General features: G+C 69.6%; 117 protein-coding genes and 1 other RNA gene. 57 read left to right on the top strand and 61 right to left on the bottom strand.

Annotated elements, in window-relative coordinates:
• Nucleotides 1-132: 132 nt before the first annotated feature.
• Complete coding sequence (locus VEA98_RS02110; RefSeq protein ID WP_324810715.1) at nt 133-1788, bottom strand: electron transfer flavoprotein-ubiquinone oxidoreductase; 1656 nt, start codon at nt 1786-1788, stop codon at nt 133-135.
• Between the two features lie 200 nt (nt 1789-1988).
• On the opposite strand from VEA98_RS02110, the gene VEA98_RS02105 reads away from it, so the two are divergent.
• The gene (locus tag VEA98_RS02105) at nt 1989-2780 is read left to right on the top strand and encodes a uracil-DNA glycosylase (RefSeq protein WP_324810699.1); all 792 of its coding nucleotides are present in this window, start codon (nt 1989-1991) and stop codon (nt 2778-2780) included.
• 194 nt (nt 2781-2974) lie between these two features.
• Entirely contained in the window at nt 2975-4600 is a 1626-nt protein-coding gene (locus tag VEA98_RS02100) for a lytic transglycosylase domain-containing protein (protein WP_324810697.1), read from the top strand.
• A 185-nt stretch (nt 4601-4785) separates the two neighbouring features.
• Here VEA98_RS02100 and VEA98_RS02095 read toward each other — a convergent pair whose 3' ends face one another.
• Nucleotides 4786-5430, bottom strand: a complete 645-nt coding sequence (locus tag VEA98_RS02095; RefSeq protein WP_324810696.1) for a glutathione S-transferase — start codon at nt 5428-5430, stop codon at nt 4786-4788.
• 130 nt (nt 5431-5560) lie between these two features.
• On the opposite strand from VEA98_RS02095, the gene purB reads away from it, so the two are divergent.
• From purB to VEA98_RS02080, 3 genes are all read left to right on the top strand, one after another.
• Nucleotides 5561-6862 carry an adenylosuccinate lyase gene (gene purB, locus VEA98_RS02090; RefSeq protein WP_324810694.1) on the top strand — a complete coding sequence of 434 codons (1302 nt, stop codon included), beginning with the start codon at nt 5561-5563 and terminating at the stop codon, nt 6860-6862.
• The gene (locus VEA98_RS02085; RefSeq protein ID WP_324810692.1) at nt 6859-7350 is read left to right on the top strand and encodes a DNA-deoxyinosine glycosylase; all 492 of its coding nucleotides are present in this window, start codon (nt 6859-6861) and stop codon (nt 7348-7350) included. Before purB ends, VEA98_RS02085 begins: the two co-directional genes overlap by 4 nt.
• Nucleotides 7351-7465: 115 nt before the next feature.
• On the top strand, nt 7466-8041 hold the full coding sequence (locus VEA98_RS02080; protein WP_324810690.1) for a fasciclin domain-containing protein: 576 nt from the start codon (nt 7466-7468) through the stop codon (nt 8039-8041).
• Nucleotides 8042-8161: 120 nt separating this feature from the next.
• On the opposite strand, the gene VEA98_RS02075 is transcribed toward VEA98_RS02080, so the two are convergent.
• Nucleotides 8162-8485 (bottom strand): DUF1476 domain-containing protein, encoded by a 324-nt coding sequence (locus VEA98_RS02075; protein WP_324810688.1) that lies wholly within the window; start codon nt 8483-8485, stop codon nt 8162-8164.
• Between the two features lie 251 nt (nt 8486-8736).
• Here VEA98_RS02075 and purC point away from each other — a divergent pair, with 251 nt between their 5' ends.
• From purC to VEA98_RS02035, 8 genes are all read left to right on the top strand, one after another.
• On the top strand, nt 8737-9495 hold the full coding sequence (gene purC / locus VEA98_RS02070) for a phosphoribosylaminoimidazolesuccinocarboxamide synthase (protein WP_324810713.1): 759 nt from the start codon (nt 8737-8739) through the stop codon (nt 9493-9495).
• On the top strand, nt 9495-9731 hold the full coding sequence (gene purS, locus VEA98_RS02065; protein ID WP_324810686.1) for a phosphoribosylformylglycinamidine synthase subunit PurS: 237 nt from the start codon (nt 9495-9497) through the stop codon (nt 9729-9731). Before purC ends, purS begins: the two co-directional genes overlap by 1 nt.
• Nucleotides 9728-9859: a hypothetical protein gene (locus tag VEA98_RS02060; protein WP_324810684.1), complete on the top strand. Its 132-nt coding sequence runs from the start codon at nt 9728-9730 to the stop codon at nt 9857-9859. Before purS ends, VEA98_RS02060 begins: the two co-directional genes overlap by 4 nt.
• A gap of 49 nt (nt 9860-9908) precedes the next feature.
• A complete protein-coding gene (locus tag VEA98_RS02055) occupies nt 9909-10955 on the top strand; it encodes a serine hydrolase domain-containing protein (RefSeq protein ID WP_324810682.1) in 1047 nt (348 codons plus the stop codon).
• Complete coding sequence (locus VEA98_RS02050) at nt 10952-11695, top strand: hypothetical protein (RefSeq protein ID WP_324810680.1); 744 nt, start codon at nt 10952-10954, stop codon at nt 11693-11695. Before VEA98_RS02055 ends, VEA98_RS02050 begins: the two co-directional genes overlap by 4 nt.
• A 19-nt stretch (nt 11696-11714) precedes the next feature.
• Nucleotides 11715-12194 (top strand): YbhB/YbcL family Raf kinase inhibitor-like protein, encoded by a 480-nt coding sequence (locus tag VEA98_RS02045; RefSeq protein WP_324810678.1) that lies wholly within the window; start codon nt 11715-11717, stop codon nt 12192-12194.
• A 45-nt stretch (nt 12195-12239) separates the two neighbouring features.
• Nucleotides 12240-12902, top strand: coding sequence for a phosphoribosylformylglycinamidine synthase subunit PurQ (gene purQ, locus VEA98_RS02040; RefSeq protein WP_324810676.1), 663 nt, complete (start codon nt 12240-12242; stop codon nt 12900-12902).
• 65 nt (nt 12903-12967) lie between these two features.
• Nucleotides 12968-13519, top strand: a complete 552-nt coding sequence (locus tag VEA98_RS02035; RefSeq protein WP_324810674.1) for a sugar O-acetyltransferase — start codon at nt 12968-12970, stop codon at nt 13517-13519.
• On the opposite strand, the gene VEA98_RS02030 is transcribed toward VEA98_RS02035, so the two are convergent.
• Nucleotides 13516-13782 carry a hypothetical protein gene (locus VEA98_RS02030; protein WP_324810673.1) on the bottom strand — a complete coding sequence of 89 codons (267 nt, stop codon included), beginning with the start codon at nt 13780-13782 and terminating at the stop codon, nt 13516-13518. The two genes, VEA98_RS02035 and VEA98_RS02030, sit on opposite strands and share 4 nt — an antisense overlap.
• A 107-nt stretch (nt 13783-13889) precedes the next feature.
• On the opposite strand from VEA98_RS02030, the gene VEA98_RS02025 reads away from it, so the two are divergent.
• Nucleotides 13890-14693 (top strand): hypothetical protein, encoded by an 804-nt coding sequence (locus VEA98_RS02025; protein WP_324810671.1) that lies wholly within the window; start codon nt 13890-13892, stop codon nt 14691-14693.
• On the opposite strand, the gene VEA98_RS02020 is transcribed toward VEA98_RS02025, so the two are convergent.
• On the bottom strand, nt 14690-14932 hold the full coding sequence (locus tag VEA98_RS02020) for a Tat pathway signal protein (protein ID WP_324810669.1): 243 nt from the start codon (nt 14930-14932) through the stop codon (nt 14690-14692). The genes VEA98_RS02025 and VEA98_RS02020 overlap by 4 nt on opposite strands.
• Complete coding sequence (locus VEA98_RS02015) at nt 14932-15075, bottom strand: hypothetical protein (protein WP_324810667.1); 144 nt, start codon at nt 15073-15075, stop codon at nt 14932-14934. Before VEA98_RS02015 ends, VEA98_RS02020 begins: the two co-directional genes overlap by 1 nt.
• Nucleotides 15076-15177: 102 nt before the next feature.
• On the opposite strand from VEA98_RS02015, the gene purL reads away from it, so the two are divergent.
• A complete protein-coding gene (gene purL, locus VEA98_RS02010; RefSeq protein ID WP_324810665.1) occupies nt 15178-17394 on the top strand; it encodes a phosphoribosylformylglycinamidine synthase subunit PurL in 2217 nt (738 codons plus the stop codon).
• Nucleotides 17394-17747 (top strand): DUF305 domain-containing protein, encoded by a 354-nt coding sequence (locus VEA98_RS02005; protein ID WP_324810663.1) that lies wholly within the window; start codon nt 17394-17396, stop codon nt 17745-17747. The genes purL and VEA98_RS02005 overlap by 1 nt, the downstream gene beginning before the upstream one ends.
• Nucleotides 17748-17765: 18 nt before the next feature.
• On the opposite strand, the gene VEA98_RS02000 is transcribed toward VEA98_RS02005, so the two are convergent.
• The 7 genes from VEA98_RS02000 to VEA98_RS01970 form a co-directional block, all read right to left on the bottom strand.
• Nucleotides 17766-18590: a TIGR00282 family metallophosphoesterase gene (locus VEA98_RS02000; protein ID WP_324810661.1), complete on the bottom strand. Its 825-nt coding sequence runs from the start codon at nt 18588-18590 to the stop codon at nt 17766-17768.
• Nucleotides 18591-18600: 10 nt separating this feature from the next.
• Entirely contained in the window at nt 18601-19146 is a 546-nt protein-coding gene (locus VEA98_RS01995; protein ID WP_324810659.1) for a 5-formyltetrahydrofolate cyclo-ligase, read from the bottom strand.
• Between the two features lie 147 nt (nt 19147-19293).
• Nucleotides 19294-19454: non-coding RNA, 6S RNA (gene ssrS / locus VEA98_RS01990), on the bottom strand.
• Between the two features lie 51 nt (nt 19455-19505).
• Nucleotides 19506-20858 carry a S41 family peptidase gene (locus tag VEA98_RS01985; RefSeq protein WP_324810658.1) on the bottom strand — a complete coding sequence of 451 codons (1353 nt, stop codon included), beginning with the start codon at nt 20856-20858 and terminating at the stop codon, nt 19506-19508.
• Complete coding sequence (locus tag VEA98_RS01980) at nt 20855-21334, bottom strand: MarR family winged helix-turn-helix transcriptional regulator (protein ID WP_324810656.1); 480 nt, start codon at nt 21332-21334, stop codon at nt 20855-20857. The genes VEA98_RS01985 and VEA98_RS01980 overlap by 4 nt, the downstream gene beginning before the upstream one ends.
• A 70-nt stretch (nt 21335-21404) precedes the next feature.
• Nucleotides 21405-21725 carry a cell division protein ZapA gene (locus VEA98_RS01975; RefSeq protein WP_324810653.1) on the bottom strand — a complete coding sequence of 107 codons (321 nt, stop codon included), beginning with the start codon at nt 21723-21725 and terminating at the stop codon, nt 21405-21407.
• Nucleotides 21725-21982: a hypothetical protein gene (locus VEA98_RS01970; RefSeq protein WP_324810651.1), complete on the bottom strand. Its 258-nt coding sequence runs from the start codon at nt 21980-21982 to the stop codon at nt 21725-21727. Before VEA98_RS01970 ends, VEA98_RS01975 begins: the two co-directional genes overlap by 1 nt.
• 142 nt (nt 21983-22124) lie before the next feature.
• On the opposite strand from VEA98_RS01970, the gene tkt reads away from it, so the two are divergent.
• Genes tkt through purT form a run of 3 tightly spaced genes read left to right on the top strand, consistent with a single transcriptional unit; the run spans nt 22125 to nt 25668 of the window.
• Nucleotides 22125-24074, top strand: a complete 1950-nt coding sequence (tkt, locus tag VEA98_RS01965) for a transketolase (RefSeq protein ID WP_324810711.1) — start codon at nt 22125-22127, stop codon at nt 24072-24074.
• A gap of 2 nt (nt 24075-24076) precedes the next feature.
• Complete coding sequence (locus VEA98_RS01960; RefSeq protein ID WP_324810649.1) at nt 24077-24472, top strand: VOC family protein; 396 nt, start codon at nt 24077-24079, stop codon at nt 24470-24472.
• A complete protein-coding gene (gene purT / locus VEA98_RS01955; protein WP_414642128.1) occupies nt 24469-25668 on the top strand; it encodes a formate-dependent phosphoribosylglycinamide formyltransferase in 1200 nt (399 codons plus the stop codon). The genes VEA98_RS01960 and purT overlap by 4 nt, the downstream gene beginning before the upstream one ends.
• On the opposite strand, the gene VEA98_RS01950 is transcribed toward purT, so the two are convergent.
• Nucleotides 25665-26906 carry a S41 family peptidase gene (locus VEA98_RS01950; RefSeq protein WP_324810644.1) on the bottom strand — a complete coding sequence of 414 codons (1242 nt, stop codon included), beginning with the start codon at nt 26904-26906 and terminating at the stop codon, nt 25665-25667. The genes purT and VEA98_RS01950 overlap by 4 nt on opposite strands.
• A 104-nt stretch (nt 26907-27010) precedes the next feature.
• Entirely contained in the window at nt 27011-27664 is a 654-nt protein-coding gene (locus VEA98_RS01945) for a hypothetical protein (protein ID WP_324810642.1), read from the bottom strand.
• A gap of 128 nt (nt 27665-27792) precedes the next feature.
• On the opposite strand from VEA98_RS01945, the gene VEA98_RS01940 reads away from it, so the two are divergent.
• The 6 genes from VEA98_RS01940 (at nt 27793) to VEA98_RS01915 (ending at nt 33834) form a co-directional block, all read left to right on the top strand.
• A complete protein-coding gene (locus VEA98_RS01940) occupies nt 27793-28524 on the top strand; it encodes a response regulator (RefSeq protein ID WP_324810640.1) in 732 nt (243 codons plus the stop codon).
• Nucleotides 28521-30053 carry an ATP-binding protein gene (locus VEA98_RS01935; RefSeq protein ID WP_324810638.1) on the top strand — a complete coding sequence of 511 codons (1533 nt, stop codon included), beginning with the start codon at nt 28521-28523 and terminating at the stop codon, nt 30051-30053. Before VEA98_RS01940 ends, VEA98_RS01935 begins: the two co-directional genes overlap by 4 nt.
• A gap of 128 nt (nt 30054-30181) precedes the next feature.
• Complete coding sequence (gene gap / locus VEA98_RS01930) at nt 30182-31189, top strand: type I glyceraldehyde-3-phosphate dehydrogenase (RefSeq protein ID WP_324810636.1); 1008 nt, start codon at nt 30182-30184, stop codon at nt 31187-31189.
• On the top strand, nt 31189-31518 hold the full coding sequence (locus tag VEA98_RS01925) for a hypothetical protein (protein ID WP_324810634.1): 330 nt from the start codon (nt 31189-31191) through the stop codon (nt 31516-31518). The genes gap and VEA98_RS01925 overlap by 1 nt, the downstream gene beginning before the upstream one ends.
• Entirely contained in the window at nt 31515-32711 is a 1197-nt protein-coding gene (locus VEA98_RS01920; protein ID WP_324810632.1) for a phosphoglycerate kinase, read from the top strand. Before VEA98_RS01925 ends, VEA98_RS01920 begins: the two co-directional genes overlap by 4 nt.
• Before the next feature lie 97 nt (nt 32712-32808).
• Nucleotides 32809-33834, top strand: coding sequence for a class I fructose-bisphosphate aldolase (locus VEA98_RS01915; protein ID WP_324810631.1), 1026 nt, complete (start codon nt 32809-32811; stop codon nt 33832-33834).
• A 36-nt stretch (nt 33835-33870) separates the two neighbouring features.
• Here the strand turns inward: VEA98_RS01915 and VEA98_RS01910 are convergent, their stop codons facing one another.
• A complete protein-coding gene (locus VEA98_RS01910) occupies nt 33871-34509 on the bottom strand; it encodes a DUF2799 domain-containing protein (RefSeq protein ID WP_324810629.1) in 639 nt (212 codons plus the stop codon).
• Between the two features lie 129 nt (nt 34510-34638).
• Between VEA98_RS01910 and VEA98_RS01905 the strand changes: the two genes are divergently transcribed.
• Together VEA98_RS01905 and rpoH are read left to right on the top strand one after the other, a co-directional pair.
• Entirely contained in the window at nt 34639-35637 is a 999-nt protein-coding gene (locus VEA98_RS01905) for an RluA family pseudouridine synthase (RefSeq protein ID WP_324810627.1), read from the top strand.
• A 222-nt stretch (nt 35638-35859) separates the two neighbouring features.
• On the top strand, nt 35860-36747 hold the full coding sequence (rpoH, locus tag VEA98_RS01900) for an RNA polymerase sigma factor RpoH (RefSeq protein WP_324810625.1): 888 nt from the start codon (nt 35860-35862) through the stop codon (nt 36745-36747).
• Here rpoH and VEA98_RS01895 read toward each other — a convergent pair whose 3' ends face one another.
• The 20 genes from VEA98_RS01895 to VEA98_RS01800 all read right to left on the bottom strand — a co-directional run bounded on the left by VEA98_RS01895 (nt 36748) and on the right by VEA98_RS01800 (nt 53048).
• The gene (locus tag VEA98_RS01895) at nt 36748-37560 is read right to left on the bottom strand and encodes a response regulator (protein WP_324810622.1); all 813 of its coding nucleotides are present in this window, start codon (nt 37558-37560) and stop codon (nt 36748-36750) included.
• A 73-nt stretch (nt 37561-37633) separates the two neighbouring features.
• Entirely contained in the window at nt 37634-38929 is a 1296-nt protein-coding gene (locus VEA98_RS01890) for an adenylosuccinate synthase (RefSeq protein ID WP_324810619.1), read from the bottom strand.
• 82 nt (nt 38930-39011) lie between these two features.
• A complete protein-coding gene (locus VEA98_RS01885) occupies nt 39012-40175 on the bottom strand; it encodes a phosphoserine transaminase (protein ID WP_324810616.1) in 1164 nt (387 codons plus the stop codon).
• On the bottom strand, nt 40163-41083 hold the full coding sequence (locus VEA98_RS01880; protein WP_324810613.1) for a DnaJ C-terminal domain-containing protein: 921 nt from the start codon (nt 41081-41083) through the stop codon (nt 40163-40165). The genes VEA98_RS01885 and VEA98_RS01880 overlap by 13 nt, the downstream gene beginning before the upstream one ends.
• Before the next feature lie 98 nt (nt 41084-41181).
• A complete protein-coding gene (locus tag VEA98_RS01875; RefSeq protein WP_324810611.1) occupies nt 41182-44904 on the bottom strand; it encodes a baseplate multidomain protein megatron in 3723 nt (1240 codons plus the stop codon).
• On the bottom strand, nt 44904-45368 hold the full coding sequence (locus VEA98_RS01870; protein WP_324810609.1) for an NlpC/P60 family protein: 465 nt from the start codon (nt 45366-45368) through the stop codon (nt 44904-44906). Before VEA98_RS01870 ends, VEA98_RS01875 begins: the two co-directional genes overlap by 1 nt.
• The gene (locus VEA98_RS01865) at nt 45365-46018 is read right to left on the bottom strand and encodes a DUF2163 domain-containing protein (RefSeq protein ID WP_324810607.1); all 654 of its coding nucleotides are present in this window, start codon (nt 46016-46018) and stop codon (nt 45365-45367) included. Before VEA98_RS01865 ends, VEA98_RS01870 begins: the two co-directional genes overlap by 4 nt.
• A 2-nt stretch (nt 46019-46020) precedes the next feature.
• The gene (locus VEA98_RS01860) at nt 46021-46650 is read right to left on the bottom strand and encodes a DUF2460 domain-containing protein (protein ID WP_324810605.1); all 630 of its coding nucleotides are present in this window, start codon (nt 46648-46650) and stop codon (nt 46021-46023) included.
• A gap of 40 nt (nt 46651-46690) precedes the next feature.
• Complete coding sequence (locus tag VEA98_RS01855; protein WP_324810603.1) at nt 46691-47218, bottom strand: phage tail tape measure protein; 528 nt, start codon at nt 47216-47218, stop codon at nt 46691-46693.
• Nucleotides 47202-47366 carry a phage tail assembly chaperone gene (locus VEA98_RS01850; RefSeq protein ID WP_324810600.1) on the bottom strand — a complete coding sequence of 55 codons (165 nt, stop codon included), beginning with the start codon at nt 47364-47366 and terminating at the stop codon, nt 47202-47204. Before VEA98_RS01850 ends, VEA98_RS01855 begins: the two co-directional genes overlap by 17 nt.
• 17 nt (nt 47367-47383) lie before the next feature.
• The gene (locus VEA98_RS01845; RefSeq protein ID WP_324810599.1) at nt 47384-47677 is read right to left on the bottom strand and encodes a gene transfer agent family protein; all 294 of its coding nucleotides are present in this window, start codon (nt 47675-47677) and stop codon (nt 47384-47386) included.
• Nucleotides 47677-48087, bottom strand: coding sequence for a phage major tail protein, TP901-1 family (locus tag VEA98_RS01840; RefSeq protein WP_324810596.1), 411 nt, complete (start codon nt 48085-48087; stop codon nt 47677-47679). The genes VEA98_RS01845 and VEA98_RS01840 overlap by 1 nt, the downstream gene beginning before the upstream one ends.
• A 2-nt stretch (nt 48088-48089) precedes the next feature.
• The gene (locus VEA98_RS01835) at nt 48090-48494 is read right to left on the bottom strand and encodes a DUF3168 domain-containing protein (protein WP_324810593.1); all 405 of its coding nucleotides are present in this window, start codon (nt 48492-48494) and stop codon (nt 48090-48092) included.
• Nucleotides 48491-48721 carry a phage head-tail adapter protein gene (locus VEA98_RS01830; RefSeq protein WP_422653081.1) on the bottom strand — a complete coding sequence of 77 codons (231 nt, stop codon included), beginning with the start codon at nt 48719-48721 and terminating at the stop codon, nt 48491-48493. The genes VEA98_RS01835 and VEA98_RS01830 overlap by 4 nt, the downstream gene beginning before the upstream one ends.
• Nucleotides 48722-48780: 59 nt before the next feature.
• Entirely contained in the window at nt 48781-49047 is a 267-nt protein-coding gene (locus VEA98_RS01825; protein ID WP_324810589.1) for a head-tail connector protein, read from the bottom strand.
• A gap of 104 nt (nt 49048-49151) precedes the next feature.
• Nucleotides 49152-50396: a phage major capsid protein gene (locus VEA98_RS01820; protein ID WP_324810586.1), complete on the bottom strand. Its 1245-nt coding sequence runs from the start codon at nt 50394-50396 to the stop codon at nt 49152-49154.
• Nucleotides 50397-50452: 56 nt separating this feature from the next.
• Nucleotides 50453-50950, bottom strand: coding sequence for an HK97 family phage prohead protease (locus VEA98_RS01815; RefSeq protein WP_324810709.1), 498 nt, complete (start codon nt 50948-50950; stop codon nt 50453-50455).
• A 5-nt stretch (nt 50951-50955) separates the two neighbouring features.
• Nucleotides 50956-51180 (bottom strand): hypothetical protein, encoded by a 225-nt coding sequence (locus tag VEA98_RS01810; protein ID WP_324810707.1) that lies wholly within the window; start codon nt 51178-51180, stop codon nt 50956-50958.
• A complete protein-coding gene (locus VEA98_RS01805) occupies nt 51180-52340 on the bottom strand; it encodes a phage portal protein (RefSeq protein WP_324810705.1) in 1161 nt (386 codons plus the stop codon). The genes VEA98_RS01810 and VEA98_RS01805 overlap by 1 nt, the downstream gene beginning before the upstream one ends.
• A 216-nt stretch (nt 52341-52556) precedes the next feature.
• Entirely contained in the window at nt 52557-53048 is a 492-nt protein-coding gene (locus VEA98_RS01800) for a YcgN family cysteine cluster protein (protein ID WP_324810583.1), read from the bottom strand.
• 37 nt (nt 53049-53085) lie between these two features.
• On the opposite strand from VEA98_RS01800, the gene VEA98_RS01795 reads away from it, so the two are divergent.
• The 6 genes from VEA98_RS01795 (at nt 53086) to VEA98_RS01770 (ending at nt 60257) form a co-directional block, all read left to right on the top strand.
• Complete coding sequence (locus VEA98_RS01795) at nt 53086-54927, top strand: ABC-F family ATP-binding cassette domain-containing protein (protein WP_324810581.1); 1842 nt, start codon at nt 53086-53088, stop codon at nt 54925-54927.
• 635 nt (nt 54928-55562) lie between these two features.
• Nucleotides 55563-56603, top strand: coding sequence for an ABC transporter substrate-binding protein (locus VEA98_RS01790; RefSeq protein WP_324810578.1), 1041 nt, complete (start codon nt 55563-55565; stop codon nt 56601-56603).
• A gap of 58 nt (nt 56604-56661) precedes the next feature.
• Nucleotides 56662-57390, top strand: a complete 729-nt coding sequence (locus VEA98_RS01785) for an ABC transporter ATP-binding protein (protein WP_324810575.1) — start codon at nt 56662-56664, stop codon at nt 57388-57390.
• Nucleotides 57390-58142: an ABC transporter permease gene (locus VEA98_RS01780; RefSeq protein WP_324810572.1), complete on the top strand. Its 753-nt coding sequence runs from the start codon at nt 57390-57392 to the stop codon at nt 58140-58142. Before VEA98_RS01785 ends, VEA98_RS01780 begins: the two co-directional genes overlap by 1 nt.
• A 79-nt stretch (nt 58143-58221) precedes the next feature.
• Entirely contained in the window at nt 58222-59154 is a 933-nt protein-coding gene (locus VEA98_RS01775) for a hypothetical protein (RefSeq protein ID WP_324810569.1), read from the top strand.
• Nucleotides 59151-60257, top strand: a complete 1107-nt coding sequence (locus VEA98_RS01770; protein WP_324810567.1) for a DUF2336 domain-containing protein — start codon at nt 59151-59153, stop codon at nt 60255-60257. The genes VEA98_RS01775 and VEA98_RS01770 overlap by 4 nt, the downstream gene beginning before the upstream one ends.
• Before the next feature lie 63 nt (nt 60258-60320).
• On the opposite strand, the gene VEA98_RS01765 is transcribed toward VEA98_RS01770, so the two are convergent.
• From VEA98_RS01765 to cysK, 3 genes are all read right to left on the bottom strand, one after another.
• The gene (locus VEA98_RS01765) at nt 60321-60755 is read right to left on the bottom strand and encodes a MucR family transcriptional regulator (protein ID WP_324810565.1); all 435 of its coding nucleotides are present in this window, start codon (nt 60753-60755) and stop codon (nt 60321-60323) included.
• Nucleotides 60756-60916: 161 nt separating this feature from the next.
• On the bottom strand, nt 60917-62134 hold the full coding sequence (locus VEA98_RS01760) for a DUF2336 domain-containing protein (RefSeq protein ID WP_324810562.1): 1218 nt from the start codon (nt 62132-62134) through the stop codon (nt 60917-60919).
• Nucleotides 62135-62190: 56 nt separating this feature from the next.
• Complete coding sequence (cysK, locus tag VEA98_RS01755) at nt 62191-63210, bottom strand: cysteine synthase A (protein WP_324810559.1); 1020 nt, start codon at nt 63208-63210, stop codon at nt 62191-62193.
• 123 nt (nt 63211-63333) lie between these two features.
• Between cysK and VEA98_RS01750 the strand changes: the two genes are divergently transcribed.
• From VEA98_RS01750 to VEA98_RS01690, 13 genes are all read left to right on the top strand, one after another.
• Nucleotides 63334-67089 carry a calcium-binding protein gene (locus tag VEA98_RS01750; protein ID WP_324810555.1) on the top strand — a complete coding sequence of 1252 codons (3756 nt, stop codon included), beginning with the start codon at nt 63334-63336 and terminating at the stop codon, nt 67087-67089.
• Between the two features lie 64 nt (nt 67090-67153).
• On the top strand, nt 67154-68494 hold the full coding sequence (gene fliI, locus VEA98_RS01745; protein WP_324810703.1) for a flagellar protein export ATPase FliI: 1341 nt from the start codon (nt 67154-67156) through the stop codon (nt 68492-68494).
• 13 nt (nt 68495-68507) lie between these two features.
• Nucleotides 68508-68918 carry a flagellar export protein FliJ gene (locus VEA98_RS01740; RefSeq protein WP_324810554.1) on the top strand — a complete coding sequence of 137 codons (411 nt, stop codon included), beginning with the start codon at nt 68508-68510 and terminating at the stop codon, nt 68916-68918.
• Nucleotides 68908-70011 carry an endo-1,4-beta-xylanase gene (locus VEA98_RS01735; RefSeq protein WP_324810552.1) on the top strand — a complete coding sequence of 368 codons (1104 nt, stop codon included), beginning with the start codon at nt 68908-68910 and terminating at the stop codon, nt 70009-70011. Before VEA98_RS01740 ends, VEA98_RS01735 begins: the two co-directional genes overlap by 11 nt.
• A 244-nt stretch (nt 70012-70255) precedes the next feature.
• Entirely contained in the window at nt 70256-71077 is an 822-nt protein-coding gene (gene map / locus VEA98_RS01730) for a type I methionyl aminopeptidase (protein ID WP_324810550.1), read from the top strand.
• An 89-nt stretch (nt 71078-71166) separates the two neighbouring features.
• Complete coding sequence (gene radC / locus VEA98_RS01725; protein ID WP_414642126.1) at nt 71167-71940, top strand: RadC family protein; 774 nt, start codon at nt 71167-71169, stop codon at nt 71938-71940.
• On the top strand, nt 71937-72926 hold the full coding sequence (locus tag VEA98_RS01720) for a N(4)-(beta-N-acetylglucosaminyl)-L-asparaginase (RefSeq protein ID WP_324810548.1): 990 nt from the start codon (nt 71937-71939) through the stop codon (nt 72924-72926). Before radC ends, VEA98_RS01720 begins: the two co-directional genes overlap by 4 nt.
• Complete coding sequence (locus VEA98_RS01715) at nt 72923-73441, top strand: GNAT family N-acetyltransferase (RefSeq protein ID WP_324810546.1); 519 nt, start codon at nt 72923-72925, stop codon at nt 73439-73441. The genes VEA98_RS01720 and VEA98_RS01715 overlap by 4 nt, the downstream gene beginning before the upstream one ends.
• Nucleotides 73442-73484: 43 nt before the next feature.
• Nucleotides 73485-73955, top strand: coding sequence for a hypothetical protein (locus VEA98_RS01710; RefSeq protein WP_324810544.1), 471 nt, complete (start codon nt 73485-73487; stop codon nt 73953-73955).
• A 63-nt stretch (nt 73956-74018) separates the two neighbouring features.
• Nucleotides 74019-74258, top strand: coding sequence for a BolA family transcriptional regulator (locus VEA98_RS01705; RefSeq protein ID WP_324810541.1), 240 nt, complete (start codon nt 74019-74021; stop codon nt 74256-74258).
• Between the two features lie 3 nt (nt 74259-74261).
• Entirely contained in the window at nt 74262-75179 is a 918-nt protein-coding gene (locus VEA98_RS01700; RefSeq protein WP_324810540.1) for an aldo/keto reductase, read from the top strand.
• 93 nt (nt 75180-75272) lie between these two features.
• Nucleotides 75273-75629: a Grx4 family monothiol glutaredoxin gene (grxD, locus tag VEA98_RS01695; protein ID WP_324810537.1), complete on the top strand. Its 357-nt coding sequence runs from the start codon at nt 75273-75275 to the stop codon at nt 75627-75629.
• A complete protein-coding gene (locus VEA98_RS01690; RefSeq protein WP_324810535.1) occupies nt 75629-76057 on the top strand; it encodes an acyl-CoA thioesterase in 429 nt (142 codons plus the stop codon). The genes grxD and VEA98_RS01690 overlap by 1 nt, the downstream gene beginning before the upstream one ends.
• Nucleotides 76058-76063: 6 nt before the next feature.
• Here VEA98_RS01690 and VEA98_RS01685 read toward each other — a convergent pair whose 3' ends face one another.
• Nucleotides 76064-76453 carry a hypothetical protein gene (locus VEA98_RS01685; protein WP_324810533.1) on the bottom strand — a complete coding sequence of 130 codons (390 nt, stop codon included), beginning with the start codon at nt 76451-76453 and terminating at the stop codon, nt 76064-76066.
• Between the two features lie 205 nt (nt 76454-76658).
• Between VEA98_RS01685 and VEA98_RS01680 the strand changes: the two genes are divergently transcribed.
• The gene (locus VEA98_RS01680) at nt 76659-77483 is read left to right on the top strand and encodes a hypothetical protein (RefSeq protein WP_324810529.1); all 825 of its coding nucleotides are present in this window, start codon (nt 76659-76661) and stop codon (nt 77481-77483) included.
• Nucleotides 77484-77936: 453 nt separating this feature from the next.
• On the opposite strand, the gene rpsD is transcribed toward VEA98_RS01680, so the two are convergent.
• The 9 genes from rpsD to VEA98_RS01635 form a co-directional block, all read right to left on the bottom strand.
• A complete protein-coding gene (gene rpsD / locus VEA98_RS01675) occupies nt 77937-78554 on the bottom strand; it encodes a 30S ribosomal protein S4 (protein WP_324810527.1) in 618 nt (205 codons plus the stop codon).
• A gap of 148 nt (nt 78555-78702) precedes the next feature.
• On the bottom strand, nt 78703-79176 hold the full coding sequence (locus VEA98_RS01670) for a hypothetical protein (RefSeq protein ID WP_324810523.1): 474 nt from the start codon (nt 79174-79176) through the stop codon (nt 78703-78705).
• 53 nt (nt 79177-79229) lie between these two features.
• Entirely contained in the window at nt 79230-80153 is a 924-nt protein-coding gene (locus VEA98_RS01665) for an MBL fold metallo-hydrolase (protein ID WP_324810521.1), read from the bottom strand.
• 83 nt (nt 80154-80236) lie between these two features.
• Entirely contained in the window at nt 80237-80851 is a 615-nt protein-coding gene (locus VEA98_RS01660; RefSeq protein ID WP_324810517.1) for a superoxide dismutase, read from the bottom strand.
• Between the two features lie 87 nt (nt 80852-80938).
• Nucleotides 80939-81172 (bottom strand): hypothetical protein, encoded by a 234-nt coding sequence (locus VEA98_RS01655; protein ID WP_324810515.1) that lies wholly within the window; start codon nt 81170-81172, stop codon nt 80939-80941.
• 19 nt (nt 81173-81191) lie between these two features.
• Nucleotides 81192-82169, bottom strand: a complete 978-nt coding sequence (locus tag VEA98_RS01650; RefSeq protein WP_324810513.1) for a DUF4350 domain-containing protein — start codon at nt 82167-82169, stop codon at nt 81192-81194.
• Between the two features lie 42 nt (nt 82170-82211).
• Complete coding sequence (fghA, locus tag VEA98_RS01645) at nt 82212-83045, bottom strand: S-formylglutathione hydrolase (RefSeq protein WP_324810511.1); 834 nt, start codon at nt 83043-83045, stop codon at nt 82212-82214.
• A gap of 47 nt (nt 83046-83092) precedes the next feature.
• Nucleotides 83093-83476 (bottom strand): VOC family protein, encoded by a 384-nt coding sequence (locus VEA98_RS01640; RefSeq protein ID WP_324810508.1) that lies wholly within the window; start codon nt 83474-83476, stop codon nt 83093-83095.
• A gap of 58 nt (nt 83477-83534) precedes the next feature.
• Complete coding sequence (locus VEA98_RS01635; RefSeq protein ID WP_324810505.1) at nt 83535-84641, bottom strand: S-(hydroxymethyl)glutathione dehydrogenase/class III alcohol dehydrogenase; 1107 nt, start codon at nt 84639-84641, stop codon at nt 83535-83537.
• Nucleotides 84642-84758: 117 nt separating this feature from the next.
• Between VEA98_RS01635 and VEA98_RS01630 the strand changes: the two genes are divergently transcribed.
• Nucleotides 84759-85469 carry an NAD-dependent deacylase gene (locus VEA98_RS01630; RefSeq protein WP_324810502.1) on the top strand — a complete coding sequence of 237 codons (711 nt, stop codon included), beginning with the start codon at nt 84759-84761 and terminating at the stop codon, nt 85467-85469.
• A 158-nt stretch (nt 85470-85627) separates the two neighbouring features.
• On the opposite strand, the gene VEA98_RS01625 is transcribed toward VEA98_RS01630, so the two are convergent.
• Nucleotides 85628-86401, bottom strand: a complete 774-nt coding sequence (locus VEA98_RS01625) for an RNA methyltransferase (protein ID WP_324810500.1) — start codon at nt 86399-86401, stop codon at nt 85628-85630.
• Between the two features lie 9 nt (nt 86402-86410).
• A complete protein-coding gene (locus VEA98_RS01620; protein ID WP_324810498.1) occupies nt 86411-87436 on the bottom strand; it encodes a S1/P1 Nuclease in 1026 nt (341 codons plus the stop codon).
• A gap of 137 nt (nt 87437-87573) precedes the next feature.
• Between VEA98_RS01620 and VEA98_RS01615 the strand changes: the two genes are divergently transcribed.
• A complete protein-coding gene (locus VEA98_RS01615) occupies nt 87574-88593 on the top strand; it encodes a M28 family metallopeptidase (RefSeq protein ID WP_324810495.1) in 1020 nt (339 codons plus the stop codon).
• Between the two features lie 4 nt (nt 88594-88597).
• On the opposite strand, the gene VEA98_RS01610 is transcribed toward VEA98_RS01615, so the two are convergent.
• On the bottom strand, nt 88598-89182 hold the full coding sequence (locus VEA98_RS01610) for a glutathione S-transferase family protein (protein ID WP_324810492.1): 585 nt from the start codon (nt 89180-89182) through the stop codon (nt 88598-88600).
• Nucleotides 89183-89555: 373 nt separating this feature from the next.
• Between VEA98_RS01610 and VEA98_RS01605 the strand changes: the two genes are divergently transcribed.
• Entirely contained in the window at nt 89556-90011 is a 456-nt protein-coding gene (locus VEA98_RS01605) for a 3D domain-containing protein (RefSeq protein ID WP_324810489.1), read from the top strand.
• Nucleotides 90012-90089: 78 nt separating this feature from the next.
• Nucleotides 90090-90776 (top strand): hypothetical protein, encoded by a 687-nt coding sequence (locus VEA98_RS01600; protein WP_324810488.1) that lies wholly within the window; start codon nt 90090-90092, stop codon nt 90774-90776.
• Nucleotides 90777-90779: 3 nt separating this feature from the next.
• Here the strand turns inward: VEA98_RS01600 and VEA98_RS01595 are convergent, their stop codons facing one another.
• Nucleotides 90780-91103, bottom strand: a complete 324-nt coding sequence (locus tag VEA98_RS01595) for an Mpo1-like protein (protein WP_324810485.1) — start codon at nt 91101-91103, stop codon at nt 90780-90782.
• 145 nt (nt 91104-91248) lie between these two features.
• Between VEA98_RS01595 and VEA98_RS01590 the strand changes: the two genes are divergently transcribed.
• From VEA98_RS01590 to VEA98_RS01575, 4 genes are read left to right on the top strand one after another with little or no spacing between them, the layout of a single operon-like run.
• Nucleotides 91249-91572, top strand: coding sequence for a metalloregulator ArsR/SmtB family transcription factor (locus VEA98_RS01590; RefSeq protein ID WP_324810483.1), 324 nt, complete (start codon nt 91249-91251; stop codon nt 91570-91572).
• Nucleotides 91569-92000, top strand: a complete 432-nt coding sequence (locus VEA98_RS01585) for an SRPBCC domain-containing protein (RefSeq protein ID WP_324810481.1) — start codon at nt 91569-91571, stop codon at nt 91998-92000. Before VEA98_RS01590 ends, VEA98_RS01585 begins: the two co-directional genes overlap by 4 nt.
• 29 nt (nt 92001-92029) lie before the next feature.
• Nucleotides 92030-92461 carry a DUF1801 domain-containing protein gene (locus tag VEA98_RS01580; RefSeq protein WP_324810479.1) on the top strand — a complete coding sequence of 144 codons (432 nt, stop codon included), beginning with the start codon at nt 92030-92032 and terminating at the stop codon, nt 92459-92461.
• Nucleotides 92454-92870: a DUF1801 domain-containing protein gene (locus VEA98_RS01575; protein ID WP_324810476.1), complete on the top strand. Its 417-nt coding sequence runs from the start codon at nt 92454-92456 to the stop codon at nt 92868-92870. Before VEA98_RS01580 ends, VEA98_RS01575 begins: the two co-directional genes overlap by 8 nt.
• Here VEA98_RS01575 and VEA98_RS01570 read toward each other — a convergent pair whose 3' ends face one another.
• The gene (locus VEA98_RS01570) at nt 92871-95108 is read right to left on the bottom strand and encodes an outer membrane beta-barrel family protein (RefSeq protein ID WP_324810472.1); all 2238 of its coding nucleotides are present in this window, start codon (nt 95106-95108) and stop codon (nt 92871-92873) included. It abuts the gene before it with no gap.
• Between the two features lie 180 nt (nt 95109-95288).
• The gene (locus tag VEA98_RS01565) at nt 95289-95819 is read right to left on the bottom strand and encodes a hypothetical protein (protein ID WP_324810470.1); all 531 of its coding nucleotides are present in this window, start codon (nt 95817-95819) and stop codon (nt 95289-95291) included.
• Here VEA98_RS01565 and VEA98_RS01560 point away from each other — a divergent pair.
• Together VEA98_RS01560 and VEA98_RS01555 are read left to right on the top strand one after the other, a co-directional pair.
• Nucleotides 95818-96189 carry a hypothetical protein gene (locus VEA98_RS01560; protein WP_324810468.1) on the top strand — a complete coding sequence of 124 codons (372 nt, stop codon included), beginning with the start codon at nt 95818-95820 and terminating at the stop codon, nt 96187-96189. The genes VEA98_RS01565 and VEA98_RS01560 overlap by 2 nt on opposite strands.
• A 174-nt stretch (nt 96190-96363) precedes the next feature.
• Complete coding sequence (locus VEA98_RS01555) at nt 96364-96714, top strand: DUF1428 domain-containing protein (RefSeq protein ID WP_324810466.1); 351 nt, start codon at nt 96364-96366, stop codon at nt 96712-96714.
• Nucleotides 96715-96754: 40 nt separating this feature from the next.
• On the opposite strand, the gene VEA98_RS01550 is transcribed toward VEA98_RS01555, so the two are convergent.
• The 6 genes from VEA98_RS01550 to rpoD all read right to left on the bottom strand — a co-directional run.
• Nucleotides 96755-97030: a hypothetical protein gene (locus VEA98_RS01550; RefSeq protein WP_324810463.1), complete on the bottom strand. Its 276-nt coding sequence runs from the start codon at nt 97028-97030 to the stop codon at nt 96755-96757.
• Nucleotides 97031-97149: 119 nt separating this feature from the next.
• Nucleotides 97150-97344, bottom strand: a complete 195-nt coding sequence (locus VEA98_RS01545; protein WP_324810461.1) for a hypothetical protein — start codon at nt 97342-97344, stop codon at nt 97150-97152.
• Between the two features lie 287 nt (nt 97345-97631).
• Nucleotides 97632-97871, bottom strand: a complete 240-nt coding sequence (locus VEA98_RS01540; RefSeq protein ID WP_324810458.1) for a hypothetical protein — start codon at nt 97869-97871, stop codon at nt 97632-97634.
• Nucleotides 97868-98470, bottom strand: coding sequence for a hypothetical protein (locus VEA98_RS01535; RefSeq protein WP_324810456.1), 603 nt, complete (start codon nt 98468-98470; stop codon nt 97868-97870). The genes VEA98_RS01540 and VEA98_RS01535 overlap by 4 nt, the downstream gene beginning before the upstream one ends.
• Entirely contained in the window at nt 98445-98867 is a 423-nt protein-coding gene (locus VEA98_RS01530) for a GreA/GreB family elongation factor (protein WP_324810453.1), read from the bottom strand. The genes VEA98_RS01535 and VEA98_RS01530 overlap by 26 nt, the downstream gene beginning before the upstream one ends.
• A 450-nt stretch (nt 98868-99317) precedes the next feature.
• Nucleotides 99318-100129 (bottom strand): RNA polymerase sigma factor RpoD (rpoD, locus tag VEA98_RS01525; RefSeq protein ID WP_324810451.1); only part of this gene is annotated, 812 nt, incomplete at its 5' end.

Raw genomic sequence — 100129 nt, 5'->3', positions numbered from 1 at the left:
TCCGCTACCCTTAAATAAGGGCGCCATGGCCGCATGCCAAATCCGTCATCCCGGCAAAGGCCGGCATCTGCCATCGATGGCGGATGCCGGCTTCCGCCGGTATGTGACGGGAGAAGACGTCGTGTTCTCCCGTCACATATTGGGATAATTCGGCCCACCGCCACCCTCGGGCACGCACCAATCGATATTCTGGGTGGGATCCTTGATATCGCAGGTTTTGCAGTGGACGCAGTTCTGGGCGTTGATGACGAAGCGCGGATCGGTCTTCGCGGCCTCGTCGCCATAGACCACCTCGTAGACGCCGGCGGGGCAGTAGAGTCGGGCCGGCTCGCCGTATTTCGGCAGGTTGACGCGGATCGGCACCGAGGGATCGAGCAGCTTGAGGTGGGCGGGCTGGTCCTCGGCGTGGTTGGTGTTGGAGACGAACACCGAGGACAGCTTGTCGAAGGACAGTTTCCCGTCCGGCTTGGGATAGACGATCGGCTTGTGCTTCGAGGCGGGCTCGGTCGAGGCGGCGTCGGTCTTGTTGTGCTTGAGGGTGCCGAACAGCGACAGGCCGCCGAACAGGGTCTGGAACCACATGTCGAACAGGCCGAGCGCGCCGCCGATGGAGGTGCCGAAGCGGGTCAGCAGGGGCTTGGCGTTCCGGACGCGCTTGAGCTCCTGATAGACCCAGCTGTTTTCATAGGCGGTCTGGTACTCGACCAGCCGGTCCCCTGCCCGGCCCGCCATGACGGCGTCATAGGCACAGTCGGCGGCGAGCATGCCGGTTTTCATCGCGTTGTGGCTGCCCTTGATGCGGGGGACATTCACGAAGCCGGCCGAGCAGCCGATCAGCGCGCCGCCGGGGAAGGACAGCTTCGGCACCGACTGGAAGCCGCCCTCGGTGATGGCCCGGGCGCCGTAGGAGATGCGCGTCCCGCCCTCCAGATGCTCGGCGATGGACGGGTGGTGCTTGAAGCGCTGGAACTCGTCGAACGGCGACAGCCAAGGGTTCCTGTAGTTCAGGTGCACGACGTAGCCGATGGCCACGTAGCGGTCGCCGAAATGGTACATGAAGCTGCCGCCGCCGGTGTTCTCGTCCAGCGGCCAGCCGGTGGTGTGCTGGGCCAGGCCGGACTGGTGCCGTTCGGCCGGGACCTGCCACAACTCCTTGATGCCGATGCCGAATTTCTGCGGTTCGGCCGTGTCGCACAGATTGTGGCGGGCCATGATGGTCTTGGCCAGCGAGCCGCGCACCCCCTCGGCGATGAAGACGTATTTGCCGTGCAGTTCGATGCCGGGCTGGAACTCGCCGGTGGGCTTGCCGTGGCGGTCGATGCCGAAGACGCCGGCGACGACGCCCTTCACCCGGCCTGTCGGCTCGTCCCAGACCACATGGCTGGCGGCCATGCCCGGATAGACCTCGACGCCCAGGGCCTCGGCCTGTTCGCCCAGCCAGCGGCACAGGTTGCCCAAGGAGGCGATGTAGCAGCCGTCGTTGTGCATCAGCGGCGGCAGCAGGAACATCGGCAGGGAGGCCTCGCCCTGCGGGCCGAGGACGAGGAAGCGGTCCTTCGTCACCGGGGTTTCCAGCGGGGCCCCGCGTTCCTTCCAGTCGGGGAACAGCTCGGTCAGGGCCCGCGGGTCGATCACGGCGCCTGAGAGGATGTGACCGCCGATCTCCGCGGACTTCTCGAGCACGGCGACGGAGATGTCCTTGCCGTCCTTGGTCGCGCGCTGCTTGAGGCGGATGGCGGAGGCCAGGCCGGCGGGGCCGCCGCCGACGATGACGACGTCGTACTCCATCACCTCGCGTTCCACCCCGGCCAACGCCTCGGCGGGGGGGAGGTTGTCGATCACAGCTTCCTGCCAGGCGTTCGTGGCGCCGCCTTCGATAGCGTCTTCGGCCATGGCTGAATTCCTCGTCGTCGTCAGGGTCTTGTGGTTTTCCGCTTATCCGAAGGTGACGCAAGGGTGGTCAAGGACTATCCCTGAGCGGACCGCCCATGACACCGCCCAGCCTCGACACCGCCGCAACCGAAAGCCTGCTCGCCTTCTGGCGGGATGCAGGGGTGGACGCCTGCTACGGCGAGGCGCCGGTCGACCGGACGCATGTGCAGCCGCCGCCCGCCGTGAAGGCGGTGGCCAAGGCGACGGCTGCGGTGACGCCGGTGGTCGACGCTTCGGACGCGCTGGCGGAGGCGCGAAGGCTGGCGGCGGGCGCGGATACCCTGGAGGCGCTGGGCGAGGCGATCGCCGCCTTCGAGGGCTGCCCGCTGCGGGGATTGGGCGCGCGGCAGTCGGTGTTCGCGCGCGGCAATCCGGAGGCCGAGGTGCTGGTCATCGGCGAAGGGCCGGGCGCCGAGGAGGATGCGCGCGGCCAGCCGTTCGTCGGCAAGGCCGGGCAGTTGCTGGACCGGATGCTGGCCGAGGCCGGGCTGGAGGGCCGGGTGTTCATCACCAACACCGTGTTCTGGCGGCCGCCCGGCAACCGCACGCCGACCCCGGCCGAACAGGCTGTCTGCGCGCCGTTCGTGGAGCGCGCCTTCGCCTTGCTGAAGCCGAAGGCGGTGCTGCTGGTCGGGGCCGCGGCGTCCAAGTCGGTGCTCGGCGTCGACGAAGGGATCATGAAGCTGAGAGGCCAGTGGCGCGAGTGGCGGCTGGCGGAAGGCGGCGTCTCGGCCCCGGCGTTGCCGACGCTGCATCCGGCCTTCCTGCTGCGCCAGCCGATAGCCAAGCGGCAGGCCTGGGCGGACATGCTGGCTCTGTCGGGGCGGCTGAACGGCCAAGCTCGTTAACCCCCGCGACGCAAAACCGCCCCAAAAAGGGGTCACTTCTTGACATGGGCCGGGGCGAGTGGCGCCTTTCTGGCCTGACGACCGAACGAACAGCGCCGGGTGGATCGAGTCGAGACGATCCGCATGACGCTCCAAGGGGGGCCGCCTCAGTGCCGCTTGATTTCCGCCGCGCGATTTTCGCGCCGACGACCGCATTGGCGTTCGCCCTGTGCCTCGGCGCCGCCCTGCCGGCGCACGCCGAGGAAGACGGCCGCCGCGCCGTCTCCGCCCTGAGCCCCGCCGACCGCCTCAGCTACACCACCGCCTTCGACGCCCTGCGCCGCGGAGATCTTGAGGCCGCCCGCGCCTCGGCCCGTCAGGCCAACGACCGCGTCCTGCTGGGACAGGTCGAGTTCGAACGGCTGTTCCACCCGGACTATTCGGCCACCTACGAAGAGTTGGCGGCGTGGCTGGAGGACTATTCCGACCTGCCGTGCGCGCCGCGCGCCTACAACCTCGCCCTGCGCCGCCGCCCGGATGGCGCGCCGGAGCCGAAACGGCCCTCCAGCGTCAGCGGCCGGACCTGGTCCAGCGTGGTGGCCGCCGGCGGCGGCGCCTCGGCCGACGACCCCACCAAGGCGGCGCGGATCGCGCTGAACCATGACGATCTGAGCGGGGCGGTCACGCTCGGCGAGCAGATCGGCGACTGGTGGGTGGTCGGCTTGGCGCAGTACCGGCTTGGCGAATACGCCAGGGCGGCCACCGCCTTCGAGCGGGTGCTGGACGATCCTACCGAGGACGGCTGGGTGCGTTCGGGAGCGGCGTTCTGGGCGGCGCGGGCCGCCGGCCGTTCGAGTCAGCAGGATCGGGTGCAGCCGCTGCTGCGCCGCGCCGCCGCCTGGCCGGCCACCTTCTACGGCCAGATCGCCCTGCGCCAGCTGGGCGAGGAGCCGACGATCGAGAATCTGGGGCCGACGCCCTATCAGTCGGCCACCCTGCACCGCGCCGCCTGGCAGCCGGACGAGCCGGGCGATATCGACGCCGATGAACTGAACGCCTTCATCCGCTCCGACGACCGGGCCCGCCGCACGGTGGCCTATTCCGAGGTCGGCCGCGGAACCGACGCGCGCGACGAACTGCGCACCGGCCTGCGTTCAGCCCTGACCGATCGCGGGCGGCAGTTGTGGGCCGCGCTGGGCCGCGCGCTGGGTCCGCGCGTCATGGGCGTCAGCGACGACGGACGCCGCATCGACGCGGACCGCTACCCGCAGCCGGAGATCGCGCCCGAGGGCGGCTTCACCATCGAGCGCTCGCTGGTCTACGCCATCGCCCGCAAGGAGACCGACTTCAACGCCCGGGCGCGCTCGCCCGTCGGGGCCTACGGCCTGATGCAGGTGATGCCGACCACGGCGGCGGAACTGGCCGGCGACCGCGGCTTCGTCTCCGACCCTGACCGGCTGTTCGACCCCTCGGTCAACGCCCGCCTCGGCCAAGCCTATGTCAACAAGGTGCTGGCCATGCCGGCCATCAACGGCGACCTGCTGAGGGTGGCGGCCTCGTACAACGCCGGCCCGGGTCCGATGGTGGCGGCGGTGCGCAAGCTGGGGCAGGACGCCGATCCGTTGCTGCTGATCGAGACCATCGATGTGCCGCAGGCGCGGGAATATGTGGAGAAGGTCGTGGCGGCCTACTGGATCTACCAGCGCCTCAACGGGCGGCCGCTGAACACGCTGGACGCCGTGGCGTCGGGGGCGACCCTGGTGCCGCTGGCGCTGGACTATGTGCCGCCCGCGCCGGTGCAGACGCTCGAGGTCGCCTCGGTCCCGACGGCCGGCGGCTAGAGCCCGGCCAGCAGCAGGGCCGGCAGGCAGCAGGCGACCACGATCAGCACCCCATAGACCATCAGGCTGGGGCGTCGGGTTTGCGGCTGTTGCACGGGCATCGACATGGCTGACCCTGAACGCATCTGCGCGTTTCGGGGTCCAGACATACCAGCGTTGTCTTAAGGCCGAGTTCCGGCGTGGGGTTAACGCAACGCCTCCGCCGACCACTCCAGGAAGTCCGGCTGGGTCAGCAGGGCGTCACGATAGGCGGCGGCCGAGCCGTCGTCGCCATGGGCCGTCAGATCGATCTGGAAATGCCGGAAGCGGGCGGCGACGGGCGTGTAGAAGGCGTCGGGCACGGACCATTCCCCGAACAGATACGGTCCGCCGCCGCCGAAGCGGCCGCGCATCTGCTTCCACAGGCTGACGATGCGGCGGATGTCGCGTTCCACGGCCTCGCCCCTGGGCGGCGGCGAGCGGTCCGGGCCGACCATGGTGTGGTCCGGGCCCATGCCGCAGTCCGTCCGCAGTCCCACGAAGCCGCCGTGCATCTCGCAGGCGGCGGAGCGCGCCAGCCAGCGGGCGTGGGCGTCCGCGGGCCAGAGCCGCGCCTCGGGGTAGCGTTCGGCGCACCAGACCGAGATGGCCATGGAGTCCCAGAGGGTCTCGCCCTCGACCTTGAGCAGGGGCACGAGGCGGGAGGGGGAGATCCGCTCCAGCTCGGCCTGGCCGTCGGGCGAGTAGATGTCGATCTCGCGCACGGTGAAGTCGGCCTGGCAGCGCTTCAGCACCAGCCACGGGCGCAGCGACCAGGTCGAATACAGGCGCGGTCCGATGATCAGTTCCATGAGTCCCTCCGTCGCCGGGCAGGATTAAAGCGCGCAGCGCCGCGCCGCCATGCCTGCGAGACCGAGTTCGGAGGCTCCGGCGACAAGCTGCGCTTGACTCGCGGCCATGCGGGACCGACACCCCGCGCCCATGATCACGCGCTATTCCCGCCCCGCCGCCGTCGATATCTGGTCGCAGGAGACCAAGTACCGGATCTGGTTCGAGATCGAGGCGCACGCCGCCACCAAGATGGCCGAGCTGGGCGTCATCCCGACCGAGGCCGCCGAGGCGATCTGGGCCAAGGGCAAGGACGCGGTGTTCGACGCCGACCGGATCGACGAGATCGAACGGACGACCAAGCACGACGTCATCGCCTTCCTGACCCATGTGGCCGAGATCGTCGGCGACGAGGCCCGCTTCCTGCACCAGGGCATGACCTCGTCGGACGTGCTGGACACCTGTTTCGCGGTGCAGCTGGCGCGCTCGGCGGACCTGCTGGTCGAAGGGACCGACCGGGTGCTGGCGGCGCTGGAGACCCGCGCGAAGGAGCACAAATTCACGCCGTGCGTGGGCCGCAGCCACGGCATCCACGCCGAGCCGGTGACCTTTGGCCTGAAGCTGGCCGGCTATCATGCCGAGTTCCAGCGCGCCAAGCGGCGCCTGCTTGCGGCGAAGGAGGAGATCGCCACCTGCGCCATTTCCGGCGCGGTCGGCACGTTCGCCAACGTCGATCCGGCGGTCGAGGCCTATGTCGCCGACAAGATGGGCCTGCAGGTCGAGCCGGTCTCGACCCAGGTGATCCCGCGCGACCGGCACGCGGCCTTCTTCGCGGCGCTGGGCGTGGTCGCCTCGTCGGTCGAGCGGCTGGCGGTGGAGATCCGCCACCTGCAGCGCACCGAGGTGCTGGAAGCGGAAGAGTTCTTCGACAAGGGCCAGAAGGGCTCGTCGGCCATGCCGCACAAGCGAAACCCGATCCTGACCGAGAATCTGACCGGTCTGGCGCGGCTGGTGCGCTCGGCTGTGGTCCCGGCGATGGAGAACGTCGCCCTGTGGCATGAGCGGGATATCAGCCATTCCTCCGTCGAGCGCGGCATCGGCCCCGACGCGACCATCCACCTGGATTTCGCCCTGCACCGGCTGGCCGGCGTGGTCGAGCGGCTGAACGTCTATCCGGCCAATATGGAAAAGAACCTGAACCTGCTGGGCGGTCTGGTGCATTCGCAGCGGGTGATGCTGGCCCTGACGCAGGCGGGGGTGAGCCGCGAAGACGCCTATGCCGCCGTGCAGGAGAACGCCATGAAGGTGTGGCGCGGCGAAGGGCGCTTCCTCGACTTCCTCAGGGCCGACGAGCGGGTGACCCTTCCCGAGGCCCAGCTCGAGGCGTTGTTCGACGTCGGCTACCACACCAAGCACGTCGATACGGTGTTCGCGCGGGTCTTCGGAACCGCGTGACCCGCAAACAGGCCTTCGAGCCCGTCGTCGACGCCAACACGCGGCTGCTGATCCTCGGCAGCCTGCCGGGCGACGCCTCGCTGAGGGCGGCGCAGTATTACGCCCACCCGCGCAACGCCTTCTGGCGGCTGATCGGCGGCGTGATCGGGCGCGAGCTGGCCGCCCTGCCCTATGACGGCCGGTTGGCGGCGCTGAAGGCGGCGGGCGTCGGCCTGTGGGACGTGATCGCCAGCGCCGAACGGCCGGGCAGTCTCGATGCGGCCATCCGCCGGCCTGAGGCGGCGGATCTGCGCCGGCTGGCGGCCAGCCTGCCGGAACTGCGCGCCGTGGCCTTCAACGGCGGTGCGGCGGCGCGGCTGGGGCGGGCGGTGCTGGCCGGAGTACGGGACGTGGAGCTGATCGACCTGCCCTCCTCCAGCCCCGCCCATGCCCGGCCGTTCGAGCGGAAGGCGGAGGCCTGGGCCGTGCTGGCGCGAGCCCTCGGCTAGCCGCGCTCGCCGACCGCCGGTGCGGAAAAACGCCGCATCGATGCATCCTTTTTCAGGCTGAGCCATATCCGTCTGTGGGGCCGCCGGGAGGGCGGCGCCGCAGAGGGGATGCGCGATGATCTCGATCCGCCCTGGGCTTACCTTGCTGGCGACGGCGACGCTGGCGCTCTCGGCCTGCGACCGGGACGCGCCGCCGGAGCGGGCCGCCCCCGCGCCGGCACCCGCCACGGCGCTGTCCGCATCGGACAGCGTCCTGAAGCTGGCGCAGCGCGACCCCGACTTCACCACCCTGGTCAGCGCCCTGCAGTCCGCGGGCGTCGCCGACACCCTGGATGGAGCCGGGCCGTTCACCGTCTTCGCGCCGACCAACGCCGCCTTCGAGAAGGTCCCGGCGGAGCGGCGCGACGCCCTGACCCGGCCGGAAGGCCAGGCCGACCTGCGCCGGCTGCTCACCTACCATGTCGTGCCCGGCCGGCTCGGCTCCGCCGCCCTCGTGCAAAGGATACAGGCGGCGGGCGGCTCCATGGCCCTGACGACGATGCAGGGCGGGACCCTGACCGCCCGCACCAACGCCGACGGCTCGATCAGCCTGACCGACGCCGCGGGCGGGACCTCAAAGGTGGCGGAGGCGGACCTGACCGCCTCGAACGGGGTGATCCACGGAATCGATACGGTGCTGGCGCCCGGCTAGGGCGCGTTCAGATACGGCGCCGCTCTCCCCCACCCGGCGCCGGCGGCGGATCGTCCCCAATCGGTCCGTCCGGAAAGGCCGCTGCCGAAAGGCGCGGCCTTTCTTCGTGGGCGGAGCCGCTTATTCGCCGTTGCGAATCTGCTCGCGGGCGACAGAGGCCAGTTCATCCATCTTGCGGCGGATTTCGCCTTCCGAGACGGTCAGGCCGGCGCCTTCCAGGTCCTGGGCGACCTTCCGGTAGACGTCTTCCTCGCCCGGCTGCTCGAAGTCGGCCTTGACGATGGCGCGGCCGTACTCCTCGGCGCTGTCCGCGGACAGGCCCATCTTCTCGGCCGCCCACAGCCCCAGCAGCTTGTTGCGCCGGGCGATCGCCTTGAATTCCTGTTCCTGATCGAGGGCGAATTTGGACTCATAGCCCTTTTCCCGATCGTCGAAGGTCGTCATGGGCGTCTGCAGGCTCCGTCAGGCGGCCCAAATCGTGGCCGCGGTCGAGCAGGTCTATAGCTCCCCCGGAGCCGAACGCAACGGAAACCCTGACGGTTCAACACAGGCCGCCGTTTGTGTCGTAGCGCGGCTTCCGGTAAGGGAGGGCCGACCAATTCTCCCGCCCGCCCGATTCCGGATCGCGCCGCCCAGACCACCGTGCTGGCCGCGCGATTTTCGTTTCTGGCGAGGCCCCGCCCGGACCCGAGATGATGAACGTCAAGCGCAAGAAGATTTACGAGGGCAAGGCCAAGATCCTCTACGAGGGGCCGGAGCCCGGCACGCTTATCCAGTATTTCAAGGACGACGCCACCGCCTTCAACGGCGAGAAGAAGGCCCAGCTTGAGGGCAAGGGCGTCATCAACAACCGCATCAGCGAATTCATCATGTCGCGCCTGAACGGCATCGGCGTGACCAACCACTTCATCAAGCGGCTGAACCTGCGCGAGCAGCTGATCCGCGAGGTTGAGATCATCCCGCTGGAGGTGGTGTGCCGCAACATCGTCGCCGGCTCGATGAGCCAGCGCCTCGGCATCGACGAGGGCACGCCCCTGCCCCGCTCGATCATCGAATTCTACTACAAGAAGGATGAGCTCAACGACCCGATGGTCACCGAGGAGCACATCACGGCCTTCAACTGGGCCTCGACCCAGGAGCTGGACGACATCCTGGCCATGACCGTGCGGGTCAACGACTATCTGTCGGGCATGTTCGGCGCCGTCGGCATCACCCTGGTGGACTTCAAGATCGAGTTCGGCCGCGTGTGGGAGAACGACTTCTCGCGCGTCCTGCTGGCCGACGAGATCAGCCCCGATTCCTGCCGCCTGTGGGACAGCACCACCGGCGAGAAGCTGGACAAGGACCGCTTCCGCCGCGACCTCGGCAACGTCATCGAGAGCTACACCGAGGTGGCCCGCCGCCTCGGCATCATGAAGGACATGCCGACCGTGATTCAGGGGGGACTGCACTGATGGCCAAGGTGAAGGTTCACGTCTTCCTGAAGTCGGGCGTGCTGGACGTTCAGGGCAAGGCCGTCGAGGGCGCGCTGCACGGCCTCGGCTGGGCCGGCGTCGCCAACGCGCGCGTCGGCAAGCTGATCGAGTTCGACCTCGATGCCGCCGCCGATCCCGCCGCCGAGGCGAAGAAGATGTGCGAGACGCTGCTCGCCAACACGGTGATCGAAAGCTACCGCATCGAGGTCGCGTGAAGCGGGGCCTGAAACTGGCCATCGCCCTCTTCGTGCTGGCCGGCTGCGTCATCTTCGCGGCGGCGCTGGCCGGCGGGCTGATGGACGAGCGCGCCTTCACGCCGGCCGCCAAGCAGGCGACGCACTAGCGGAACACCGGTTCCTCAGTCATCCTGCCCGCAATCGGGGAGGTGAAGGATGAGGCGTCTCATCGTCATCCTGGCCGGCGCGCTGACGCTGGCGTTCGGTCCGGCCGCGGCCGCCCGGCCGCGCCCGCTGCACCCGGCGACGGTCTCCCAGCGGGCCGCCGCCATGGAAGCGGCCTTCACACGCTGGGCGCAGGCGTATGATGTCCGGCAAGGCGCCATCGCGATCCGGTTTCGCGGACAGGCCGCCGGTGGAACGGGCTTCGGCGGACGCGGGATCGACGACGCGGCCCCGGTCGCCAGCCTGTCCAAGGCGATCACCGCCCTGTGCGCTGCGCGCCTGATCGACGCGGGCCGACTGGACTATGAGACGACGGTCGGCGAGGCGCTGGCGGGGTTCGCCGCGCGGGCCGGCGAGCCGCGCGACCCGAGGCTGGCCGGCGTCACCCTGGGTCAGATCCTCAGCCACCGCAGCGGCATTCCCCGCAGCCTCCCCTTCACGACCCGGCGCACCGAGTGGCGGCCGGGCATGCAGTCCGCGCTGGAGGAACAGGTCAGGCGGGTGTTCGCCGCGCCGCTGGAGTTCGAGCCGGGGGCCCGGTACGAATATTCCAACCAGGGCTACGTCCTGCTGAGCTATGTCATCGAGACGGCGGCCGGCGAGGACTATGAAAGCCACTGCCGCCGCACGGTTCTGGAGCCGGCGCGGGTCACGACGGCCCGGCTGAACCCGATGTTTCCGGATACGCCGCGAGCCGGGGCCGGCGGGTGGACGATCTCCGTCTCGGACTACGCCCGCTTCGCCGACCAGCTGAGACCCGAGCGGGCGGGGCACGGACCACGCACCCGCGCCTGGCTGACGGAGCGCGAGAACGACGAACCCTTCTACGGCCTCGGCTATCAGTATCGTGGCCCGCCCGGCCGGCGCGTGCTCGCCCACAACGGGCTGCTGAACGAACCAGACCTGTCGGTCTCCGCCCTGTTCGCGCTGTGGCCGTCGGGGCTGACGATCGCCCTGAACGCCACGCCGGCCCGGCCGCGGGTGCTCGATGAGCTGATGGCGGAGCTGGCCGCCATCGCCACGGGAAGAACCGAATGACGGAAGCCGGACCGGAAGCCCCTGCAGACTCGCCGAAACGCCGCTCCGCCTGGCTGGCGGCGTTCTCGGACGGGCCGGGCATGTCGAGGGAGATATTCATCGTCGTGGTCGGGGTGCTGCTGGCTTTCGCCGTGGACCGGGGCGGCGAGGCCTGGGCGACGCGGCAGCGCACCCAAGCCGCCGAGGCGGCGCTCAGCGTCGAGGTCGAGACCAGCCTGCTCCATGCCGCCGAGGTCGTCGCCTATGCGGATTGCCGGAGAGCCCGGGTCGTCCGGATGGCCGCCGCCGTACGGGCCGGCGAACCCTCCCCCGTCCGTCTCGGCCTGACCTCGCGGCCGTGGACCAGCGCGGTGTGGCGTTCCACCCTGGCTTCGGGGGCGGCCGAGGAATTGCCGCGTCATCGCCTGATCGCCTATTCGCGTCTCTACGGGGGCTTCGAGGCCCTGTTCCAGCGGCAGTTCGTGATGCGCGATCATCTCTTCGCCGCCAGGGTTGCTGACTTTCCCGGCGTCACCGCCTCCGACCGGGCGCAAGCCGCCACCCACCTGTCCGTCCTCGACGCCGATCTGATGATCTCCAGGACCATCGCCGCGCAAATGTTGGAGATCGCCAGGACGGATCTCGGCCTGGCGCCGCCGCCGCAGCCGGTCGCCCGCTTCGTCGAGGCCGCAGCCACCACGTGTGCGCGGCCGTCGCCGCCCTCCGGACCCTCAGCTGCACCTGCACGTTCTGGGTCCTAGACTACCCACAGGAACCGCCATGACCTTCACCCTCAGCTCGAACGACATCACCGACGGCGGCGTGCTTCCGGACGCGCAGGTCCATGCCGGGGGCAACACCTCGCCGCATCTGGGATGGTCGGGCGCGCCCAAGGGGACAAGGAGCTACGCGGTCACCTGTTTCGATCCGGACGCGCCGACGGGCTCGGGGTTCTGGCACTGGACCGTGGCCAATATCCCCGCGGATGTGACCGAACTGGCGAGCGGGGCGTCGAGCCGGGGCATGCCGGCGGGGTCGGTGCAGGGCCGCACCGACTTCGGCGAGACCGGCTACGGCGGAGCCGCGCCGCCGCCCGGCCACGGGCCGCACCGCTACATCTTCACGGTTTTCGCCGTGGACACCGAGAAGCTGGATGTGACCCCGGACAATTCAGGCGCGGTGTTCGGCTTCAACCTGCATTTCCATACGCTGGCCAAGGCCTCGATCACGGCGACGTACGAGAACACCGGTCAAGGCTGACCCGGCGCCCTGACATCGCCTCCGAACGATGCTAGAGGCGCGCCCATGAGCGCAGCCGTCATCGTCTTCCCGGGGTCCAACTGCGACCGCGACTGCAAGGTCGCGATCGAACGCTCGACGGGCGAAGCCGTCGACATGGTCTGGCACCAGGAGACTGAACTGCCCAAGGGGCTGGACCTGATCGTCCTCCCGGGCGGGTTCTCCTACGGCGACTACCTGCGCTGCGGGGCGATGGCGGCGCAGTCGCCGGTGATGCAGGCGGTGAAGCAAGCTGCTGACAAGGGCGTGGCCGTGGTCGGCATCTGCAACGGCTTCCAAATCCTGTGCGAGGCCGGGATGCTGCCGGGCGCCCTGCTCAGGAACGCCGGGCTGAAATACGTCTGCAAGCCCATCAGCCTGACCGTCGCCAACGGCCAGACCCGCTTCACCGCCGGCTATCAGGGCCAGCGCGAGGTGGTGATGACCCAGGGCAACGGCGACGGCAACTACTTCGCCGACGCCGAGACCCTGGCCCGGCTGGAAGGCGAGGGCCAGGTGGTGTTCCGCTACGTGGACAATCCGAACGGTTCGGTGGCCGACATCGCCGGCATCCAGAACGCGCGCGGCAATGTCCTGGGCATGATGCCCCACCCGGACCGGGCCTTCGAGGACGAGTTGGGCTCCGCCGACGGCGCGACCCTGTTCCGCAGCGTCTTCGCCGCCGCCTGATACGCCGGACTTGACCGGACGGGCCGATGCGGCCGAACTCGCCTGATCTCGCGCGGGGGCCGGCCATGTTCATGAGCGAACGCCAGAAGATGATCTCGGGTCTATCGTACGATCCGGGCGACCCGGAGCTTCAGGCTGACCAGGCCGCCGCCAGGCACTGGATGGCGCGCTACAACGCCTCGTTGGCCGCCACGCCGGCCGAGCGGCGGGACCTGCTACGGCAGCGGCTGGGAGAGGTCGGCGAGGGCGCGGTGATCCGGCCGCCGTTCCACTGCGACTACGGCTACAACATTCGGCTGGGCCGCAACGTCTTCCTCAACTTCAACTGCATCATCCTCGACGTCTGCGAGGTCGACATCGGCGACGGCGCCCAGATCGGGCCGGGCGTGCAGATCCTGGCCGCGGACCATCCGCGCAACGCCGCCGAGCGGGCCGCGGGAGTGGAGTTCGGCCGCCCGATCACGATCGGCTTCAACGTCTGGATCGGCGGCGGGGCGCTGATCCTGCCGGGCGTGACGATCGGCGACGACGCCATCATCGGGGCCGGGGCGGTGGTGACCCGCAACGTCCCGGCCGGAGCCATGGCGACGGGCAACCCGGCGCGGGTGCAGCCCTAGACGTCGTCGGCGCGGCGAAGCTCGCCGTCAGCCGATCCCTGGACGCCGATCGACTGGTCGAGCGCGTCGTCGTCGTCCGCGTTGAGCGAGGCGCCGTCCTCCATGGTCGGATCCTCGTCGGCGGTGCGGACGCCGCCGGGATCGCGCTGGGCGTTCAGCTCGCGTTCGCCGAGGCCGAGGCCCTGCTCGCGGGCGCGATCCGCCTGCACGGTGTCGGTCTCGAAATTCGGGCTCTCTTCGGGGCGGTTGTCAGCTTCGGCCATGACGGTCTCCTTTGTGGAAACAACCCCGCGCCGATGCCCGGGTTCCGGAGCGGTGAACCTTCGCGGGAGCGGTGCGTAGAGACAGTCCTCGCCGCAAGGAGCCCCGCATGTCCTCGATCGTCCGCCCCACGCCCGCCCAGATCACCCGGCGGCTGATCGTGCTGGCCAGCGCCGTGTTCGCGGTCGTCGTGGGAGAGTCCCAGCAGCTTCTGGGTTGGGGACAGTCGCCGGCGGAGTTCTCGGCCGACAGCGACGCGACGCTGCGGGTGGCGGGCTACGCCTTCTCGATCTGGGCCCTGATCTACCTGGGAATCCTCGCTTACGCGGTCAGGCAGGCGCTGCGCCAGACGGGCGAGAGCCTGCTGATCCACCGCTTCGGCTGGCCCTCGGCAGTCGCCTTCCTCGGCATCGGCTGGTGGGTGGTCGCGGCCGCGTTCGACTGGGAGCCGGCGACGGTGGTGCTGATCTTCGGCTCGCTGTTCGCCCTGCTGCTGCCGCTGCTGCACAACGCCGACGCCATCCGCGCCCTGGGCCGGACCGAGCGGGACCGATGGCTGGTGGTCTGGCCGCTGGCGCTGCTGGCGGGGTGGCTGACGGTGGCCGCACCCGTGAACCTGCTGACGGTGGCGACCGGTAACGAGGCCCTGCCCGCGGCCCTGAGTCCGACGGCGTGGGCGATGTTGGCGATCGCGGTCGTGGCGCTGGCGGCGGTGGCGATCACCTTCCGGCTGCGGATGATGGCCTTTGCCCTGCCCGTCTCGTGGGGCCTGCTCGGCGCCTTCGTGGCCGAGCAGGAACGGAACACGCCGTTGGCTTATGTGGCGCTGGCCGCGGCCGTAGCGGTGCTGGTCGCGGCGGTGATCCTGACCTTCCGCCTGAGGCCGGGCGTCGAGCGGACCACCGCGGCCTAGTCCGCCTCGGGGTTCTCGCGCGGATCGGCGTGCGGATCGCCGACGTCGAAGGCCCCGGCCTCGTCGAAGCCTACGCTGCCGACGCCGACGGCCGAGCCGGTCAGGCGCTGGCGGCGGCTGGTCATGGCCAGCTCCGGCGCCGCCTCATCCATGGCGCGGGTGACCTCGGGATCGTTCGAGCGGTCCATCTGCTGGTGGTCCGACGGCGTCGGGTCGGTGTGGGCGGGCGTGTTGGCCATCAGTCGTTCTCCGCCGCGTCATCATTGGCGGCGTGTTTCGAAGCGCGCTCGGCGGCGGCGCTGGCGCCCACATCGTCGGCGGCGATATCCGGCGCGTCCGGGTCTTGCGGCGTGGCGGCGGGGTCGATGGGCTGGTCCGTCATGAGGGCCTCCGTTGGCTTCACGCCGACTCAATGGCGGGGCGGGGGCGATGTTCCGCCGCGAACGGCTGACAGGGAGCCCGACTGCGGCTAGAAGGCGCGCCCATGAGCGCTCCCGAAAAGACCATGGCCGAACTGGCCGCCGAATACGGCCTGGCCCCGAACGAGTATCAGGTCGTCCTCGACCGGCTGGGGCGCGAACCCAACCAGGTCGAACTGGGCGTGTTCTCGGTGATGTGGTCGGAGCACTGCTCCTACAAGTCGTCGAAGATCCACCTCGGGAAGTTCCCGACCAAGGGACCGCGGGTCATCTGCGGGCCGGGCGAGAACGCCGGGGTCATCGACATCGACGACGGCGACGCCTGCATCTTCAAGATGGAGAGCCACAACCACCCCTCCTACATCGAGCCCTACCAGGGCGCGGCGACAGGCGTGGGCGGCATCATGCGCGACGTCTTCACCATGGGCGCGCGGCCGGTGGCCCTGCTCAACGCCCTGCGCTTCGGCGATCCGTCGCACGAGAAGACGAAGCGGCTGGTCAAGGGCGTGGTCTCGGGCATCGGCGGCTACGGCAACTGCGTCGGCGTGCCGACGGTGGGCGGCGAGACCAATTTCCACGCCGGCTACAACGGCAACATCCTGGTCAACGCCATGTGCGTGGGCGTGGCCAAGGCGGACGCCCTGTTCTACTCGGCCGCCCCGGCGCCGGGGCTGTCGGTGGTCTATTTCGGGTCGAAGACCGGTCGCGACGGCATCCACGGCGCCACCATGGCCTCGGCCGAGTTCGACGAGGATTCGGATGAGAAGCGGCCGACGGTGCAGGTCGGCGATCCCTTCGCCGAGAAGCTGCTGATCGAGGCGACGCTGGAGCTGATGGCCTCGGGCGCCGTGGCGGCGATCCAGGACATGGGCGCGGCGGGCCTGACCTCCTCGTCGGTCGAGATGGCCGGCAAGGGCGAGGTCGGCATCGAGCTGAACATGGACGCCGTGCCCCAGCGCGAGGAGGGCATGACCGCCTATGAGATGATGCTGTCGGAGAGCCAGGAGCGGATGCTGGCGGTGCTGAAACCGGGCCGCGAGGAAGACGGCTACCGCATCTTCAAGAAATGGGGACTGGACGCGGCGGTCATCGGCATGACCACCGACACCGGCCGGCTGGTGCTGAAGCATCGCGGCGAAACGGTGTGCGACGTGCCGCTCGCGCCGCTGTTCGACGACGCGCCCCTGTACGACCGGCCGTGGGTGCAACCCGCGCTGCAGCCGCGCCTCGATCCGAAGGAGGTGCCCGCGCCGGACAGCTGGGTCGACGCGGTGATCAAGGTGCTGTGCTGCCCCGACATGGCCTCGAAGCGCTGGATCTGGGAGCAGTACGACCGCCACGTCATGGCCGACACCCTGCAGGACTCCGCCACCGGCGCCGACGCCGGGGTGGTGCGGGTGCACGGCACGGACAAGGGTCTGGCCATGACCTCGGACGTGACGCCGCGCTACGTCCAGGCCGATCCCTACGAGGGCGGCAAACAGGCGGTGGCGGAGGCGTGGCGCAACCTGACCGCCGTGGGCAGCCGCCCCATCGCCATCACCGACAACCTCAATTTCGGCAACCCGCAGCGGCCCGAGATCATGGGCCAGATCGTCCGCGCCATCGACGGCATGGCCGAGGCCTGCCGGGTGTTGGACTTTCCGGTCGTGAGCGGCAACGTCAGCCTCTACAACGAGACCAATGGCGCGGCCATTCCCCCGACTCCGACCGTCGGGGCCGTCGGCCTGCTGCCCAACTACGACGTGGTCACCGGCTTCGGCGGCATGACCGAGGGCGACGTGCTGGTGCTGGTCGGCGAGACGGTCGGCGAACTGGGCTCCTCGATCTACCTGCGCGAGGTTCTGGGCCGCGAAGAGGGCGCGCCGCCGCCGGTCGACCTGGTGCTGGAGCGAAAGACCGGCGACTTCGTGCGCGGGTTGATCGAGGCCGGCGAGCTGACCGTCGTGCACGACCTGTCCGACGGCGGCCTGATCGGCGCGGCGGCGGATCTGGCGCTGGCCTCCGACGTCGGGGTGGAGCTGGACGCCAGCTCGGCGACGCACGCCCATATCCTGCTCTTCGGCGAGGACCAGGCGCGTTATCTGGTCGCCGTGCCCGAGGCGACGGACGTCGTCGCGGCCGCGCAGGTGGCGGGCGTCCACGCCAGCGTCGTGGGCCGGGCCAAGGGGCGGGACTTCGCCTCGGGCGGGCCGGAAGGCGACCTGTTCCGCCTGCCCCTCGACCACCTGCGCGAGATGCACGAGAGCTGGCTGCCTCACTGGATCGAAGGGAAGGCCTGATGCGCCTCACTGCGGTCGTCCTGTGCGCCCTCGCGCTGGGCCTCCCGGCCTGCAAGGGCGGCGGCGATCCGGTCGAACAGGCGCTACGCGACGCCTCGGCCGAACGGCAGGCGGCGCTGGTGAAGGACGGTGCGGTCAGCGGCCCCGCCGCCCCGGATGCGAGACCCGCGAGCGAGCAGGCCGACGCCGCCTTCGTGGCCGGGATGATCGAGCAGCATCGCGCCGCCATGGCCCTCGCCGTCGACACGCTGGCCCGCTCCCAGAACCCGGAAATCCGGCATCTGGCGCAGGCGGAGATCGACGTACGGTCGAAACAGGTCGCCGAACTGCAGGCCTGGACGGCGCCGGACTGAGACCAGGCGCCCGCCGGCTCAGGTCACGGCAGGCACCGACTGGCTCAGACGCCCCCCGACCCTGATCGGCTCGACCCGCAGGGCGAGGCCGGTGCGGTCGTCGGTCTCGACATAGACCCCGCAGACGGTGGCGGGGCCGTGGGCCGGCGTGTAGCGGCCGCCGGACAGGCGGGTGGTGAAGCGCCGCAGGGGCTCTTCCTTCTCGTTGCCGATGACGGAGTCGTAGTCAGCACAGGCGCCGGCGTCGGTCTGGTAAGCGGTGCCGCCGGTCAGGATCTGGCAGTCGGCCGTGGGCACGTGGGTGTGGGTGCCGACCACCAGGCTGGCGCGGCCGTCGCAGAAATGACCCATGGCCATCTTCTCGGAGGTAGCCTCGCAGTGGATGTCGACGATCACGGCGTCGGCGGCCATACCCAGGGGACAGGCGGCCAGTTCCTTCTCAACGGCGCCGAAGGGGTCGTCGACGGCGTCCATGTGGACGCGGCCAAGCACGTTCATGACCAGCACGGTCTTGCCGGAATGCGTCTCGAACAGATTCGCCCCGGCGCCGGGGGCGTCCATCAGCCGGGGATAGTTGAGCGGGCGGATCAGGCGCGGCTCGCGCACGATATAGGTCAGGGCCTCTCGCTGGTCCCAGCTGTGGTTGCCGAGGGTCAGGCAGTCGGCGCCGGCCATGAACAGCTCGCGGGCGGTGTTCTCCGTAATGCCGAACCCGCCGGCGGCGTTCTCGGCGTTGACCACCACGAAGTCGAGCTTGAGGTCGCGCTTCAGGGCAGGCAGGTGATCGCTGAGGCCGTCGCGGCCGGACTTGCCCACCACGTCGCCGAAAAACGCCAGTCTCATACGATCCGCCTCATGCGAGGGCTCTATAGCCCCTCTCGGTCAGAACGCCATGCAGCCGGATGTCGTGCACCTCAACCGGCAGATTTTCGAGCTCTTGCCCGGCATAGGCGAAGCCGACGCGGGTCGCCTCGGGCATGGCGGCGAAGGTCCTGTCGTAATAGCCGCCCCCCTGCCCGAGCCGTCCGCCGGCCGCGTCGAAGGCCAGAAGCGGAGTGACGATCAGATCGGGCGTGACCGCCTCGGCCAGCGGCAGGGGCGCGGGCACGCCGGCGACGTCGAGTTCCAGCGGCTCGCCCGGCGACCAGCGGCGGAAGATCATCGGAGCGTCGCGCTCGATCACCACCGGCAGGCAGAGCCGACGGCCTTGACGGGCAAGGGCCAGGGACAGGGCGTCGGCGTCGATCTCGGAGCCGATGGCGCGATAGACCGCGACCACCTCGCCGGGAGGCAGGTCGTCGGCGTGCTCGGCGGCGCGGAGGGAGGCCTCCGAATCCAGCCCGGACAGACGCTTGCGCGTGGCGCGCATGGCTGCCCGGAGTTCGTGCTTGTCCGTCATGGAGGAAGAGGTAGCGCATCGGAGGGCGGCCAGCGAGGGCGCCGCTTCACCCCTCCCCCATCCTTCGCTTTGCGACGGGGAGGATACGGTGCGCTCAAGCAGCGAGCCGCCGCGCGGCGAGCGGTAGCGCACAAAGAAGGATAGGGTGGCGGCGCCGCAAGAACCGTGAAGGGCGTTTAAATCCTCTCGACCTGGGTAGCCAGGTGGGCGCCGTGTGCCCAGGCCCACGGGCCTGATCAGGGACAGCTCCCTTCGAGTGAATTAAGGTCGCGAGGAAATGTTGCCTTCGACGAGGGCCGCAGCAGGACCCGCCGGGGAGCAAGATAGTCGCTCCCCGGGGGCAGAACAATGGCCGCGGCTCAGTCCCTCGGGAAACGCGCCGGGGACGGATCGTCCATGCGCTGCATTTCGAGCGCATCCCCGGTCAGGCGCAGGCGAACGCGGTCCTCGGAGCCCTCGACCATGAACAGGCCGTCGTCCGTCAGGGGAATGAGGCGCGCAGCCGGGCCGTTGGCGCGCCGCCAGACGAGGCCGCCCTCCTCGAAGACCATGGTCCGCCCGCCGTAACTTCCGGCCAAGGCCTGCAACCGCTCCGCGGCCATGCTCACCGGCCGCGCCCGCGCCGCCGCGGCGACCTGGGCCCATTCCCAGCCGGCCCGATCGACCGGATCGGCCTCAAGGCGGGCGAGCAGGGTTTCGAGGGCGAGGGCGGTCGCCGTCTCAAGCGCCGTGGTGGCATCGACCGCCACGTCGGGTTCGACGCCCGTCCCCTCCCAATTGGAGCCTGTGATCGGGTGGACAGGACGGCCGTAGGAGACGCTGAGCATGAATCCGGGGGCGACCGGAACGAAGGTGTTGTTGTTGGCCGCCCCTCCCGTGGTTCCGCCGACCAGGGTTCCGAGCTCGAACTTCTGCACGCTGTAGGCGAAGGCCTCGGCCGCGGAGCCAACCTGACGGCTGGTCAGCACATAGAGGGGCTTGCCGGTCAGGCGGCCCGCGGGAAGGTGGTCGAGGGTTCGCGACTGCACCGGCTCCTCGCCCGCCTCGAGGAAGGTCATGTCCAGCTGGTCCGGCTTCATGAAGTGGCTCAGGAGGTAGCGCACCGCGGCGTGGTCCCCGCCCCCGTTGCCGCGCAGATCGATGATCAGGGCGTCGCCGTCGCGCAGGAAGCGCATGGCGTCGTCATAGGCTTGGCCGCTGCGGTCCTGAACCCAGTGGAACTGGCTGATGCGCAGATACCGCACGTTGCCCGGCAGGATGCGCATCTCGCCGAGGCCGTGGTTGCTGCGCCGGGCGGCGGCGGCCCAGATGGCCTGAAGCGCCGGATTGTCCTCCGTCTCGGCGTCCGAGCCCGCGGCTGCGGCGTACTGGGCGGGCGCGTGGTTCAGATACATGTGCCCGTCGCCGCTGGACTCCCGCAGGTCGGCCGTCACCCGCTGGGCGAAGACCCCCATGTCCACGGTGTCGTAGCGTCCGCCGGCCAGCCCTTCATTCAGGCGGTCGCGGATCGCCGGGACGCGGTCCGGAAAGACATAGCGCGCCTCGACGGCCTCGACGATCGCGGCCACGGCGGCGGCGCGGTGCACCGCCGTCAGTGCGGGGGCCGCCTCGATGCGGGCGACCGCCTCGGGGGCGGCCCGCTGGGCCAGGGCCGGAGACCCGGCCAGGCAGGCGAGGACGCAGACGGACAGGAGGAGGCGGGTTCGGCTCATGGGTTGTCTCCGGGGTTATGGGCAGCCGCCGCGAGGCGGTCGGCGAACGGACGGCGGTCGAGCGCCTCAAGGGCCCGGCCCAGCACCTCGGCGAGGGGTTGGCCGATGTCGTCGTCGAGGCTTGCCGACGCCGCCTCAGTGGCGGCCCAGCAGCGTTCCAGGGCGGGCAGGCGTTGCATGGCGAAAGGGGTCAGGCCGACGATCCGCTCACGGCCATCCCTGCCCGTCTGGACCGAAATCCAGCCTCTCTTGCCCATCTGGGCCACCGTCTGACTGATAGCGGAATGGGTGACGCCGGTGCGGTCTGAAAGGGCTCGCAGCGTCGCCGGTCCGCTGTTGAGCAGGGCGCGCAGGATCGGCGTAAATCGAGGGCGATAGTCGAGGCCGGCCAGGGCGTAGCTCTGCTCCACCGCCCCGTCCAGATGGTCGATCAGGCGGCGGAGGAGAACGCCATGGGTGCGCAGCGAGTGAGGCATGGGCGAGATGTATAAGCGCTAATACATCGCGGCAAATGACAAATCCGACAGGCTTGGGGCGGCCGGCGGCCTACAATCCCTGGGCGATCTTCTCGATACGGGCGGCGACCGCGTTCAGCGCCTCGGCGACGCCGTCCGAGGCCGGGGCGGGAGCCGCCGCGGCCGCCGAGCCCGGCTCGGCGACGGCCAGGCGCGCCTCGTGCAGTTCGTCGGCCAGCAACAGCCCGGCCATCAGGAACAGCCGGATGTCGCCGACATGGCCGACCTCGCCCGCCACCTGGCGGACGTGGCCGTCGAACTGTTTGGCCAGAATGCGCACGCGCTCTTCCTGCCCGTCCGCGCATCCGACGGCGTAGGGCCGGCCGTTGATCTCGACGGTGACCGTCGCCATCAGCGGGCCTCCTGTTCGGCGAGGCTGTCGCGGATGGCGTCGGCGGCGCGGGCGAGGACCTCGGCGGCGTCGCGGCCGGCGGATTCGAGCTCGTGAATGCGGATGCGGTCGGTCTCGCTGGACGGCTGGGGCGCAAACAGGTCGTCGTCCGGGGCGCGGCCGGCCCCGGCGGCGCGGCTCTTCAGGTCGAGCAGGCGGCGTTCGAGCAGCGCCAGAGCGCGATCAACCCGGTCCTTGGCGGCCGATGCAGCGTCCATGCAGGTCACTTCCTCCAGAATCCGTATAGAACCCGCTGGCGCGTCGGGGTAAAGCGGCGCGCCTCCCTTTTTCCGCCTCCCGACGAAAGGTCCCCCCGTGACCGACGCCACAACCGTATCCGAAAAAGCCACGCCGAAGCAGATGGCGGACGCCATTCGCGTCCTGGCCATGGACGGAGTCGAAAAGGCGAAGAGCGGCCACCCGGGCATGCCGATGGGCATGGCCGACGTGGCGACGGTGCTGTTCTCGAAGTTTCTCAAGTTCGACGCCAGCCGCCCGGACTGGGCCGACCGCGATCGATTCATCCTGTCGGCGGGCCACGGCTCGATGCTGATCTACGCCCTGCTCCACCTGACGGGGTACAAGGCGGCGACCAAGGAGGAGCTGTCCAACTTCCGCCAGTGGGGCTCGAAGACGGCCGGCCACCCGGAGTTCGGCCATATGCCGGGCGTCGAGACGACGACCGGGCCGTTGGGCCAAGGTCTGGCCAATTCGGTCGGCTTCGCCATGGCGGAGCGTCATCTGGCGGCGCGGTTCGGCGACGATCTGGTCGATCACCGGACCTGGGTCATCGCCGGCGACGGCTGCCTGATGGAGGGCGTGTCGCAGGAGGCGATCACGCTGGCTGGTCGCTATCGGCTGAACAAGCTGACGGTGTTGTGGGACGACAACGAGATCACCATCGACGGCAAGGTCGGCCTGTCGGACGCCACGGACCAGAAGGCGCGCTTCAAGTCGGCCGGCTGGGCGGTGAAGGCCATCGACGGCCACAACGAGCACCAGATCCGCGCGGCGCTGAAGTGGGCCGTGCGTCAGGATAAGCCGACCCTGATCGCCTGCCGGACCAAGATCGGGCGTGGCGCGGCGACCATGGAAGGCAGTCACAAGACGCACGGCGCGGCGCTGGGCGCGGCCGAGGTGGCGGCGACGCGGCTGGGCCTGTCATGGACGCACGACCCCTTCGAACTGCCCGAGGCCGTCGAAAAGGCCTGGCGCAAGGTCGGCCGTCGGGGCGCCAAGGCGCGCAAGGCCTGGGAGGCCCGGTTGGCGGCCTCGCCGCAGGCGGCGGACTTCACCCGCGCCATGAAGGGCGACCTGCCCGAGGGCGCCTTCGCGGCGTTGGATGCGAAGATCGCGGAACTGGTCGAGGCCCGGCCGGCCCAGGCCACGCGCCAGTCGTCGGGCGCGGCGCTGGACGAGCTGTTCGCCGCCGTGCCGGAGCTGATCGGCGGCTCGGCCGACCTGACCGGATCGAACAACACCTTCGTCAAGGGCACGCCGATCCTCGACGCGCCGACCTATGAAGGGCGCTACGTCAACTGGGGCATCCGCGAGCACGGCATGGCCGCGGCGATGAACGGCATGGCCCTGCACGGCGGGGTGATCCCCTACGGCGGCACCTTCATGGTGTTCTCGGACTACAGCCGGCCGTCGATCCGGCTGGCGGCCCTGATGGGCATCCGGGTCATCCATGTGCTGACTCACGACAGCATCGGCCTGGGCGAAGACGGGCCGACCCACCAGCCGGTCGAGCATCTGGCGGCGCTGCGGGCCATTCCCAATCTGCTGGTCTTCCGTCCGGCGGACACGGTCGAGGCCATGGAGTGCTGGAAGCTGGCGCTGGAGCACAGGACCGCCCCGTCGGCGCTGGCCCTGTCGCGGCAGAAGACGGCGGCGGTGCGCACCGTGGCGGCGTCGGAGAACCTGTCGGCGCGCGGCGCCTATGAGTTGAAGGCGGCGAACGGCGAGGCGAAGGCGACCCTGTTCGCCACCGGTACGGAGGTTCCGCTGGCGTTGGCGGCGGCGGAGACGCTGGAGGCCGAAGGCACGCCGACGCGGGTGGTCTCGGTCCCCTGTTTCGACCTGTTCTTCCAGCAGGACGCCGCCTATCAGGCCTCGGTGCTGGGCCGGGGCACGGTGCGCGTCGCCGTCGAGGCCGCCATCCAGCAGGGCTGGGAACGGTTCATCGGCGAGGACGGCGGCTTCGTCGGCATGACCGGCTTCGGGGCCAGCGCTCCGGCCGAGGTGCTGTACGAGAAGTTCGGGATCACGGCCGAGGCGGTCGTGGCGGCGGTGAAGGCCCGGCTCTAGGGATGGCCCGTCTCGGAGCGGTCAGCCTGCTCGTCCGGGACTATGACGAGGCGATTGCCTACTACGTCGGCACGCTGGGTTTCGAACTCAGCGAGGATGCCGACATGGGCGGCGGCAAGCGCTGGGTCCGGGTGACGCCGAAGGGAGGCGAGACCTCGCTGCTGCTGGCGCGGGCGGTCACGGACGAACAGCGGGCGCGGGTGGGCGATCAGGCCGGCGGCCGGGTGTGGCTGTTCCTGGAGACCGAAGACCTGTTGCGGGATTACGCCGTCTGGACGGAGGCCGGAGTCCGCTTCCGCGAGGCGCCGAGGCATGAGACCTATGGCAAGGTGGCGGTGTTCGAGGATCTGTACGGCAACGCCTGGGACCTGATCGAACCCTCCCGGACCGGAGACTGACCATGCGCATCGGTACGCCGCTGACCGCCAACGCCACCCGGGTCATGCTCCTCGGCGCCGGCGAACTGGGCAAGGAGGTGGCCATCGAGCTGCAGCGGCTGGGGGCGGAGGTGATCGCGGTCGACCGCTATCCCAACGCCCCGGCCATGCAGGTGGCGCACCGCAGCCACGTCATCCCGATGACCGATCCGCACGTCCTGGTCGGGCTCATCGCCGCCGAGGCGCCGCACATCATTGTGCCGGAGATCGAGGCCATCGCCACCGAGGTGCTGGTCGAGATCGAGGCGGCGGGCCACGCCGTGGTCATCCCGACGGCGCGGGCGGTGCATCTGACGATGAACCGCGAGGGCATCCGGCGGCTGGCGGCGGAGGAGCTGGGCCTGCCGACCTCGCCCTACGCCTTTGTCGGCAGCGCCGCCGGGTTGGCGGAGGCGGCGCACCGGATCGGCCTGCCGGTCTTCGTCAAGCCGGTGATGTCGTCCTCGGGCAAGGGCCAGTCGATGATCGAGGCCATCGAGGATGCGCCGAACGCCTGGGCCTATGCGCAGTCGGGCGGGCGGGTCGAGACGGCGACGGTGATCGTCGAGGGCCGGATCGAGTTCGACTACGAGATCACCCTGCTGACCGTACGCTCCATGCGGGACGGCGCGGTCCGGACCGACTTCTGCGCCCCGATCGGGCATCGGCAGGAGCGCGGCGACTATGTCGAGAGCTGGCAGCCGCAGGCGATGACGCCGGCCGCGCTGGCGGCGGCGCAGGAGATCGCGCGGAAGGTCACGGACGCGCTGGGCGGGCTGGGCGTGTTCGGGGTCGAGCTGTTCGTGAAGGGCGACCAGGTGTGGTTCTCGGAGGTGTCGCCGCGGCCGCACGACACCGGGCTGGTGACGCTGGCGACGCAGACCATGAGCGAGTTCGCCCTGCACGCGCGGGCCATCCTCGGCCTGCCGGTGGACGTCAGCCAGCGCGACGTCGGGGCCAGCGCGGTGATCTACGGCGGCATGGACGCAGTCGGGATCGCCTTCGAGGGCGTGGCTGAGGCCCTGTCGGTCCCGACCGCCGACCTGCGGCTGTTCGGCAAGCCGGAAAGCTATGAGCGGCGGCGGATGGGGGTGGCCACGGCGCGCGGCGACACGGTCGAGCAGGCCCGCGAGCGGGCGCGCGAGGCGGCGGCCAAGGTCAGGCCCGTCGCCGGCTAGAGCGGGGCCGCAGTCGGGGCCCGGACCTGCTGGGCGCCCACGCCGGCCAGCGCGGCGATGGCCAGATCCAGCGCGGGATCCTGGCCGGCGGCGGCGTCTCCCGCCACGGGCGCGGTCAGGTCGGGCGTGACGCCGCGCTTCTCCAGCCGGACGCCGCCTGCGGTGACGAAGTCCGAGCGGCTGAGGCTGAGGCGGCCGCCGTCGGGCAGGCGGGTGTCCTGCGAGATCAGCACGGCGCCGGCGGTCTGTTCGCCGACGACGACGGCGCGCCGGGCCTCCTGCAGGGCGGCGGGGGTCAGTTCGGCGGCGCTGCGGCTGTTGGCGTCCACCAGGACGGCGACGTCATTGGCCGCGGGGGCCTCGAGGTCGCCACAACCGCCCGCAGTCTTCAGCACGATAGCCCGGCCGGTCCGGGTGGTGCGGGTGGCCCAGGCGAGATCGCGCGGCAGGAAACAGCTCAGCACCGCGTCGGCCTCGAGCAGCCGTCCGCCGGGGTTGCCGCGCAGGTCCAGGACAATGTCCGTGTCCGCTGGCAGGCTGGCGAGTTGCCGACCCATCCAGTCGCCGAGGCCGGGGTCGAAAGCCTCGATACGCAGGACCGCCACGCCCGGATGGGACAGGTCGACCCGGAACGGCGGTCGGGGCTGCATGACCCGCGGCGTGACCGTGACAGTGTGGCGGGCGCCATCCGGGCCGGCGAAGGCCAGGGTGACCGTCTGTCCATCGACGACGTCGCGCTCGGGGAACCAGACGCCGGGCCCGGTGGTGTCCAGCCGCCAGCCGGCCGTGACGCCGGCCGCTTCGGCGGGCGAGCCTTCGCGGACCGCTTCGACGACATAGTGGCCAGGTTTGCCGGGATCAGGCCGCAGGCTGATTCCGATCGCGGGGCGAGGCTGGCGCACGGTATCGAGACGGCGCGTGACCGCCGGGGCCGAGGCGCCGGCGTGATCGTCGTCCAGCAAGGCCAGCATCTCGCCCAGCGCCCGGTACAGGGCGCGGTCGTCGGGCGCGGCGAGGGCCCGCGGACGGTAGGTGCGCCGGGCGGCGTTCCAGTCGACGCCGTGGAGGCCGGGGTCGTAGTACTGGCTGCGAACCTCGGTCCAGACCCGATCGAAGACGCGCTGGTTCATCCGCGCCCGCTCGCGCGAAGGCCGGGCAGGCGCATCGGTCGCCGCCGCCGCCGGCGCGACCGAGGGATCGCGCGCCACGGCGGGCGCCGCGACGAGCGCAAGGCTCATCGCGGCTGACCATGTCAGTCGGAGAAGGAGGCGGCGGAAATTCATCGGGGCCACGTTAGGGCGGCGAACCTCCGTTCTTCAAATCACGAAAGCGCTGGCCCCAATCAATCTTCGTCGCGCGTCTCGATGCGATGGGTGAAGACCCGTACATCGCCGTCGCCGCCGTGCTCGCCTTCCTCGATGAAGCCGGAATGGTCGGCGTCGATGCGGGCGAAGGCCTCGCGCAGGGGATTGGTGAATTCGACTTCGCTGATCCGGCCGTCGCCGTCCTTGTCCATGTCGGCGTGGTGGCCGGGACCGCCGATGGTGCGGATTTCGACGCGGGAGTCACCCGGCCCCTCGTGACCGGGGCCGTGGATCATCATCGGCATGCGATGCCCGGCCGGACCGTGGATGACGATCTGGCGCTCCTCGCCAGAGCCGCCTTCGCCGCGGCGCAGTTCGAAGTGGTGGACGCCCCGCTCGCCGTCCGGACCGCCGCGGAGGACCATGACGTTCCCTTCCCCTTGCGGGCCATGCAGGGCAGACAGTTCCCCGGTCGACAGGCGACCGTCTCCGTCGGCGTCCATGCGGGCGAAATGGTCGTTCATCGGCGCGGCGAACTCTTCGCGCGAAACCTGGCCGTCGCCGTCCTTGTCGAGCGAGGCGTGACCGTCCGGGCCGCCCATGACCATGACCCGCGTGCGGACCTCGGGCGGCGCAGGCGGAGCCGGCGGCTCCTGCATGAGAGCGGCGGAAAGGGCGATGAGGGTCAGCATGAGCGGTCGGCTCCCGTTGGAGATGCCGCTGTTCGACCACGGCGGCCTTGCGGCCGTATTTCAGTGTCTCGGGGAATTGTTTCAACGCTGAAATGACGGCGCGACCGCGGTTCGTCACAATGCAGACCATGCAAGCCGAAGCCGCTCCGCGCATCCTCGTCGTTGATGACGACCCCGGCATCCGCGAGGTGCTGACCGACTACCTGCGTCAGCACGGTTATGCCGCCGAGGGCGCCGCGACAGCGGCGGAGATGGACCGGGCCATGGCGGCGCGAGCGCCCGACCTGATCGTGCTGGACCTGATGATGCCGGGCGAGGACGGACTGTCGGTCTGCCGGCGCATCGCCGGCAAGGGCCCGCCCATCGTCATGCTGTCCGCCATGGGCGAGGACACCGACCGGATCATTGGCCTGGAGCTCGGGGCCGACGACTACCTGGCCAAGCCGTGCAATCCTCGCGAGCTGCTGGCGCGGGTGCGGGCGGTGCTGCGCCGGCCGCGGGACGCTGCGGAGGCGGATGGGCCGTCCCTGGTGTTCGCCGGCTGGCGTCTCGACCTGATGCGGCGCGAACTGACCCGGCCGGACGGCCAGCTGACGCCCCTGTCGGCGGGCGAGTTCGCCCTGTTGCGCGCCTTTGCGGAGCGGCCGGGCCGGATCATGACCCGCGACCAGTTGCTCGAATGGGCCCGCGGGGCCGAGACCGACGTGTTCGACCGGGCCATGGATGTGCAGATCAGCCGACTGCGGAAGAAACTCGATGACGGCTCCGGGCTGGAAATGATCCAGACCCTGCGGGGCGAGGGCTACATGTTCGACGTCCGGGTCGAGCGTCACAACGGCGCCGGCCGGAGCGGCGCGTGAAACGCCCCTCGTCTCTCCCCGTCCTGATCCAGGTGGCGGCGCTGGCCGCGCTGGCCGTGGTCATGTCGCAGGCCGTCGCCTTCGGCGTGGTCGTGCTGGCCCCCGAGCCCCGGCCCAGCGGCTTCAGCATCGAGGCGGCGGCCAATGCGCTGAAGGGCGAGCCGGCCCGCACATCCGACGGCCGCGCGCTGAAGCGGCGGATCACCGAGCGGCCGGTGTCTCCCGACAGCGTCGACCGGGTCGATCCCATGGCCCTCGCCATCTCGGCCGGACTGGCGCAGCGGCTGGGCGTGGAACCCGGGACGGTGCGGGTGTCGGTCGACCGGGGGCGGCCGCGGCGTGCGGAGCCCGCGCCTCGCGGTACGAACGGACGGACCAATTTCGTGCTCGTGCGTCCTGACGCCGAGGGCCGACGCGCCCCCCCGGGCGAGGCTGTCCACGTCATCACGGCGCTGCCTCCGGAGGAGGCCCGGCTGCGCGCCGAGATGCACATGCGCCATTTCGCGCCTCGCGGGGACGACGGGGCCATCGTCCTCAACTCGACCACGCGCGAGTTCACCGTCCTGACCGAACGGCTGACGTTCGCGCCCTTCTCGGCCTCAGTGCGGCAGGCGGACGGCCGCTGGGCGACGGTGGAGCCCCCGCGCGGGCTGCTGTCGCCGTGGCAGCAGCGGGTGCTGCTGGCGCTGGGCATTTCCATGCTGCTGCTGGCGCCGCTGGTGTGGTGGCTGGCGCGGCGGCTGACCCGGCCGATCCGCGTTTTCGCCGACGCGGCCGAACGGCTGGGAGCGGACCCTGACGCCGAGCCTTTGGTCCCGTCCGGGCCGAGCGAGGTGCGCACCGCCATCCACGCATTCAACGACATGCAGGCCTCGCTGCGCAACCACATGCGCCAGCGGACCCAGACCATCGCCGCCATTGCCCACGACCTGCGCACGCCGCTGACGCGGCTGCGCTTCCGGGCCGAGCAGGCGCCGGAGGCGGTGCGCGACCGGATGGCCTCGGACATCGAGGAGATGGATGCGCTGATCGCCCAGGCCATGGCCTTCGTGCGCGGCGAGACGACGCCGGAGCGGCGCGAGCCGCTGGACCTGGGGGCGCTGGCGGCCGATTGCGCGGGCGGTTTCGCGGAGACGGGGGCGGCGGTCCGCTTCGTCGGCGGAGGCGCGCTGCCGGTCGAAGGCGATGCGGCGGGGCTGCGCCGGGCGCTCGGCAACCTGATCGCCAACGCCGCCAAATATGGGGGCGCGGCGCGGGTGAAGGCCTTCGCCGTCGAGGGCCGGGCGGTGGTCGAGATCGAGGACGACGGGCCGGGTCTCGACGCCGACGAACTGGAGGCGGTGTTCGAACCTTTCCATCGCGGCGAACGGTCGCGGAGCCGCGAGACCGGCGGGGCGGGTCTGGGCCTGACGGTGGCGCGGCAGGCGGCGCGCGCACACGGCGGCGACGTCATCCTGATGCGTAGGGCAGAAGGGGGGCTGACCGCCCGTCTCGACCTGCCGCTGGCGTCCGCCGTCTTCCCCGGCTGAGTTCGACACGCCGGGCCGACGAAGCGTTACAGTTCATCACGTCTTGTTACAGGCGCGGGGTTGAAACGCCGCGCCGCCGGCTCCATTGAAGCGCCACCCTCGCCATTTCGCTTCAGGAGCCCCGCATCATGACTGTCCGCGTCGCCATCAATGGTTTCGGCCGCATCGGCCGTCTCGTCCTGCGCTCGATCGTCGAGCATGGCCGCAAGGACATCGAGGTGGTGGCGATCAACGATCTGGGCCCGGTCGAGACCAACGCCCATCTGCTGCGCTACGACAGCGTCCACGGCCGGTTCCCCGGCACGGTGACCTCGGGCGAGGACTGGATCGACGTCGGCACGGGCAAGATCAAGGTGACGGCGATCCGCAATCCGGAAGAGCTGCCGCACAAGGCGCTGAACGTCGACATCGCCTTCGAGTGCACCGGCCTGTTCACCTCAAAGGACAAGGCCTCGGCCCACCTGAAGGCCGGCGCCAAGCGGGTGCTGGTCTCGGCTCCGGCCGACGGCGCCGACAAGACCATCGTCTACAAGGTCAACCACGAAACCCTGACCGCCGACGACATCGTCGTCTCGAACGGCTCGTGCACCACCAACGCCCTGGCTCCGGTCGCCAAGGTGCTGAACGACCTGTTCGGCATCGAACGCGGCTACATGACCACCATCCACGCCTACACGGGCGACCAGCCGACGCTGGATACGATGCACAAGGACCTGTACCGGGCCCGCGCCGCCGGCCTGAGCATGATCCCGACCTCGACGGGCGCCGCCAAGGCGCTGGGCCTGGTGCTGCCGGAACTGAAGGGCAAGCTGGACGGCTCGTCGATCCGCGTGCCGACGCCGAACGTCTCGGTCGTCGACCTGAAGGTCGTGGCCGGCCGCGAGGTCACCGTCGACGAGATCAACACCGCGCTTCAGGCCGCCGCCGACGGCCCCATGAAGGGCGTGCTGCACACCACGACCGATCCGGTGGTGTCCATGGACCTGAACCACGTCGACGCCTCGTCGACCGCCGCCCTGCCCCAGACCCAGGTGGTCGACGGCAAGCTGGCCCGCGTGCTGAGCTGGTACGACAATGAATGGGGCTTCGCGACGCGGATGGCGGATACGGCTCTGGTGATGAGCAAGTTCATCTGATGTTGGCCAGGGCGCTCATAACCGCCCTGTTTGGTTTCAGTTCTCTGGCTGTCGGCGCCGCCGCTGCGTGGAGTGTAACCCTCCTGGTCAGCTTGGGCTGGGGAGCGGTCACGACGGGTATCCCCCAGCACGTGGCCGCCCTGTGGGCCGCCTTTGCGGCCGTCGGGATCATTGGCGCCGCCATTACCGGCGCCTGGACATGGCTTTTCGCTGTCTGGGTGAGGCAGCTGCCGAGCCTGCGGCGTTTGACGTTCGCCCTGATCGCAACGCCATTCGCCGTCGGTTTCGTCTACTTCGGATACGGCATTCTTTCGGTGACTTTCCTATGACTTTCCGCACCCTCGACGACGCCCCTCCCCTCGCCGGCAAGACCGCCTTGGTCCGCGTGGACTTCAATGTGCCGATGGAGGGCGGGAAGGTGACGGAGGATACCCGGTTGCGGGTGGCCCTGCCGACCATCGAGAAGCTGCGCAACGCCGGGGCGAAGGTGGCGCTGCTGGCGCATTTCGACCGCCCCAAGGGCCAGCGCGTGCCGTCGATGAGCCTGAAGCCCGTGGTCGACGATCTGGAGCGGCTGCTGGGCGCCCCGGTGCGGTTCGGCGAGGACTGCGTCGGCGACGAGGCGAAGGCGGTGCTGGCTGACGTCGGGCCGGGCGGGGTGGTGCTGCTGGAGAACGTCCGCTTCCACGCCGGCGAGGAGAAGAACGATCCGGCGTTTGCGGCGCAGCTGGCGGAGCTGGGCGACCTCTACGTCAACGACGCCTTCTCGGCGGCGCACCGGGCGCATGCCTCGACGGAGGGCCTGGCCCGTTTGCTGCCCGCCTACGCCGGGGAGTCGATGCGGCGCGAGCTGGATGCGCTGGACGCGGCGCTGGGCAATCCGCAGAAGCCGGTGATCGGCATTGTCGGCGGGGCCAAGGTGTCGACCAAGCTGGATCTGCTGAAGAACCTGGTCGGCAAGCTGGACCGGCTCGCCATCGGCGGCGGCATGGCCAACACCTTCCTGTTCGCGCAAGGCGTCGATATCGGCGGCTCGCTGGCTGAGAAGGACATGGCCGACACCGCCCGGGAGATTCTCGCCGAGGCGGAGGCGAAGGGCTGCGAAATCCTGCTGCCGATCGACGTGGTGGTGGCGACGGCGGTCAAGCCGGGCACCGAGACCCGCACCGTCCTGACGCGCGAGGAGATCGGCGACGCCGAGAAGATCCTCGATGCGGGGCCGCTGACGGTCGAGAAGCTGGTCAAGGCGATGGCCCTGTCGCGAACCCTGATCTGGAACGGGCCGCTGGGCGTCTTCGAGGTTCCGCCGTTCGACGCCGCGACCGTCAAGGCGGCGCAGGCGGCGGCGCAGTTGGTCAAGTCCGGGGCGCTGGTCGGCGTGGCGGGCGGCGGCGACACCGTCGCGGCCCTGCACCACGCGGGCGTGGCGGATGACATGACCTTCGTCTCGACGGCGGGCGGCGCCTTCCTGGAATGGATGGAGGGCAAACCCTTGCCCGGCGTCGAGGCGCTGCGGGCCTGAGATTTGCACACGGCGGCCCACTGGCGCTGTAACAATGCGTGACTTTGGCCGTTGTCGGGGTTAGATCACCCCAAACCACAAGGCTCAGGAGGACTCGATGGATCTGGCGGCGCTCAACGCGGTGGCTGAAGCGATGGTCACGCCCGGCAAGGGCATTCTGGCGGCCGACGAGTCCACGGGAACCATCAAGAAGCGCTTCGACGCCATCGGGGTCGAGAACACCGAAGAGAACCGCCGCGATTACCGCGAGTGCCTGTTCCGCTCGGAGCAGACGATGCGCGAGCACATCTCGGGCGTGATCCTGTTCGAGGAGACGCTGTACCAGGACGCCAAGGACGGCACGCCGCTGGTCGACATCATCAAGGCGGCCGGTTCGATCCCCGGCATCAAGGTTGACAAGGGCGCGACCAAGATGGCCGGCTTCCCGGGCGAGACGGTGACCAAGGGGCTGGACGGCCTGTCCAAGCGCTTGCGCGCTCACTACGAGCGCGGCGCGCGGTTCGCCAAATGGCGCGGCGTCATCGACATCGCCGACGGCATCCCGACGTGGGGCGCTGTGAAGTCCAACGCCCACGCCCTGGCCCGCTACGCCCGCATCTGTCAGCAGGAGCAGATCGTGCCGATCGTCGAGCCCGAGGTGCTGATGGACGGCTCGCACGACATCGCCCGCTGTGACGAGGTCACCCGCTGGGTGCTGCAGACGGTGTTCCAGGAGCTGTACGAGCAGCGCGTGGCGCTGGAAGGGATCATCCTCAAGCCGAACATGGTGATCTCGGGCAAGGGCAGCGTGCGCCAGGCCAAGGTGCATGAGGTCGCCGAGCGCACCATCGCGGCGCTGAAGGCCACGGTTCCGTCGGCCGTCCCGGGCATCGCCTATCTGTCAGGCGGCCAGACCGACGAGCAGGCCACCGCCCACCTTAACGAGATGAACCGCATCGGCGGCTTCCCGTGGAAGATGACCTTCTCCTACGGCCGCGCGCTGCAGGCGGCGCCGCAGCGGGCCTGGTCGGGCAAGGCCGAGAACGCCGTCGCCTGCCAGTCGGCCTTCCACCACCGCGCCCGCATGAACGGGCTGGCCTCGCTGGGCCAGTGGGAGAAGAAGCTCGAGAAGAAGGCGGCCTAGCGCCCGAGGGCCGGCGGCTCAGCCGCCGGCAGCCGCTCACCAGCTGCCGTACTGGTTCCTGAACCGCCAGCGGACGTCGCGGACGTCGCGCTCGGCGTCGTCGATTTCGTCCTGGGCCCGTCGCCAGTCGCGTTCGGTGTCCGCCCGTTCCCGACGAATTTCCTGGATGCGGTTGCGGATCTGCTCGCGCTGCTCGTCGGTCAGGCCGTCAGCCCGGGCCTCCGCCTGTTTGGCGGTGATTTTGTCGTCGAGCTCCTCCAGCCGGGAGCCAAGGCTGTCGACGCGGCTGCGGGCGTTCGCCAAGGCCTGTTCGACCTCATGGACGATCTGCCCGTCGCGATAGCCGTAGGTGAATTCCGCCTCCAGTTCAGAGGGACAGACACCAGCGTATCCGGAGCCGGTGCGGCCGACTTCGAAACCCTTGCCCGGCGTGCAGTAGCGCACCAGCCCCTCGCGGCGGCCCGCGGCATAGGCGGCGGCGTCGGGCGTGACGCCGTGCTCGGCGCAGGCCTGGGCATGGTCGTCGAGCCGGCTCATGGTCAGGCCGGACATCCCGTCGGCGTAGCCTTGGCCCGACCAGTCTCCGGCCATGCACTGCTCGGCGCTCATGGTGGCGCAGCTGCCCAGAGCCAGCGCGGCTCCGCCGGCCGCCGCGGCGATGATCAGAAATCTCATTGGCCCGTCTCCCCCAGACACTGCGTTCACCATGACTCAAAACCGGCCAACAGCCAAGCTGGCCGCTTGCTCCGGCGCAGCCGAGGCGTGCTAGATCGGTGACCGCCAGGTCCGGCGGCGGAGCGCCCGGTGTCCGACGAACCCCTGATCGACGACGACGACGCGACCGTGCTGGAGGCCCGACTGGCGACGGGCGGCGCCCGGCTCGACAAGGCGCTGGCGGAAATCTTTCCCGAGTTGTCGCGGGCCCGGCTGCAGGCGCTGCTGGCCGAAGGCGTGGTCAGCCGGGACGGTCAGGCCGTCTCGATCGGATCGGCCAAGGCGCAGACGGGGCTGTACCGGATCGCACTGCCGCCGGTCGTCTCGGCGACGCCCGCCCCGGAGGCCATCCCGCTGACGGTGCTGTTCGAGGACGCCGACCTGATCGTGATCGACAAGCCGGCGGGGATGGCCGCGCATCCGGCGCCGGGTTGCGAGACCGGCACATTGGTCAATGCGCTGCTGGCCCACTGCGGCGCGTCCCTGTCGGGGATCGGCGGCGTCGCCCGCCCCGGTATCGTGCACCGGCTGGACAAGGACACGTCGGGCGTGATGGTCGCCGCCAAGTCGGATCGAGCCCATGCCGGACTGTCGGCCCTGTTCGCCGCCCACGACATCGAGCGCACCTACATCGCCCTGACGCGCGGCGCGCCCAGCCCGATGACCGGTCGGATCGAGACCCTGATCGGCCGGTCCTCGTCCGACCGGAAGAAGATGGCCGTGCTTCGGAGCGGCGGCCGGAGCGCCGTCACCGACTATGTCGTCCAGAAGGTCTTCGGTCTCCCGGCCAAGGCGGGCGGAGCGCCGATGGCGGCCCGCGTCGCCTGCACCCTGCATACCGGCCGGACCCACCAGATCCGGGTGCACCTGGCGTCGAAGGGGGCGCCGATCCTCGGCGATCCCGCCTATGGCTCCGGAAGCCCCGCAGCGGCCGTTCGCGCCGCGATCGCCGGGGCCGGCCTGGCGCGCCAGGCCCTTCATGCGGCGGTGTTGGGCTTCGTGCACCCGATCAGCGGCGGGGCGCTGCGCTTCGAAACGCCGCCGCCGGCAGACATGGCGGACCTCGAGCGGGCGCTGGAGGCGCTGTGAGCCCAAGCGTACAGTCAGTCTTGATTAAGGACGCACTCTGCGGTATACAGCCACTCGTTCGGTGCAGTGGCGCCGGGGCAACGGTCACGCTTTTCTGTGACGATCCGCCTCTGACAAATGCGGAAACCCGACCCTATTTCATCGGTTGAGGGGCGAGGCGTCGGCGCACATCGGGTGGCCGTCTCCGCAGAGCCCGCTCGTATTCACGGTCGGAGGGACCAGATGGCTGTAGCAAGATCGCTCGCGGTGATGTCGCCTGAACAGGGACTGTCGCGATACCTGACTGAAATCCGCAAATTTCCGATGCTGGCGAAGGACGAGGAGTTCATGCTCGCCAAGCGCTGGACCGAGCACCAGGACCCGGAAGCCGCGCACCGGCTCGTCACCTCGCACCTGCGCCTCGTGGCCAAGATCGCCATGGGCTATCGCGGCTACGGCCTGCCGATCGGCGAGGTGATCTCCGAGGGCAACGTCGGCCTGATGCAGGCGGTCAAGAAATTCGATCCGGACAAGGGCTTCCGCCTGGCGACCTACGCCATGTGGTGGATTCGCGCCTCGATCCAGGAGTACATCCTGCGCAGCTGGTCGCTCGTGAAGATGGGCACCACCGCCGCGCAGAAGAAGCTGTTCTTCAACCTGCGCAAGGCCAAGAGCCAGATCTCGGCCTTCGAGGAAGGCGACCTGCGACCGGAGCACCTGTCGGCCATCGCCACCAAGCTGGGCGTGTCCGAGGAAGAGGTCACCAACATGAACCGCCGCCTCGGCGGCGACGCCTCGCTGAATGCGCCCCTGCGCGCCGACGGCGAGAGCGAATGGCAGGACTGGCTGGCCGACGACACCGCCGTCTCGCAGGAGACCCAGCTCGCCGAGAGCGAGGAGAAGTCGATCCGCATGGGCCTGCTCGAAGAGGCCATGCAGGAGCTGACCGAGCGCGAGAAGCACATCCTGACCGAGCGTCGGCTCAAGGACGATCCGGTCACCCTCGAAGAGCTGGCCGGCCAGTACGGCGTGTCGCGCGAACGCGTGCGGCAGATCGAGGTGCGGGCGTTCGAAAAGCTGCAGAAGGCGATGCGGACGGCCGCCGAAGAGCGAAACCTGGTCGACGCCTGATCAGCCGGCTCTCTTCATCGGCTCCGGCGGCGCCATGGCCAGCAGGGAGCCGATCGGCGCGGCGAGGTTCGCCTTGCACGGCGGCCCCGAGGCGAGAGTGACCTCCAGCGCCCCGACCGCAACCGCCAGCCTGGAGTCCGACGCCTTCATGGCCAGCGACTTCAGCGTCGCGGCCTGTTCCCGGATCGCCCGCACGGCCTGCATGGGGTCGTTGTCGAACTGATCGAGGGCGGCGGCCAGGATGCGCATGGCCTGATCCTTCGCCGCCGCCATGGCCGCGGCGCCGTTGGCCGGCTTGTCGGCCCGGCGCTTGCGGTCGCCGGTGAATTCGCCCGAGTTGAAACGCCGGCGGTCCGGGCCGACGTAGCCGACCGCCTCGACCCAGTCGCGCGGCTTCAGGGCCACGTTCTCGACGCGCTTCAGCAGGTCCGCGCTGGTGAACGGCTTGCGGAGGAATTCATGCACGCCGCTGTCGCGGGCGCCGAGGATCGTGCTGGCGGTCGCGTCGGCGGTGACCATGATGATCGGGGCGCGGCGGCACGCGAAGCTCGACCGGCGCAGCGCCCGCGCCAGCGATTCACCGTCAAGATTGTCGCCGTTGCGTTCGGTGAAGATGATGCCGGGCTCCAGGGCCGCCGCCGCCTTCATGGCGCGGGGCTCGCTGGGCTCGACCATGATCTCGCCCGCGCCCATGCCCTTGATGATCTCGGTCAGGAGACGCGCGGCATGGGGGTTCGGATCGACGATCAGAACCCGCCTCAACACCGGCGCCAGCTTCGCCAGGACGCGAGGATCGACAGCAAACAAGACCACATCCCTCCAGACAGGGCGCCATCCTTAGGGGGAGCCGGTTAAGGTCCCTTGAACGCTGGATTTTCCCAGGCGGTCAGCCCTGGAAGGGATCGTGCATCAGGATGGTGTCGTCCCGTTCCGGGCTCGTCGACAACAGGGCCACCGGCGCGCCGATCAGCTCTTCAATGCGGCGCACATATTTGATGGCGTTGGCGTTGAGGTCACGGAAGCTTCGGGCCGAGGCGGTGCTTTCGCTCCAGCCCTCGAGTTCCTCGAACACCGGCTCGGCCGCGGCCTGGTCCTTGAGGCTGGACGGCAGATAGTCGAACACCTCGCCGCCGATCCGGTAACCGGTGCAAATCTTCAGCGTCTTCAGACCATCGAGGACATCGAGTTTGGTCAGGGCGATGCCGTCTATGCCGTTGATGGCCACCGACTGGCGCACCAGCACCGCGTCGAACCAGCCGCAGCGCCGCGCCCGCCCGGTGTTCACGCCCACCTCGCGGCCGACCGTCGCCAGATGATCCCCGACCTCGTCGTCGAGTTCGCAAGCGAACGGCCCCTCGCCCACCCGCGTCGTGTAGGCCTTCACGATGCCGAGCACGTAGCCGACGCTCCGGGGACCGATCCCGGCGCCCGCGGCGGCCTGACCGGCCACGGTGTTCGAACTGGTCACATACGGATAGGTGCCGTGGTCCACGTCGAGGAAGGCGCCCTGCGCCCCTTCGAACAGGACGCGCTTGCCGGCGCGGCGGGCCTGATCGAGCACCCGCCAGGCCGGCTGGACGTAGGGAAGGATCTTGGGGGCGATCTCCAGCAGTTGCCGCAACAGCGCCTCCGGATCGATCGGCTCGAGACCGAGGCCCGCCCGCAGGGGGTCGTGGTGCGCCCGCAGGCGATCGATCTTGACCTTCAGGTCTTCCGCGCTGGCGAGGTCGCAGACGCGGATCGCCCGCCGGCCGACCTTGTCCTCATAGGCCGGACCGATGCCCCGGCCGGTCGTCCCGATCCGCGCGCCGGGCGCGCTCGCCGCCGCCTCTCGCGCCACGTCCAGCGCAGGGTGGATCGGCAGGATCAGGCAGGCGTTGTCGGCGACGATCAGCACCTCGGGGCTGATGGCGATCCCCTGGGCCTCGATCTTCTCGATTTCGCCGACCAGGTGCCAGGGATCGACGACCACGCCGTTGCCGATGATCGAGGGCTTGCCCTGCACCACGCCGCTGGGCAACAGGGCCAGTTTGTAGACCTTGCCGTCGACGACCAGGGTGTGGCCCGCGTTGTGGCCGCCCTGGAAACGCACCACGACGTCGGCGCGGTTCGACAGCCAGTCGACGATCTTGCCCTTGCCTTCGTCGCCCCACTGGGCGCCGACCACCGCGACGTTCGCCAAGATGTTTCTCCGCTACCGGGATTTTCGGAATGCGGGCGCAGCCTATAACGGGGGAATCGCGCGGTGTCGCCCGGCGGCTGGATTAATCCGCCAGCGCCGTCTCGAACGCCCAGTCGAGCCAGGGCGTAAGGGCCTCGATATCGGCCGCGTCGACGGTGCAGCCGCACCAGATGCGCAGCCCCGCCGGCGCGTTGCGATGGCTCTCGATATCGAAAGCCGCATCTTCCGCCTCGACCAGGGCCTTCATCCGCCTCACCAGCGCCTGCCGCGCCGGCTCCTCCATCGCGCTCACGCGGGGATCGACAAACTTGAGACAGACCGAGGTCGTCGAGCGGATCGCCGGATCCTCCGCCAGATAGTCGATCCAGGCTGTGCGCCCGACCCAGGCGTCGAGCATCGCCGCATTGGCGTCGGTGCGGCCGATCAGCGCCGGCAAGCCGCCGATCGACAGACCCCATTCGACGCCGTCGATCCAGTCCTCGATCGTCCAGACCGAGAAGGTGTTGATCATCGAGCCCGACGACAGCGTGGCGTCGAAGCCTTCGCCGTTTCTCAGACGGAGAACCTTGGGAATGGCGCGCGGGGGCGTGTAGCCGTCGAGACGCTGGACCGCCCGGGGCGACAGGGCGGCGACGCCCAGACCGGCCTCCCCGCCCAAGGCCTTCTGGAAACTGAAGGTCACCACGTCCAGCCGGTCCCACGGCAGAGGCATGGCGAAGGCGGCCGATGTGGCGTCGCAGATGACCAGCCCTTCCCGGTCCGCGCTGATCCAGTCGCCGCGGGGGGCCTTCACGCCGGAGGTGGTGCCGTTCCAGGGCAGCACCAGATCCTTGGCGGGATCGACTCTCGAGACGTCCGGGAACCGGCCCCAGGGCGCGGTGAGGATTTCGGGATCGAGCCGCAGGTGGTCACGGAGATCGGCGGCCCAGACCTGACCGAAATTCTCGAAAGCCAGGACCTGGACCGGCCGCTCGCCGAGCATCGACCACATGGCCGCCTCCATGGCCCCCGTATCGGAGCCCGGAACATAGACCAGACGCCAGTCGGCCGGCGGCTGCAACAGCTCGCGCGTCAGCCGCAACGCCTCGGCGAACCGCTCCACCACCTCTGGCGCGCGGATGCCCCGGCCCAGAAGCTGATGCGGAATGGCCTGGCTGGACCAGCCCGGGCGCTTCGCGGTCGGACCGGATGAGAACCATGGCCGGGCCGGCTTGACGTTGGGCTTGCCGGCCATCAGTCGCGCCATGGGCGGTAGGCGCCCTTGTCGCGCAGGTCCTGCGCCAGTTTCGTCAGGTCATTGTCCGGGGTGTCGGGCAGCTGAATCATCAACTTGGCGAGAAGGTCGCCCCGCTTGCCGCCCACGAACGCGCCTCGGCCCTTCAGGCGCAGCACCTTGCCGGAGTTGGAGCCGGGCGGGATGGTCATGCTGACCGTCCCCTCGGGGGTGCGCACCGGGACCTTGCCGCCGAGCACCGCGTCCGGCAGCGACACCGGCAGGTCCATGGTCAGATCGGCGCCGTCGCGCTGAAAGATCGGATGCGCTGAGATCTTCAGCGTAATCAACGCGTCGCCGGCTTCGCTCCGGCCCGACGCGCCGGGCGCCCCCTGCCCGCGCAGCCGGATCGTCTGGCCATCCGCCGCTCCCTTGGGAATGGTCACGTCCAGGGTCCGGCCGTCCGAGAACTGGATCCGCCGGGTCGCGCCCGAGATGGAGTCCTCGAGGCTGATCTCCAGCGTCGCCTTGACGTCTGCTCCGCGCGCCGGGAAGCCGCTGCGCGATCCGCCGCCACGGGCACCGCCGCCGAACATGCCGCCGAACAGTTCGTCCAGGTCGATGTTCTCGAACCCCCCGCGCTGAGCGCCGCCCTGCCCGAACGGGTGCCCGCCGGGGCCTCCCCTGGAGCCGCCGCCAAATCCGGCGAACTGTTCGCGACCGTCAGCGTCGATCTCGCCCCGGTCGAACCTGGCGCGCTTTTCCTTGTCGCCCAGCAGGTCGAATGCGGCCGTCACGCGCTTAAAGCGCTCGTCCGCGTCGCGGTTGCCCGGGTTCTTGTCGGGGTGGAGTTCCTTGGCGAGCTTGCGGAACGCCTTCTTGATCTCGTCCGCGCTCGCGCCCCTCGAAACGCCCAGTTCCTTGTAGGGATCGCCCGCCACGTTCGAGTCCGCTCCTGCCAGATCAAGTCCGATCCGTCAGTTAGGACATTCGTACCGGAGCGCAAAGCCGCGCCCCCGAAATCTGATCCGGATCATGTTCAGATCAGCCCAATGCGGGCTTCGGCGCCCCAGCCATAGCCGTCGCCCCACTGGGCCACCGCCACCTCCGCCTCCGCGACGCCCCCGGGGAAGTCGCTCGCGACCTGGCCGGCTGAGTAGTCCGCCATCTCGGCCTCGACCTCGAAGACGCGGATCTCGGTTCCATTGTCGAGCACCCGCACCCGATACCGCGACGGATCGGACATGGTCGGTTCACCGTCCCAGCGGTCGCTGTCGATCCGCGATCGGGCGAGCCAGGTCAGATCGAAGCCGCCGTCGTCGCGGAGCATACGTCTCAGGTGCGCCGGGCTCCAGGGCCGGTCGTGCCGACCGGTCGGTGTGAAGATCGTCTCGCTGACGGCCGGACCGCCGGCGGGGGCGCCCGCCGGCCCCGCCCGCCACATCAATGACAGGCCGCGTTCAGCGGAGGACGACTCCATCCGCCGGGGTCCGGACGCAAGAAAGACCACGATCGCACCGCTGTTCGCGCCCGCGACTGTCGCCTCCTCGCTTCCCTGCTCGCCCCGCAACAGGCCGGTCAGTCTCCAGACATCCTCACCGACCAGTTCGGCCTGCCGGAACTGAATGATCTCCCAGCCGCGCTCCGTCTCGACGGCGAGGCCGTTTCCGCCGGCCAGCACCGCATGACGGGACAGGCTTTCCGGCGCCTGCCCCTCGATCCGGAGCTCGATGACGTTGGCCTCGTCCCAGCGGTGCCGCACGCCTGGGGCCAGGGCCGAGACCAGCACGGCGACCGTGGCCGGCTCCACGACGTCGCCCCGCACGGTCAGGCTCATCACGTCGGGACCGGCCGCCACTCTCATCGGCCGCCAGGGTTCGCCCGCCACGACCGCGATCGGTCGCCAGTCGGTCTCCGCGCCCAGCAGCGGCGGAAGATCGATCATCCGAAAGAACGGCGCGCCCGTCCGGGGCGTCGGCTCACCCGTGATGGGCGTCTCGTCGTCGTCGCCGACAGAAACCGTCGAGACAGGTTCGAGGAAAGCCGAGGGCGTCTCGTCGACGTCCACCCGAACCACCCGCCAGTCGCGACTGTCGCCGTCGACGAGCACGGTGTCGCCGGGCTCGAGGGCAAGCGTCTCCAGAGGTCCCGGCGCGACGGTCAGCCGGTCTTCCCGTCCGGCCTCCAACGCCCGCGTCGCCGCGGCCCTGGCCACAGCATGGGAACAGACGGCAGGCAGGTCCAGATCGATCCCGCCGCCTTGCCCGTCCGTCCGGACGACGGCCGAGCCGGTCTGATAGTCGGAGGCGCCGTCGATGAACCGCACACGGGCTGCTCCGGGCCGGGCGTCAAGCGCCCGGTCGGCCCGCAGACCTCGGCCCTCCGGCGGCAGGGCCAGGGCCTCAAACGCAAGCGCCAGGCCGGCCGGTTCTTCCCCGAAGACCGCTATGCGTCCGCCGCGTTCCGCCGCGACCATGCCCAGGCCCGACAACAGGGGCTCGAGCGCGTCCCGCGTCCGCATCGGCCGATCGATGACATAGCCCTGCACCTCCGCGCCGACCTGGCCGACCTCGAAATCGGCTTCGGAGAGACCGCCGCGCCTCAGGATTTGTGCGATCAGGTCGCGCGTGTCGCCGCCGAGGCGGCCGTTGAGCCAGTGGCCGGTTCGCCAGGCGGTCGCATCGGCCCAGACGTCGGACCGGGCGGGGAACGCCGGCCAGGGCCGCGCATCCCAACACCAGGCGTCCGCCGCCTCCAGCATCGGCGCTCCATAGACGAGAGACACCGGGTTGTTCGCCGGGGCGGCGAAGTGCCCCAGCAGCGCTTCCAGAGCGCGTCGCTGCATCCGGTCGTCCCGCTCGCCGGTGGAGAAGGGCGGCAGGCCGCTCTCGGCGCTCTTGGGGTCCTGGAACAGGTTCGGGGCATTGGCCCCGCGGTCGACCGCGGCGCAACCGAACTCGGTCAGCCGGATCGGCTTCATGCCCGGGATCCAGGCGGTGGGCTCCGGCGCACGCACCCCGGCCGGCCGGTCATGGTGCGCGTGCGACCACCAGCTCTTCAGATCCTTGGCGCGAAAGACCCAGTCCTCGCCGTGCGCCATATCCTCGATCGGCGTGCGCACCTGCCCCGCGCGGTCCGCAGGCGAGGCGTAGAACCAGTCGAAACCCTCGCCGCCGGCGATCTGCGCCGCCAGGCCCGCCACATCGTCGGGTCCGGCGAACGCTGCGCTGTCGAGGCCCCCGTCGCCTTCTCGCCAGTCGCCGAGCGGCGGGTACCAGTCGACGCCGACGTAGTCGATATTCGGATCAGCCCATAGAGGATCGAGGTGGAAGGCCACGTCCTCGCCGTCGCGCCATCCCGAATATTCCGACCAGTCCGCGGCGTAGGTGAGTTTCACGCCCGGTCCGGCGATCGCCCGGCATTCCGCCGCCAGCGAGCGGAACGCCGCCACGGCCGGGAATCCGCCGTCGGCGCCGCGCGTCCAGGTGAGGGCGCGCATCTCCGATCCGATCAACAGCCCGTCCGCCTCCGTCTCCGCGGCCAGCCCGGCGTAGTGACGGGCCAGGCGCCTCAAGCCCCAGCCGTCCGCTTCCCCGAACACTGCGGCGATGTCCGCGGCCGCCCCGGCTCCGTCGTTCCCCCGGACTCGTCCTCGCCAGGGATAGGGCGACTGCTCCGCGCCCCCATAGGGATCGGACAGGCCATTGCCCGGCGGGATGTCCATGAACAGGAAGGGGTACAGCGTCACCTCCAGGCCGCGCGCCTTCAGTTCGGCGACGGCTTGCCTGACGCTCTCGTCGGACGGCGTGCCGCCATAGGCAGGGCCGCCGGCGTCTTGCGAGATCTGATGCGCTTCGGCCCGGGTCAGACCCGCCACCGACCAGGTCATCGGCTCGGTCGGCTTGTCCGACCGCTCGACGCCCGGATGAAGGGTGCAATGACCGGCCCGGAGGTCGTCACCGAACCACCCGACCACCAGGCTGACGCGTTTCAGGTTGGGGAGTTGCGTCTGGAGCTGATCCAGAGACACCGCAAAGTCACTGCGTCCATCGCCGGCATGAAGGTTCTCCGCCGTTGTCCGCGTCAGCCCTTCGCGGCGCATGACCACATCGGTCGCCAGCACGAATTCTCCGGCGCCCGGGATCAGGCAAACACCCTCCAGACGATCCTCCAGCCGCGGTTCGGTCCCGCTCGCGCGGCGAAACACTTCGAAGGCCAGTTGCGGCGGCCGATTGCCGTAGGGCCCGAGCGGCAGATCCTCGAAGACCACATAGGCCGTGCCGCGATACGCGGGAGCCTCCGTCTCGACCGCCTCGATCAGCGGATCCGGGGTCTGGTCCTCCGACCCGCGATGGAGCCGCATCGTCACCCCGGTCAGGTCCATCGGCTGCCCGTCCGCCCAAACCCGGCCGATCCCGTCGATGGGACCTTCGCCCAGGGCGACGGCGAAGCTCAGGGAGTAGGCGTATTCCACGCTGCGCGGCCCGCCCTTGCCACCCGACGACGTATTGCGGCTTTCCAGGAACCGCGTCGCCCAGATCACCTGCCCGGTGACGCGGGCGCGTCCGAAAACGCAGGCCAGTGGCGCGCCTTCGGCTGCGCCCTGCACGGCCAGCGCATTCAGCTTCGGCCCCTTCTGGCGCGCCGGTTCCAGCCCGGCGACCAGAGACTGATCGATCATGCCGCCGAGGGTCGCCCCGATAACCCGCCCGACGCCGCCCCCGATCGCTCCCCCGATTGCACCCAGAACAACCTGCGCCATCAGCCGATCTCCCGGTCAGTACCGCGCACGGGCCAGGCGAAGGCCGCAACCAGCCGACGCCGCCACCACGCACCCACCCAGCTCTCCACCACTGACCGGCCCCAGTAGGCGTGGATCATGCGCGGCTCCGCTCCTGCGGACAGGGCGCCCTCGCTCATGATCGCGCAGTGCTTGGCCGGACAGCCGGGCGCCATGCGGAACAGCAGCACATCGCCGGCGCAGGCGGCCTCTACGGGAATTTCCCTCAACCAGCGGCGCGCCGCCCGCAGCAGGGTTTCCTCCCCACCGACCTCGGCCCAGTCCGGCCGATAGGGCGGCGACCGTTCGGGCTCGGCTCCGCACAGGTCGCGCCAGACGCCGCGCAACAGTCCCAGGCAATCGGCGCCCTGGCCCCGAACGCTGGCCTGATGCCGATACGGCGTCCCCAGCCAGGTGCGGGCGGCGGCCACGGCTCGCGCCCTCATCGCCGGCTCCGCCCGTCGTTGCGCCCGCCCTGCACAGGCGTAGCGGTCAGGAAATCGTCGCCGGGAACATCAGGAAATCCCTGGAAGTTGGCTCCGTTGGCGAAGGCGCCGACACAGGTCGTCCAGCGCTTGTCGCATACATGGCCTGGGAAGCTTCCGAGATCGACCTTGCATCGCGCATCACCCAGCTGCGCATCGCAATCGCGACCATAGGTCCGGCCGACCACGCGCTCCAGCGCCGCCATCGGCCCTTCCAGCTCAGCGACGAACCCGTCGCCGTCCCGGCGTATGCCCGCCAAGGTCGCCACCCACAGGCGGACCTTGAGGTCGGGGCGTCGCCAGTCGATCCTCCACAGGGCGACCTGTGAGCGGTCGTACAGGCCCGCAGCAATATCCGCCTCGGAGATTGCGCTGTCGTCGAGAACGCCCGCCACGGCGGCGGACCCGGACGCGAGTCCGACGGCGCTTTCGGCAGCCCCGACGGTCCAGCCGCTGGCGGCCCGGCAGGGCACGCCCTCGACCTCGAGATCGCGGTCATGATCGGTGAAGCCGGCCGCCACGCCGTCGGAGCGCTTCAGCAGCCAGGCATGACACAGGGTCGCGGCTCCGCTCTCGATGCGGTCCGCCAGCTCGGCGGGTATCTGGCGCATTCTCAGACCCTCACCTCGATCAGAGGCGCGGCGGCCATCCTCCCCGCGGCGAAGCTTTCCAGCGTCACCTCGATCCTGTCCGTATCGAACCGGACGGGGACGTCGAACTCATAGCCCGCCGTGACCGGGGCGTCGGCGGTCGGCGCCGCCTCGAGGGTGACGACTCCGGTCGCCGTGTTGACGTCGAACGCCTCCGGCTCCAGCTCGACCGCATCCACCGCGATCCGCACGGTTCCCTCCACCGGTTTGTGGATCCGGCGCGTCACCGCCTCTTCGCCCTCGCCGTACCGCTTGCTCAGTTCGAAGGTCGTCCGGGCTCCGTCCCCCAGGCCGAGGCTCTGGTCGGCGGGGGTGATCGTCCCGCCCGGCAGGCAGGACTTGAAGTCGGCGAAGTCCCGGAAGCGAAAGCCGTAGAGCCGGCCGAGCCGCGCCTCGAAAAAGGCGGTCAGCGTCGCCATGTCGTCGAGGGACCTCAGGTTCGCCCCGATCAGGTACCGCCTTCGGCCGTGCGCCCAGGGCGTGGAACGCCGCTCGAACCCCGAGCCGAGGGTCACGATTTCTGTGCGCCGCTCCACGCCGCCGGTCGAGCCGAACGCCAGTCGCGCGGGCAGCCGCACCTCGTGAAAGGCCATGAGAATTCTCCTCGATCGTTCCGCGGGACCAGCGGGCGGACTAGAGCCGCCGCGCGCCCAGAGACACCGCCCGGGCCAGCGCCTGGGCGATCTGCGCCTCTGACCTCAGCAGGGCCTCCGCCCCTCCATCGACGTGGACATTGACGGTGACGCCCGCCCCGGCCATCGGCTCGATCACACCCGGCGAGGCCGGACGAAACACCTCCGGCCCGCGCTCGCCGACCAGATAGGCGCCGCCGGCCGAGACGGAGCCTCCATCTGCTCGGGCGCCCGAGAAGATCGATCCCGCGGCCTGGGCGATGACGCTCGACAGACCGCCGGCCCGGCTGCCCGCCGCAGCGCTGACGGCGGCGAGCACGGCCCGCGCCAGCTCCGCCAGCGAGATCTGTCCGTCGGCGGCGGCCCGCGCCAGCGACCGCGTCAGACTCGCGCCGGCCCGGTCGAATGCGGTCTCGATCGACGCCGCGGCCCTCTCCGCCGGCTCCTTGAGAGCCTCCAGCGCTGCGGCCGCCTCGGCCGCCCGCCGCGGCAGGGAGTCCACGCCCGTCGTGTCAGGCTCGTCGCTCATCCGGCCATGCCTCCGCCATTCGTTCGAACTCGCATCGCCGCAGCGGCTCCGGCGCCGGCGGCGTCTCGGTCAGCATCCGCCATTCCCTGAGCGACAAGCGCCAGAAGGCGGAGGGCGGAAGGCCCAGCCGGGCCGCGAGCCTCAGCATCGAACCCCACGGCGTCTTCACGCGGCGGCCGTGAAGGCGCGGGCCACCGCTTCGGCGGCCTCGCGCGGATCGATCGCCATCACAGCCAGGTCCTCGGCCGTGATGCGTTCGCCCCCGCCCCTCAGCAGGGCCCCCAGGACGATCGTCAGGTCCCGCGCCGAAAGCGACCGCATCCGCTCGGCGATTGCGTCCAGGCCATCGCAACCGAGGGCCGTCTCCATCGCGGCCAGGGCGCCGAGGGTCAGGCACAGGCGCCGCTCGGTTCCCGCCAGCACCGCGACGATCTCGCCTCTCGCGCCATTGGCTTCCATCACGCGGCGCCGAAGATCAGCTCGCCCGCGCTGGCCAGGCTGATCGCGAAGGTCGCCTCACCCTCGTGTTCGCCCGCATATTCCAGCGCCGCCACCAGGAACCGCCCCTCGAGCGTCCCGAAATCCGGCACGATCAGCCGCCATGTTCGGGCGGTCTGGTCAAAGAACGCCTCCCGGATCAGCGCGTCCGAGGCCGCGTCACGGAAGATGCCCTGGCCGGCCACGGCGGCGGACTTGACCCCCGCGCCGCCCAGCAACTCCCGCCAGCGCCCGGCGCTGTCCCCATCGGTGGCGTCGACAGTCCTCGCGTTCAGCGACAGCGTCCGGGCCCTCAGGCCGGCCACGGTCGTGAACTCGCCCGGAGCGCTCTCGATCTTCAACAGGATGTCCTTGCCGCGTTGCGCCGCCATCTTCAGTCCTCCTCGGTGACGGCGCGCACACGCAGCACCGCGAAAGTTCTCAGCCCGTCGCGGGCCGGATAGACATCTGCGAAGGTCAGCCTCAGGCTGACCGTGCGCACCCCGTCGGCGTCCAGGGCGGCGTCCGTCAGGCTCAGCCGCAGCGCGGCCAGCACGGCCTTGGCTTCCTCCGTGCCGCGGAACCGGGACACCACCGTCAGCGTCAACGCATGTTCGACGCCGCCCCCGTCCGCCCGCACTGGCCGGCTCTCCGACCGCCCGATCAGCAGGTACGGACAACCCGGCTTGGCCGGCGGCGCGTCCCATATCCTCGCCGGTTCGCCCAGCAGAGCGCGCACCCCTGCGTCGCCTGCCAGATGCGCGATCAGCGCCTTCTGCAGGGCCAGTTCGTGGCTCATGTCGTCCGCTCCAGGTTCAGGATGGCCTGCCCGCCGACGGTCTCCGATGACCGGATCCGCCAGTCGGCGCCGCCGAACCTCAGCACCCGCTCCGGCGTCAGGCGGAGATCGGCCCGTGTTTCAGCGGTCAGGGTCTCGACGACCCGCGCGCCGCCGGGCTCGCTCTTCTCCCGTCGCCGCAGCGGGCCGAGCTTGAGCCAGGCCGAACCGACGGGCTCCCAGCTCACGGCCCGCCCCCCGTACGGAGTCTGGCTCTCGAGGCCATCGAACAGACCCGCCAGGACCCTCACAGCCGCACCACGCGATAGGGCGCGACCCAGGCCTCCACCGGCTGGATCGGCATCTCCGTCTCGCCCCGCTCATACGCGCGCAGGGCCAGCATCAGGATCGCCAGCCGCAAAGGCGCCGGCGAGGCCGATATCAGCGCCAGCCCCACGTCGCCCTCGACCCTCGCCTGGGCCGCATCGATCAGGGTCTGGATCAGCTCATCCTCGGCATCATGCTCGACGCGCAGGAACAGCTTCGCCTCGGTGAGGCTCACCGGTGCGGTCATTGGAAACCCCTTGAAAGAACGGCAGCAGGCTCCAGTGAGCCGGCGGCAGGTCGCCCCGCCCCCTTCCCTGTGGCCTGCTGCCTGTTGCCCCTGCCCCCGCGCGACTAGGTCGCGCTGAACTTCATCACCTTGATGGCGTCGAAATTCTGCACGCCGCCGCCGACCCGCTTGGTCGTGTAGAAGAGGACGTACGGCTTGGCGGAATAAGGATCCCGCAGCACCCGCACCCCGGCCCGATCGACGATCAGATAGCCGCGCTGGAAATCCCCGAAGGCGATCGCCGCGGCGTCCGCGCCCACGTCCGGCATGGTCTCGATCTCGGTGACCGCGTAGCCCAGCAGGCTGGCGGTCTCCCCCGGCCGTTGCGCCGGCTGCCAGATGTAGGCGCCGTCGCTGTCCTTGAACTTGCGCACCGCCGAGACGGTCCTGCGGTTCATCACGAAGCGGCCGTTGGGGCGGTATCGGGCCTTGGGAGCATAGACCAGGTCGATCAGCCGGTCGGTCGGACTGGAGGCGGCGAAGGCGCCCGCCGCGCCCGAGGCGACATAGCCGATCTTGCCCCACTCATGGTCCGCCTCGTCGACGATGTCATAGCTCAGGAAACCCCTGGGCTTGTTGACGCCGTCACCCGTCACAAAGGCGCTCGTCTCCTGCGCGGCGAAGGCGTCCTCGACCTCCGACGCCAGCCATTCGTCCAGGTCGATCAGCGCGTCATCCAGCAGGCTCTGCGTGGCGGCCGGACTGGCGTACAGATCGGCCGACGGGAACTCGAGCAGGGCCAGCGTGGCAGGATCCGTCTCCGGTCGCGCCGCCGTTTCGGCCACCCAGCCGGCCGCCAGGCCCGCCGTGGAAACCGGTTTGCGGAACACGCCCGCGCCCACCGTGCGCACGCTGGCGATCTCGCGCATCGGCGACCCCGCCATCAGCCGTCGATCGATGGCCCGCTCGGTCTGCTCCGGCACCACATAGCCGGCCGAGTTCGAGGCGGTCGACAGCCCGGCCTTCAGTTCCAGGCCGAAGGACTGGCCGGTCTTCAGGTAGCCGTCGAACGCGCTCTTCTCCTCACCGTAGGACGGTGGCCGCGCAGCGGTGGAGGGGTCGCCGGCCCCGGAACCGATCCCCGGCCGCCGTCCCTCGCTCACCACGCGGTCGAGCCGAGCCTGTGCGCTGCTCACGGCCTGGTCGATCCGCGCGACCTTCTCCTCCAGCAGCGTGTCGGCCGAGGCCTTGCGCTCGATCTCGTCCAGCCGGGCGTCGTTCGCCCCTTTGAACGCTTCGAAGGCCGCCATCATCTCATGCATGGCGGCGCGCGCCTCGGGGGTGCCCGAGGCCGTCTTGGTCTCTTTCATGGTGTCTCCGGTTTTCAGGAACCGCGGTGTGCGGTTGGGATCGGGGGCTCAGCCCCTCAAAGCGTCTCGTGCGGGCCTGACCCGCTCCGGCCGCACGCGGGGCGACCCGCGGTCAGTCGAAATCTCGCCCCCGGCAGCATCGGGAACGTCACCAGCGAAACCTCCCAGAGGTCCACCTCGACCAGCACCCTCAGCCGCCCGTCGCGCCGCGCCCTCTGGCTGCGGAATCCGATCGACAGTCCGTCCAGCGCGCCCGCGCGCGACAGCGCCTGGGCGAACCGCGCCTCGGCCGACCAGTCCATGATCCGGCCTCTCACCCACAGTCCACGATCATCTTCACGGATGTCGTCCCAGACGCCCACCGGGGCGCGGCCCTCGTGCTGGCGCAGCATACGAACGCCCCGAGCCTCACTGGCGGCGAGGCTCGCGACGAAGGCTCCCCGGGCGACCACATCGCCGTTCAGATCGGCCACGCCCCAGAGCGATGCATAGCCTTCGACCCCGAGGCCGGACGCGAGCGCATCGGGCGCGGTCTCCCCGACCGTCATCAGCATTCCCGTCATCCACCGCGCTCCAGCCGCGTTTCGATCCGTTCGACGGCGGCGCGCGTCGCCTGGCTCTGCTCTTCGAGGCGCGCCAGCCGCTCGGCCACCTGACGGTGCTCGCCGACGCGATCCTCCAGGGTGGCGATTCTCGCCGCCGCGCCGCCGGCCCAGACCAGCGCTCCGGCGGTCTGCACCGCCAGCGCCGCAATCACCGCCACCGGAACCCTTCTCATCTCCATCACGCGCCGACTCCCGCCATCCGCCGGCGCTCCTCGTCGGTCAGGAAACTGGCCGCCTCCAGACGCGCCCACAGGGCGTCACGCTCCGGCTGCAGCGCCGGGACCCCGTCCAGGTCCGCAACGATGGTCGCTCCCGCGAAGCGGCTGCCCAGCCATCCGGTCAGCGCCGCCGCCGTCTTCCGCGCCAGAGGCGCCACCGTGCCGCGCCAGAAGGCCGCATTGGCCTCGCGATAGTTGGAGTAGGTCGCGTCTCCGGGAATACCCAGCAACTGGGGGGCGACCCCGAAGGCGAGAGCGATCTCCCGCGCCGCGGCGTGCTTGCCGGCGATGAAGTCCATGTCCGCCGGCGTCCAGCTCATCGGCTTCCAGTCCAGGCCGCCTTCCAGGATCATCGGCCGCCCGGCGTTCATCGTTCCGGCGTGGCTCTCCTCGATCTGCGAACGCAGCGCTTCGAACTGTTCGACAGTCAGCCGTTCGCCGTCCGCGGCGCCATAGACCAGCGCGCCGCTCGGCCGCGCCGCATTGTCCAGCAAGGCCTTGTTCCAGGCGCTCGACGCGTTGTGCACGTCGATCGCCGCCGCAGCCGCCTCCAGCGGTGAAAAGCCGTAGTGATCGTCGGTCGGATGGAACAGCTTCAGCTGCATCACCGGCATCCAGCCATCCGCTTGCCGGCCAATCCTCAGCGACCGACCGTCCACTGAGTACTCGTAGGCTTCGGGCCAGCCGGCGCGGCCCGGGACCACCTTCACGCGGTCGGGGCGGAGCGCCCACAGCTCCTGGGGGATCTCGTCGCCGACTGCCTCGGCGTAGGCGTTGCCGGCGGTCTGCAGGCCGCCATAGAGGGCCTCCAGCCACTCCGTCCCTGACTGTTCGGGATTCGGCTGCGCCAGCAGTCTCGCCAGCGGATGATCGTCGCGCCTCACCCCGTCGACGAACACCGCCAGCGGCGTCGACGCCGCCGACTCGGCGACCATCCGGACGCAGCGATAGGCCACCGCGTTGCGGGCGAACCCCTCGGTGGCCAGGCTGGCGTAGTCTCTCGGCGTCCAGCGCGGTCGACCGCCGCTGGTCAGGGCGATCAGCGGACCGACTCGGCTGTCCTTGGTCTCGGGCGCGACAACGCTCCGCCGCTCCCCGAAGGGCCGCCGCCAATTCAGCATGATGATCTCCGGGATGGCGCCGACCGGGCGGTCGGTCCTGATGTCGCGAGTCAAGGAGAGGGCTCACCCACCTCTCCGACCTGACAATATTATGCGCCCCCAGCGTTCCTGGGCGGGAACGCCGCCTTGAGAATTCGTCATCCGACTGATCTCACGCGCCTTTATTCCGCGAACCCGACTATAGATTCCCGGATTGTAAGCACAGCGTCGCCTTGGCTAGCGCGGCTCTCCGCCCCGTTCGGCCGCCCATTCGGGCGCCTCGAAGTCCAGCGCATCCTCCGGGTCGCTCAGCGCCGTCTCCGACACCGTCTGGCCGCGTACTGAGACTCCCGCCTCGTGCACGCTCTCCGGATCGCCGGAAACCAGCGGGTGCCAGGCCGCCAGAGACCGACCCTCATGGATGCGGCGATAGGCGCAGGACTTCGGCATCCACTCCAGCGCCTCGATATTCCACGGCGTCAGCTTGATGCAGTCGGGCACATGCTCGCGCCGGTTGGCGTAGTCGGAACAGGTGCAGCGCACCGGATCGAACAGCTTGCAGTGCACCCGGGTGGGCACCACCTCGCCCGTATCCTCGTCCTCGAACCGCACCAGGCAGCACAGGCCGCAGCCGTCGCACAGGCTCTCCCACTCCTCGCGCGTCATCTGCTCCAGACGCTTGGTCTGCCAGAAGGGCTTGGTCGCCGGGTCGGTACGCTCTACATCCACGCGCTCCCCATACTCCGCCTTCCGTCCGAAAGCACCCATGGCCGCCAAAGCCTCGGCAAGACCCCCGCTCGTCGCCCTCAAGGACGTCCGCCTCCAGGACGGCCCGCGGCCGCTGTTCGACGGAGTCGATATCGCCATCGAGCCGCGCACCCGGGCCGCCCTCGTCGGCCGCAACGGGGCCGGCAAGTCGACCCTGATGAAGCTGGTCATGGGCCTGGTCGAGCCGGACGAGGGCGAACGGTCCGTGCAGGCCGGCACCCGCTTCGCATACGTCCCGCAGGAGCCGGTCATCACCGGCGACACCCTGCTCGACTACGCGGTCTCCGGCGACGCGCAGCCCTGGACCGCGGAAGCGTGGCTGACCACCTTCGGCCTCGACCCCGCCAAACCGGCCGTAAACCTGTCAGGCGGGGAAATCCGCCGCGCCGCCCTGGCCAAGGCCTTCGCCGAGGAGCCGGATCTCCTTCTGCTCGACGAACCCACCAACCACCTCGACATTCTGGCCATCGAACTGCTCGAGAACGAACTGCTCAGCGCCCGTTTCGCCGTGCTGGTGGTCAGCCACGACCGCGCCTTCCTGAACCGCGTCACCCAGTCCTGCCACTGGCTGGAAGGCCGCCGCGTGCGCACGCTCAACAAGGGCTTCGCCGCCTTCGACGAATGGGCCGCCAAGGTGATGGAGGAGGAGGCCGAGTCCCTTCGCCGCCTCACCAAGCGGATCGAGAGCGAGACCTACACCTTCTACCGCTCCATAACCGCACAGCGCACCCGCAACGAAGGCCGCGCCCGCGCCTTGCAGGCCATGCGGGCCGACCGCGCCGAGCGCGTCCGCGACCTGCCCCGCGAACTCAACCTCGGCGTCGACTCCGGCGCGGCCTCCGGCAAGCTGGTGGCCGATCTGAAGGGCGTGACCAAGTCGTTCGGCGACCGCACGGTGATCAAACCCTTCACCACCCGCGTCATCCGCGGCGACCGCCTGGCCATCGTCGGCCCCAACGGCGCCGGCAAGACCACCCTGGTGAAGATCCTGCTCGGCGAGCTCCAGCCGGACACCGGCACGGTCCGCCTCGGCGCCAATCTCGACCCGGTTTATCTCGACCAGTCCCGCGAGGGCCTGCGCAGCGACATGACGCTGTGGGACGCCCTTACCCCCGGGGGCGGCGACTCCATCCTCGTGCGTGGCGTGTCGAAGCACGTCGCCGCCTACGCCAAGGACTTCCTGTTTCAGGAAGGCCAGCTGCGCCAGCCGATCTCGACCCTCTCCGGCGGCGAGCGCAATCGCCTGCTCCTCGCCCGCGCCCTAGCCAAGCCCGCCAACATGCTGGTCCTCGACGAGCCGACCAACGACCTCGACATGGACACCCTCGACAAGCTCGAGGAGTTGCTCGAGTCCTACGACGGCACCCTGATCCTGGTCAGCCACGACCGCGACTTCGTCGACCGTCTCGCCACCTCGACCATCGCCATGAATGGTCGCGGCGACATCGTCGAGACCCCCGGCGGCTGGACCGACTTCATCCGGCAGAACCCCGGCTTCCTCCAGCCCGGCGCCAACCCCCGACCGCAGGACAAGGAGGCGGCCCGCCGCGCGGAGGCGCAACCCGCCCCCGCCTCGGTCACGGCCGCCGCGCCGAAGAAGCCGGCCAAGATGTCCTTCAAGGACACCCACCGCCTGAAGGAACTGGAGGGCCTGCTCGCCACCCTCCCGGCCGACATCGCCCGTCACGAGGCGACCCTCGCCGACCCCGGCCTGTACAGCCGCGACCGCAAGGCCTTCGATCGCGCCACCGCCAACGCCGAGCGCGCCCGCACCCTGCTGGCCGCCGCCGAGGAGGAATGGCTGGAGCTTGAGGCGAAACGCGAAGCTTTGGCGCGCTGACGACCCTCTTTCTGTGGACAACGCAAGCCGCTGATCCGCCATCGCGAATTCCAGCCGCCCACAGATATGCACAGGGTTGTCCACCGGGGCCGGGGCGGTTCCGCACAGCCGGCCGGATTCGGGCGCTTGCCGTCTAACGGATTCGGCGCGAACGTCAACAGGCCGAGGGACACGGCGGCGCGGAAATCCGGGGAGACCCGGGGATCAAAGCGGACCGGCCCGGCTCTCTGACCTGATGCGACCGGGGGGTTTTCGGACCTTAACGAGCGGGGGGCAGGATCAAGGCCCAACGGACCCTTCGAAGGCTTCGGCCCCAGAAGCGACCGGCGGGAACCGGATCGGGATCGATGGACGGCGCGGGGCTCGACCTCGTGGAACGCCGGAGACCAGGAGCGCGACAGGATACAGCCGACCATCACCGGGGTTCGCCTCGCTGATGCTGAGGCCAGGGTTCTGAACCTCAATGGCCAAGTCCAACCCGGACTTGGCGAGGGGACGAGGAAAGCCGCTTGCGGTGATCTTCGTCCCCTCGCTCAATTCCGGCGAGCCCTTTCCGCGATGCGCGTCGGGATGGCCGGAGCGCCGCCCCCCGGGCTCCCCTTCCCTTCCCCCCGGCCCGGCCGTAAACCAAGGCCATGAACCGTCGCGGGAATCGCCCATCTTCGCCCGAGCGTCGCGCCCTGATCGCGGGCGCCGGAGCCTTGGCGGCGGCGACAGCCCTGGCCGGCTGCGAGCGCTCCGAAGCCCCCGTCGATGACGACGGTCGCGTTCGTCTGCGCTTCGCAACCGACTGGCGCGCCCAGGCGGAGCACGGCGGCTTCTACCAGGCCCTGGCCTCGGGGGCCTACGAGAAGCGCGGCCTGAACGTGCAGATCATCCAGGGCGGTCCGGCCGTCAACGTGCCCCAGCTGCTCGCTTCCGGCGCGGTCGAACTCGGCATGGGCTCGAACAGCTTCATCCCGATGAACCTGGTCGCCGAGGGCGCGCCGGTGAAGGCCGTCGCCGCCTTCTTCCAGAAGGACCCGCAGGTCCTGATCGCCCATCCCGATCCGTCGCTGAACTCCATCGCCGACCTGCGCGGCCGCCCCATCCTGCTGGCCGACGCATCAATCAACGCCTTCTGGGTCTGGCTGAAGTCGAAATACGGCTTCACCGACGATCAGGTCCGCAAATACACCTTCAACCTGGCCCCGTTCCTCGCCGACGAGCGCGCGGTGCAGCAAGGCTATCTGACCAGCGAACCCTACACGATCGAGAAGGAGGCCGGCTTCACGCCCAAGGTCTTCCTGCTCGCCGACGAGGGCTACCCCTCCTACGCCACCATGGTGCTGGCCCCGAACGCCTTCGCCCGCGACAACGCCCGCGCCCTGCGCAGCTTCATCGCCGCCTCGGCCGAAGGCTGGCGCGACTACATCCAGGGCGACGGCAAGGCCGCCGACGCCCTGATCCGCCGCGACAATCCGGACATGACCCAGGACATCCTCGATCAGGCCCGGGCCAAGCTGAAGGCCAACGGCATCGTCGACGGCGGGGACGCGGCCCTCTACGGCCTCGGGGCGATGACCCCGGATCGCTGGCGCGATTTCTTCGAGGTGACCTCGCAGGCCGGCGTCTACCCGACCGGCCTCGACTGGCGCCAGGCCTTCACGACCCAGTACCTGCCCGGCCGTGGCTAGGCGCCCAGGCGCTCAGGACTCCGGTCCGGAGTACGCAGCCTGTCTGACCGGCGTGATCATGGGATTTCCGGGACGGAGCCCGCTGGGGCCCCTCGACCTGATCGTTCGGCCGGGAGAGATTATCGCCCTCGTCGGCGCGTCGGGGGCCGGCAAGTCAACGTCGTTGCGGCTCTTGGCGGGGCTGGAGCAAACGCCCGCGTCCGGCGCCGTCGCCCGTACGCCCGGAACCACGACCAGCTTCGTCTTCCAGGCTCCCACCCTGATGAACTGGGCCGACGCCCTGGCCAATGTCTCGCTGCCGCTGGACCTGGCCGGCGTTCCGCGCGCTGAAGCCCGCGCCCGCGCCGCCGCGGCGCTCGCTGCGGTAGGGCTCGGCGATCGGCAGACGGCCCGCCCTCGCCAGCTCTCGGGAGGCATGGCGATGCGCGTGTCGCTGGCGCGGGCCCTCGTCACGGAGCCGGACCTTCTGCTCCTTGACGAGCCGTTCGCCGCGCTCGACAGCGTGACCCGCCGACGGCTCATCGAGGACCTGCACCGTCTGTGGGCCGAGCGCTCCCCGCGCCCTGCCATCGTCTTCGTCACCCACGACGTCGAAGAGGCCGTCTACCTGGCCCAACGGGCCGTCGTCCTTGAAGCGACGACCGGCCGGGCGATCGCGGAACTGTCCTCGCCCGGGACGCTGCCCCGGCCGGAGGGCTGGCGCGGCGACGCCCGGTATCGCGCAGCGGTCGAAGCGCTGGCCGCAGCGCTCGCCTGCAGCATGTCGCCAGAGGACGCCGAGGGCTGATGAACCGCCTCCTTCCGTCCCTGCTGTTGACCGCGCTCCTGCTCGCCGGCTGGGAGATCGCCTGCCGCGGCCTGCATCTGCCGGTCTATCTGCTTCCGCCCCCCAGCGCTGTCGGCGTGGCGCTCGTCGAGCGCGCGCCCCTGCTGCTCTCGTCCGCGGCCGCGACCTTCTGGATGGCGTTCCAGGCGCTGGTCGTCGCCTTCGTTCTCGGCGGGGGTCTCGCCCTGGCCGTGTCTCTCAACCCGACGACCGAACGCGCAGTCCGGCCTCTGGCGGTCGCCCTGCAGGTCACCCCGGTGGTCGCCATCGCCCCGCTGGTGCTGATCTGGGCGGGCCTCGACCACGCCGACCGCGCCGTCGTCGCCTTGGCCGCCGCCGTCGCCTTCTTCCCGCTGTTCTCCGGCGTGCTGACCGGCCTCAAGTCCGCGGACCCGGATCTTGAGCGGCTCTTCGACCTGTACGGCGCCTCATCGGTCCAGCGGCTGGTCCGGCTGCGCCTCCCGGCCGCCCTTCCCTTCATCCTTGAGGGTCTGAGGGTCGCCGCCGGCCTCTCCGTCATCGGGGCTGTGGTGGCCGAGTTCGTGTCCGGGTCGGGCGCGACGCAGGGCCTCGCCTGGCGCCTTCTCGAGGCCGGCAACCGGCTGCGCACGGCCGACATGCTCGCCGCCCTCGCCTGCCTCATGTTCATGGGGCTGGCCCTCAACGGCGCGGTCGGAGCGCTGGAAGGCGCCGTACGGCGTCGGCTGGCCTGAACCGCCCTCTCCCGTTAGCGACGGGTTAAGCCCCGCACGGCTACCGTGGCGCTCCAGTTCCCGCGCCCGGAGCCTGCCCTTGCGCCGCGCCTCGACCCTCGCCGCCGCCGCCCTCGCCGCCATGGGCGCCATGGCGCTCGCCGGCGCCGCCTGCGCTCAAGCCGCCCCGACGGCCGGCCAGGCGCAGGGCCTTCGGTATCTGTCGTGGCAGGGCCGCGGCGAAGCCCAGGCTCCCGCAACCCGGAACGCCGATCAGCCCGCGCCTGCGCGCACCGATCTGCGCCGTCCGAATCCCGTGATCCCCCACGGCGGTTTTGCCGCGTCGCCGCCCCCCGCCCCGAGCCGCCTGACCCCCGCGCCGGGGCCTGCCCGGCGGACCCTGACGCCGGCCAACGCCTGGCTCCAGCCGCGTCCGGCGTCGCCGGAGCCCGCGCCTGCCCCGCCAGCGGCCCCGGGCATGGCCTCGCCACCGCCCCGCGCGGCGCCGCCGCCGACCCCCGGTCCGGAATATCTGCCCGACCGGGGCGGCCGCGCCCAACCGGCTCCGGCCGAGGCCGTCTACTCCGCGCCGGTGCAGGCCGGTGAAGTCTCGAGCGCGCCCGCGGACCCGATGGCGCCGCGCCGTGACGCCCCCATCTTCCGCCTGCAGCAGACGCCGCCGCCCCAGCCGCAGAGGGCGCCTCCTGCCCAGGCGGCTCCCCCCTCGCCGCGCGCCGAAGCCGCTCGCCCTGACGCGCCGTCTCAGCCCCAAGCGGTCATGAGCGTGGCAGGATCGGGCGAGGCGCCGCCCCCCCAGGGCGGCCGCTATTACTCCGTGCATCGCCAGAACGGACGTGAACCGGACGCCCTGACCATGCCTGAGCCGACCTATGTCGATGCGCTCGTGGTCAGCAGCGTCGACACGCTCGCCTCGCAGGACCTGGCCGAACCGGAACCGGGCCCGACCCTGATCCGCGACCGCAACGGCTCCGTTCGCCCCGCGCCCGCCTCCTCGGACGGGGATCACCAGTGACAGAGGCCCCCACCCTGTCGCGCCTACCGGACCTGATCGCCCTCGCCGAAGAGGACTCAAGCGAGAAGCGCCGGACGCTGTTGCGCGAACTGACCGATCACTTCTTCGGCGGGTCGCCTCGCACCGCCGCCGAGGACACCCTCTACGACGCCGTGCTGGTCAAGCTGGCGGACGACATGGAGACGGCTGTCCGGGCCGAGCTCTCGGCCCGTTTCGCCAACGCGCCCGATGCGCCCCACACCCTGATCCGCCGCCTGGCCAACGACGAGGCCGCCGTCGCCGGAGCCGTTCTGGCGGCCTCTCCCGTCCTCACCGACGAAGACCTGCTGGGCGTGGTCCGTCGTCATGGTCAGGACCACCTCCGCGCCGTGTCGGCCCGCCCCTCGGTGTCCGAGGCAGTGTCCGAGGTCATCGTCGAACGTGGCGACGACGAAACCCTGGGGACTCTCCTGCGCAACGACGGCGCCCGCCTGTCGCGCAAGGCGTCCGAGGCCGCTGTCGAGCGCGCCAAGGTCAATCCCGCCCTGCACGAGGCCACCGTGTCCCGCGCCACCCTGCCGCCCGACTTGCTCAACGACATGTATTTCGTCGTCGAGGCGCGGCTGCGGAACCGGATTCTCGAGCAGAACGCCAGCATGGACCCGGCCCTGCTGGAAAGCGCCCTGGCCGCCGGCCGTGCCCGGGTCGCCACCGACGACGGCGCCCTGCCGGCCGACTACGCTGAATGTTCGGCCTATGTGGAGGAACTCCGGGCCGCCGGTCAGCTCACCCCCCAGATGCTCGCCCGGTTCCTGCGCTCGGGCGACCGCACCGGCGGCCGGACAGCCTTCCTGATCGCCTTGGCCCAGCTCGCCGACATCGACTTCCACACCGCCCGCCAGATTGTCGAGCGGCGCGAACTCGACGCCCTCGCCGTGGTCTGCAAGGCCGCCGACCTCGATCGCGCCCTGTTCCTGACCTATGCGGTCGTGCTGCTCAACGACGACGGCGACGCCATGGCCAAGGCGCATTCCTACGCCCGCATGTACGCTGAGCTGACCCGCGAGGCGGCGCTCCGGACCCTGCGCTTCTGGCGCATGCGGCGCGGGGCCCAGGCGGCCTGATCTCAAAAGCAAACGGCCGCCCCGTCACCGGAGCGGCCGTTCCAGCTGGTCGTCTGACCCGGCTTACTTCTTGGCGCGGCCGCCGGCGGCGCGGGCGGGTTTGCGGCCGCCCTGGCCGAGGCCCATCTGCTTCGCCAGGTCCGAACGGGCCTTGGCGTAGTTCGGCGCGACCATCGGATAGTCCTTCGCCAGACCCCACTTGGCCCGATATTCCTCGGGGCTCATGTTGTACTTGGTGCGCAGGTGGCGCTTCAACGACTTGAACTTGCGCCCGTCCTCCAGGCAGATCAGGTAGTCCGGCGTGATCGACTTGCGCACCGGAACGGCCGGCTCCTTGGGTTCCGGCTCGGGCTCGACGGCCCCGCTCGAAACCTGCGACAGCGCCGCGTGGATGCTGGAGATCAGCCCCGGCACTTCATTGGCCTGGACGTTGTTGTTGCCGACATAGGCCGACACGATGTCGGCGGTCATCTCAAGCAGTTGCGAATTGTCTTCCATACGCGCGGCCTCACCTTTGTGATCTGGGCGTTTCGGGCCGAACGCTCGTCGTCAGCCTGTCGCGCGCTCAATATAGACGTCGAATGATTCAGGCAATAGCGTATTCGTTAGGCATATCAAGCCTGCTTTTCAGACTAACGGCCTTCTACTTGGGCCACAGGTCAGCGGCCGAAGTTCTCCGCCAGCGCCAGCATCGCCGCCCGTTCCGGCGCGGAATAGTCATCGACACCGTCTTCCTCGCCTTCGCGGATCGCCCGCAGCAAGGCCGGCGTCAGCGCCGATGACAGGGACCAGTTCCAGTACCGCAGCACCGTCTGCGCCCGGTCGACGGCCAGCATGTCGTAGGTGATCTGGACTCGCTCCCATGCCGGGTGGGGCGAACCGTCGGCCTCCGTCTCCGGACGTCGCATGGATCTCCACAGGCCGGCCAGATCCGACTTGGTCAATCCGGTGGCCTTGCAGAGGATGGCCAGAGGCTCGCCGCCGGCGTCGCCCATTATCTTGGCCCCCGTGATCGGCTTGATCCCGGCCAGGTAAGCGATCTCCGTGGCCACTTCCCGGGTCAGGCCGTCCCGCGACGCCGCCTCCACGGCCTGTTCGAGCCCGCTGTACGGGCTCTTTTCTATGGCCGCGCGATTTCTCTGTCGGCGTTCGATAAACTGAAGCGCCTTGCGGGACACCGGATCCTGCCAGTTCTCTTCGGCGGCCATGGCGAAGACGTCCTCGACGACCTCCTGCATGACCTCGCGGGAGACGGCGAACCTCTGCAGGATGGTGCGGCGGTCCTCGGCGTCGCACCACCAGAACATCACATAGGCGCCGGACGGCCTCAGTTCTGGCCGCTTCAGGACGTGCGGGCACAGGCTGCGCTCGGTCCGGCTCAGGCTGACCACGCCCTCGACCGCCACCTGGCTGAGCCGCGCCGTCGAATTTCGCAGCACCGCCTCGATGACCTGGGTCTCGCCAAAGCTCATCAGGGTCTCGGTGACCACCTCGGACAGGCCGCGCCGGCTGGTCATCAGGAAACGGTGCTCGGGACCCGCGTCACGCGCGCAGGCGACCAGATCAGCGTCCGACAGCGAGGCGCATTGCTCGATCAGCAGGCCTGCGATGTCCGGCTCGTCCCGAAGCAGCATTCGCGCCAGCGCGTTGGGCAGCTCGGCCAGCGGCGCCAGCCGGGCCGCCACCCGCTTGCGGTCGTCGTGCGAGGCCAGGCGCAGCATTTCGACCAGCAGGTCCCCGGTCACCGACCGTTCAAACGCGTTGATCCGGCTGGTCGGCAGCGACACGACGTCTGCCAGGCGCTTCAACAGCGCATGGCGTGCGCGGAAGCCGCCTTGCGGCGCAACCTCCTCAGGCGTGGGAGCGGGCTCGGACATGTCAGCCGAAAGGTTAAGGCTCGACAGTTAACCGCCTGTGACGGTGGCGCGCGTCCCTAGAGACCTTCGAACAGCGCCGTCGACAGATAGCGTTCGGCGAAGTCCGGCAGGATGATCACGACCGTCTGGCCGGCGTTCTCTTCCCGCTGCGCCACGCGGAACCCGGCGACCAGCGCGGCCCCCGAGCTGATCCCGCCCGGAATCCCCTCGACCCGGGCGGCCTTGCGCGCCATCTCGAAGGCATCCTCGTTGGAGACCTGCTCGACCCCGTCGATGACCGACCGGTCGACGATCGACGGGATGAAGCCCGCGCCGAGACCCTGGATCTTGTGCGGGCCGGGCGCTCCGCCTGACAGCACCGCCGAGGCCGCCGGCTCCACCGCGATCATCCGCACCGAGGGCTTGCGGGCCTTCAGCACCTGGCCGACGCCGGTGATGGTTCCGCCCGTGCCGACGCCCGAGACGACGATGTCGACCCGGCCCTCGGTGTCGTTCCAGATCTCCTCGGCCGTCGTCACCCGATGGATGGCCGGATTGGCAGGATTGTCGAACTGCGACGGGCTGATCGCGCCGGGCGTCCGGTCAAGCAGCTCCTGCGCCATGGCGATCGCGCCCTTCATGCCCTTTTCCGCCGGCGTCAGGATCAGCTCGGCGCCCAGCAGCGCCAGCATCTTGCGCCGCTCCATCGACATGCTCTCCGGCATCACCAGGATCAGCCGGTAGCCCTTGGCCGCCGCGACAAAGGCCAGGGCGATGCCCGTATTGCCGCTGGTGGGCTCGATCAGCACGGATTGAGGCCCGAGCCGGCCCGCCTGTTCCAGCGCATCGATCATCGCCACGCCGATCCGGTCCTTGACCGAGCCGATCGGATTGAAGAACTCCAGCTTGGCCAGCACCGTGGCCTTGGGCCGATACTCCGCCGACAACCGGGGCAAGCCGACGATCGGCGTATCGCCGATGGTGTCCAGAATGGATGGATAGACCTTCCCCCGCCCGGATTTCAGATGACGGGACGGGTCGTAGGGGATGTCGGTCACTGCGCGCTCCACGGAAGACAAGGGCAACAGATAGGCCATGTGGCCGGTCAACAAAGGTCGGCGTGCGAAAATCCGTCCATCCCCCCTCGCGCTGATGCTCTGATGCAACCTTGCGTTTCGCACACCGGACTGGTCTGCTGTTTCCAGCATGCGGGGGCGAGCGTGACCTACAACATTTCAACGACGCAAAGGCTGGCGCCGGGACAATCCTGGACCATCACCGACGGCATCGGGGTGAATTTCGTCTCGCCGGCCCCCGGCCAGTCGGTGGTGTCATTCAACAACGCCGGGACCATCCTTATCAACACCAGCAGCCCTTTTATCGTAGCGGGGATCAACTACGACTACGGCAGCCTCCACGAGGGCTCGGTGTTCACCAACGAGGCGACCGGCGTCATTCGGATAAACTCGACCGGCGGTCAGAACATGACCATCGGCTTCACGTCCGCTCAGGGATTCGGCGGGTGGAATGGCGATCTGGTCAATCACGGCGTCTTCGAAATCGTCGCTGCGCAGGACGCGCTGGGGGTCAGGACCTCCGACATGACCTTCGTCTTCACAAACACCAACCGCTTCACCGTCCGGTCTAGCCATGACGCTTGGGGCGTTCTGGCCAGCAATGGTGCGACGGTGACGAATTCCGGCTTGCTTGAGGTGACCGGATTCACGGCGGTCGGCGTGCGCGCTGAGCGCGAGGCCGAGATAACAAACAGCGGGACGATACGCGCCGTGGCTACCTCGGCGGAGGGCTGGAGCATCGGCATTGGCGTCAGCCACTCCGAACTGAAGGTCAGCCACATCGTCAATACCGGCCTGATCGAAGCCGAATACGCCATCCTTGATGAAACAGCTTGGTCTCCGCCCCAGGCAGCGGCGCAGGTGGTGACCAACTCCGGCCAGATTGTCGGCGTCGTCGATCTGGCGCGGGGCGATGACCAGCTGATCAACTCCGGCTCGATCACCGGCGAGGTATGGCTCGGCTATGGCGCGGACATCTACGACGGTCGCGGCGGAAGCCATCTGGGCGCCGTCCACGGGGGCTTCGGGGATGATGACCTGATCGGCGGCGACGCCGGCGATATCCTGTTCGGCGAGGACGGCGACGATCACCTCATCGGCGGCGGCGGCAACGACGTTCTTCAGGGCGGACGGGGGAACAACACAATCGACGCTGGGGCGGGGATCGACGTCCTGACTTACGCCAGCCTGACGATAGGCGTGGACCTCGACCTCGCCGCAGGCGTGGCCGCCGCCGCGGGGCAGGACCAGATCAGCGGCGTCGAGAACGTCCACGGCAGTCGTTGGGCCGACCGGCTGCGCGGCGACGCGGTCGGCAACCTGCTGTTCGGCGCCGACGGCGACGACACCATCGACGGTCGCGGCGGAGCCGATGAGCTCGTTGGCGGCCGGGGCGCCGACACGCTGTCAGGCGGCGCGGGCGCCGACACCTTCCGCTTTGGCCTGGGCGACGGCGCCGATGTGATCACGGATCTGACCTCCGCCGACACTCTCGTCATCCATGGCTACTCGGCCTGGCGCGAGATCGTGCAGTCCGGCGCGGACGTCCGTATTATTCTGTCCGACACGGACTCCATCCTCCTGCGCAACACCACCATCCCGGTGGTCTCCGCCCGCACGAGCTTCACCGCGTCAGCTCGGCCCGTCTATGAGACCGGGGGCGAAGCGCCGGCGTTGCTGGGTGAGACCCATGTCGAAATCCGGGGGCGATTCCATATCCTCGAAGGCGAGTCCGTCTCGTTCGACGGCACGGCCGGAACCCTGGCCCTCTACGGCATCCTCGAGCCGGGCGCCGGGGTCACGAACGGCGGCCTGATCACGGTCAATGCATCGAACAGCGCCGGTGGCGTAGGACTGTCGGGTTTCAACTTTGGCGGCGACTTCGACAATCTGGCGACGGGCGTGCTCAGGGTCGTCACCACTGGTCCCGAGGTCATGGCGGTCGGGGTGAGCAGCGAAGGCTTTGATTCCGCCGTCACCAACCATGGTCTGATCGACGTGCGCAGCACCTATTCGGCCGTGGGCCTGAACGGCCTGCAGATGGCCATGTCCCTGCTCAACACCGGGATCCTTCACGTCGAGAGCGCGGGCCGCGCCTGGGGCGCCAACCTCCACTACCACGGCTCCCTCGAGAACCACGGCCTGATCGAGGTCATCGGGTCCGGGGACGTGTTGGGAATTCGCAGCCTGACCTATTCCACCATCGTCAACCATGGAACGATCCGGGTCGAGGACCGGACCGGGGACTCCATCGGCATCCTGCTGAGGTCCGATGTCATTGAAATCACCAACACGGGGTTGATCGAGGCTGACATCGCGATCGACGCGCGGGGATACTCGTTCGAGGTCTCCCGCAGCTTCCTCGATAACTCGGGCGAAATCCGCGGTGTCGTCAGCCTCAGCAGTGGGGACGAGAAGGTTACGAACACCGGGCTGATCGACGGCGAGGTCAGGCTCAACGAAGGCGACGACCTTTACGACGGCAGCGCCGGCCGCCAGACCGGGCCGGTCCACGGCGGTTGGGGCCGCGACCTGCTGATCGGAGGGGCCGAAGCGGATCACCTGGTCGGCGACGACCATTCGGACACCCTAATCGGCGGGTTGGGAGACGACCTGCTTGACGGCGGCGAAGGCGATGACTTCGTCAGCTACGCCGGCCCGCGCTCGGCCTATTCTTGGACCGTCGATGGCGACACGATCACGATGACTGGCCCCGACGGCGTCGACACGCTTCAGGGCGTGGAACTTCTGCGCTTCTCGGATCAGCTCCTTTCCTTGACCGGTTACGGAATCCGCGAACGGGGCCTTGGCGGCGACGACGTCCTGACGGGCACGGAGCTGAACGACATTCTCGATGGCGGCCCGGTGCCCCATCTCTTGGAAATCCAGGGCTCGACGGACAATGGCGACGATCGCCTGTTCGGCTTCGGCGGCGACGATGTTCTCACCGGCGGAGGCCACGCCGACCACCTCGACGGGGGAGAGGGCGACGATCAATTGGATGGGGGCCTGGACAGCGACATCCTGCTTGGTGGGAGCGGCGACGATTTGCTGACGGGCGGGAGCCACTCGGACCATATCGATGGCGGTTCGGGAGTGGACACCGCGGTTTTCGCCGGTTCGCTGGCCGACTATCAGATCGTCACGGCCAACGGCGTCACCATCATCACCGGACCCGATCGACCGGACTCGTGGGATCCGACGATTATTCTGAACGCCACTGACTATCTCACCAGTGTCGAGCGCCTCCAATTTTCAGACCAGGTCCTTGTGCTGGGGGCCAGTCCGACGGTCGGAACTGACGGCGCGGACGTCATCGTCGGAGCGGGCGGGGCCGACGCTCTATCGGGCGGCGCCGGCGCCGATCGGTTGGAGGGTGGGGCCGGCAACGATGAACTCGAGGGCGGCCTCGGGAACGACTTCCTCGACGGCGGCCTCGGCTACGACACCGTTCGGGTGGAAGGGGCGATCGAAGACTACCGATTGCTGGTCAATGGCGACGGGTTCATTCTCAAGGGACCCGACGGTAGCGACCGCCTGATCGGGATTGAGACGATCCGTTTCAGCCAAGGCGGCGCAATCGACCTGGCGAGGCAATACGGCGGCGGCCACGACGCACTGGTGCTGCCTTCGCTGGCGGACAAGACACCCTCGTCCGGTCCCGTGACGCTTCCGCCGGACGACGGCTTCATCTCCCTGCCGGACACGAACGACCCCTTGATACTGCCAGGACTGCCGGATGACGGGCTCCAGCTCGACCTCTCCTTGATCAGGCCTCCGGAGCTGGAGCTGAAGCTGGCCGGCGATCACGCCTTGACCCTTGCCGGCGACCCCTTCCTGCACGCACCGGATCACCGCGGCAGCGGGTTCGGTTCCGGCGGTTACGATCTACTGGAATAAGGCTGCCTTCACCCCTCGTTAACCATGTCAGCGCATGCTTGAACGCCTGTTCCGGGGCTTTCACTTGCGCAATCTCGCCGCCGCCGTCGAAGCGATCGACCCGCTGGTCGTGACCGGCAAGGTCGCGGGCGTGAACGGCCTGCTGATCGAGTCGAAGGGCGGCCTGTCGCGCCTCGCCGTCGGGGCCCGGGCCGAGATCGAGCGCCGCCACCTGTCGCCCCTGCCCGCCGAGGTCGTCGGCTTCCGTGACGCCAAGGCCCTGCTGATGCCGTTCGGGCCGGTCGAGGGCGTGGCCCCCGGCGCCGACATCCGCATCGTCTCCGCCGCCGCCAGCGTCCGTCCGACCACCGCTTGGCTCGGTCGCATCATCGACGCCTTCGGCAATCCGATCGACGGCAAGGGCCCCCTGCCCTCCGGTCCGGCGGCCTACCCCCTGCGCGCCCCGCCCCCTCCGGCCCATTCGCGCGGCCGGGTCGGCGAGCGGCTGGACCTCGGCGTGCGCGCCATGGACGTCTTCACCACCACCTGCCGCGGCCAGCGCCTCGGCATCTTCGCCGGCTCCGGCGTCGGCAAGTCGGTGCTGCTGTCCATGCTGGCGCGCCAGGCCACCTGCGACGTCGTCGTGGTCGGCCTGATCGGCGAACGGGGCCGCGAGGTGCGCGAATTCATCGAGGAGACCCTCGGCGAGGAAGGCCTGCGCCGCGCCATCGTCGTCGTCGCCACCTCCGACGAACCGGCCCTCAAGCGCCGCCAGGCCGCCTACATGACCATGGCCATCGCCGAATTCCTGCGGGACCAGGACCTCGAGGTGCTGTGTCTGATGGACTCGGTCACCCGCTTCGCCATGGCCCAGCGCGAGATCGGCCTCGCCGCCGGCGAGCCGCCGACGACCAAGGGCTACACCCCGACCGTCTTCACCGAACTGCCCAAGCTGCTGGAGCGCGCCGGCCCCGGCCCGGTCCGGCCCGACGGCACCACCGCCGGCCCGATCACCGCCCTGTTCACCGTCCTCGTCGACGGCGGCGACCATGACGAGCCCATCGCCGACGCCGTGCGAGGCATCCTCGACGGCCACATCGTCATGGATCGCAAGATCGCCGAGCGCGGCCGCTTCCCGGCCATCGACGTGCTGAAGTCGGTCAGCCGCACCCTGCCCGGCTGCCAGACCCCGCCCGAGCGCGAGCTGAACCGCCGCGCCCGCCAGTGCCTGTCGGCGTACGCCAACATGGAAGAGCTGATCCGCATCGGCGCCTACCGCACCGGCGCCGACCCCATCGTCGACCGCGCCATCGCCCTGAATCCCGCGCTTGAGGCCTTCCTCGGACAGGATCACCATGACGTGACGCGGCTGGCTGATTCCTTTGACCGTCTGGAAACCATTCTCAATCAGGGAATGATGCAGTGACCGGAGACGCAGTATGACCGCCTGGGCCCAATCCCTGATCCGCATCTCCAACTACGAGGTCGAGACGCTGCAGAAGCGTCTGGCCGAGATCACCGCCCGCCGCGCCTCCGCCGAAATGCGCATCGCCGTGCTGGAGGCCGAGGCCGAGATCGAACAGGAACGCGCCCGCGAGGACGCCGAGGCCGGCCTGCTGCTGCAGGCCTATCTGAACGGCTGGAAACTGCGCAAATCCGCCGCCGAGGCCGATGTCGTCGAGATCAGCGCCGAAGAGGAAGGGGCCCGCGACGCCCTGACGGGCGCCTTCGAGGAACTGAAGAAGTTCGAGCACGTGGCCGAGACCACCCGTCTCAACCGCCTCATCGCCGCCGGCAAGCGCGAGACCGCCGCCTTCGACGAACTGGGCCTGAGGCGTCGTGCGGGCTGACCCGCCCCGCCTGAACCGCCGCGCCCTTCTCGCTGCGCCTATCGCGCTCGCCGCCTGCGACCGCTTCGCCGCCGCCCGCCCCGTTCCCGGCGCGCCCGCGCCGCCGCTGAAGTCGATCGCGCCTTTTCCGATCGGCGCCACCGGCATGACCGGGCAACTCGACCAGCCCGACTGGGTCGAACTGATGCTGCGCCACGGCTCCCAGCTGACCCCGGAGTGGGAGCAAAAGATGGAGCGGACCCTGGGGCCCGGCTTCAACCATGACTTCTCGGCCTCCGACCGCGTCGTCGCCTTCGCCCGCGACAACGGCCTGCGTGTCCACGGCCACACCCTGATCTGGTATTCGCAGGGGTCGGAGGTGTTCGACGACGCGACGGTTTCCCGCGCCCGCTTCGCCGCCGAGTACGACCGCTACGTCTCGACCTTCGTCGGCCGCTATCGCGGGAAAATGGCCGGCTGGGACGTGGTCAACGAGCCGGTCGCCGAGGACGGCGACGGCCTGCGCGACTGTCACTGGAGCCGCGCCCTCGGCATGGAAGGCTACATGATCCGCGCCTTCGAACAGGCCCATGCGGCGGATCCCGACGCGGTGCTGTTCCTCAACGAATACAATCTCGAGAACATCCCGGCCAAGGGGGCCGCCTTCCTCCGCCTGGTCGAGCGCCTGCTGAAGCTCGGCGCGCCCGTCGGCGGCATCGGAAACCAGTCCCACCTCGACATTGAAATCCCGGCCGGGCGCATCACCGCCTTCATGCGCGACGCAGCCTCGCTCGGCCTGCCGATCCACGTCTCGGAGCTCGACTTCCCGCTGCAGCGCGACGGCGGCCGGATGCCCGATCTGCGCTCGACGGCCGAACGCCGGGCCCAGCAGGTCGCCCGCGTCGGCGAACTGGCCGAGGCCTTCATGGCCCTGCCCGGCCGCCAGCGTTACGCCTTCACCACCTGGGGCCTGCGCGACACCGACAGCTGGCTCCTGCGCGAGGATGGCAAGAACCGGCGGGACGAAAGTCCTCTCCTCCTCGACGCCGCAGGTCGCCCCAACCCGGCCTGGCAGGCCGTCGCCGACGCCTTCAGCGGCCGCGCCGGCGCCTAGTCGGTGCTGGCCGGGACGCCGGCCATCTCCCGGCACGTCGATCCCAGCGCCGTCGGGAACCGCGCTATCGTAAATCAGGTTGGTGTCCTGCGTCGGCCGCAGCGCCTCGTGGCCGACAATCAGCCGAGAGGGTTCGCTCATGGCTCTACGCTCGACTGTCGCTCGCCTGCGGTCATCGTAACGCCTTGAGCTTGTGTGCTATGATGGCCATCTGAACGCCGCTCCGACCCACTGAAAGCCCCCGATGTACGAGACCCCCGAGCTGGACAGCGACGCCTTCGTCCGCACCCACGAAATCCGCGTCCATGACGCCGAGGCTTTCGAGGGCATGCGCAAGGCCGGCCGGCTGGTCGCCGAGGCTCTCGACATGATCACCCCCTATGTGGTCCCCGGCGTCACCACAGGCGAAATCGACGATCGCATCCGCGAGTTCACCCTGGACCACGGCGCCCTGCCCGCCTGCCTCGGCTACAAGGGCTACGAGAAGACCGTCTGCACCTCGATCAATCACGTCGTCTGCCACGGCATTCCCGGCGACAAGGTTCTGAAAGAGGGCGACATCGTGAACATCGACCACACCGTCATCGTCGATGGCTGGCACGGCGACTCCAGCCGCATGTATGCGGTCGGAACCGTCAACGCCCGCGCCCGAAAGCTGATCGATGTCACCTATGACTCGCTCGAGGCCGGCCTCGCCGTGATCAAGCCGGGCGCCACGTTCGGCGACATCGGCTACGCCATCCAGCAGGTGGTCGAGGCCAACCGCATGTCGGTCGTGCGCGACTTCTGCGGCCACGGCATCGGCCGTATCTTCCACGACAGCCCCAACGTCCTGCATTACGGCCGCCGCGGTGAGGGCGCGACGTTGCGCACCGGCATGTTCTTTACCGTCGAGCCGATGGTGAACCTGGGCAAGCCGCACGTGAAGGTGCTGTCCGACGGCTGGACCGCCGTCACCCGCGACAAGTCCCTGTCGTCGCAGTGCGAACACTCCGTCGGCGTCACCGAGACCGGCGTCGAACTGTTCACCGCCAGCCCGGCCGGCCTGTTCCGTCCGAAATTCTGACGGTTTGAACGCCGCTCCGGGGCCTTGCGCCACCGAACTGGACGTTCCCGGTCTGTTCTGACATGGTGGCGGCTCACCCGGAGGCCGCCGTGTCCTCAGTGCTGCCCTTCCCGACCCCGACGGCGCGACACGGCGCGCCTTCCGCCGACGTCGTCCCGATCCGGAGCGCGGGCGTGTCCGGCCACCGCGAGCGTCTGCGCGACCGCGCCCGCAGCGCCGGCCTTCATCATCTTCCCGACTACGAACTGCTCGAACTCTTCCTGTTCCGCAGCCAGCCCCAAGGCGACGTCAAGCCGATCGCCAAGGCCCTGCTGGCCCGCTTCGGCTCGCTGGCGGCGGTCCTGGCCGCCTCCGTCGAGGACCTGATGACCGTCAGGACCGAGGACGCCCGCGGGCGCGCCAAGGCCGTCGGCGCGGAGACGGCTCTCGACCTCTGCGCCCTGCACGAGGTCGCCCGCCGCGTGACCCTGGAGGAAGCGGCCAAACGCCCCGTCATATCGTCGTGGACGGCCCTGCTGGCCTACGTCCGCCTGTCGCTCCAGCACGAGCCGCGCGAGCAGTTCCGGGTTCTCTATCTCGACAACCGAAACCAGCTGATCCTCGACGAAATCCAGAATCGCGGCACCGTCGACCATGCCCCGGTCTATCCGCGCGAGGTCGTGCGCCGGGCGCTGGAGCTGTCGGCCAAGTCGATGATCATCGTCCACAACCACCCGTCCGGCGACCCGACGCCCTCCCGTCCCGACATCGAGATGACCCGCCAGATCATCGAGGCCGCCCGCGCCCTCGAACTCTCGGTGCATGACCACCTGATAGTCGGCCGCGACGGCGTGGCCAGTTTCAAGCAGCTGGGGTTGATGTGACCGGGCCTTCGCGCCGGACCGTTCTGGGCGCAGCCCCGGTCGCCGCCCTGGCGACGGCCGCCCCTGCCCAGGGGACCGCGCCCGCCGTGATGGTCTCCACCTGGGACTTCGGCGCGGCGGCCAACGCCGCCGGCCTGGCGGCGCGCGCCAACGGCGGCTCCGCGCTCGACATGGTCGAGGCCGGCGGCCGCGTGGCCGAGGCGGACGAGAGCAATTCGTCGGTCGGCCTTGGCGGGCTGCCCGACCGGGACGGCCGGGTGACGCTCGACGCCTGCGTCATGACCTGGGCGGGCGACATCGGCGCCGTCTGCGCGCTCGAGGACGTGGTCCACGCCGTCTCCGTCGCCCGTCGCTTGATGGAGCGGACGCCGCACACCATGCTGGTCGGCCCGGGCGCGCGCACCTTCGCCGTCGATCAGGGCTTCGAGACTCGCAACCTGCTGACGCCCCGGGCCGAGGCGGCTTGGCGGGGGTGGCTGAAGACCGCCGACTATGCGCCCCGCATCAACAGCGAAAACGCCGACTGGAACGGCGGCGCGGCCAATCACGACACCATCGGCCTGCTCGCCATCGACGCCGCCGACCGCATGGCCGGCGCCTGCACCACCTCCGGCATGGCCTTCAAGATGCGCGGCCGTGTCGGGGACAGCCCGATCATCGGGGCCGGCCTCTATGTCGACGACGAGGTCGGCGGCGCGACCGCCACCGGCGTCGGCGAGGACGTCGTCCGCGTCTCCGGCGCCCACGCGGTGGTCGAGGCCATGCGCGCCGGGCTGGACCCGACCGCCGCCTGCCGCCGCGTGATCGAACGCCTCGCCCGCCTGCGCGGGACCAGGGTGGCCGCTTCGCAGGTCGCCCTGCTGGCGCTCGACAAGCAGGGCCGGGCCGGCGGCTTTGCGCTCCAGCCCGGCTTCACCTACGCCGTCACCGACGCGAGCGGCCAGACCCGCATCGAGCGCGCCGGAGCCTTGTTCGAGACGACATGACCAGCACCCTGATCACCGAACGCCTGACCCTCACCCCGGTGGCCGTATCTGACTACGAGGATCTGCGCGTCCTGTGGGCAGATCCGGCGTTCGTCCGCCACATCTTCCCCGAGCCCCTCACCGGCGAGGATGTCTGGTTCCGCCTGCTCCGCGACATCGGCCACTGGGAGGCGCTCGGCCACGGCAACTGGACCATCCGGTTGAAAGATGCCGGCGAGCACGTCGGCAGCGTCGGCATCCTGGACTTCCGGCGGGTGCTGGAGCCCGCCTTCGACGCCCCCGAGCTCGGCTGGGGTCTCCATCCCCGCTTCCAGGGCAAGGGTTTGGCGTTCGAAGCCCTCTCGGCGGCCCTGGCCTGGTGCGACGATACGCTGAACGCCCCCCGCACCGTCTGCATGATCTCGCCCGACAACAGCCCCTCGATCGCCCTGGCCCGTCGCGCCGGCTATGCGCCCTATGTGGACGCGACCTACAAGGGCGAGGCGGTGACCCTGTTCGAGCGCACTTCCGCCTGAACCGCGGTTCGACCCATCTGTTTGAAGCGATGGAGAGGCCCCCATGACCGCCCCTGACTACCTCGCCTGGTTCCGCGCCTACGCCGACGCCTACACCCGTTCGCTGGGCGACGAGGTCGACGTCGACGCGATCCGGAGCTTCTTCGCCGAAACCGTCCTCGGGCTAGGCGTCGATGGCTCGCTCAATCCGGCCAACATCGCCGATTCCGCCTTCGCCGAGGGCCTCGTTCGGATGTACGGCTTCGCCAGGGCCGTCGGCACGCGCCGCATGATCGTGGAGCGCATCGAGGCCTCGCCGCTCTACGAGAACCATGATCGGGTCCAGGTCTTCTACAGCGCGGACCTTGAGAAGTCGGATGGAAGCGCCCTCACGATCCGGTTCGACCTGGTCTATCTGGTCCAGCGGCGACGGACGGGCCCCGCCATCTTCGCCTTCATCGCTGGCGACGAAATGGCCCTGTATCGCCAGCACGGCCTCATCGGCGACGACGGACAGCCTCTGCCGCGCGCGTAGCCAGCCATTAAGGTTTACAGGGCATTCTGGCTGGCGAAATTCGTGAGAGAACCGGCCCGTCCCATGCCCATGCCCGTCGAAGAGCTTCACGGCCATCTGGCCGAAGCCTTTCCCGACGCCGAGATCGTCATCGACGATCTGGCCGGCGACGGCGATCATTATCGCGCCCGCATCATCTCCTCGGCCTTCACTGGCCTGCCCCGCGTCCGCCAGCACCAGCTCGTCTATGCGGCGCTGAAGGGCAAGATGGGCGGCGAACTGCACGCGCTGGCGCTCGAAACTTCGGCGCCGGCAGGAGACTGAACCATGCGCTACCGTCCCTTCGGACAGGCCGGCCAGGCGGTTTCGGCGCTCACGCTGAGCCTCGGCCCCCGTGACATCGCCCAGGGCCCGGAGGCCGGGCGAGAGCTGATCTATTCGGCGCTGGAAGCCGGCATCAACAGCTATCGGCTGGAAACGGCCGACCCGGTGCTCGCGGAAATCCTCGGCCAGGCGCTGAAACACGTCGACCGCAAACTGGTCCAGGTCGCCCTCACCCTGGGCGCCGGCGACGGCCGCCGGGGTTCCGACCGCGACTTCTCGGCCGAGGGCATCACCTCCGCCATCGACCGCGCCTTGAGCATCTCCGGCCTCGGCTGGTTCGATCTGGCCATCCTGGACGAGCCGGCCGAGCACGAACTGCCGCAATCGACCCTCGGCGCACTCAAGGCCCTGCGCGCCACCGAGCGCGTGCGGCTTCTCGGCATCTCGGGCGAGGGCGAGGTGATGGACACCTATGTCTCCACCGGCGCTTTCGACCTGCTGGCCACGCCCTTCCATGTCAATTCGCAGTGGCAGATCCGCGCCCGCCTGCGCGCCGCCCGCGAAGCCGACATGGCCATCTTCGTCTACGACTACTTCCCCGAGAGCCTCGACACCGCCAAGAAAGCGGCCACGGCGCACCAGCCGAAGAAGGGCCTGTTCGGCTTCGGCGGCGGCAAGTCGAAAGCCAATCCGCTGGCTCACGCCGGCACCTTCGCCTTCCTGCACCGCACCAACAACTGGCCGGCCGAGGCCATCTGCCTGGCCTACGCCCTGACCGACCCGTCCGTTTCCAGCGTTTTGATCCGCGCCAGCGACGCCGAGCGGCTGAACATGCTCACCCTCGTGCCCGACCGCGACATGCCGCCCGGCCTGGCCGCCCAGATCGAAATGGCCCGCGTCGCCGGGGCCAAGGCGGCCTGACGTCCGTTCCGCCGTCGACCTGGGACCTTCCGGCGCCTTGACCCCGTCCCCGTGGGCGCCTAGCTGACGGCCTTCACCGAAAGGCCAGTACCAGTGACCGATCAAGCCGTCGCCAATCCCGTCCACGCCTTCATCGCCGACACGGTGAAGCAGCACGACGTCGTCCTGTTCATGAAGGGCACGCCGGACGCGCCGCGCTGCGGCTTCTCTTCGCTGGCGGTGCAGATCCTCGACCACGTCGGCGCGCCCTTCGTCGGCGTCGACGTGCTCCAGGACGAGGCTCTCCGGGACGGCATCAAGACCTTCAGCGACTGGCCGACCATTCCCCAGCTCTACGTGAAGGGTGAGTTCGTCGGCGGCTCCGACATTGTCCGCGAGATGTTCAACGGCGGCGAGCTCCAGACCCTGCTCAGCGACAAGGGCGTGTCTCTCGGCGACGCCGACGCCTGATGGCGAGGGCCCAGCTCGAGCCCCGGGCCGACCGCGAGATCTTCGTCGTCCCGCTGGAGGTCCGGCCCGAGCACATCGACGACAACGGCCACGTCAACAACGTCGTCTACGTCGGCTGGCTGCAGGACGCCGGCACGGCCCACTGGAACGCCCGCTTCGAGGCCGAAACCCGCGCCCGCTGGTCGTGGGTCGCCGTCCGCCATGAGATCGATTATTTTCGCCCGCTGCCGCCCGACGCCGTCGGGGTGAAGGCCCGCACCTGGGTCGGCGATCCGCAGGGGCCGCGCTTCAACCGCTACGTTCGCATCGAGGACGCCGAGGGCCGGCTCTGCGCCCAAGGAGTCTCCGAATGGGTTCTGGTCGACTCGGCCACCATGCGGCCGCACCGCATCCCGGCCGACATGCTGCCGAAATTCGAGATCCGCTGAGCGCCGTCAGCCGCGCGGCAGCTGGTAGGGGTTCTCGACCGAGACGCGGCTGCCTGGCGCGAGCCCCATCTCCTGGAATGTCCAGCGCATCTCCACGCCCTCGGCGCGCGGTTCCAGGCAACGGTCTTCCTTGAGCCGCCGCAGGGTGATGACGGCGCTGCCGCCGGTCCGGCGCACCACGGGCGTGAGGTCGGCCTTCTCGGTGCAGCCGTTCGAGCTGACCCAGAACACCGCCTGGTCCTGAACGATGGCGGCGGCGTGCACCGCCTCGACCTGTCCGGGCGCCTCGGCCACGAGGGGCTCGTCCCGGTGGCCGGTGATCCGATCGACCAGGGCGCAGGCCGACATCGCCGGCGCGAACGCCAGAACCGCGGCCATTGCGGCGACCCGTCTCATGTCAGCCTCCTGCCGAACCCTGAACGGCCGGAAAATGCGCCTGTTCGCCTCCCAAGGGAACCCCGGAACGGCGGGGAAGCGATTGTTCGGCAAGGGGCGGCCCGGCCAACGGCCCGTGAACAGCGCCGCCCGCTATTGCCACCGGGCGCCCAGCGGCTAATCTATCGCCGGTCCGCCAACAGGCGTGGGCGAAACGGCGGCGACAATGGCCGATGAGGAGCCACCCCGACGCCGCACGCGGACCCCGAGGCCCGAACCGGGGCCGCCGACGCCCGCGCGCAAGGACGAGGTCAAGACCGCCGGCTGGCGCATCACCGAAGCGGGTGCTGCGGTAGCGGCCTTCCTGCTCTCCCTGAGCATCTTTCTGCTCGGCGCCTTTCAGTCGATCCGGGGCGCCGAGATCGTCCTCCTGCCGCCGCAGACCGTGCTTCTGTATCGGGACGCGCCGACGCCGGACAGCGACGTTCTGATGCTGGCCATGGAGACGGGCATGATCAACACCGCCCGGGCGGACTACGGCGACGTGGCGGTCCAGGCCTATGCGGAATCGGCGGGCGACGTGGCCGCGGTCGCGCGGTTTCCCTATGACGCCTCGGTTGAACCGGTGCAGCACCCTGTCGGGGAAGAACGGACGTCCGACTGCCCCATCGACGCGCGATGTGTGTCCGCCACAGGCCTGAAGCCGCCAAAAGCGGGACGGCTGGGCCTGGTGGTGATCGAGCGACGGCCGGAGTTGTTGAGCGTGCCCGGCGGGTCTTCGCATTCCACCTGGCTGGCCTTCTCCTTCGCCAATTGTCGTGGCCAGTCCGAGGCTTGCGATCGCTACTCGAGCTTCACCGATGCGCTTCAACAGTTGCGTGTCGCGCCTGAGCTGTCCTTTCGCGTAACGCTGGACTTTCACTCGGACGGGCGTAAGACATTTCTCTGCGCCTTCGACAACGACGCCGTCGGCAGCCGTGAGGCGTTTCTGGATTTTCTGGAGGAGCGAGGATGGGCTACTTTAAGGTGTCGCCGGGAGTTGCGATCATAAGCCTCGGCCTGCTGGCGCTCGCCGGCTGCCAGAACGCCGACCGGACCGAGAAACGCGCCGGCCTTTGGCCGCCTACCCAGTCCGAAATCGTCATCTGCCCCGGCGATCGGCGATGCGGTCAGGAGGCCTCTGACCCCGATCGCGCCGCGACCTGCCGGGTCAATCAGACCCGCCTCAAGTTCAAGTGCGGCGAACAGGACCTTCCCTGTCCGGGGGCGGGCTGCCCCACCGGCGAGCCGGGTCTTCCCGATCAGAAATGCTGGATCAGCGAGACCTTCGTCGACGTGCGCTGCCCGAGTTCGCCGACAGCGGCTTCGGCCCCTGACGACGCGGCGCCGGCGCCCTCGGAGCCGGCCGCACCTCCGGCCGGGTAATCCGCGTCACCGGGACCTGGGCCTACGAAAAAGGGCCCCGGAGAAATCCGGGGCCCTTCTTTCGTTCAGCGCCTGCCGATCAGGACGAATAGTATTCCACGACCAGGTTCGGCTCCATCTTCACCGGGAACGGCACGTCGGCCAGTTCCGGGACGCGGACGTAGCGGACCGAGAAGCCGCGGTCGCCCAGCTCGAGGTAATCCGGCACGTCGCGCTCCGACGACTGCTGGGCTTCGAGCACCAGCGCCATGGCGCGGGACTTTTCCTTGACCTCGATGACCTGGCCCGGCTTGACCCGGTACGAGGCGATGTCGACCTTCTTGCCGTCGACGGTCACGTGGCCGTGGTTGACGAACTGGCGCGCGGCCCACGGGGTCGGCACGAATTTGGCGCGGTAGACGATGGCGTCCAGGCGCGATTCCAGCAGGCCGATCAGGTTCTCCGAGCTGTTGCCCTTGCGGCGCGCGGCTTCCTGATAGGTGGCCGAGAACTGCTTCTCGGTGATGTTGGCGTAGTAGCCCTTCAGCTTCTGCTTGGCCTTCAGCTGCAGGCCGAAGTCCGAGACTTTCGACTTGCGGCGCTGGCCGTGCTGGCCGGGGCCGTAGGACCGCTTGTTGACCGGGGATTTCGAACGGCCCCAGAGGTTTTCACCCATGGCCCGGTCGAGCTTGTACTTGGCGCTGTGGCGCTTGGACATAAAGTCACTCTCTATATGATGCGGCCCGGTCCCTCCCCAACTGGAGGGACGATCTCAACGGCGGTCCACGCATCGTCCGTAGTGGATCACGCAACGCGGCGAGCCGGTGGCGTGAAGGCGGGGCTTATGGCGACAGAAGGCCGTCAGGTCAAGGCTCGCCGGCCAGAAGGTCGTTCAGGAACGCGCCCTCCGGATGCAGAAAGATGCTTTCGATCCGCCACAGCCCTTCGTGGCAGCCCAGATGCAGGCGGCGATACACCGCCTCGCCTTCGGCGTTGGTGAACCCCAGGCCCATGACGATGTCATCGACGCCGCTGCGGTTCAGGCTGTAGAGGCTGGTGTCTCTCACCGCGTCCATGGAGCCGCCGCCGCTCAGCCAGTCGGGACCCAGCCTTGGCGCCTCGCCCCGCTCCGGCCGCCGCTGCTCATCGCCGAGGGCCGAGGCCAGCGGCTCGGCGAAGAAGCGAACCGACGGCTGGCCATCGGCCGCCACGCTCCCGACCATGCCGTTGACGACTGCATAGGCCGCCCGGTCGATGTCCAGCAGGCCGACGACGCCGCACTCCGGGCCGGAGGCGGGAGCGACGGTCAGGGCCGTGGCGAAGAGGATGGCGATATCCATTGCGTCATTGTCCCCGACGCACGGCTGCGGTCCAGCGACGAAACCCTACGGCTTCAGTCTTCGGGCGCCCAGACGAAGCCGTCGTCGCGGCGCTGGAAGCGGCCCAGCCCCGGGAACGGGAAATGGACTCCATAGACGCGCAGATCCCCGGAGGCGCCCCGCGACAGCAGTCCCTGGCGTGAGCGGACGCCGGCGGCGGCGTCGCTGTCCCAGCCGTTGACCAGCTCGGGCGCCTGCACCGAGATCACCGGGCTGTGCATCGCGTCGCCGATATAGAGCAGCCGCTCGTCGCCCGAGACGATCTCGTACCCCGTGTGCCCCGGCGTATGGCCCGCCAGCGCCACCGCCTGGATCGACGGCGTCACCTGCGCGCCGGGCTGGAACGTCTCGACCTTCGGCGTCATGGCGGCCAGCAAGGGCCCGGCTCCCGCATCGGCCGCACCGGCCCTGGCGAACGCCCATTCCGCCTCACTCATGCGGATCGTCGCGTTGGGAAAGGTCAGTGCGCCGTCCTTGCCGGCCAGCCCGCCGACATGGTCGCCGTGGGCATGCGAGATCAGCACGTCCGTCACCTGCCCCGGCTCGACGCCCGCGGCCCGCAACGAGGCCAGCAGCTTGCCCTCCGTGCCCATCTGCCCGCCGGCGCCGGTGTCGATCAGCACCACACGGTCGGCGTCCCGGACCAGCAGCGGCTGGATCGACAGGTGGACCTGACCGTCCGCGCCCAGCAGCCGCGATACCTCGGCCGTGTCGCTCCACGGGCTCATCTCGCGGTCCGCCGCCGCAAAGCTCATCTCGCCGTCCTTCAGCGCCACGGCCTGAATCTGTCCGATGCGGAAGGCGTGGATGTCGGGATGGGACAGGACCGCGGGCGGGGTCGGCGCGGCCTTCTGTGTTTCAGGCTCCGGAGAACAGGCTGCAGCGCCCATCGCGGCGAGGATCAGGCTGGCGGCGGCAAGACGGGCGTAGAAGGTCATCGTCGGCTCCGGTTGAGGTCCGTGGCTACGCTTACTTGGGAGCCGCGACGCCCGGCGCCACCGCACCGGGCGTCTTTTCCGCCTCAGGCTGTCGCGGCCGCGAACAGCGCGTTGGCCTTGTTCCAGTTCACCACCGTCCAGAACGCCTTCAGGTAGTCGGCCCGGCGGTTCTGGTACTTCAGGTAATAGGCGTGCTCCCAGACGTCTGCGGCCAGCACCACGGCGCCCTTCTCGTCGGCGACATCCATCAGCGGATTGTCCTGGTTCGGGGTCGAGGTGACCTTCAGCTTGCCGTCCTGCACGATCAGCCAGGCCCAGCCCGAACCGAACTGCCCCGCGCCGGCGGCGTTGAACGCCTCCTTGAACTTGTCCATGCCGCCCAGATCGCGGTCGATGGCGGCGGCCAGTTCCGCCGACGGCTCGCCGGTCTGGCCCTGCGGCGCCAGCAGCTCCCAGAACAGGCTGTGGTTCCAGTGACCGCCGCCGTTGTTGCGCACGGCCTTGGGCAGCTTCGACATATTGGCGAACAGCTCCTCCAGCGACTTGCCCTGCAACGAGCTGTCGCCGGCGATCGCCTTGTTCAGATTGTCGACATAGGCCTGGTGGTGCTTGTCGTGGTGGAACTCCATCGTCGCCTTGTCGATGGCCGGCTCCAGCGCGTCATAGGCATACGGGAGGGGCGGAAGCGTGAAAGCCATGGGACGGCTCCTTTCGACAGGTTTCGGGGAGCCCTCATCTAGGCGCCCTCGCCCGAAACCCAAGCCGAAGTCGCCGAAATCGGTGCCTTATGCCGCGGGCAGATTGGCCTTCAGGCAGTCGCGCACCGCCCGCCGCAGGTCGCCCGAGGCGGAGACGAAATCCACCCCCTCAGCCTCGAACACCGCGCGGGTCGCGGCGTCCAGGCCGTTTGGCAGCGCCGCCAGCACCCGCTTCTCCCCCTTGGGGTGCAGGCAGAAGCCGACCTCCCGGCACAGGGCGGCGAACATCTCGTCGTGGGCGGAGCTGGAAGCGTCGGTCATGCGCCTGCCTACCACGCCTTCAGGGCAGAAGTCCGCTCAGCCAGTGCAGGATGTTCAGCCCGAACCGCGCGTTGCCGGGCGCAGCGTTCATGCCGAAGCGCCGATCGGCCTGGCCGCTCTCCGGCGGAAAGCGGATCAGCTGGGCGGACAGCATGCCCGCCTCGCCCAGCACCACGACCCGTCCGCGGCCGTGGTCAAACGCCAGCCCCTGCGCGGGCAGCGCGGGCGTCGACAACTCCGCCACGGCCTCGGCCGCCCCGGCGCCGGTCTCTCCCGCCTGTTCCAGCCGATCGGCCAGCGCCTGCAGCGTCGGCAGGTCCCGCGCCTCGCGCGCGCCGTCGGTCATATACAGCAGCACCGTCGCGCCTTCCGGCCCTTCCAGCGACTGGCCGGTGAAGGCGGTCACGCTCTCCACCCGCTCCGAGGCGTCGCGCCCGGCGAAGATCGGATGTTCCCCGAACGCCTCGGCCGGATAGGTCAGATTGGTCGTCAGGTTGAGCTCGTCCGGCATCGCGAAGGCGTAGCCCGTGCCCATCTTCACCCCGAACCGCGCCGCCAACGCCGCCGCCGCCGCGCCGAACGGCGTGTGGTCGGCGATCAGCAGCAGCTTGCCGCCCTCCCGAACCCAAGCCTCCAGCGCCGCCCCTTCGGCCTCGGTGAAGGCCGGCGGCGTCGGCTGTTCGCTGGTCGCGCCGGCATTGGCGATGACAAGCACGTCCACCCCCTCCAGCCCGCCGGCGTCGAACGGCTGCGTCCCGGCCTGCACCCGATAGCCGTCGGTCCGCAGCAGGGCCGCAAACGGCGCGTACTGCCCCTCCAGCCGGTGAAAATTCAGGTGCGCCTCGTCGATGACCACCACCGGCCCCTGCCCCTCGGCCCAGGCCGGGTTCTGAACCGTCGGCCGGAAGTCCGGATCGACCATCTGCTGCTGCGCCTGCGCGGGCGCGGCGGCGAGCATCAGGGCCAGCAGCCCGGCGGCGAATGCGGCGCGTCTCATGGCTTCCCCTCCATAGGTCCGAGCCAACCTACCACGCCGCGCTCAGTCCTTCAGCCGCGCCGCATGGAAGGCCACATGGTCGGCGATGAAGCTGGCCATGAAGAAATACGAGTGGTCGTACCCCGGCTGCATCCGCTGCGTCACCCTCTGCCCCGCGGCGCCCGCCGCCGCCGTCAGCAGCTCCGGCTTCAGCTGCTCGGCCAGAAACGGATCGGCGTCGCCCTGGTCGATCAGGATGTCGTCGTAGCAGCCGCCGCCGACGCCGCTCTCGATCAGCCGCGCCGCGTCATGCTCCGCCCACGCCGCCCGATCCTCGCCCAGATAGGCCGTGAACGCCTTCTCGCCCCACGCACACCGCGTCGGCGAGGCGATCGGCGCGAAGGCCGACACCGACCGGAACAGGTGCGGATGCCGCAAGGCCAGCGTCAGCGCCCCATGCCCGCCCATCGAATGGCCGGAGATCGCGCGCGCCTTCGTGGTCGGGAATTCCCCGTCGACCAGCCCGATCAGTTCCTCGACGACATAGCGCTCCATGCGGAAGTGCGACGCCCACGGCGCCTGCGTCGCATCCACATAGAACCCCGCCCCCTGTCCCAGATCATAGGCGTCATCGTCGGCCACCCCCTCGCCGCGCGGCGAGGTGTCCGGCGCGACGATAATCAGGCCATGCTCCGTCGCCGCGCGATAGGCCCCGGCCTTGGTGGTGAAATTATCCTCGGTGCAGGTCAGCCCCGACAGCCAGATCAGCACCGGGAACGGCCCCTCGCCCGGCGGGACGAAGACCGACAGCGTCATCGGCGTGCCGGTGGTCCTGCTGTCGTGCCTCAGATAGCGGAGCGTTCCGCCGTGGACGGCGTGGGTCTTCAGGGTTTCCATGCCCGACCTCTACCGCTCTCCTTGTCAGGCCGGAAGCCGCGCAGCGGCTATCCGGGACGGTGCAACGCGCAGATCTTGTTGCCGGCCGGATCGCGCAGATAGGCCAGGTACAGCTTTCCGAACGGGCCTTCGCGGAGGCCGGGCGGATCCTCGATCGCCCGGCCGCCCGCCGCGACGCCCGCTGCATGGAAGGCCTCGACCAGCTCCGGCGTCCTGGCCGCGAAACCCAGCGTGCCGCCGTTGGCGTGGCAGGCCGGCTGGCCGTCGATCGGCTTGCCGACGGCAAAGGCCCCGCGCGCCGTCCGCCACCAGTAGCGCCCTTTGGGGTCCGGCCCGCTGGCCGGCTCGATCCCCAGCGCCCCCAGCGCCGCATCATAGAACCGACGCGACGCCTCGACATCGTCGGCGCCCAGGGTGATGTGGGTGAACATGGCTTCCCTCCTGCTGCTCAGACAGTTTTCTAAAACAACTGTCCCGTCTGCGCAAGCCTCAGAACACCACCACGCTTCTGATGCTCTCACCCGCATGCATCAGGTCGAAGGCCTCGTTGATCCGCTCCAGCGGCAGGGTGTGGGTGATCATCGGGTCGATCTCGATCTTCCCGTCCATGTACCAGTCCACCACCTTGGGCGTATCCGTCCGGCCCCGCGCCCCGCCGAAGGCCGAACCGCGCCACACCCGGCCCGTGACCAGCTGGAACGGCCGCGTCGCGATCTCCTTGCCGGCCTCGGCCACGCCGATGATCACGCTCTCGCCCCAGCCGCGGTGGCAGGCCTCCAGCGCCTGGCGCATCACCACCGTGTTGCCGGTGCAGTCGAAGGTGTAGTCCGCCCCGCCCCCGGTCAGCTCGACCAGATGCGCCACCACGTCCGGCGCCTCCTTCGGATTGACGAAATGCGTCATGCCGAAGCGGCGGCCCCACTCTTCCTTCGACGGATTGATATCGACGCCGACGATCATGTCGGCCCCGACCATCTTCAGCCCCTGGATGACGTTCAGCCCGATGCCGCCGAGCCCGAACACGACGCAGTTGGCCCCCGGCTCCACCTTGGCCGTATTGACCACCGCACCGACGCCCGTGGTCACGCCGCAGCCGACGTAGCAGGCCTTGTCGAACGGCGCGTCCTTGCGGATCTTCGCCACCGCGATCTCGGGCAGCACCGTGTAGTTCGAGAAGGTCGAGCAGCCCATGTAGTGGGCGATCGCCTGCCCCTTGTAGGAAAACCGCGAGGTCCCGTCGGGCATCAGCCCCTTGCCCTGCGTCGCCCGGATGGCGGTGCACAGATTGGTCTTGCGGCTCAGGCAAGACTTACACTGGCGGCACTCCGGCGTGTACAGCGGGATCACATGGTCCCCGACGGCCACCGAGGTCACCCCCGGCCCCACCTCGACCACCACCCCCGCGCCTTCGTGGCCCAGGATCGACGGGAAGATGCCCTCGCTGTCCAGCCCGTCCAGCGTATAGGCGTCGGTGTGGCAGATGCCGGTGGCCTTGATCTCGACCAGCACCTCCCCGGCGCGCGGCCCCTCCAGATCGACCTCGACGATCTCCAGCGGACGTTTGGCCTCAAAGGCGACGGCGGCGCGGGTTTTCATGGGCGGGTCTCCAGTCGTTCCGCGGGACTCTGCGGGAAGTGTCAGTGATAGTGCTGGTGAGCAATCGGCGGCCAACCGCTCACTAGCACTGTCACTGACACTCTTCATCTCCCCGGAATGATCCACCACAACCTCGTCATCCTCACCGGCTCCGGCATCTCCGCCGAGTCCGGCGTCCCGACCTTCCGCGCCGCCGACGGCCTGTGGATGGGTCACCGCGTCGAGGACGTCGCCACGCCCGAGGCCTTCGCCCGCGACCCGGCCCTGGTGCAGGACTTCTACAACCGCCGCCGCCGCCAGCTGGCCGAGGTCCGCCCCAACGCCGCCCACCGCGCCCTCGCCGAGCTTGCCGCGCGGTGGGACGGCGAGCTCCTGCTGGTCACCCAGAACGTCGACGACCTGCACGACCGCGCCCATGCCGGAACGCCGCCCGCCGCCGGCTTCGACCTGGTCCACATGCACGGCGAACTGCTCAAGGCCCAATGCACCGCCACCGGCCGCGTCTGCGACTGGCCGGGCGATCTCGAGCCGGACCAGCCCTCGCCCTTCCACCCGGACGGCCGCCTGCGTCCGCACATCGTCTGGTTCGGCGAGACGCCCCTGCACATGGGCCGCATCGAACGGGCCCTCGCCCGCTGCGACCTGTTCGTTTCCATCGGCACCTCGGGCTCCGTCTGGCCCGCCTCCGGCTTCGTCCAGTCGGCCAACCGCGCCGGCGCCCGCACCGTCGAGCTCAACCTCGAGCCATCGCTGGGCAGCAGTCTGTTCGACGAAACGCACCACGGCCCGGCGACGGAGCTAGTCCCGGCGTTCTGCGCCGATCTGTGAATGCACCACCACTACCGTCATCCTCGGGCTTGACCCGAGGATCAGACCGTCCGGTGCTGCGTCGGATGATGATGGAGCGCCGTCCCGGGGCCGTCCCGGCCGCACAGCTCGCCCCGACCTCTGATCCTCGGGTCAAGCCCGAGGATGACGGGTGAAAACTATGAGTCCGCCGCCTTCTTCGCCGCCAGCTTGGCCAGCACCCGTCCCCGCCCCTTGGCCAGAGCGTGGATCACCCCCCGGAACGTCGCCACCTCCTGCTCCGAAAAGGCCGCCCGCCCCAGCATGACCCGCAGGTTCTGGCTCATCGACCGCTTCTTCTCGGGCGGATGGAAGAAGCCGCCCTCGTCGAGCTCCTTCTCCAGATGCTCGTACATGCCGACCAGCAGCTCGTTCGACGCCGGCGGATCGCCCTCCCGGAACCGCGGCGGCGGCGCGTCGAGGATCAGCGTCCGCCACTCATAGGCGTTGATCGCCACCGCCTGCGCCAGGTTCAACGAATGATGCTTCGGATCGATCGGGATGGTGACGATGCCCTGTGTCAGGGCGATATCGGTGGTCTCCAGCCCCGCCCGTTCGCCGCCGAACAGCAGCCCCACCGTCAGGCCCGAGGCCCGGTCGTCGTACAGCAGACGCGCCGACTCGCGCGGCGTCCGCACCGGCATCCGCGTCTCGCGCGGCCGGGCCGTGGTCGAAAAGACGGTGTTCAGGTCGGCGATGGCCTCCGCCACGCTGTCGAACACCTTGACCCCGTCCAGCACCCAGTCGGCCCCCGAGGCCGTGGCCCACGCCCGGTCCTGCGGCCAGCCGTCGCGCGGGCTGACCAGCCTCAGCTCGGACAGGCCGAAATTGGCCATCACCCGCGCCACCGCGCCGATGTTGTCGGCCAGCTGGGCCTTGTCGAGGATGACGACGGGGGGCGCGGGCTCGCTCAAAGTCCGAACTCAGTCCTCGCCGTACATGGCCAGCCACGGATCCGCGGTCCCGGCCTCGACCTCGGCCACCTTCACGATCGGCCAGCCGATGCTGTCGTCGGCCGAGTCCCGCCAGGCGAGGACGAACAGGTCGCGGAGCTCGGAGGCCCCCGCCGCGAGCCGCGCCGTCACGAAGGCCGCGCCCCGGGCGTCCCTTTCCTGAAAGGCTCCGGCCTTCTCCAGCTGGTAGAACGGCAGCACCTGCGCCAGCGTCGTCTTCAGATAGGCCGGCACCCGCGCGCGCAGGTCGAACCCGTCCAGGTTCGGCGCCGTCATCGCCGCCTCGACCGCATCCAGCCGCGCCACCCGGCCGGTGAAGGCGTTCTCGAATGCGCCGTGCGTCTGGCGCGAGGTGGTGAAGCCCTCGGGGTTCGGCACGTCCCGCGACCAGCCGTTGTAATGGATCGTGGTGTGATGCGGCTGCGAGCCGTCGCCGACGTAGTGCCCCAGATAGCCCATGTCGCGCAGGATCAGCGCCTCGCGCCGCAGCCGGTCCTCGCGGTACCAGGCCCGCCTGCCCGGATCGATCTCTCGCTTTTCGGCCGCGTTCAGCACGCGCCACGTCGCGAAGTCGCGCACCAGATGCTGGTACCCGTCCCAGATGGCGTAGGGCAGATAGCCGGCGTCATCGACGTCCAGCCCGGCCGCTGTCAGCGCCGCGTCATACTCCGACTTCAGCCGCGGCAGGGCGTCGATCGACGGCCCGGCGGCGCTGATCACCCGTCCGCTGTCGTCCATGTCCACGAAGTGCGCGGTGTCCCGCTCACGGTCGTGCGGCTGGCCCCCGCCCTTGGTGCGGTCGGGCTCACGGGCCAGTTCGCCGACCTCGGACGCGGCTCCGGGCGAGAGCAGGAAGGCGGGCATCTCTGCGGGCAGGCCGCGAACGGCTGCGATCCCCACAAGCCGGTGGCCGGTGTTGCCCCAGGCCGAGACGGCGACGGGCGTGGCGGCGACCGCGAGGGCGCAGACGGCGGCGACGAGGGCGAGACGCTTCATGACGGGCTCCGGGGTGCGACCCGCCGGGGTTAAATCCACGCCGCGGCGGCGTCCAGCGGCATCTTGCGCCTGGGACGCTTGACCGCCCCCTCGCCCGCCCCCTACCCCTGTCGGCCTGTCATTGTCGGGGTCGGTCCATGCTGAAATCTCGCCTGCTCGTCGCCGTCGGCGTCCTCCTCCTCGCCGCCGGCCCGGTCTTCGCACAGGACGCGGCCCAGACTCCCGCCGTCGATCCCGTCCGGGTCGCGGCGCACGAGGCCTTCCTCGCCGGACCGGCCCTGCGCGGCCGCGGCAGCGCCACCCCGGATGAGGCCGTCGCCGCCGCCTATGTCGCCGCCCGCTTCCAGGAATACGGCCTGACCCCGGCGCCCGGCATGGACGGCTATCTCCAGACGGCGGGCGTGGTTCAGCTGCCGCCCAGCGCACCGGGCCGCCGTCCCCGCTTCGAGGTCACCGATCCGGACGGCGCGACGCGGATCACCACCAACGCCATCGGCTGGCTGCAGGGGTCCGACCCGTCGGCGGGCGTCATCATGATCACCGCCCACCTCGATCACCTCGGCGTCCAGCCCGACGGCACGGTGATGTACGGGGCCAACGACGACGCCTCGGGGACCACCGCCGTTCTCGAACTGGCCCGCACCCTCGCGGCCGGCGAACAGCCGAAGCGCAGCATCCTGTTCGTCTGCTACGGCTCCGAGGAATTGGGCCTGCTCGGCTCCGAATATTTCGGCGCCCATTCGCCGGTGCCCCTGACCGACGTCATCGCCAATCTCGAGATCGAGATGATCGGCGCTCAGGACCCGAACATGCCCGCGGGCGTGATGATGATGACCGGCTTCGACCGCTCCAACTTCGGTTCGGCCCTCAGGGAACGCGGCGCCCTGATCGCGCCCGACCTGTATCCGGAGCAGCATTTCTTCGAGCGGTCCGACAACTACCAGCTGGCGCTCGAGGGCGTCGTCGCCCACACCATTTCCGGCTGGGCCACCATCCCGACCTATCACACGGCCGAGGACAATCTGGGGAACCTGGACATCCCCTTCATGACCCGGGCCATCCAGTCCCTGGTCGAGCCGCTGCGCTGGCTCGCCTCCAGCGACTTCAAGCCCGAGTGGAGCGAAGGCGGTCGCCCCCAGCGCACGCCGCGGCAGTAGCCGGTCAGCCGATCCCGAACCCGGCTTCCACCCTCGTGATCCACCGCCGGATCGCAGGATGGGGCCCCAGATCGAACCCGCCCTCAGGCGCGACCCGCGTGTAGGCGACCAGCGCCAGGTCGGCGAGCGTCGGCCCGTCTCCGACCAGCCAGTCGCGGGCCGCCAGCGCCGCCTCCATCCGCGCCAGCGCCGCCCGCCCGCGCTCCACCAGCCGCGGCTCGATCTCGTCCGCCGCCTTGCCGAGGAAGGCACGCTGGAATCGCGCCACGGCGATGCAGGGCTCATGGCTGTACTGCTCCCAGAACAGCCACTCGTACATCTTCGCCCTGTCCCACGGATCGGCCGGCACATAGGGCGTGCCGTCGCCGAAAAAGCCGATGATCGCGTTCGACTGCGCCAGCGTCCGCCCGTCCTCGAACACCACCGCCGGAACCTGTCCGGCCGGATTCATGGCGAGGAATTCTGTGGACCGCGTCGCGCCGGACATGACGTCGGTTTCGATCCACCGATAATCATGGCCGAGGCGATCCAGCAACCACTTGACCTTCAAACAGTTGCCGGACCGAATATCTCCAAAGACAGTAAGCATCGCGCCCCAGCAAAGTGTTTCTGATCTCCGAATACAGCTTACCGATTTGATGCCGTTGGCCAAACGAGATTCGCCTTAACCATCACAAGCGCCACTTATCCACCGCTCGACCGGACAGGAGGTCGCACGTGGGCCGGAATGTCTGGTTTTCGCCGTATTTCTTGACGACAAGCGCCGCGCCGGACGGACAGGGGCCGGCGCCTACGCGAGTCGAATCATGCTCGGCAGTGCCGCTGCGTTCGCCCTTTTCTGGGCGATGGCCTTCCCCGCCCATGCGGCGGTTCAGGGTGATCCCGTTTCCTACGAAGCCGCGGTCTCGACCGGGCTTGGTGCGGAATCAACGGCCCCTGCTGACGAAGGTTCCGACAGCGGCATGGCGGCTCTCACCGCCGAACAGCAGGATCTGATGGACGAGGAGGCGGACTGGACCGCCCGCGTCAATCTCTACCATGCGGGTGGCGGCGGAGCGACGGGCAACGACAGCCTCGGCTGCCGGCCGATCCCGATGCGCACCATCGCCACCGACCCGCGCTACATCCCCCGCCGCACCCGCCTCTTCATCCCCGAGACCGTCGGCATGCGCATGCCCGATGGCACGCTGCACGACGGCTACTGGTACGCCTCCGACACCGGCGGCGCGATCAAGGGCCAGAAGATCGATCTCTACACCGGCCACGGCCGCGGCTCGATGCGCCCGGCCATGCGCTTCAACCAGCGCCGCCTGACGCTCATCAATGCCGGCCGCTTCGACGGTTGCCCGCCGTCGTGGGACGCCCGGCCCAGCCAGACCCTTATGGCCTCCGCCGCGACCAACGCCGGGTCCAACTAGCGCCGCCCGGGTCCGCCGCTGGCGGATTGCTGTTCTCTGAAAGCGGCGTAGTGTCCGTCCTGATCAAGGGAGGGGCCCATGAAACTCGCCAGCCTGTTGGCCGCCGCCGCGCTCGCCGCCGCCACCGCCGCCGCATCGCAAACCGCCGCGCCGACCGCTCCGATGACGGAACGCACCGACCGCATCGGGCTCCAGGGTCGCCGCGGCCCCAGCCTGTTCCGTCCCGGCTTCGCCGTCGCCGAATACACCGGCTCGGCCAGTTCGCGCAGCTCCAGCACCCGCCTGCCGTGGCAGTCCCGCGACATGGCCCGCGCCGAGTTCGACCTCGCCCTCCCCGGCGGCTCCATCCAGGGCGACTGCGGCGGGGGCCAGAGCCATCGCCAGATCCTGTGGATCACCTTCGACCGAGAGCCGCTGTCGTACGAGTGCCAGTATTCCGGCGCCGCGCCCGCCGACGCCCGCCTCACCCTGGCCCTGTCGCGCGGCAGCCTGCTGGCCCGCCTGCAGCAGCCGCAACGCGCCGGCGAACTGGTCTGGGGCGACATCGTCCTGCGCGCCGAGACGAAGCGGATCGGCGGCCTTCCGTTCGGCGGCGGCCGCGTCATGGGCTATGTCTTCAGCCGCGACGGAGTCGAGATCGGCGGCCTCGATCTCAATGGCTTCCGCCCGACCTTCTACCTGCCGCCGCAGGGCTCCCCCGACCGCGACGCCGCCGCCGTCCTCGCCATCAGCCTGTTCGCCTTCCAGGACCCGGCCAACCGCTGAAGCCTAGAAGCGCCGCCTGCCGGTGACGGTCTCGAAGAACATCCGCCAGTCGCCCATCAGGCTCCACAGCGGATAGCGGAACGTGGCCGGCCGGTTCTTCTCGAAGAAGAAATGGCCGACCCAGGCGAAGCCGTAGCCGACCAGCGGCACGGCCAGCAGCCACCAGGGGTTCAGCGTCACGACCGCGACCGCCAGCACGACCAGCACCAGCGCCGACCCCACCACATGGATGCGCCGACACGTCCGGTTGGAATGCTCGTGGATGTAGTGCGGATAGAAGGCCGCAAAGCTCTGGAAGCGTTCGCCCGCCGGCTCCTGCGTGCTCATGCGCCGACGATGCCCCCGCCTCCCGTGCGCCGCAAGGGCGCGCCCGGCGCCGAACCTTCCCGCTCCTGCTGACCTCCGGCCGCTTGACTCACTCATATCCGTCTGGTTATAGATCGGACCAATAGCCCATGGGTTATCGGTTGCGATGCAGATTTCTGACGACATCCTCTTCCGGACGCTGGCCGATCCCACCCGCCGGGGGATTTTCGAACAGCTGTGCCGCGAGGGCGAGCAGACGGTCGGGGCCCTGACCACCCATGCCGGCATTTCGCAGCCGGCCGTCTCCAAACACCTCGGTGTGCTGAAGCAGGCGGGGCTGGTGCACGACCGCCCCGCCGGCCGCCAGACCCACTACAGCGCCCGGCCCGACGCCCTGGCCCCGCTGACCGACTGGACCCGGCGGATGACCGGCTTCTGGGAAACCCGCATCGACCACCTCGAGGACCTGCTCAGAAGGATGGACCAATGACCGACGCCGCCGCCCCGACCCGCACCGTCGTCGTCGAACGCGAGCTCGCCTGGCCGCCGGAGAAGATCTGGCGCGCCCTGACCCAGCCGCATCTGATCGAGGAATGGCTGATGAAGAACGACTTCCGCCCGGACGTGGGCCATCGCTTCAGCCTGCGCGGCGACTGGGGCGGCGTGCTGGACTGCGAGGTTCTCGCCGTCGACCCGAACCGGCGCCTCGCCTACAGCTGGAACCACGCGCACGAGGACCCGGCCTTCGACCTGCAGAGCGTGGTCACCCTCACCCTGACCCCGACGGCCGCGGGCTCCCTCCTGCGGGTCGAGCAGTCGGGCTTCCGCCCCGACCAGAGGCAGGCGTTCGGCGGCGCCCTGACCGGCTGGCCGCGCTTCCTGGACAAGCTGGACGCGGTTGTCGCCCAACAGGCCTGACCCCGGCAGCCAAATAGAAGGAGAGACCCATGTCGTTCGGAAAATCCGTCCCCGCCGCCGATGCGGGCGTTCCCCCGCCGCGCCTCATCGACCAGCGCATCGCCGCCCTCGGCGACTGGCGCGGCGAGACGCTGGCCCGGGTGCGAAGCCTCATTCACGAGGCGGCCCCCGACGTGGTCGAGGAGTGGAAGTGGAACACGCCGGTCTGGTCCCACGACGGCATCATCTGCACCGGCGAGGCCTACAAGAAGGCGGTCAAGCTGACCTTCGCCAACGGCGCCGCGCTCCCTGATCCGGCGGGCCTGTTTAACTCCAGCCTGGACGGCGCCACCCGCCGGGCGATCGACATACCGGAGGGGGCGCAGATCGACGCGGCCGCGTTCAAGGCGCTGGTGCAGGCGGCCGCGGCCCTGAACGGTGCGAAGAACGCGAAGCCCGCCAAGGCGTCGAAGGGTGGCTGACCCCGTTCTCCTGTCCGGCGGCAACCCCCGCATCGCCAAGGGCGACGGAGACGCTCCGGTGCAGGCCTATATCGCGGCCATGCCGGGCTGGAAGCAGGCGGTCGGCCGCCGCCTCGACGCGCTGATCGTCCGGACCGTCCCTAACGTGCGCAAGGCCGTGAAGTGGAACTCGCCCTTCTATGGCGTCGAGGGACAGGGCTGGTTCCTGTCCTTCCACGTCTTCACACGCTACGTGAAGGTGACCTTCTTCCAGGGCGGCGCCCTCCGGCCCCCTCCGCCGGGCGCCAGCAAGCATCCGGACGTTCGCTACCTCGATATCCACGAGGATGATCCGTTCGACGAGGCGCGGATCGCGGACTGGATCAGCCAGGCCGCCGCCCTGCCCGGCTGGAGCCCCGGCAAGCCGTGATCAGCCGCCCGTCGACGGGGGCGCGAAGTCGAACTGCGGCTCCTGCCGGCGCGGTCCCTGACCGAAGGAATAGGTCAGCCCGAGATACCAGGCCCGCCCGCCGAACCGGCGCTCGGTCCGTTCGCGGAACGAGGGCGTGTCGAACGTCGTGACGTCTCCGAACTGGTCGAACACGTCGCGCACCGTCGCCTGGAAAGCCCACTTCTCGGTCAGCTTGCGGCGATAGCCCAGGTTGATCATGCCGCCGGCCTCGCGGACGCCCTGCGCCTGCAGGGAGTCGCCCTGCCAGAAGGCCGCGAGCTGGACGAAGTCCTCCGCGGTCGGCTGCCAGTTCAGGTTGCCGCGCCCGGAGACCACCGTGCCCGAACTGTCCTGGGCGCCCGACAGGCCTGTGGCGTCGATCTCCTGATGGAACAGGTTGACGCTGGCGTTGTAGCGCAGGGTCTCGCTCAGCTTGCCGCTGGCGGTCAGCTCCAGGCCCATGTCGCGCCGCGCGCCCAGGTTCTCCGGTCGGGTCAGGAAGATCCCGCCGCCGATGTCCGTGGTCACCTGGGTGAACGCCTTGGTCGTGTCCCGATAGTAAAGCGTGGCCTGATAGAAGGTCTGCTGCACCCGCCGCTGCCACATCAGCTCGAAGGAGTCCGTCTCCTGCGGCTCCAGCTGCGGGTTGCCGGCGCGGTAGTTGAACGGATCCTGGAACACCAGGAACGGGTTCAGCTCGAACGGCTGCGGCCGCTGGATGCGGCGGCTGTAGCTGGCGCGCAGGGTCTGCGTCTCGCTCAGCTCGTAGCCGAGGTGCAGGGTCGGATAGGCGCGGAAATACTCATTGGAGTCCTGCGTGCCGGTCGTGATCTGGTCCAGGTCGATCTCGGTGTATTCCAGCCGGAGGCCGGCCTGGGCCGTCAGTTTTCCGAACGGTCGCTCCCAGGTGCCATAGACCGCATGCACCGCCTGTTCGGCGTGGAATTCATTCGTCACCAGCGGGTCCGGGGTGAGGGCGCTCGCCGACGGTCCCCGGCTGACCGCGTTGGACGTCTCCGGTTCGCGCATCTCCAGCTCATAGCCGGCGCGCAGCTTGCCGCCGTCCGACAGCGGCCGGACATAGGCGCTGGTCAGGCCCATGATCGAGAACCGCGTCCGGTTGTCCAGCAGTTCGTAGACGTCCGCTCCCGCCGGCAGGGTGGCGTCGGTCACGGTCAGTTGCTCGAACTGGTTCCGGCCGCGGTCGAGCCGCAGCTCGGTGGACCACTCATGGCCCTGATCGTCGAACCGGTGCAGCACGCGCGCGGTCGCGCCGAAGCCGCGCACCGCGAAGCCGCCGTCGCTGTCGCGCCGATAGGCCTGGGCGACCGAGCCCGAGGCGTCCTCCCCCTCGAACAGCTCGACGGTGTCGCCCTCGGTGCCGAAGCGCTGCGCCCGGATTTCGCCGGTCAGCTGGGTCTTGTCGGTCAGGCGATATTCCGCGGTGAAACGTCCGAACCGCGCGTCCAGGATCGACTCGCCCTGCTGGGTCTGCCGGCTCTCAAGGAACTGGCCGCTGCCCGCGTCGAAACGTTCGCGGACCCGCTCGACGTCCTGCAGGATCATGTCGTGGCGCACGCCCACGTCGCCCGACAGCGTCAGCCGGTCGCGGCTGAAGGCGGCGCTGAGGCCGACGTTGTAGCGACCCTCCTCGCCGGCGTTGACCCGCACCGAGCCCGTGGTGGTCGCGCCCGGCCGCACCACCGTCGGCTTGGTGATCAGATTGATGACGCCGCCCGAGCCGTCCGGGCGATAGGCCGCCGACGGATTGGTCATCACCTCGATGCGGGCGTACTGGTCGGCCGGCAGCTGCAGCAGCGCCTGTGCCCGGCCCTCGCCGCTCAGCATGCCCGAGGGGCGGCCGTCGATCAGGATGGTGACGTTGGAATCGCCGCGCAGCGACACATTGCCCTGCGGGTCCACATCCACCGACGGCACGTTGCGCAGGGCGTCGGCCAGGGTGCCGGTCCGCGCCTGCAGGTCGTCGGCGAGGCTGTAGCTGACGGAATCGATCGAGGTTCGGACATCGGTGTTGCGGCCCTCGACGACGACCTCCTCGACCGCCGTCGCCTCGTCCTCCGACGGCTCGGCGTCCTGCGCCGGCGGCGGGGTCTGCGGCTGCGCGGGCGGCGGAGCGGGCGGCGTCTGCGCCAGCGCGGCTCCGGCCGATGTCGCGAGCGCCGTGCCGACGAGCAGCATTAGCTTGACTGTATTCACGACACGCCCCCCGTGGTCGCGGGAGTCGTCTCCCGTAACTACCCGGATCAGCTATAGAGCGCGCCGTCCCTTCGATAGTTACTTCTTCGTCATCAAGACGGCGAGACTAGAGCCCTTCGAACATTACAGTTCGGTCACAATCCGCTGTCCGACATCTGGACGTCGTACCGTCGCCGCGCCTCAGACTTCCGTCGCCGGCTCCGGCCCCAGCAGCCGCTTCAGCATCGGCCACACCTTGGCGAGGGCCGACAGAAAGCCCACCAACGTCGACACCCACTGGAAGGCGCTCCACACCCATCCGAACAGGTCGCCGTCGCCGATCCACTGGCTGATCGGGAACAGCACGCGCGACACCCCGATCTGGAAGGCCGCATAGGTCCCGGAATACTCGATCGACCGGTCCGCGAAGAAGGCGATCGCGACCGCCGCCGACACCGGCGCCCACAGCAGCGGCAGCACCAGCAGCCCCGCCAGCAGCAGCACGACCAGCTTGGTCCCCACCGTCTCGCCTGAAACCAGGCTGGCCACAAGGCCGGCCCCGAGCGCCAGGGCCACCGCCGCCAATCCGAACGGCAGCACCGTATCGGCCGCCGTCATCAGGTCGGCGAACCACAGCCCCGCCAGGATCGCGGCCCCCGACAGCAGGAACCCGGCCACCCAGACGGCGGCGTACTGGCCCAGTCGGCGCTTCAGATGGGCGAGGCTGACCATGGCGACCGTCCCGTGGCTGGATCCGTCCGCGGCAGCCAACCATGTCCGGGCCGCCCTGTCGATTCAGCGAACGGTGATCGCGCGCGCCCGTTCACCAGTTTCGTTCGCGCCGTCTTCAGCCCGCCGCGCCAGTCTGTCCCCGACCTTCCGGGAGACGCCCATGCAGGCCCACGCCATCGCCGCCGCCGGCGTCACCGCCGCCTCGGCCCGTTTCGAGGCCAGCGCGCGCCGCACCGCCGCCGATCCGCTCGCCGACCTGGCCGGCGAAACCGTGGAGCGCATCGGGGCGGAAATCGCCCTGAAGGCCAACGCCTCGGTGCTCCTGACCGCCGACGCGATGACCGGAACCCTGCTCGACATGCTGGCCTGACGGAAAGAGCGCGGGGCGGATGCGAGGTCCGCCCCAGGCGGCGCCTCGGCCTGCCGCGGACTTGCGGCCCCGGCGGGTCTGATCCTTAATCCCCGGCGCCTCGCCCGGGACCCGGGCTCATGCAGCGAGGAGAGCGCCGCGAGCGCCGGCCCCTCTCCGAAGGAGAAGACCAGAATGTCCTACATCACAGGCTTCCTGCTCCCCGTACCGGCCGCCAAGAAGGAGGCCTACATCGCCTCCGCCCGCAAATCTTGGCCTCTGTTCCAGAAATACGGAGCCCTCGAACAGGTGGAGACCTGGGGCGAAGACATCCCGCCCGGCAAGGTCACCGGCTTCGACCTGGCCGTGAAGCTCGAGCCCGACGAGGTCGTGGTCTTCTCCTGGCTTCGCTGGCCGGACCGCGCCACCGCCGACAAATGCTTCGCGGAAATGATGAACGACCCGGACTTCGACGGCATGGACATGCCGTTCGACGGCAAGCGGATGATGTGGGGCGGCTTCGCTCCGGTGTTCGAAGGGCGGTAGCCCCCGATCGAACGAAGGCGGCGGCTCCCGGGAGCCGACGTCAGGCTTGCGCGGTCATCGGTCGCCGGTCAGTCGACGCGGCCGGGCTCTCCTGCCCTGTCGGCGTCCCCGCTTCGCTCCGGGACGCCTCCGCGGCCACCGGGGCTTCCACGGCCACCGCGCCTTCCGAGGCCGCGAACGGATCCTGGATCCAGGGCGAGAACACCTGGCCGATTATGTCGTCGACACGCGCCGACCTGAGCGCGGCCGTCACTGAAAAGGCCGTGAGCGCCGCGAAGACCGCGCACGCCAGCAGAATGAGGGCGAGTCCCATCATGTCAGAGAAGCTCCGGAACGGTTCATGAGGCCGCGCCCGCCGGTGGGCGCAGCGCAGCGAGGCAGCGTAAAATCGGCCCCCGGATCGCTCCGGGGGCCGGCTTCGGCCCATTGGGGGGCCTACTTCGCGCCCACCAGGGGAGGGACGGCGCGAGATTTCACCAGATCGGCCAGACTGCCGGCCGTGTTCGCCGGCGTCTTGACCTGTTTCGGCTTCCTGGGCTCACGACTTGAGCGGCTTTTCTTGCCCATTTGAGTAGTTCCTTGCGGCCGCATCGATACGTCACGGCGCGACATGGCGTCGGCCGACAGCATCGATGGATTTCGGTGGAATCGCCTGAGGCGCCTGCGACGCCTCGCGATGGTTCGAAACTCCCTGTTCCGAACCATCGTCGGAACAGGGCTAGACGCTCGGGATGAGTCGGACGCGGCGTCGAGCCGGAATGGTCGGGTGCTTGTCCATGAACTCTATATCGGCTCGGCTCCAAGGAAAGTCAAGTTTCCCGGAACGGTACTTGGCGTCCACTTCTGGTCTAACTAAAATATATCGAAGACTTCATCGAATTCCGTTTCTTGCGACACCTTGGCGTCCGATCCACAGCTCAATCCGGCGTCACCGCCGTGTCGGCCATGCCCCATGCCTCGAAGCGCCCCGCCGTCTCGTCGGCCGCGCCCCGTTCAAGCGCAACCAGCGCCACGCCGGCGAGGAGCAGGAGCACGAGCGCCGCGAGCAGCAGCCTGCCGCTGCGGCGGCGCGACCGCCGGGGGAGTCCGGCGCGGAAATAGATCGGCGGCCGGGCATGACCCACCTCGCTGCCGACGATGTTGTGGCGCTCTCTCATCCGCTTCTCCCGCGGCGAGCCCGACCCGCCATCTTCATCAGGTTCCGGAGCCAGTCGGGCCCCATCGTCGTCAACTCATCCGCCCGGTCCCGTAGCCGGGGGACCGCGCACAGCATCGTCAGGCGGATCTCCGGACCGCCCGGAATGTCAGGATGGTCCCAGAGAATCTCGTGCAATGCGGCGTCGTCGCGCAGGGAGGCGGCAAGTCGGGCGGGCGACGCCCTCCCCTCCAGCCGGCGCGCGTGGCGCTCCTCGATAGATCCGACCAGCGCCTCGGTCTCGGAAGACCTGTGCGGTCCGAGCGCGAACGCGGCGCGCGCGATCTCCGCCCGCCTGTCGGCGTCGGGCTTCGGCTTGAGCAGCGGCGACGTCGGGTCGCCGGCGTCGACGATCCTTTCGAGCGCCAGGCTCAACAACTGATCCCGGGCGATCGGCGACAGCGCACATTCGGCCGCCTTGGCCAGCAGCAGCGACCCGGCCTCGGCGCCCGGCCACCGCGTCGAGAGATCGACCTCGTCCCAGCGGGCGGCGGCGAACGCCTCGGCGCAGGCCGCCTCGAGCAGGGCCTTGGGGTTATCCGGCGGCGAGGACGTCGGCATCGGACACCTCCACCAGCCTGAGGCGGTGCGGACGCCCTCGGTCGTCGACCCATTCGATCTCGGCGTCGGGGGTCAGTCCCAGCAGGCAGGCGCCCACCGGCGTCAGCACCGAGACCCTGTGCTGGTCGATGTCCGCCTCGCTCGGCAGGACCAGCCGGATACGGGTCGACTGCCCGCTGGCGACGTCTTCATAGGTCGCCCAGCTGCCCAGCCGGCAGAACGGCCTCGCCTTGTAGGAATCGCCGACGACCACGGCCCTGCCGAGTTCGACTTCGAGCAGTTCCACGCCGGCGGTTCGCGCGGGCGAATGGTCGAGCAGGGTCTGGAGCGTCTCCAGGTCCTGGCTGGTGATGAGGATGCGCGGCTTTCGCGGCGCGGATTGCCTGGCCTTGGCCATGATGGTTCCCGAGGTGTCTGGCGCGGCCAACCGGCTCGCTGCGCATGAGAAATCGCCCCCTCGTCCGGGACGAAGGGCAGTCGACGATAAAATTCGATGAGTATTCCGACAGTTTTAGCGACCGCCGGAGAACATCCAGCGCAGGTCGTGTCGGAACAGATAAAAGGAATGTATGTGCAACCCCAAACTCTAAGCTTCCGCTTTAGGCGAGTTCGGGGCTAGACGCCTGCGACGAGTCGTCCCGCATGAAGCGTATTCCGCAGATGTACGGCGAATTTTCACATTACACTTGCAAGATGGGGCCCCCGCCGGGCCGTGTCAACGGCCCGCGGCGTCGCGCCCTCGGCCGGCGCGCGTCGCCGCGGACGAGGCCGGCCGCTGCACCGCCGCCGAAAAAGAAAGGCCCGGTGTTTCCACCGGGCCCTGCTGCCTGCTGCCTCTGCCTGATTTCTAGCTGTCCAGGAAGCTCCGCAGCTTGCGGCTGCGGCTGGGGTGCTTGAGCTTGCGCAGCGCCTTGGCCTCGATCTGGCGGATGCGTTCGCGGGTGACCGAGAACTGCTGGCCGACCTCTTCCAGCGTGTGGTCGGTGTTCATGCCGATGCCGAAGCGCATGCGCAGCACCCGCTCCTCGCGCGGCGTCAGGGACGCCAGCACGCGGGTGGTGGTCTCGCGCAGGTTCGACTGGATGGCCGCGTCGATCGGCAGGACGGCGTTCTTGTCCTCGATGAAGTCGCCGAGGTGGCTGTCTTCCTCGTCGCCGATCGGGGTCTCGAGGCTGATCGGCTCCTTGGCGATCTTGAGGACCTTGCGGACCTTTTCGAGCGGCATGGAGAGGCGCTCGGCCAGTTCTTCGGGCGTGGGCTCGCGGCCGGTTTCGTGGAGGAACTGGCGGCCGGTGCGGACGAGCTTGTTGATCGTCTCGATCATGTGCACCGGGATGCGGATCGTCCGGGCTTGGTCGGCGATCGAGCGGGTGATCGCCTGCCGGATCCACCAGGTGGCGTAGGTCGAGAACTTGTAGCCGCGGCGGTACTCGAACTTGTCGACCGCCTTCATCAGGCCGATGTTGCCCTCCTGGATGAGGTCCAGGAACTGCAGGCCGCGGTTGGTGTACTTCTTGGCGATCGAGACCACGAGGCGGAGGTTCGCCTCGATGAGCTCGGTCTTCGCCTTCTCGGCCTTCTTCTCGCCGACGAGGAGCCGGTTGTAGATGTTGCGCAGGTCCTCGAGCGTCATCTCGGCGGACTCCTGCGACTTCAGGA

It is taken from the genome of Brevundimonas sp. (genome assembly GCF_035627055.1).
In the GTDB taxonomy this organism is placed as follows: Bacteria; Pseudomonadota; Alphaproteobacteria; order Caulobacterales; family Caulobacteraceae; genus Brevundimonas.
This window is presented reverse-complemented; position numbering and strand designations above follow the sequence as displayed.

Bases quoted from the DNA above. Each gene is read 5' to 3' on its own strand.
- VEA98_RS02110 (WP_324810715.1), bottom strand. From the start codon at position 1,788: ATGGAGTACGACGTCGTCATCGTCGGCGGCGGCCCCGCCGGCCTGGCC.
- VEA98_RS02105 (WP_324810699.1), top strand. From the start codon at position 1,989: ATGACACCGCCCAGCCTCGACACCGCCGCAACCGAAAGCCTGCTCGCC.
- VEA98_RS02095 (WP_324810696.1), bottom strand. From the start codon at position 5,430: ATGGAACTGATCATCGGACCGCGCCTGTATTCGACCTGGTCGCTGCGC.
- purB (WP_324810694.1), top strand. From the start codon at position 5,561: ATGATCACGCGCTATTCCCGCCCCGCCGCCGTCGATATCTGGTCGCAG.
- VEA98_RS02080 (WP_324810690.1), top strand. From the start codon at position 7,466: ATGATCTCGATCCGCCCTGGGCTTACCTTGCTGGCGACGGCGACGCTG.
- VEA98_RS02075 (WP_324810688.1), bottom strand. From the start codon at position 8,485: ATGACGACCTTCGACGATCGGGAAAAGGGCTATGAGTCCAAATTCGCC.
- purC (WP_324810713.1), top strand. From the start codon at position 8,737: ATGAACGTCAAGCGCAAGAAGATTTACGAGGGCAAGGCCAAGATCCTC.
- purS (WP_324810686.1), top strand. From the start codon at position 9,495: ATGGCCAAGGTGAAGGTTCACGTCTTCCTGAAGTCGGGCGTGCTGGAC.
- VEA98_RS02055 (WP_324810682.1), top strand. From the start codon at position 9,909: ATGAGGCGTCTCATCGTCATCCTGGCCGGCGCGCTGACGCTGGCGTTC.
- VEA98_RS02050 (WP_324810680.1), top strand. From the start codon at position 10,952: ATGACGGAAGCCGGACCGGAAGCCCCTGCAGACTCGCCGAAACGCCGC.
- VEA98_RS02045 (WP_324810678.1), top strand. From the start codon at position 11,715: ATGACCTTCACCCTCAGCTCGAACGACATCACCGACGGCGGCGTGCTT.
- purQ (WP_324810676.1), top strand. From the start codon at position 12,240: ATGAGCGCAGCCGTCATCGTCTTCCCGGGGTCCAACTGCGACCGCGAC.
- VEA98_RS02035 (WP_324810674.1), top strand. From the start codon at position 12,968: ATGTTCATGAGCGAACGCCAGAAGATGATCTCGGGTCTATCGTACGAT.
- VEA98_RS02030 (WP_324810673.1), bottom strand. From the start codon at position 13,782: ATGGCCGAAGCTGACAACCGCCCCGAAGAGAGCCCGAATTTCGAGACC.
- VEA98_RS02025 (WP_324810671.1), top strand. From the start codon at position 13,890: ATGTCCTCGATCGTCCGCCCCACGCCCGCCCAGATCACCCGGCGGCTG.
- VEA98_RS02020 (WP_324810669.1), bottom strand. From the start codon at position 14,932: ATGGCCAACACGCCCGCCCACACCGACCCGACGCCGTCGGACCACCAG.
- VEA98_RS02015 (WP_324810667.1), bottom strand. From the start codon at position 15,075: ATGACGGACCAGCCCATCGACCCCGCCGCCACGCCGCAAGACCCGGAC.
- purL (WP_324810665.1), top strand. From the start codon at position 15,178: ATGAGCGCTCCCGAAAAGACCATGGCCGAACTGGCCGCCGAATACGGC.
- VEA98_RS02005 (WP_324810663.1), top strand. From the start codon at position 17,394: ATGCGCCTCACTGCGGTCGTCCTGTGCGCCCTCGCGCTGGGCCTCCCG.
- VEA98_RS02000 (WP_324810661.1), bottom strand. From the start codon at position 18,590: ATGAGACTGGCGTTTTTCGGCGACGTGGTGGGCAAGTCCGGCCGCGAC.
- VEA98_RS01995 (WP_324810659.1), bottom strand. From the start codon at position 19,146: ATGACGGACAAGCACGAACTCCGGGCAGCCATGCGCGCCACGCGCAAG.
- VEA98_RS01985 (WP_324810658.1), bottom strand. From the start codon at position 20,858: ATGAGCCGAACCCGCCTCCTCCTGTCCGTCTGCGTCCTCGCCTGCCTG.
- VEA98_RS01980 (WP_324810656.1), bottom strand. From the start codon at position 21,334: ATGCCTCACTCGCTGCGCACCCATGGCGTTCTCCTCCGCCGCCTGATC.
- VEA98_RS01975 (WP_324810653.1), bottom strand. From the start codon at position 21,725: ATGGCGACGGTCACCGTCGAGATCAACGGCCGGCCCTACGCCGTCGGA.
- VEA98_RS01970 (WP_324810651.1), bottom strand. From the start codon at position 21,982: ATGGACGCTGCATCGGCCGCCAAGGACCGGGTTGATCGCGCTCTGGCG.
- tkt (WP_324810711.1), top strand. From the start codon at position 22,125: ATGGCGGACGCCATTCGCGTCCTGGCCATGGACGGAGTCGAAAAGGCG.
- VEA98_RS01960 (WP_324810649.1), top strand. From the start codon at position 24,077: ATGGCCCGTCTCGGAGCGGTCAGCCTGCTCGTCCGGGACTATGACGAG.
- VEA98_RS01950 (WP_324810644.1), bottom strand. From the start codon at position 26,906: ATGAGCCTTGCGCTCGTCGCGGCGCCCGCCGTGGCGCGCGATCCCTCG.
- VEA98_RS01945 (WP_324810642.1), bottom strand. From the start codon at position 27,664: ATGCTGACCCTCATCGCCCTTTCCGCCGCTCTCATGCAGGAGCCGCCG.
- VEA98_RS01940 (WP_324810640.1), top strand. From the start codon at position 27,793: ATGCAAGCCGAAGCCGCTCCGCGCATCCTCGTCGTTGATGACGACCCC.
- gap (WP_324810636.1), top strand. From the start codon at position 30,182: ATGACTGTCCGCGTCGCCATCAATGGTTTCGGCCGCATCGGCCGTCTC.
- VEA98_RS01925 (WP_324810634.1), top strand. From the start codon at position 31,189: ATGTTGGCCAGGGCGCTCATAACCGCCCTGTTTGGTTTCAGTTCTCTG.
- VEA98_RS01920 (WP_324810632.1), top strand. From the start codon at position 31,515: ATGACTTTCCGCACCCTCGACGACGCCCCTCCCCTCGCCGGCAAGACC.
- VEA98_RS01915 (WP_324810631.1), top strand. From the start codon at position 32,809: ATGGATCTGGCGGCGCTCAACGCGGTGGCTGAAGCGATGGTCACGCCC.
- VEA98_RS01910 (WP_324810629.1), bottom strand. From the start codon at position 34,509: ATGAGATTTCTGATCATCGCCGCGGCGGCCGGCGGAGCCGCGCTGGCT.
- rpoH (WP_324810625.1), top strand. From the start codon at position 35,860: ATGGCTGTAGCAAGATCGCTCGCGGTGATGTCGCCTGAACAGGGACTG.
- VEA98_RS01885 (WP_324810616.1), bottom strand. From the start codon at position 40,175: ATGGCGCGACTGATGGCCGGCAAGCCCAACGTCAAGCCGGCCCGGCCA.
- VEA98_RS01875 (WP_324810611.1), bottom strand. From the start codon at position 44,904: ATGGCGCAGGTTGTTCTGGGTGCAATCGGGGGAGCGATCGGGGGCGGC.
- VEA98_RS01870 (WP_324810609.1), bottom strand. From the start codon at position 45,368: ATGAGGGCGCGAGCCGTGGCCGCCGCCCGCACCTGGCTGGGGACGCCG.
- VEA98_RS01865 (WP_324810607.1), bottom strand. From the start codon at position 46,018: ATGCGCCAGATACCCGCCGAGCTGGCGGACCGCATCGAGAGCGGAGCC.
- VEA98_RS01860 (WP_324810605.1), bottom strand. From the start codon at position 46,650: ATGGCCTTTCACGAGGTGCGGCTGCCCGCGCGACTGGCGTTCGGCTCG.
- VEA98_RS01855 (WP_324810603.1), bottom strand. From the start codon at position 47,218: ATGAGCGACGAGCCTGACACGACGGGCGTGGACTCCCTGCCGCGGCGG.
- VEA98_RS01850 (WP_324810600.1), bottom strand. From the start codon at position 47,366: ATGCTGAGGCTCGCGGCCCGGCTGGGCCTTCCGCCCTCCGCCTTCTGG.
- VEA98_RS01845 (WP_324810599.1), bottom strand. From the start codon at position 47,677: ATGGAAGCCAATGGCGCGAGAGGCGAGATCGTCGCGGTGCTGGCGGGA.
- VEA98_RS01840 (WP_324810596.1), bottom strand. From the start codon at position 48,087: ATGGCGGCGCAACGCGGCAAGGACATCCTGTTGAAGATCGAGAGCGCT.
- VEA98_RS01835 (WP_324810593.1), bottom strand. From the start codon at position 48,494: ATGAGCCACGAACTGGCCCTGCAGAAGGCGCTGATCGCGCATCTGGCA.
- VEA98_RS01825 (WP_324810589.1), bottom strand. From the start codon at position 49,047: ATGACCGCACCGGTGAGCCTCACCGAGGCGAAGCTGTTCCTGCGCGTC.
- VEA98_RS01820 (WP_324810586.1), bottom strand. From the start codon at position 50,396: ATGAAAGAGACCAAGACGGCCTCGGGCACCCCCGAGGCGCGCGCCGCC.
- VEA98_RS01815 (WP_324810709.1), bottom strand. From the start codon at position 50,950: ATGCTGATGACGGTCGGGGAGACCGCGCCCGATGCGCTCGCGTCCGGC.
- VEA98_RS01810 (WP_324810707.1), bottom strand. From the start codon at position 51,180: ATGGAGATGAGAAGGGTTCCGGTGGCGGTGATTGCGGCGCTGGCGGTG.
- VEA98_RS01805 (WP_324810705.1), bottom strand. From the start codon at position 52,340: ATGCTGAATTGGCGGCGGCCCTTCGGGGAGCGGCGGAGCGTTGTCGCG.
- VEA98_RS01795 (WP_324810581.1), top strand. From the start codon at position 53,086: ATGGCCGCCAAAGCCTCGGCAAGACCCCCGCTCGTCGCCCTCAAGGAC.
- VEA98_RS01790 (WP_324810578.1), top strand. From the start codon at position 55,563: ATGAACCGTCGCGGGAATCGCCCATCTTCGCCCGAGCGTCGCGCCCTG.
- VEA98_RS01785 (WP_324810575.1), top strand. From the start codon at position 56,662: ATGGGATTTCCGGGACGGAGCCCGCTGGGGCCCCTCGACCTGATCGTT.
- VEA98_RS01780 (WP_324810572.1), top strand. From the start codon at position 57,390: ATGAACCGCCTCCTTCCGTCCCTGCTGTTGACCGCGCTCCTGCTCGCC.
- VEA98_RS01765 (WP_324810565.1), bottom strand. From the start codon at position 60,755: ATGGAAGACAATTCGCAACTGCTTGAGATGACCGCCGACATCGTGTCG.
- VEA98_RS01760 (WP_324810562.1), bottom strand. From the start codon at position 62,134: ATGTCCGAGCCCGCTCCCACGCCTGAGGAGGTTGCGCCGCAAGGCGGC.
- cysK (WP_324810559.1), bottom strand. From the start codon at position 63,210: ATGGCCTATCTGTTGCCCTTGTCTTCCGTGGAGCGCGCAGTGACCGAC.
- VEA98_RS01740 (WP_324810554.1), top strand. From the start codon at position 68,508: ATGACCGCCTGGGCCCAATCCCTGATCCGCATCTCCAACTACGAGGTC.
- map (WP_324810550.1), top strand. From the start codon at position 70,256: ATGTACGAGACCCCCGAGCTGGACAGCGACGCCTTCGTCCGCACCCAC.
- VEA98_RS01715 (WP_324810546.1), top strand. From the start codon at position 72,923: ATGACCAGCACCCTGATCACCGAACGCCTGACCCTCACCCCGGTGGCC.
- VEA98_RS01710 (WP_324810544.1), top strand. From the start codon at position 73,485: ATGACCGCCCCTGACTACCTCGCCTGGTTCCGCGCCTACGCCGACGCC.
- VEA98_RS01705 (WP_324810541.1), top strand. From the start codon at position 74,019: ATGCCCATGCCCGTCGAAGAGCTTCACGGCCATCTGGCCGAAGCCTTT.
- VEA98_RS01700 (WP_324810540.1), top strand. From the start codon at position 74,262: ATGCGCTACCGTCCCTTCGGACAGGCCGGCCAGGCGGTTTCGGCGCTC.
- VEA98_RS01690 (WP_324810535.1), top strand. From the start codon at position 75,629: ATGGCGAGGGCCCAGCTCGAGCCCCGGGCCGACCGCGAGATCTTCGTC.
- VEA98_RS01685 (WP_324810533.1), bottom strand. From the start codon at position 76,453: ATGAGACGGGTCGCCGCAATGGCCGCGGTTCTGGCGTTCGCGCCGGCG.
- VEA98_RS01680 (WP_324810529.1), top strand. From the start codon at position 76,659: ATGGCCGATGAGGAGCCACCCCGACGCCGCACGCGGACCCCGAGGCCC.
- rpsD (WP_324810527.1), bottom strand. From the start codon at position 78,554: ATGTCCAAGCGCCACAGCGCCAAGTACAAGCTCGACCGGGCCATGGGT.
- VEA98_RS01670 (WP_324810523.1), bottom strand. From the start codon at position 79,176: ATGGATATCGCCATCCTCTTCGCCACGGCCCTGACCGTCGCTCCCGCC.
- VEA98_RS01665 (WP_324810521.1), bottom strand. From the start codon at position 80,153: ATGACCTTCTACGCCCGTCTTGCCGCCGCCAGCCTGATCCTCGCCGCG.
- VEA98_RS01660 (WP_324810517.1), bottom strand. From the start codon at position 80,851: ATGGCTTTCACGCTTCCGCCCCTCCCGTATGCCTATGACGCGCTGGAG.
- VEA98_RS01655 (WP_324810515.1), bottom strand. From the start codon at position 81,172: ATGACCGACGCTTCCAGCTCCGCCCACGACGAGATGTTCGCCGCCCTG.
- VEA98_RS01650 (WP_324810513.1), bottom strand. From the start codon at position 82,169: ATGAGACGCGCCGCATTCGCCGCCGGGCTGCTGGCCCTGATGCTCGCC.
- fghA (WP_324810511.1), bottom strand. From the start codon at position 83,045: ATGGAAACCCTGAAGACCCACGCCGTCCACGGCGGAACGCTCCGCTAT.
- VEA98_RS01640 (WP_324810508.1), bottom strand. From the start codon at position 83,476: ATGTTCACCCACATCACCCTGGGCGCCGACGATGTCGAGGCGTCGCGT.
- VEA98_RS01635 (WP_324810505.1), bottom strand. From the start codon at position 84,641: ATGAAAACCCGCGCCGCCGTCGCCTTTGAGGCCAAACGTCCGCTGGAG.
- VEA98_RS01630 (WP_324810502.1), top strand. From the start codon at position 84,759: ATGATCCACCACAACCTCGTCATCCTCACCGGCTCCGGCATCTCCGCC.
- VEA98_RS01620 (WP_324810498.1), bottom strand. From the start codon at position 87,436: ATGAAGCGTCTCGCCCTCGTCGCCGCCGTCTGCGCCCTCGCGGTCGCC.
- VEA98_RS01615 (WP_324810495.1), top strand. From the start codon at position 87,574: ATGCTGAAATCTCGCCTGCTCGTCGCCGTCGGCGTCCTCCTCCTCGCC.
- VEA98_RS01610 (WP_324810492.1), bottom strand. From the start codon at position 89,182: ATGCTTACTGTCTTTGGAGATATTCGGTCCGGCAACTGTTTGAAGGTC.
- VEA98_RS01605 (WP_324810489.1), top strand. From the start codon at position 89,556: ATGGCGGCTCTCACCGCCGAACAGCAGGATCTGATGGACGAGGAGGCG.
- VEA98_RS01600 (WP_324810488.1), top strand. From the start codon at position 90,090: ATGAAACTCGCCAGCCTGTTGGCCGCCGCCGCGCTCGCCGCCGCCACC.
- VEA98_RS01595 (WP_324810485.1), bottom strand. From the start codon at position 91,103: ATGAGCACGCAGGAGCCGGCGGGCGAACGCTTCCAGAGCTTTGCGGCC.
- VEA98_RS01590 (WP_324810483.1), top strand. From the start codon at position 91,249: ATGCAGATTTCTGACGACATCCTCTTCCGGACGCTGGCCGATCCCACC.
- VEA98_RS01585 (WP_324810481.1), top strand. From the start codon at position 91,569: ATGACCGACGCCGCCGCCCCGACCCGCACCGTCGTCGTCGAACGCGAG.
- VEA98_RS01580 (WP_324810479.1), top strand. From the start codon at position 92,030: ATGTCGTTCGGAAAATCCGTCCCCGCCGCCGATGCGGGCGTTCCCCCG.
- VEA98_RS01560 (WP_324810468.1), top strand. From the start codon at position 95,818: ATGGCGACCGTCCCGTGGCTGGATCCGTCCGCGGCAGCCAACCATGTC.
- VEA98_RS01565 (WP_324810470.1), bottom strand. From the start codon at position 95,819: ATGGTCAGCCTCGCCCATCTGAAGCGCCGACTGGGCCAGTACGCCGCC.
- VEA98_RS01555 (WP_324810466.1), top strand. From the start codon at position 96,364: ATGTCCTACATCACAGGCTTCCTGCTCCCCGTACCGGCCGCCAAGAAG.
- VEA98_RS01550 (WP_324810463.1), bottom strand. From the start codon at position 97,030: ATGATGGGACTCGCCCTCATTCTGCTGGCGTGCGCGGTCTTCGCGGCG.
- VEA98_RS01545 (WP_324810461.1), bottom strand. From the start codon at position 97,344: ATGCTGTCGGCCGACGCCATGTCGCGCCGTGACGTATCGATGCGGCCG.
- VEA98_RS01540 (WP_324810458.1), bottom strand. From the start codon at position 97,871: ATGAGAGAGCGCCACAACATCGTCGGCAGCGAGGTGGGTCATGCCCGG.
- VEA98_RS01535 (WP_324810456.1), bottom strand. From the start codon at position 98,470: ATGCCGACGTCCTCGCCGCCGGATAACCCCAAGGCCCTGCTCGAGGCG.
- VEA98_RS01530 (WP_324810453.1), bottom strand. From the start codon at position 98,867: ATGGCCAAGGCCAGGCAATCCGCGCCGCGAAAGCCGCGCATCCTCATC.